Here is a 114,319-nt window from a genome sequence, read left to right as displayed (position 1 = left end):
GTCCGGATACTTCGAGATCTACAACCGTCCCGACGTCACCCTGCACGACGCGAAGACGAAGCCGATCCTGGAGATCACGCCGCGAGGCATCCGCACCGAGGATGGCGAGGTCGAGCTCGATGTGATCATCTACGCGATCGGCTTCGACACCGGACACGGCGCGCTGCGTCGCATCGACGTGCGCGGTGTCGAGGGTCTCACCATCCAGGACGCACTGGCGGACGGTCCCCATACCTACTTAGGGCTCATGATCGACGGATTCCCGAACATGTTCGTGATGGCCGGTCCGGGCAGCCCATCCATCCGATCGCAGATGATCACGTCCATCGAACAGCACGTGGAGTACGTCGACGAGTTGATCGGCCACATGCGCGAACGCGGTCTGGTCGCCGTGCACACGACCCCGTTGGCCGTCCAGCAGTGGACTGCCCACGTGAACGACGTCGTGGAGAACAGTCTCGTGGCCCTCGACCGCACCACGCAGTACTTCGGTGCGAACGTTCCGGGAAAGCCGTCGGCGTACCTCGCCTACATGGGGGGCGTGGGCCCGTATCGCACCATCTGCGAACAGGTGCGTGACGCCGGATACGAAGGGTTCGTCTTCACCTCGGCGGATGGAGGGCGCCACACCGTCTCCGAAGGCTGGACCGGTGCTCCCGAGAGTTTCGTCGCTCGCAGCCCGTTCGGCGCCCGCGTGATCTGACATGAACGCGGCATCGGTGGCCACGACCGTCTGCTCGGATGAGCTCGCGGCACGCGGCGTCGTCATGGACCTCATTCGCGACGCGGGTCACGACGGAACGAGAGTGAGCTTCGGGACCAATGCCGAGGTGCGTTTCGTGGGGCCGGAATCGGCCGAGGTGAGCAGCTGGGAGCTCTGCTTCCGCCAGGCCGGGGATGAGGTCGTGATCGACACGATCCTTCGGCGCACCGATCATCTCACGCGCGTCGCGGGCAGGTGGCGCGCGGCGAGTGTTCAGCGGGAGCCGTTCCTGACCCCGCACGCGACGGGCGACGCCGCGCAGGTGGTCGCGTCCTCCGCGGACGCCGCGCCGGACACCCCCTCGCGTTGCCAGGATCATCGCGCGATCGAGGAGCTGAACCTGGCCTATGCGCGACGGATCGATGACGGCGACTTCACCGGCTTCGCCGACCTGTTCGCGAACGCCGAATGGAACGGCATGCGCGGTGCGGATGCCGTTCGCAGGTGGCTGGAGACCAACATTCCGCTTCGGCAGGACGGCCGTCCTGGCACGTTGCATGCCATCGGCAACCTCTCGATCGACATCGACGGCGACACCGCGGTGGGGAGGTCGACGCTGGTGATCTATCGCGCAGGCTCGGCACGCATCGACCCGTACATCATCAACGACTACCATGACCGGTACGCGCGCGATCGCGACGGATGGCACTTCGTGGAGCGTGCCATCGTCCGGAGGATGCGTGCTGTCTGAGTGCCGACCGGGGAAGCCATGATCGAACTCCACAAGCTCGAGCACTTCGTGGAGCTGGCCCGCTCAGGCAGCTACACGCGCACCGCCGAGCAGCTCCGGATGTCGCAGTCAGCGCTCAGCAGAAGCATCCAGTCGCTGGAGCGGGACATCGGCGGGGCGCTTTTCGAGCGGGCACGCGGCCGCGCCGCCGTGGTCCTGACGGACACGGGGACACTGCTGCTGCCTCGCGCCGTCGACCTGCTCTCGCGTGCGCAGAGCATCGAGCAGGACCTGAACGTCGCTCGAATGCCCCACCAGAGATCCCAGATCGCCTTCGGGGTGGCTCCTCTGCTCGGAGGCCTCCTCCTCGCAGACAGAGAAGAGATCGCTGGGCTGCACGCAATCGGCGACCTGGTGGTCAGCATGGCGACACCGGAACTGCTGATGGAGCAGCTCGAGGCGGGAGACATCGCATTCGCCCTGGGTGTGGCCCCCGCCCACGGCGTTCCGCCGCGCGTCGCGTCGGAACTGATCGGGTTCACCTCGCCCCGCATCTTCGTGCGGCGCAGTCATCCCCTGTTGAGCCGAGAGGCCCCGCGGCTGGCAGACCTTCTGCCCTACACGCGCGTGTCGAGCGTGAAGTGGAACGAGAACGTGACTCTGCAGCTCGAGGATCCCGCAGACGCACACGCCGTGAGAGCCTCGATCTGCATCGACAGCTTCGAGGTTCTCGTCGACCTGGCCGTGCATTCGGACGCCGTGCTGCTGTCGAACTTCACGCCCGTGCACGCCGAACTCGTGGAACTCGTGCTCGCTGACGCCCTCGACATCCGGCGCAACGAGATCAGCATGTTCGTTCGCCGGGGCATGCGGCTCCGGGCAGATCAGGAAGCGGTGCGGGAGCACCTCCGGGATCTGTGCGCTCGACTCCTGCAGTCCCACACCAGCGCGGAACCCGCTACTGAGCGAGCCGCCCGCCTTCCACCGGGAGGGCCTGACCGGTGATGAACGAGGCCTCATCCGAGCACAGCCAGGCCACCACGCCTCCGACTTCCTGCGGTGTGCCGATCCGTCCGATCGGGTGCATGGCGGCGTAAGCAGCCTGCAGATCCGGTCGGTCGCGGGTGCTCTCCTGGAAAAGTGGGGTCGCGATGGTTCCCGGACAGACGGCGTTGACCCGCACACCGTACGGTGCGAACTCCAAGGCCGCTGTTCGAGTGAGACCGATGATGCCGTGCTTCGCGGCCGAGTATGCGGAGAGCTCGGGCGCACCGACGAGACCGCCGATGGACGACGCGTTCACGATGGCGCCCCCGCCCTGGTCTCTCATCACCGGCAGCTGGGCACGCATGCACAGCCAGACGCTCTTCAGGTTGATGTCGAGGACGCGGTCCCAATCGGCTTCGGCGATGTCGGGCAGCAGGGCGCGCGGCTGCACGATCCCGGCATTGTTGAATGCATAGTCCAGGCGACCGAACTCGCTCACGATGTCGTCGAACGCGCCTGTGACGGCGCCGGGGTCGCTGACGTCGAGAACGGCCACACGGACATCGCCGCCGACGGCTCGAAGCGCGTCAGCCTGGTTCTCGGCCGCTGACGGCGAGATGTCGAGAAGGACCACTGAGGCGCCGCGCTGCACGAAGGCGCGCGCCGCGGCGGCGCCGATTCCGGAGCCGGCCCCGGTCACTGCGGCGACTCTGCCGTCCATGACACACCTTTCGTGGGATGCGCGAGATTGATTGTTGTCAATCATGCGGTTCATATCTATAGTTAGCATACACAACGAAGTGAAGGAGCCCGCCTTGCTACCCAAGAGAACTACCCGCGTCGCAACGACCCTCGCAGCCCTCGCCGTCGCGGCCAGCCTTGCCGGCTGCAGCGGCTCCGGTGGTCAGCAGAGCGCTTCCGCCGATGACTGGGATGACATCCTCGCCGCCGCCGCCGAGGAGGGGCAGGTCAAGATGTACGTGGCCTGGCTGCCGACCGCCATGGAGGCTGTCGAGGCCGATTTCGAGAAGGCCTACCCGGACATCGATCTGCAGCTCACACGCATTCTGCCACCTGAGGTCGATGCGGCTCTCGACACGGAGATCGAGGCCGGCCAGGGCCCCGATATCGTCTCCAACACGAACTACGCCTGGATTCTCAACAACCTCGACAGGTTCGCGGAGCCCAAGGGGCCGGATGCGACAGCTCCCGAATGGGCGGACTACACGCTGAAGGACAAGCTGCAGATCGCCAACATCTCGGCGCTCGGCATCAGCTACAACACGGACCGGATCGCGGCAGCGGACGTGCCGAAGAACTACGAGGACCTGCTCGATCCGCGCTACAAGGGCCGGATCGGCATCGCCGACAACGTCGCAGCCCCCCAAGCGGATCTCTACGAATGGCTGGAAGAGACATATCCCGGGTACTGGGAAGGCCTCATGGCGCAGGATCCCAAGTTCTACGCGACAGCGGTTCCCATCCAGGAGGCACTGCTGCAGGGAGAGGTCGACGTCGCTCTCTGGGGCTCGAACGCTCTCGTCCAGGGGGCGAAGGCGGACGGAGCACCCCTCGAGTGGGTGCTGGCAGACCCGGGCTGGGGTCCGCCGAACCTGACATTCATCCTTGCGGAGTCGGCTCACCCCAACGCCGCCCAGGTCGTGAGCAACTGGCTGGCGACGCAGGACGGCCAGTCGGCCGTGGCCAAGAATGACATCACTGTGCTGCCCGGCGTGCCGGGGACTGCAGGCGATGCGTCCAACCTGACCGTGCTGGACGTCGAGCGCGTCTCCGAGCCTGGATGGATCGACGAGCAGCAGTCCCGCTGGCGCGAGGCGTTCGGCCGTTGAGTTCGGTCGTCATGGCGGGGTGCGTGACGCCCCGCCATGACGGCAGACGGAGGATGAGGAAGATGACAACTGACACGCTGGCACGGCCGAGGGAAGAGACCCGGATGGATTCGCCGATCGAGCTTCCGGAGACCTCCGCAGCGAAGCGCCGCAAGATGTGGCGGCGAATCCGCACGCACGCCGCCGGCACCGCCCTCATCGTCGTCCTCGGATACATGACGCTGTGGCCGCTCATTCAGCTTCAGCTGCGCGCCCTGCGTGACGGCGGGGCCGGATATGCAGCCGCATTCACCACCAAGGATCTCGCCCAGACCATCCTCGTCACGGCGATCCTCGCCGTCGGCGCTCTCATCATCGGCGTCGTCGGAGGGGGAGTCCTCGCCTTCGCGTCGCTGCGACTCGGCCCGGGCTTCCGCTGGATGGCCATCCTCCCCATCCTTCCCCTCGTCGTGCCGCCGTCGGCGGCCATCGTGGGCTGGTCGCTGCTGCTGGCTCCGAACTCCGGGCTCATCAACGCGGGCATCCGTTCCCTGCCGTTCTGGCCGACGGGCGTCACCGAAGGTCCGTTCGATGTGTACACCGTCACCTGGATCGTCATCATCACGGGAATCGGTCTGAGCTCCTTCGTCTATCTGTTCCTGCGCAACGGACTGCAGCGGGTCAACGCCGAACACATCGAGGCCGGACTCACCTCGGGCGCGCGACGCCTCAAGGTGTATGCAGAGATCGTCCTCCCGATCATCCGCCCGTCCATCGTGTACGGGCTGGCGGTGGCCCTCCTGCTCGGGCTCGGACAGTTCGCCGCGCCGCTGATGCTCGGCGCGAACAACAACATCCGTGTGCTCGCCACCGAGGTGTTCCGCTTCACCTCTCAGAGCCCCGCCAACTATGGCGCCGCCGCAGCGATCGCCACTCCACTCCTGTTCGCGGGTCTGGTGATCGTGGTGCTGCAGAAGTTCCTGCTCTCCGATCCTCGACGTTTCGTCGTCGACAGCGGCAAGGGCGGCAGGTTCGGGCAGAAGCCGACCCGGGGTGCGCCGATGCTCATCGGCAGCTTCGCCTTCCTGGCCACGGTGCTGCCCGTCATCGCACTGGCGCTCGCATCGGTCTCCCCGTTCTGGGACGGCAGGTTCGACATCACGACCGCGACCTGGCGCAACTTCGAGCAGCTGTTCGCGTCCGCTCCGTATGCCCGCTCGATCCAGACCAGCCTGGTGGTCTCCATCGCCGCGGTCGCCATCGCGATCCCGCTGGGATACGTCATCGCCGACCGCCTCGTCAGCGATCGGGTGCCGTCGTTCGTCAAGTGGATCCTCGACCTCGTCGTGACCATCCCACTCGGCGTTCCCGCCGTCGTCTTCGGTGCGGGGTTCTTCTTCACCTACACCCAGCCGCCGTTCCGGCTGTACGGCACGGAAGCAGTGCTGATCGTCGTCTACGTGACGATCATGCTCCCGTTCGCCACGCGCATGCAGGTGGCGGCCCGTATGTCACTCGGACCGCACTTCCAGGCCGCGGCCCGGGTCTCGGGGGCCGGCCTCATCAAGTCACACGTCGGCATCGTCGTGCCCATGCTGAGGTCATCCATCGCCGGATCGGCTGCGTTGATCTTCGTCCTCATGACACATGAGTTCGCGGCCTCCATGCTGGTGAGGTCTCCCCAGATCCAGGTCATGGGCACCACGCTCTATGACATGTGGACGCTGGTCTCGTTCCCCATGGTCGCCGCGATGGGCCTCGTGATGTGCATCATCACGGCGGCCGGTGTCGGCCTCGCCCTCCTCGCCGGAGGAACCAAGTCGATGGAGTCGCTATGACAATCAGAATCGAAGGACTGAGCAAGGCGTTCGGCAAGGCCGACAGCCCTACATACCACCAGGCACTGTCCGAGTTCGACCTCGAGATCGGCGACGGCGAGATGGTGGTGCTGCTCGGGCACAGCGGCTGCGGCAAGACGACCGCACTGCGCTGCCTTGCCGGACTCGAGTCCGCCGACAGTGGACGGATATCGCTCGCGGGTCGCACCGTCTTCGACGCGCCGCAGGGAATCGACGTGAATCCGGAGTCCAGGGACATCGGCATGGTGTTCCAGTCTTACGCGCTGTGGCCTCACATGACCGTGCGCAAGAACATCGGATACCCGCTGAAGGCGCGCAAGATGAAGGAGCAGCTGGGTTCTGGCTGGGTCGAGGAGGCGGCTGCCCTGGTCGACACGACCGCTCTCCTGGACCGCTACCCCGCGCAGCTCTCAGGCGGACAGCAGCAACGCGTCGCTCTGGCCCGCGGCATCGTGGCGCGCCCGGAGCTCGTGCTGATGGACGAGCCGCTGTCGAACCTCGATGCGCTGTTGCGGACGAAGGTCCGAAACGAACTGCATGCGCTGCACGGCAGGCTCCGGTTCTCGGGTCTGTACGTCACGCATGATCAGACGGAGGCGCTCGCATTGGGCGACCGTGTGGCCGTGATGAACAACGGCCGCATCGAACAGATCGGCACGCCCAGCGAGGTGTTCGAGTCGCCGCAGACGGAGCACATCGCATCGTTCGTCGGCATGTCGAATGTGCTTCACCTGGAGGACGGGACCACGATGCGCTTCCGCCCGACGGACGCGCAGGTCAGCCTGGAGCGTCCGGCGGAGTCGGATGCCCTGGTGGTCGTGCGTGGGGTCGTCCGCGATGTGGTCTACACCGGTCTGGAGTCCGAGCTCGCAGTGGACATCGCCGGTGATGAGGTCGTCGCGATCGAGAACGGCCGCCGTTTTCTGGAAACCACTCCCTCCGGCACATCCGTCTGGATCGCAGTGCCCCGCGCGCGCGGAGCCTTCTTCGGCGTGAGGGAGTCCATCCGGATTATGCAGTAGACGCATAAGGCTCGGCGCTTCTTGCATTGGCCACCCCTGACGGCCCGTGCTTGGATTGATGCATATCATCACCATGCAAAGGAGCGTTGTGGCTACGGACTGGTCGTACATCGACAACAACCTGCTGAATCCGGACTTCTACGCGACGCAGGAGTATCGCGACGTCTTCAAGGTCATGCGCGACGAGGATCCCGTCCACTGGACGGTGGACGAGCGCTACGGCAAGAGCTACTGGGCCATCACGCGCTATGACGATGTCAAGGCGGTGCTCTCGGATCACCGGCAGTTCAGCTCGCGCTGGCATTCCCGAGTGCCGCGGACGCCGAAGCGGCTGACACCCGAGGAACGGCACGCGCTCGTGCGCGACGCTGACTTGACGGCGATGGACGAGCCGATGCACAGCCTGTATCGGCGCCCGATGAACAAGCACTTCTCGGTGCCGGCCGTGAACCGCCTGCACGAATTCGTGGATGAGGTGGTCGACGGAATCATCAGGGACGTCTCCGTCGCGAGCGAATGCGATCTCGTGGACGATCTCGCAGGTGAACTGCCCATGCGCGTCATCCTGAGGATGCTCGGCATCCCCGAGGAGGACTGGCCGATGATCCGCGAGGCGTCATGGCAGTTCATGGCCGCAGCAGATCCCCGCTTCACCATCGACGGCGACCCGATCGCCACATCGCTGCACGGGCAGAAACGACTGCTCGAGTACTGCGGCCAACTGGCGCTGGAGCGGCGCAGGAACCCGCGCGACGACTTCGCCACTGCCATCAGCCGTGTCGAGATCGACGGTGATCCGCTGAGCCTGTACGAGATGCAGACCTGGTTCTTCCTGGTGATCTTCGGCGGGCTGGAGACGACCCGCAACACCGCGGCGACCGGGCTGTGGCTCTTCATGGAGAACCCCGATCAGCGCGACAAGCTCATCGCGGACCCCTCACTGGTCAACGGCGCGGTGGAGGAGATCGTGCGGTGGTGCACGCCCTCGAAGAACCGGCTGCGCATCGCCAACGAGGACATGGATTTCGGCGGCAAGCGGATTCGCGCCGGCGACTGGGTCGTCGTCTACCAGGCATCCGCGAACTTCGACGAGCGTGCCTTCGACGAACCCGCCCGTTTCGACATCGAGCGCAACAGCGAGCACCTCGGGTTCGGCATCGGCAACCACCTCTGCATCGGGCGGAACCTCGCGCGGTTGGAGATGAACTCCTTCTTCACCAAGGTCTTGGCGGCGTTCCCGGACATGCGGCGAGCAGATGCCGGCGAGCCGCAGTGGCTCAGAGACGCGAACGCGACGGGCTTCAGCGAGATGCGCGTCGCTTACACCCCGAAGGGAAACTGATGATGAAGGTCACATTCGACGTCGACGGCGACCGGATCGTGGCGGATGCCCAGATCGGCGAGAGCATCATGCAGGTCGCCGTGCGCAGCAATGTGCCGCGGGTGATCGGCGAGTGCGGCGGAGAGATGTCGTGCGCGACATGCCATGTCTACGCCGCGGATCTGCCGAGCACGCTGCCACCGCCTTCTGCGGATGAACTGGACATGCTGGAGATGTCCGATGACCGTGAGGACACCAGCCGCCTGGGCTGCCAGATCCGACTCGACGCCTCCTGCGATGGCCTGCAGGTCGTCGTGCCCCCGCGATGAGTGCCGTCATCGTCGGCGCCGGACTGGCCGGGCTCACGACGGCGGCCGCTCTGCGCGAGTACGGCTACGGCGGGGAGATCGTTCTGCTGGGCGATGAGCCGCACCCACCGTATGATCGCCCACCGCTGTCCAAGGCCTTCCTGACCGGCGACGCCGACGAGCAGACGCTTCCGCTGCGCTCCGGGGCTGCGTGGGATGCACTGGATCTCCGGTTCGTCAGGGCCAGAGTCGATGCCGTCGACCCCGCTGCCCGCTCGGTGCGCACCGGCCACGAGGCCCTGCGCTACGACCAGTTGGTGTGGGCGACAGGCGGCGCCCCGCGGCGGTTCCCCGGCCCGGGAGGCGACCTTCGCGGCGTTCACCATCTGCGCACGCTGGAAGACGCGCGCGCACTGCGCACGAGCCTGGGATCGGTCACGGACGCGGTCGTCGTCGGAGGAGGGTACATCGGGCTCGAGGTGACGGCGGCCATGGTCGGAATGGGCATCCGCGTGACGGTTCTCGAAGCCGAGGCGCGACTGCTCTCGCGGGTCACGAGCGAGGTGGTGTCGTCGTACTACCACCGTGTGCACGCAGCTCAGGGGGTCGACATCAGGCTCGCAACGACCGCCACCGAGTTCCGCGGCCAGGGCGGAGCGCTCTCCGGTGTGCTCACCTCGGCCGGTGACGTCATCGCGGCCCAGGCGGTCGTGGTCGGGATCGGTCTGATACCCCACGTCGAACCCTTGCGTGCAGCAGGTGCGCAGTGCACGAACGGAGTGGACACCGATGCTTCGGGTCGGACGACGCTGCCGGGCATATGGGCGGCCGGTGACTGCGCGAACCATGCGGGTGGGTTCACAAGCGGCCGGCGCGTGAGACTGGAGACCGTGCACAACGCCACCCAGCGCGCGCGCATCGTGGCGGCCTCGATCGCGGGTGTCGACCTCCCGCAGGAGGAGGCGCCGTGGGGCTGGTCGAACCAGTACGACGTGAAGCTCAAGTCCACGGGACTGCGTGGCGTCGACGACCGCATCATCCAGCGCGGCGATCCGCGCGAAGACCGGTTCAGTGTGCTGTACCTCGACGGCGACCGCTTGACCGCGATCGACGCGGTGAATTCCGTGCGGGACTACGCCCAGGCGCGCAGGCTCCTTCAGGCCGGCCACCGCATCGCGACTGACCGCGCCGGGGATCCGAGTACGCCTCTCATCGATCTCGTGCTGTCATGAGCGGCGAGATCGCGTGGTCGGTCAAGTCGAGCTTCCGCGCGTACGTGGCGGGGGTCTCCGACGGCACGGAGATCAGTTCAGACGATGTCACGGTCGATGCTGCTGGTCGGTACCGTTTCCCTCTGGTCAGCACGGGGGACGACGTCCTCAAAGCAACGGGGTGGGTGCGGCTCTCCGCCTATCGTGGTGTTCTCGATGTGCGAATAGCAGAGCCGTGGATCGAGTACCGCAGCGGTGGCGGCGTGGTGACCATCGCCCACCCCCGCAGTGAGCGCAACCCGGCACTGCCCCGCATGGTGCTGGCCGAGTTCGGTACCGATTCCGTCATCCGGCCCGAACTGACCTTCGACGGGGTTCGACTCCTCGGTGAGGTCTACACGGTCGGTGCGGAACTGGATCCGATCGAAGTCATCCACGCACCAGGGGCATGACCTTCTCGCCGAAGAGTTCCAGCTGACGCATGGATTCGAGGTGCGGGAAGCCCTGCCAGTGCGGCTTGTAGACGAACTCGGTCATTCCTGTCTCCTCCTGGAGGGCGAGAAGCTGATCGGCGCACGCCGAGGCATCGCCGAGGATCCAGCGCTGTTCGATCTGTTCGCGATCGAGATCGCCGTAGTTCGCGGTGTCGACGCCGCCTGCGCCCTTGTTCAGGCCCCAGTCGCGATAGGTCTGGTAGCGCGCCCGACTGCGATGCAGCGCGTCCTCGATGGCATCGCCGCGGCTTGCGGAGATGACCAGATCACGTCGCACAGGGAATTCGATCGCCTCGTCGTAGCCGGCCAGGTCGCGCTCTTCATCGAAGGCGCGCTTGTAGGCGCGGATCTCCTCATGACTGCAGAATGGTGCGGCGTACCAGGACTCGCCGAGCCGCCCAGCCCTGCGCACGGGCGCCTCGGCCTGGCCCCCGATCCAGATCGGGATGCGCTCTTGTGCCGGCTGCACAGCCGGCACGGGGATCGAGAGCTGGAAGAACCGCCCCTCGTGCTCGACGGGCTCGCCCGACCACAGTTTCCGGATCAGAGTGACGGACTCTTCGAAGCGCCGCACCCTGTGCCTGCGGTCCAACCCGAAGGCGCCGTACTCGTGGTCGGAGTAGCCGAGCCCGACGCCCAGCACGGCTCGGCCCCGGGAGAGCACATCCATCGTCGCGATCTGCTCTGCCAGGTCGATGGGATTGACGAGCGAGAGAAGCACGACGCCCGTCGCCAGGCGCATCTCGGGCACGACGCCCGCAAGCGCGGTGAGGTAGGGGACGGGCTGGTAGAAGCGCAGTTCGCTGCCGAGGAAGTGCTGGCCGGTGACCACGGTGGAGAAGCCCAGCTCCTGCGCCAGGCGGGCCGCCTCCTGGTGCTCGCGGACGTGGCGGTCGGGCGGGGTCTCCCGTCCGTACACAGGCGTCAGGACAATGCCGAACTTCATCGTCGCTCCCTCCGAGGCTCACGCGCGTGCGCGTCCTCAACAATGAGTATAGTAATCATGAATAGGACAGTGTTGTCGAGTGAAAGCCGAGGCAGCCCATGAGTGGTCTGGTAAATACGTCGAACATCCGGTCGGTGACGGGCGGCGAGGACGCCGTCGATGCCCTCTGGAATCCCAGGACGATCGCGCTGATCGGCGCCTCGAGCAAGCAGCGGACGCTGGCCTGGTGGCCGCTCCGGCTCATACAGACAGGTGGATTCACCGGGCGCATCATCCCCGTCAACCCGAACCGCACGGAGATCGAAGGCCTGCCCACCGCGGCTCGCGTAGGCGACATCGAGGGACAGGTCGATGCCGCTGTCATCACGCTCGACAATGCCGGCACGGTGCGGGCCGTCAAGGAGTGCGCCGCAGCAGGAGTGCGGGCCGTCGTCCTTCCCGCACAGGGATTCGGAGAGTCGGGGGACGAGGGGCGCGCGCTGGAGGCGGAGATGCTGGAGGCGGCGCACGCCGCGGGCATGCGCATTCACGGACCGAACAGCGACGGGCTTGCGAACTTCGCCAACGGTGCGGTGATGTCCATCCAGCCTGTGCTGGAGCATCGGCTCGAGGCCGGGAACGTCGCCGTGATCACTCAGAGCGGTGCCACCGCCGGATCGATCATCTCCCGCCTGGCCGAGGAGGGCATCGGCGCTCGCTACTACGCGAGCGCCGGCAACGAGATCGACCTCGGATTCGCGGACTATCTTTCCTACGCCCTGCAGGATCCCGAGGTGAAGATGGTCATCGCGTTCATCGAAGCCATCCGTCGTCCCGAGGAGTTCGTGCGCGTCGCCGAGCTGGCCGCGGAGCTCGGCAAGCCCATCGTCACGATCAAGGTCGGCAGGACCGGGCAGGCCGCGGCGCGTGCAGCCGCGCACACGGGAGCTCTCGCCGGCGAGGACCGTATCTACGAGGCGTTGTTCGACTCCCTGGGCATCATCCGCGTGGACGAGCTCAGCGACCTCGTCGCCGTCGCGAAGCTGTACCTGGGCCAGGGCGCCCCGCGCTCGACGCGGGTCGGCATCATGTCGGTGTCCGGTGGTCAGGCCGGTGCCCTCGCCGACCGCGCAGCAGGCTTCGGGCTTTCCCTGCCGCAGCTCTCCGAGGCGGGGCAGTCCGCATTGAGTGAACTCTTCCCTCACGGGAACGGACTCAACCCCAGCGACCTCACCGGCGACATCGCGAAGAAGCCCGAGCTCGCGGCCGATGCCTATGAGGTCTTCGACGCAGACGACACGGTCTCGGCCCTGGTGTACGCGCGGAAGGCGCTCACCGGCGCCGTCGGCGAGGACAGTGCCCGTGCGCTGGCGGAGTCCGCGCGCACGCGCAAGCTGCCCCTGGTGGTGTACTCGATCGACGGGGCTGTGAGCGACGTCGAGCAGGAGATCTACCGGGCCGCGGCCGTACCGGTGTTCACGTCCGCCAGCGAACTCTTCACGGCCATCCGCGGGCTCGCCGGCTTCGCGGGGACTGCGCTGCGGAGCGAGCGATCGTCCCAGCCGAGGTCGATCGATGCTCCCGCGGGTGTGCTCGGTGATGCCGCAGCCCGCGCATTGCTCTCGGGGTACGGTGTCTCGTTCCCGTCGGAGGCAGTCGTCTCGAGCGCCGATGACGCCGTGGCCTTCGCGGAGAGCGTGGGTTATCCGGTCGCGCTGAAGGTCTCGAGCGAGCGGATCGCGCACAAGACCGAGATCGGGGGCGTGCTGCTCGGCGTGGAGGGTGCCGATGCCGTGCGGGACGGCTTCGATCTGCTCGTCGCCCGCGGCACTGCGGCCCTGGACGGCGCCGCACCCGAAGGCGTACTCGTCCAGCAGCAGGTGCGCGACGGCGTGGAGTTCATCGTCGGTCTCGTCGTCGACCCGTCCTTCGGGCCGTTCGTGCTGGTCGGCACCGGCGGCGTGATGGCCGAACTGCTCGACGACGCCGTTCTCGATCGTGCCCCCGTCGGCGTCGACCGCGCGCGCGAGCTGATCGAGAGGCTGCGGGGGCGCGCACTGCTCGCCGGGTTCCGCGGTGCGCCCGAGGCGGATCTGGACGCGCTTGCTCAGGTGGTCAGTGCCGTCTCGGAGTTCGGTGACGACTATCGGGACCGCCTCTCCGAGCTGGATCTCAATCCAGTTCTCGTCCGTCCCCGCGGTTCGGGAGCGGTGGCGGTGGACGCGCTCGTCGTGCTGAACTGACGCCCGATCGGGTGTCGGCCGTGAGGGCGGGGCGCGGGCTCGTCGGGGTACTGGTTCTGGCGTCTCTCGGGACGTCCATGGTCAGTTCGATGGGTCTGCTCCTCGTCCCCGTCATCGCTGAAGACCTCCGGGTGAGCGCGGCCGCCGCGCAGTGGACCCTGACGGTGAATCTGCTTGTCGGCGCGATCGCGACACCGCTGCTCGGTCGCCTCAGCGACGGTCCGCGCAAGCGCGGGCTGCTGCAGGCGACGATGCTCGTCGTGTTGGCGGGTTCGCTCGTGGCTGCGCTGTCGCCGAATCTCCCGCTGCTGCTCGTGGGAAGGGCGCTGCAGGGCTTCGCGTTCGGGATCACCGCCATCACGGTCGCGATCGCTCGGGAGAGGCTCGCCGCCGTTCCGGCGGCGGGCGCCACGGCGACGCTGTCCGTCTCTGTAGCGACGGGGCTGGGAGCGGGGTATCCCATCACCGGTGTCGTGGCGCAGTACCTCGACTTCCGATTCGCCTTCTGGTGCGCAGCCGTGATCGTCGCGGCGTCGATGCTGTTCGTCGCGGTGAAGGTGCCTTCGCTCGGGCGGGAGCCACGCAGGGGGAGATTCGATGTCGGGGGCGCTCTGCTGTTCAGCACCGGAATGGCAGCGCTCGTCACGGCGGTGAGCCAGGGCCCGGCGCTCGGGTGGGCGTCACCGGCCATCGTCGTGCTGGTGCTGGTGACGGTCGCGGCCTTCGTGGGCTGGGTGCTCCTCGCGCGGCGGTCGCCGTCCCCGCTGTTCGATCTGACCCTGCTGCGTCTGTCGGATGTACGGGTCTCCCACGCGGCCTCGACGAGTCTCGGCATCATCGCGTATCTTGCGATGTCGTGCCTGGTCATCATCCTCCTCGCTCCGACTGACATGGGTTACGGTGCAGGCGTGCCCGTCGTGTGGGCGGGTGTGATCTTGGCTCCGGTCGCCTGTGGAAGTCTCTTCGTCGGGTGGGTCATGGCGCGCTGGGCCACGCCGAGGCTGCTCTTCGCCCTGCTGCCCGCCGGTGCCTGCGCGCTCATCCTGTGCGTGCTGACGTTGCTGCTCGCTCCGCAGCAGCCCCTGGCGCTGGCGGCGAGCTCGGTCCTGCTGGGGCTGGGCATGGGCGCCATCGCCGGCGCGGGGCCGGTGCTGATCGCCGCCCAGGTTCCCGTCAGTGAACTGGGAAGCACGATCAGCTTCAGTCAGGTGCTGCGCATGTCGGGTGGTGCGGTCGGCAGTGCGATCGCGGGGGCGGTGTTCCTCGCCTACCAGCATCCGAGTGGGCTTCCGACCGCGGCCGGCATGGAGTTGGCGCTGTGGACAGCCGCCGTTCTGGCGGTCGCACTGACGGGCGTCCTCGGCGTGTGCCTCCTCCATCGGGAGCGATGAGCAGCATCGTGTGGAGTGAGAGATCCGGGATGGTCTCGTCGCTGATCGCTAGTGTATAAATATCATTATGATGAATCCAGAGCATCGGCCTCTCGCAGAGCTCTTCCGTCTCGACGACACTGTCGTCGTCGTCACGGGAGCGGCTCAGGGCATCGGGCGCGCGATATCCGAACGCATGGCCGAGTCCGGCGCAGCGGTGCTGGTGGCCGACCTGGATGCCGAGGCGGCCGCCCGCACCGCCGGCGAGATCGGGACCTCGCACGCGGCGCGTGTCATCTCCACATCGTTGGACATCTCGTCCCGGGGCTCTGTGGAGGAGGCGGCTGCATTCGCCGAAGCCGAGCTCGGCCCCATAGGCGTCTGGGTCAACAACGCGGGCATCTACCCGCAGGTCGATCCGCTCGCTGTCTCCGAAGAGCAGTTCGAACGGATCTTCCGGGTGAACGTCCTCGGGACGCAGTTCGGCATCGCCGCCGCGGCGAACCGCATGATCGCGGCCGAGCGTCCCGGCGTCATCGTCAACGTGGCATCCACGGCGGCCTTCCGCGGGCCCGGCCCGTACAGCGCGAGCAAGTGGGCGGTGAGAGGGCTCACCCACGGCTTCGCCGCCTCGCTCGGCCCCCACGGCATACGCATCGTCGGCCTGGCCCCGACGATCACCGCCACCCCGGGCCTGGACGGTCTGCGCACGGACGAGAACGAGGACTTCCTGGACGGCGTGATCAGCGGTATCCCTCTCGGTCGGGTCGGGCACCCGGACGACATCGCGCGCGCCGCCGTGTTCGTGGCGAGTGACGCCGGAAGCTTCATCACGGCGACGACCCTCGTCGTCGACGGCGGCTCGCTCGCGGCGCTCTGATGCTCGACTATGGACTGGCCGGCAGAGTCGCCCTCGTCACCGGCGCGGGAAGCGGGATCGGTGAGGCCACCGGCAGGATGCTCGCAGAGATGGGCGCCGCCGTGGCGGTCGCGGACGTCGCGGGTGAGGCGGCGTCGCGCGTGGCGGAGGACATCCGCGCCAGCGGTGGCACCGCTATCGCGTTGGCAGGAGATGTGAGCGATTCATCCGCGGTCGACGAGATGGTCGGTGCGGTCGTCGAGCGGCTCGGCGCGCTGGACATCGCGGTGAACAACGCCGGCATCGGTCTCCCGTTCGTGAAGACGGCCGACCTGCCCGATGACGATTGGGCTCGTGTGCTGTCCGTCAATCTCGACGGCGTGTTCCGCTGCATGCGAGCGGAGCTGCGTCAGATGGCACCACAGGGCCGGGGCAGCGTGATCAACGTCGCCTCGATCCTCGGAGCGGTCGGTTCGGAGACGGGCAGCTCGGCCTACACGGCCTCCAAGCATGCGGTGCTGGGTCTCACCCGGAACGCCGCCCTGGAGTACGGTGCGCAGGGTATTCGTGTCAATGCCGTGGGTCCCGGCTACATCCGCACGCCGCTCGTCGACCAGAAGCTGTCTGCCCAGATGCGCGCCGCGCGTGAGCGCGCGACACCCCTCGGGCGCCTCGGAGAACCTCACGAGGTGGCGGCCCTGATCGCCTGGCTCGCCAGTGACGCCGCCGGTTATGTCACCGGCGCGTATCTTCCCGTGGACGGCGGCTACCTCGCCCGTTGACCCCTGATCGCGAAGGAGCATCAGCATGACCATTCCCCATCTCACACGACTCGACGGCGAGCGCATCGCCATCACCGGCGGAGCGAGCGGAATGGGAGCGGCGCTGGTCGCCGCCCTGCCGGCGCTCGGCGCGAAGGTCGTGTCCGTCGACCTCGACTCCGACCGGGGTGGAGACATCGCCCGTGGCGCCGGTGCTGATTTCGTCCCCGGCGATGTCGCGGACGAGGGCTCGATCGGCGGAGCGGTCGACGAGGCGGTGCGCCGGATGGGCGGTCTCGACTGTCTCGTCCATGCCGCGGGGATCTCACCCGCCGGTCAGCCGGAGGATGTCACGGTCGATGTCTGGGACCGCGTCATGCGCGTCAACGCACTCGGCACGGTGCTGGCCAACCAGGCCGCGTTCCGCCACATGAGGCAGGACGGCGGACGCATCCTCAACTTCGCCTCCCATGCCGGCGTGCTCGGTATTCCGATGAAGGCTGCGTACTCCATGAGCAAGGGCGCTGTGGTCGCCTGGACGCGCACCGCCGCGCAGGCGTGGGCCGCGCACCGGATCACCGTGAACATGATCTCGCCGGCGATCTGGACACCCATGTTCGACGCCACCCGCAGCCAGCTCACGCCTGCGGAACTCGACGCCCTCGACGAGAGCTTCACTCGGACCATCCCGCTCGGTGGCCGACTCGGTGACCTCACCGAGGACTTCGTGCCTCCCATGGCGTTCTACTGCTCACCGGGCGCGGGCTTCATCACGGGGCAGATCTTCCCGCTCGACGGCGGACTCCTCATGACGCGCTGAGCGCACCGTCCGACGACGTTAGATGCATCGCCGGGCATGTCCGCTTCTCCGTCGTGGCCCGCTGCATTCCTGCATATCATTGACCTTAAATCATTACCTGCATACGATAAGCAGTAATCCACGGTGGTGGGCTCACGCCCGTCGTCCAGGCGGGTGTCGAACCGGGTCGAAGAAGACCCAAGAAGGGACACACACATGGTCAAGCGCTCAACGGCCGCGGGGTTGCGCCGCCGCCTCATCGCAGCGGGAATCGTGGCGACGGTTCTGCCGTTCGCGGCATGCGCCGCGAACCCCGAGAAGCCGTCCGCCGCCGGGGACTCGGCAGAACTGGCCGTCGTGTTCCAGCCGGCGGCGGAATCCCTGGCGATGGTCAACCAGCTGTACGCTTTCGCCAGCGATTCCTTCGCCGAAGCAGGCATTGACGTCACATACAACCCTCTGATCGCCAACGCGGTGCAGGCGAGCCAGGCAGTGGCGACGGGGGCGGCGGACATCGGCGTCGTCGCGAGCAACGGCACGCTCGCTGCCGTGGGCAACGGACTGGACGTCGTATCCGTGGCGACCATCACCAAGGGGTCCACGACGCAGATCACGCTCCGCGATGATGTCATCAAGCGGTTGGGGGTCAAGCCGGACGCTCCTATCCAGGAGCGCGTGGAGGCATTGAAGGGCCTGTCCCTCGCCCTGCCGACACCGGGGTCGATGACCGATCTGATGACGCGCAAGCTCTTGTCCACCTACGGCGTCGACCCTGACAAGGAAGTGACGATCCGCCCCATCACCGAGCCGTCGGCGCTGGTGACCGCGGCCCGCGAAGGGCAGGTGGACGGGTTCGCATTCTCCCCTCCGACGAGTGTCCAGCCGGTGGACGGCGGCTATGGATCCGTGTGGATCACGCTCGCAGAGGTGCCGGAGTTCCAGCAGTTGCCGTTCTGTGACATCATCACGTCGCGCAAGTTCATCACGGAGAACCCGAAGGCCGTCGCCGCCTTCCTGAATGTGATGACCGATGCGGCATCGGCGATCGAGTCCGACCCGGATGCTGCGGGCGAGATGGTGCGAGCCAAGTACTACGACCAGCTGGATCCCGCGCTGTGGACGTTGGCATGGGACTCGTCGTACCCGACCGGTCTCAAGGGGTTCGAGCCGAGTGAGAAGGGGTTCGACCTGCTGCTTCAGATCATCAATGATCAAGCGGATGAGCCGGTGGAGGTGGCCTTCGAGGCAGTGTACGACACGACCTTCCTCGACGATCTGACAGGTGACGCGTCGTGAGCACGCGATCGATCCTGCCGAGAGGTGAGCTATGAGCATGCGCAACGCAGTGGCGACCAGAGATTCGCCTCCGTCGGAATCCGGGCGCGCGCGTGGGGGGATCCGGTTCGAGAACGTATCGAAGGCGTTCCTGTCCCGGGCCGACGCTGAGCCGTTCGTCGCCGTCCAGGATGTGGACCTGGAGATCGAGTCCGGGAAGTTCGTCTGCTTGATCGGACCATCCGGGTCCGGGAAGAGCACGCTGCTGAACATGGTGGCAGGGCTCTTCGCCCCGTCGGCGGGCACGGTCAGCTACGACGGGCAGACGGTCTCAGGCGTCAACACTCGCGTCGGGTACATCACGCAGCAGGACAATCTGCTGGCATGGCGCACTCTCGAGCAGAACATCTCACTCGCGCTCGAGATCCAGGGTGTGCCGCGTGCAGAGCGCCAGCGCCGTGTCCGGGAGATGATCGAACTCGTGGGTCTCTCGGGCTTCGAGAAGAACTTCCCGGCGCAGCTGTCCGGTGGGATGCGCAAGCGCGCGACGCTGGCGAGGACGCTGATCTATGCCCCGCAGACGCTTCTGATGGATGAGCCCTTCGGTGCCCTCGACGCCATGCTGAAGAACACGATGCAGACGGAGCTGCTCAGGCTCTGGGAGCGTGACCGCAAGACGGTTCTGTTCGTCACCCACGACCTCGAGGAGGCGATTCTGCTGGCTGACACGATCGTCGTCTTCGGCACCAACCCCGGGCGGATCGTGCATGTCGAAGACGTCTCGTTCGAGCGCCCCCGCGATCTGGTGTCGATCCGCCAGACGTCGGACTTCGGAGCGGTGTGGCAGCGACTCTGGAACATCATCGAGGACGGACAGCGCAAGCCCGGAACAGAGGAGCAGGCGTCGTGAGCATCATCGACAGGACTCTGCGTCCGGCTGCAGAGGAGGCACCCCCCGCACTCGTGCGGGAGATCAGCCGGGAGGTGGCCCGCGCCAAGCAACGGCGGGCGCAGGTGCTGATCGGTCGCGTAGGACTGATCCTCCTGATCGTCGCGGCATGGCAGATCTTCTCCGGCAAACCCGGCGAGCCCGGTGTCCTGATCGACAGCTTCTACATCAGTCGCCCCAGTGACATCGTCGAGGCGCTGTCGCGCTGGGTGGCGGATGGGATCCTCCTGACGAATATCGCGGCGACGATGCAGGTGACCCTGATCGGATTCACCATCGGCGCAGGCTTGGGGCTCGTCGTCGGATTCGCTCTCGGCGTCAATCCGTTCCTGAGTGCGGTGGTGAGTCCGATCATCGCCGCCCTGTACGCGATTCCGCGGCTTGCGCTCATCCCGCTCTTCCTGCTGTGGTTCGGGCTCGGGATCGGGTCCAAGCTCGCGCTGGTGATCACGGTGGTGTTCTTCCTGGTGTTCTACAACACTCACGAAGGTGTGCGGGACGTCGATCGCGGCCTCATCGATGTCATGCGGGTGATGAAAGCGTCGAAGTGGCAGATCTACCGCGCGGTGACGCTGCCGTCGGCGATGACCTGGATCATCGCGGGCCTGCGTATCTCAGTCCCCTACGCCTTGGTGGCCACGGTCACGGCGGAGATGATGGCATCCAACAGTGGTATGGGCTATCTGATCATCCGGGCCTCGGGGCAGTTCTACACCGCGGGTGTGTTCGCCGGGATTCTGGTCATCATGGTGTTCGCGCTTCTGCTGGGGGCGATCGTCTCGTTTGCCGAGAAGCGGTTGCTGCGCTGGAAGCCAGACCGGCTCACCTGAGCCGTGAAAACGACGGTGGGCGTCCGGATTCTCCGGGCGCCCACCGTCGCTTTCTCCTGCGGTCGTCTCCGCGGACGATCAGAGCTGCGGTTCGTACGCGCTCCGATCTGCGGCGGCTCTGCCGGCGATCACGCCGAAGGTGATCGCCGCACCGACGGTGGCGCCGGGGCCGTAATACGCCTCACCGGTCGGCGAGGCGATGCAGTTCCCCGCCCCGTACAGGCCGGGGATCGGATCGTGATCGAAGTTCAGTACGCGCGCCTGCGCGTCGACCACAGGACCGCCCTTCGTGTCGAGGGCACCTGGGCCCAGGATGACGCAGTGATAGGGCCCATGGTCCGCGATGGGATACATCGTCGGGTTCGACTGACCGGGCTCACGCGGAACCGTCGCCCAGGCGCGTTCGATCGCCGACTCGCCCCGCGAGTGATCTGCATCCTCGCCGGCTGCGGCCATCTCGTTGTATCGCCGGATCGTCGACCGGAGGTTCGGCAGGAACGATGGCTCGAGCGGATGGTCGCCGAGCGCCGGGGCGAGCTCTGCCAGACGCGTCGACACTGCCTCTGCGAGTTCCTCCAGTGACGCCGCCGAGATGAGGTTCTCCTCCCCGCCCTGCTCGTCGGGTATCGGGTAGCGGTGCCGGGCAGCGCGCTGGTCGCGGAGGACGGCATCGTCGAAGATCATGAACAGGAGGAGGTTCGAGAAGGCGTTGCGGTCCGCATCCCAGTAGTGGTGCACCTGTCCGCGGTCGTTGTACGGCTTCTTCTCGTTGACGACACGCTCGCCGCGACCGTTGACCACGATCATCGAGTCTCCGAAAAGGTAGACCGCGTCGCGGCTGGTCACCCGGGACCGCACGGCCGCCTCGACGACGGTCTGGTCCCACCACGCGTGGGCCATGTTGCCCAGCATCGCGCCCGCTTCCGAACCGATCCGGACGAAGTCTCCGGTGGCCTCTCGGGCTCCGGCGCCGCCCAGGATCGGACCGCGCAGGTACTCGCGCACCAGGTCCGGATTGTGCACGAAACCGCCGGTGGCGAAGATGACGCCGCGTCGTGCCCCGAAGATCTCGGTTCCGAAACGCGACGTCGCCTCGACGCCGACGGCGACACCCGCCTCGTCCTTGATGAGCGTGGTCACACGTCGGGAGGTCAGCACCTCCGTGCCGAGCGACTCGGCGACACGAGCCATGGTCGCGATGAAGACCTGTCCGCCCGTCTCACCCATTCCCGGCCGGTATCCCTCGGGCATCGCGATCCTTACCGTGCGACCGGACGGAGCGTCGTTGGAGGGGTTCTCGGCGTAGTAGTCGGCGAAAGCGGGATAGTTGGTCTCGTCGATCGGAAGCGCGTCGAGGCGGTGCAGCAGCTCGAAGGCTGTCGTCCCCTCGTCGAACAGCGCCTCCAACAGCGAATACCGGTGTTCGCCGAGCCCGAGGGTCGCGGCGTCATGCGGGTTGTACAGCGCGGGGTAGGACGCGGACGCGAGGTAGTGCAGTGCGCGGTCGCGCGGATCGCTGATGCCGTGTCTGCCCATCAGCGGGTTGTTGGGCAACCACATCGTCGCGCTCGAACGGGCGGTTGTCCCCCCGAGGCCATCGGCCTTCTCGAGCACCAGGACTGAGCATCCGCTGTCTGCGGCGGCGAGGGCCGCGGAGAATCCTGCAGCGCCGGAGCCGACGACGATGACGTCGACGACGCGCGTCCAACTCTCGTCCCAGCTCGTCGGGGTTCGGTACGGGTCTGGCATCATTGCTCCCTGCTGTCGACTTTCGTAATAACCATATACACGAACTGCGTCGATCAGGAGGGTGTTGGGGAGTCCGCCCTTGCGGGGCGTATCTATATGTATAATTAGCACGAATACGGATCCGAAGGAGGATCAATGGGGCACCCGGTTGCCGTCGAGCGCGACGGTCATGTCGAGACGTGGACGCTGAATCTGCCGGAGCAGCGCAACCCCATCACGGGTCACGATGTCATCGATGCCCTCGAAGGCCTCGTGGACGCGGCCAACGACGACGTGGACGTCCGCGTGGTGATCCTCACCGGCGCCGGCTCCGCCTTCTCGACCGGCGGCAATGTCCGACACATGATCGACGGCGAGGGCATGTTCGGTCTGCCGCCCGCGCAGCAGATGTATGCCTATCGCACCGGCATCCAGCGCATCCCGCGTGCGCTCGCGCGATTGCGCGCCCCGATCATCGCGGCGGTCAACGGCCCTGCGGTCGGCGCCGGGTGTGACCTCGTGTGCATGTGCGACCTGAGGATCGCATCGACGAACGCCTGGTTCGCGGAGAGCTTCGTCAAGCTCGGCATCATCCCCGGTGACGGCGGCGCATGGCTGCTGCCCCGGGCGATCGGCGATGCTCGCGCCCGGGAGATGGCGTTCACAGGAGACCGCATAGACGCCCAGACCGCGCTGGAATGGGGATTGGTGTCGCAGGTCGTCGAGCCCGACGAGCTCCTCCCGGCGGCCCGGGCGCTGGCCGCGCGCATCGCGGTCAACCCGCCGCTCGCCGTCCGCATGACCAAGCAGCTCATCGCCGGGGCGGCGCATCAGACCCTCGACGAAGTACTCGACCTCTCGGCGGGCATGCAGGCGCTTGCCCACCAGACCGAAGACCACAGGCGGGCTCTCGAGGCGGCGCGGGATCGTCGTGTCGGAGAATATCGAGGACGGTGAGCATGGACGAACTGCGATTGAGTGTCGGCCGGGAGCCGACGGAGGTCCTGGCGCTGCGGCGCGAGGTGAGGGCTTTCCTGGACGAGACGCGTGCGGAGGGACTCTTCACTCCGTCCGTCGACACCTGGCTGTCGGGTTGGAACCCCGAGTTCACCCGCCGCCTCGCGAAGCGCGGCTGGGTCGGGATGACGCTGCCGAAGGAGTACGGCGGGCACGGGCGCAGTCAGTTGGAGCGCTTCGCCGTCACGGGCGAGCTTCTCGCGGCAGGGGCGCCGGTCGCTGCGCATTGGATCGCGGATCGTCAGTCCGGGCCTTCGATCCTCCGCTTCGGCACGGAGCAGCAGAAGCGCGCCCTCCTGCCCCGCATCGCCGCAGGAGAGATGTACTTCGGCATCGGGATGAGCGAGCCGGAGAGCGGGTCGGACCTCGCCTCGGTCCGCACCAGAGGAGAGCGCGTCGAGGGCGGCTGGGAGATCACCGGGACGAAGGTGTGGACCTCGGGTGCGCACCTGGCCGATGCCCTGCTGCTGCTGGCGAGAACGGAACCGCTGGACACCGCACGACGCCACGCGGGCCTCACGCAGTTCATCGTCGATCTTCGCGCCCCCGGCGTGGAGGTACGCCCCATCCGCTCCATGTCGGGCGAATCGCACTTCAACGAGGTCTTCCTCGACCGGGTCTTCGTCGCGGACGACGGCGTGCTCGGAGAGCCGGGCAACGGCTGGATGCAGGTGACCTCCGAACTCTCTCTCGAGCGGAGCGGACCGGAGCGCGTGCTCTCCAGCTACGGCGTGCTCCGCGAGCTGTCCGATGCCTCTTCGGCGGGCGCCCTCGGACTTCCCGGCGAGGTCGGCGGGCAGATCGCGCGCGTGGCTGCGCTGCACACGCTGTCCTACGGGGTGTCGAGGATGCTCGCGCGCGGGGACGACGTCGGCGTCGGCGCCGCATTCGTCAAGGTGATGGGGACCGTCACAGAGGGCGACGTCGCTGAGCTGGGCGATCGCCTGGTCTCTGGTCACCGCCATCACGACGACCGACTGCAGGCACTCGCCGCGCTCGTCGATGCAGCGCTGGTGTCCAGGCCTGGTTTCACCCTCCGCGGCGGCACGAACGAAGTGCTGCGCGGAGTCATCGCACGGGGATTGGGGATGAGATGAGCGTGCTGTCGGGTGTTGAGAACGCAGAGGTCGATCCCGACCTGAGCGCCCTGATCGAGAGTCTGCTCGGCGAGCGAGCCGGTGCGCGCGAGGAGGAGCCCGCAGGTCTCGAGGCAGCCCTCTGGGCGGAACTGCAGGAGGCAGGTCTCGCCAAGCTCACCGGCGGGGGCGAGTTCGGCAGCGATGCCAGCTGGCTGGAGGCGGCCGAGTTGCTGCGCTCCGCCGCCAGGCGCGCGCGGCGGGTTCCGCTCGCCGAGAACGACCTGCTGGGCGGATGGCTTGCCGAGCAGGCCGGACTGCCGGACGTCGAGAATCTGCGCACAAGCGCGATCGCGGATGCCGAGGGACGAGCGTACGGCGTCCCATGGGCCCGATCCGCGGTGTCGGTCGTGCTCCTGCAGCCCGACGGCGACGCCTGGTACGTCCGTGAGGTTCCGACCGCCGAGATGGAGATCGCGCCGGGGGAGAACCTCGCCGGTGAACCGCGCGACGCCGTGCGGGTGGGCGGTGACCCGTCCTCCGGCTCGAGGATGGATGCGCATGTCCTAGAGGAGTGGAAACTGCGTGGTGCACTCGCGCGCGCCGTCCAGATCTCCGGGGCCCTCGAGCGTGCGGTCGAGATCGCGGTCCGCTACAGCATGGAGCGCATCCAGTTCGGCAGGCCGGTCGGCGCCTTCCAGGCCGTCCAGCACCTCGCAGCCACCATGGCCAGTGAGGCGGCGCTGGTGATGGCGGCGACGGACAGTGCGGCACTCACCGCCGCAACCGCGGAGGACTGGACGGATCCCCAGGTGGTCTTCGACATCGCGGTCGCGAAGTCGTGCGCGAGCACTGCCGCGTCGGTGGTCACGCGGGGAGCGCACCAGATACTCGGTGCCATCGGGACGACGGCCGAGCACGAGCTGCATCGGGTGACGCTCCCTGCGATCGCGTGGGCAGGCGAGTTCGGCTCGGCGGACGAGTGGAACCGCCGTATCCTCGAGCTGACCGCCTCTCCCGCACGGCCGGCTGAGACCTGGGAGCTGATCACCCGGACGCGCGGTTGACATGCCGTCCAGGCAGGTTTGGACCACCACGGGTAGAACCGCTTTGATGGAGTCAGAACGGCCGACGCCACGGCCGCGAGGAAGTGGGAACGCGGAATGAGACCTCCGAGACTTCATCACGTCGTGGCGCTCGAGCAGTTCGAACCAGCCGATGCCGTGCGGATCGCCTCGCTCGCGGACGCCGCAGGATTCTCCGGCAGCGTCGTCGCCGACCGCTTCCAGCCGTGGCTCCCCTCGCAGGGCAACGCCTCGTTCGCCTGGGTGGTCGCCGGCGCGATCGGCCAGGCCACCATCGGTGAGATCACCGTTTCAGCCGTGCCCGGTTATCGGATGCACCCCGCAGCGGTGGCGCAGGCGAGCGCGACGCTCGCCGCTCTGCATCCCGGTCGGCACCGTCTCCTGCTCTCCGCGGGCGACGCGATAGACGAGCACGTCGTCGGAGGCTACTGGCCGGAGCCGCATGAGCGCGCGGAGCGGCTGTTCGAGGCGAGCGACGTGATCCGTCGGCTGTTCACCACGGCATCGAAGAACAGTGATGCGCGCCACTCCGGAGAGCATTTCAAGCTGGAGACCTCGCGACTGTGGAGTCGGGGCAGCCCAGAGGTTCAGCTGTGGGCGGGCGGGCCGGCAACCGCCAGACGCGCGGGCAGAACCGGCCAGGGCATCGTCGTGATGGCCGGTTCGCGCGAACGGTTGACCGCCGTTCTCCGTGCCTTCCGTGAGGGTGCCGCCGAGTTCCGGGGCGCGACCCCAGGGCGGGCCAGTGTGCACGTGCAGCTGTCCTGGGCGGGCAGCGACGAAGAGGCGATGGAGAACGCGCTGCGCGACTGGCCGATGGCCGGATTGCGCTTCCCACGCGGCGACATCCGCTCGCCCTTCGATGTGGCGCAACTCGCCGCCGCTGTGACCGCTGATGACATCCGCTCGCGCATCCCCGTATCCGCGGACATCGGGGTGCACGTGAGTCATATCCGGTCGCTGCTCGAACTCGGGTTCGACACGGTTCATGTGCACAACGTCGGACGCAATCAGGAGCAGTGGATCGAACGCTTTGCGCGAGACGTCGCGCCAGAGCTGGGGGAGGTGCGATGAGTGAGCTGCTCAGTGCGTGGCCGCTCCCCGGAATCCCCGAGGTGCGCACCGGCGACGACCTGAGCGATCTGATAGCGGCCGCAGCGTCCCGGACGCCGTATCCGCTGCGCGACGGCGACGTCCTGGTCGTCACGTCGAAGATCGTGTCCAAGGCCGAGGGACGGGTCGTCGCCGCAGCCGACAGGGAGGACGCAATCACGGCGGAGACGGTGCGCGTTGTCGCGACTCGCCCCCGTGGCGATGGCGGAATGACCCGTATCGTCCAGAACCGACTGGGGATCGTGGGCGCCGCGGCGGGGGTGGACGCGTCGAACACGGCGGCGGGCACGGTACTGCTGCTGCCTCTCGATCCCGACGCGTCAGCGCGCAGGATCGCGGCTCGCCTGCGCGAGCTCGTCCGCGCGAAGGTAGGCGTGATCATCAGCGACACTCTTGGTCGTCCCTGGCGCGACGGGCAGACCGATATCGCCATCGGGGCGGCGGGCGTGCACGTGTTCGACCGGCTCGCGGGGGTGCGCGACAGCGCGGGACGGCAGCTCAGCGTGACCATGCCGTGCGTCGCGGATGAGCTCGCGGCCGCCGGCGACCTCGTCAAGGGTAAGGTCAGCGGCTGTCCGGTCGCAGTGGTCCGGGGGATGGGACGGCTGGTCGGCCCGCTCGATCTGCCGGGAGCTGCGAGCATCGTGCGGTCACCGGAGAAGGACATGTTCCGGCTCGGCGCCGATGAGGCGCACAGGGAAGGTTTCGAAGCAGGCTATGCGGCGGCGCGCGCCGCCGGAGAGGAGAGAGTCGATGCTGACTCTGGGATATAAGGCATCCGCCGAGCAGTTCGGGCCGAGGGAACTCGTCGAGGTGGCCGTGGCTGCGGAGCGGCACGGCTTCGAATCGGTGGCGGTGAGTGACCACTTCCAGCCATGGCGGTACACCGGTGGGCATGCGCCCTTCTCGATCGCCTGGGCGGCGGCCGTGGGTGAGCGCACCGAGCGGATCCGGATCGGCACGAGCGTGATGACGCCGACTTTCCGCTACAACCCGGCGGTGATCGCGCAGGCCTTCGCCACGCTGGGGTGTCTGAATCCCGACCGTGTCTTCCTCGGCGTCGGAACCGGGGAGGCGCTGAACGAGATCGCCACCGGATACCGGGGTGCCGGCGAGCAGGAGTGGCCGGAGTTCCGGGAGCGCTTCGCGCGGCTGCGTGAAGCAGTCCGTCTGATGCGCGCCCTGTGGACGGGTGAGCGCATCAGTTTCGAGGGGGAGTACTACTCGACCCATGATGCCTCCATCTATGACGTCCCCGCCGACGGCGTTCCTGTGTACATCGCCGCGGGAGGTCCGCTCGTCGCCAAGTACGCCGGCCGGGCGGGAGACGGGTTCATCTGCACGTCGGGCAAGGGCCGCGAGCTGTACGTCGATCAGCTCGTGCCGGCGGTGAAGGAGGGAGCGGCGGCTGCCGGGCGTGATTTCGCCGGTATCGACAGGATGATCGAGATCAAGATCTCGTATGAGGAGACCGAGCAGGCCGCGCTGGAGAACACGCGGTTCTGGGCGCCCCTGTCTCTGTCGAAGGAGCAGAAGCACGACATCACCGATCCGATCGACATGGAACGCGCCGCGGATGCGCTGCCGATCGAACAGGTCGCCAAGCGGTGGATCGTCGGCACCGACCCCGATCAGGTGGTCGCTCAGGTCAAGGACTACGTCGACTGGGGCTTCAACCACCTCGTCTTCCATGCGCCGGGCCACGATCAGGAACGATTCATGGCCCTGTTCGAACGGGACCTCGCGCCACGCCTCAGAGCCCTCTGAGCCCTGGCTAGACTGCACGCATGCGCTTCGGAATCTTCGTACCTCAAGGCTGGCGGTTCGACCTCGTGGGCATCGATCCCGCAGATCATTGGCGGACGATGCGCGCAATCGCTCAGGCCGCGGATGCCGGCCCGTGGGAGTCCCTGTGGGTGTACGACCACTTCCACACCACTCCCGTGCACAGCGACGAGGCCACGCATGAGGCCTGGACGCTGATGTCGGCGTTCGCGGCCTCGACGGATCGCATCCGCCTCGGTCAGATGTGCACGTGCATGTCGTATCGCAACCCGGCGTATCTCGCGAAGGTGGCGGCGACCGTCGACATCGTGTCGGGGGGCCGCACCGAGATGGGGATCGGCGGTGGCTGGTACGAGCACGAATGGCGCGCCTACGGATACGGGTTCCCGTCGGCAGGCGATCGGCTGCGCAGGCTCGACGAGGGCGTGCAGATCATGCGTCAGGCATGGGCGACCGGCAGCGCGACCCTCGACGGGACGCACTATCAGGTGGACGGCGCGATCGTCCGGCCGCTTCCCCTGCAGCGCGAGGGCATCCCGCTGTGGATCGCCGGCGGCGGGGAGAAGGTCACCCTGAAGATCGCTGCGACGTACGCCCAGTACACGAACTTCGGCTCGGGAAAGCCGGAGGAGTTCACCGCCAAGAGTGAGATCCTTCGCGCACATACCCAGACGGTGGGCACCGACTTCGACGCCATCGTGCGCTCGACGAACTACAACACCGTCATCGGCGCCACGGAGTCCGAGGTGGAGGACCGTCTGGCGGCGGTCGAGGCGCGCCTCGCGCCGCACCTCGGCGACCGCCTCGATGAGGTCATGCAGAATTACCGCGGCCCCGATGCGCACGGCGTCGGCACGCCCGAGCAGATCGTGGAGCACCTTCGCGGCATGCAGGACCGCGGACTCGGCTACGCGATCCACTACTTCCCCGAGGCGGCATACGACCGCTCGGGCATCGAGCTTTTCGAGCGCGAGGTCATTCCCGCGCTGTCGTGACGTCGCGGGCGGTGCTGCGCTGTGCTACCTGCCGATCACCTTGTCGATCGACATCACCAGGATCACTCGATCAGCCGCGTCCGGTGGAGTGGACGGGTTCTCGGAGCCATAGCGTCGCGAGAGCTGCTGGTAGAACCCGCCGGTGGGATCCGGCTGCGCCTCGACCAGACGACCGCGCACCTCCACGTAGTCGTACGGATGGTCGGGGTCATAGACCGTGAAGCTCATCGAGGGGTTGCGCTGAAGATTGCGATACTTGGTGCGCGTGCTGGTATGCGTGAAGAGGACTCTGTCGCCATCCAGCTCGAACCACATCGGACTGGTCTGCACCGTGTCGTTGCGCCCGACCGTGCCCAGCACACCGAACACCGGACGCTCGAGCAGGCGGATCTGGCGAGGGGAAAGACGGGCAGCACTCATGCTCCCGAGTGTAATGACGCCTGCAACGGGGCGGTCGCGTCCAGAGCCGAGAAGGCGATCAGCGGCGTGCCGTCCAGCGGATGGGGGATGACATCCGCCCGCACGCCGTAGACCAGCTGGATCAGCTCAGGGGTGAGGGTGTCCGACGGTGCTCCGGCCGCCACGACGCGACCTCTGTCCACGACGATGACGCGGTCGGCATAGCGCGCCGCCAGCGTCAGATCGTGCAGCGCGGCGAGAACCGCGATGCCCTCGTCGGCCAGGGAGCGCAGGAGGGACAGGGTGTGCAACTGGGCCCGGATGTCGAGGTGGTTGGTCGGCTCATCCAGGAGCAGCAGCGTCGGCTCCTGGGCCAGCGCCCGCGCCAGCAGCACGCGCTGGCGCTCTCCTCCGGAGAGCTCGTGGAAGCGTCGGAGGGAGAGGGAATCGGCGCCCACGCGGTGCAGAGCGGCGCGGGCGATCTGGATGTCCTCGGCGCGCGGCCCACCCAGCACGGAGACGTGCGGAGTGCGTCCGAGCAGCACGACGTCTCGCGAGCTCAGATCCAGTTCCGTCTCGCCCTGCTGCTCGACCAGCGCGGTGAACTGCGCTCGGGCGCGTCGTCGCATCCGGTTGATATCCGCTCCGCCGAGTTCCACCGTGCCGGAGGTGGGCGCCTCCACGGACGCGATGAGGTGGAGGAGCGTCGACTTGCCCGCGCCGTTGGGGCCCACCAGGGCGGTGAGGGAGCCCGCAGCGACCGTGCAGTCGATGTCATCGACCAGCATCCGGCCGTTCCGCCCGAAAGAGACCCCGTGGGTGCGAAGCGGGGGCAGGTCCGTCATGAGATCCTCCGTGATCGCAGCAGCAGAATGCCGAACAGGGGTGCGCCGATGAGGGCGGTGACGACCCCGACCGGGAGCTCGCGAGGGTCGAAGAGCGTGCGGGCGAGGGTGTCGGCCCAGATCAGGACGATCGCACCCGACAGCGCCGACAGCGGGAGCAGCACCCGGTGCCGTGCTCCGACGATGAGGCGGACGGCGTGAGGGACGACCAGACCGACGAACCCGATCGAGCCGCTCACCGCGACCAGGCACCCCGTCAACAGGGCGGTCGCCGCGAGCAGGATCCACCGCGTGCGCTGCACCGAGACGCCGAGGGAGGACGCGGTGCGGTCTCCGAACGCGAACGCGTCGAGAGTGCCCGCACTCAGCATCAGCGGGGCGCCCACCACGACGATCGCCGCCAGCGCGAGGATCGTCGTCGGCCAGGCCGATCCGGCGAGCGACCCGAGCAGCCAGCCCAGGATCTCCCGATAGCTGTCACCCGTCGCGCTCCAGAAGATCACCAGGCTCGTCAACGCGCTGAGGGCGGCCGAGACCGCGACCCCGGCGAGGATGGTCCGCGAGGTGGTCATCCGGCCGACGGCTCCGGCGATGACGAGAGTGAGGGCCAGCGCCACCAGAGCGCCGCCGAAGGCCGCGAGAGGAAGCGCGAGCGAGACACCGAGCACGATGACCAGCACGGCACCGAAGGACGCACCGGACGAGAGGCCGAGCAGATAGGGGTCCGCGAGCGGGTTGCGCAGCACCGCCTGCATGATCGCCCCGCATACCGCGAGGCCGGCGCCGACCGCCGCGGCGGTGAGCACCCGCGGCATCCGCAGCTGCCAGATGATTCCGTCGCGCAGCGGACTCAGTGTCGACTCACCGAGTCCGGCATGCGCGAGGATCGCGCCCCAGGCCTCACCGGGAGAGATCTGCGCCGGTCCGAGCGTCACGCAGAGCACGACCGAGAGCCCGAGGGCGATGACCAGCGTCATGGTCCAGAGGCCCGCGTGCACGCCCGGTCGCTCGCGCGGGTCGGCATCCGGGGCGAGGAGCGGGGGCATCGTGGTCGGACTCGTCACGGCAGGTCGATCGCCTCCAGCTGAGCCACGAGCGACTGCACTGCTTCGACGTTGCGCACGCCGGCCTCGCCGGCAGGGAACGGCACGATCAGGTAGCGGTGGTTCACAACGGCGGGGAGCCGGGCGGTCGCGGGGTTCGATTCGAGCACGCCGATCTTCTTCTCCGTCGATCCCCACGCGGAGTCGACGAGGACGATGACGTCGGGGTTCGCGTCGACGACGGCCTCCCAGCTCAGGCTCGACCAGGTGTCGTCGATGTCGGCGGCGATGTTGGTGAGGCCGGCGGCGTGCATGATCATCTGCGGCGCGCCGATGCCGGCGCCGACGAAGGGCGTGTCACTGCCGGAGCTGTACCAGAGCGCCGTGAGCCCGGGTGAGGCGGGCGTGACGGTGGCGAGGCGCTCCTTCATGTCCGCGACGAGCGCGCGCGCCGCATCCTGCACGTCGAAGATCGCACCCACCTGCTCGATCTCGGCGAAGACGTCGTCGAAGGTGAGGGGATTCGGCCGATGGTCCGGTTCCTGGCAGGCGGCGGGGGAGACGAAGGTGTTCACCCCGAGTGAGGCGAGTGCGGCGCGATCGCCGGCGCCGTCGGACGTGACGTTGGACTCCCATCCGGCATAGACGAGGTCGGGTTCGAGGTTCAGCGTCGCCTCCTGCCCGGGCACCTTCTCGGAGATCAGCGGGACACCATCGCCACGGGCGGCCCACTGCTCGGCATAGTCGCCGTCGGGGAACGCGGCACCGATCATCCGGTCCTCCAGCCCGAGCGCCAGCATCATCTCGATCGATGTCGATTTGATCGCGAGCACGCGTTCCGGGGCGCGGTCGAAGGTGACCGACGTCCCGCAGTTGTCGATCGAGAGCGGATATGCGGTCGCCGCAGACTGCGGGCCGCTGGGCGTCGGACCGCTCGCCGGCGAGGCGTTCGCGGTGGATGCGCAACCCGCGAGGGCGGACGCGGCGATGAGCAGGGCGGATGCGGCGATGAGCCGCGGGCGTCGCACGGGCATGATTCTCCTGGCGCTGGTCGAGTGATGACGAGCGGCCAAGTTCACGGCCGGTGCGTCCCTGCCAATGCGGGCAGAGGATCAGGGTCAGTGTAGCCACAAAGGGGCATGACGAGGGTCCTGTCCGCAAGATCTCTGCTCATGAATAAATATTGGATTTCTTTCATGCGGTAGCGGCCATAAGTGGGCCGCTTCCTTCCGTATGTTGTGAACGTGACCTCTCCCACCCAGTCGATGCCCGCCGCGCCCACCCGCGCCGCGTACTTCGTCTCCGACAGCACCGGTGTCACCGCCGAGACCCTCGGCAACGCGCTGCTGGCGAACTTCCCCGGCATCCGGTTCTTCAAGCGCACGATCCCGTTCGTCGTCACCGAGGCAGAGGCGAGAGGCGTCGTCGCGAGCATCGCGGCCGATGCCGCGGCCGGTCGCGACCCGCTCCTGTTCATCACGGTCAAACAGGCAGCCCTGCGCGACATCCTGAGGCAGTCCCCGGCGACCCTCATCGACCTCCTCGCCGGGCATCTGACCGAACTCGAGCATGCGCTCGGCGTCACCGCCTCCGAGCAGCTCGGCAACTATCACGGCCTGGGCGACACCGAGCGCTACTTCGCCCGCATGCGCGCCGTGGAGTACGCGATCGAGCACGATGACGGGCAGAGTGCGCGAGCGCTCGACCAGGCCGAGGTGGTCATCATCGCGCCCTCGCGGTGCGGCAAGACCCCCACGACCATGTACCTCGCGCTGCAGCACGGCCTGCGTGTCGCGAACTACCCGCTCACCGATGACGACTTCCCCAGTGAGGGTCTGCCGAAGGCGGTCGCGAAGTACGGCGCCCGCTGCTTCGGACTCACCACGACACCGCTGCGACTGAGCCAGGTGCGCCATGAGCGCAGGCCCAGCTCGCGCTACGCCAGCCTCGAGCAGTGCACGATCGAGCTGCGCCGGGCGGAGGACCTCTATCGACGAAACCGTGTTCCCTTCCTGAACTCCTCGACGAAAAGCGTCGAGGAGATGTCCGCGGTCATCATGCAGACCATGAAGCTGCGTGCGTGACTCGAGTGAAAGCAGCAGCGCTATGAGCAACATCCTCTGGTTCGACGAGGTCGGCATGGCCGATCTGCCGCAGGTCGGCGGGAAGAACGCCTCGCTGGGCGAGATGGTCTCCCACCTCGCCGACCTCGGCGTGCGCGTGCCGGGCGGGTTCGCGACGACCGCGGACGCCTATCGCGCCTTCCTCTCCTCAGACGGTCTGGACACCCGCATCCGCGCCGCGGTGGAGGCGATCGACGTGGACGACGTGACGCAGCTGTCCGGCGTCGGCGCCGCCGTGCGCGAATGGATCGAGCAGCAGCCGCTGCCCGCCGACATCGAACGCGACATCCGGTCGGCGTACGCCAAGCTGGTCGAGAGCGACCCGGCCCCGGATGCCGTCTCCTGGGCAGTCCGGTCATCAGCGACGGCCGAGGATCTCCCTGACGCCTCCTTCGCCGGTCAGCAGGAGACCTTCCTGAACATCTCCGGCATCGACAACATCCTGCAGGCGGTGAAGCAGGTCTTCTCGTCGCTCTACAACGACCGCGCGATCGCCTACCGCGTGCACAACGGCTTCGAGCACCACGACGTGGCGCTCTCCGTGGGCGTGCAGCGCATGGTGCGCTCGGACATCGCCGCGTCGGGCGTGATGTTCACCGTCGACACCGAATCCGGCTTCGCCGACGCCGTGTTCATCACCAGTTCCTACGGCCTCGGCGAAGCCGTCGTGCAGGGCGCGGTGAACCCCGACGAGTTCTACGTGTACAAGCCCGCGCTCGCCGCCTCCCGCCCGGCGATCCTGAAGCGCTCGGTCGGTGAGAAGGCGATCGCGATGCGGTACACCGAGAGCGACCGGGTGGGCGGAACGACGGTCTTCGAGGATGTCCCGGCCGAGCAGCGCCGTCTGTTCAGCATCACGGATGCCGAAGTCGAGGAGCTCGCCCGTCATGCCGTCACGATCGAGCAGCACTATGGCCGCCCGATGGACATCGAATGGGCGCGCGACGGCATCGACGGCAGGCTCTACATCCTTCAGGCACGGCCGGAGACCGTCGTCTCCCGTGCGGATGCGAACGTCATGCGCCGCTTCGTGCTCGCCGAGCGCAGCGACGTCCTCGCGACCGGGCGAGCGATCGGGCAGAAGATCGGATCCGGCGCCGTCAGCGTGCTGCGCGGCATCGACGACATGGCCCGCTTCCGCGCCGGCGACGTGCTGGTGGCCGACATGACCGATCCCGACTGGGAGCCGATCATGAAGAAGGCGTCGGCGATCGTCACCAACCGCGGCGGGCGCACCTGTCATGCCGCGATCATCGCGCGCGAGCTCGGCATCCCCGCGGTCGTCGGCACGGGGGACGCCACCCGGGTACTGCCGGACGGGCTCGACGTCACCGTCTCCTGCGCCGAGGGCGATGACGGCTTCGTGTACCAGGGTCTGCTCGACTTCCGTGAGGAGCAGACGCACCTCGACCGGATGCCGGAGGTGCCCGTGAACGTCATGATGAACGTGGGAACCCCCGATCAGGCCTTCTCCTTCTCCCGGCTTCCGAACCGCGGGGTGGGACTCGCGCGGCTGGAGTTCATCATCAACCGGCAGATCGGCATCCACCCTCGCGCGCTGCTCGAGTTCGACGACCTCCCCGCCGAACTGCATGGTCAGGTCGCGGACCGGATCGCCGCCTACCCGTCCCCGCGCGAGTTCTTCGTGCAGCGTGTCGCAGAGGGCGTGGGGATGCTGGCTGCGGCGTTCGCCCCGGAGCCGGTCATCGTGCGGATGAGCGACTTCAAGTCGAACGAGTACGCGAACCTGCTCGGCGGCGACAGCTACGAACCGCACGAGGAGAACCCGATGATCGGGTACCGCGGGGCATCCCGCTACATCTCGCCCGAGTTCCGGGAATGCTTCGACATGGAGTGCGAGGCGCTGCGCCGGGTGCGCGACGACATGGGCCTGACGAACGCGAAGATCATGATCCCATTCGTGCGCACCGTCGCCGAGGGCGCCGCGGTCATCGACCTGCTCGCCGAGAACGGTCTGCGTCGTGGCGAGAACGGGCTGGAGGTCGTGATGATGTGCGAGGTGCCCTCGAACGCCCTCCTCGCCGACGCCTTCCTCGACCACTTCGACGGCTTCTCGATCGGGTCGAACGACATGACCCAGCTCACGCTCGGCCTCGACCGCGACTCGGCTTTGGTCGCCGCGACCTTCGACGAGCGCGATCCCGCGGTGAAGAAGATGCTCGCCATGGCGATCGAGGCCTGCCTGCGTCGTGGCAAGTACGTGGGCATCTGCGGGCAGGGTCCGTCGGATCACCCCGATCTCGCCGACTGGCTGCTCGACCAGGGGATCGAATCGATGTCACTCAACCCCGACACGGTCGTGGAGACGTGGATGCGACTGGCGGCGCGGTCCTCTCCAGCTCTCGCCGGGTGAGAATGCCTTTCCCGCATGAGACGGCACGCTGCAGCAGCCGTCTCATGCGGGAAGGCAATTCTCGGGATAGGTGAACCCAGGTCACGATCACGTAACGGCCCTTGCCGTCCGCAAAATGTTTACGTGATCATTTGAGGGTTGCCGGCGACATCGAACGTCGCGGCACGACCGCGGATCCGCATCCACGGCCACGTGAACCACCGAGAGGACATGCTTCGATGAAGCGCATGACCAAGTTCGCGGCGCTGACCGCCGCGGCGATCCTTCCGCTGTTCGCCCTCACCGCCTGCTCAGGCGGAAGCAGCAGCGGTGATGCCGGCTCGAGCGGCGACGACACGCTGACGGTGTGGGCGTGGGACCCGTCGTTCAACATCTACGCGCTGCAGGAAGCCGAGAAGATCTATCAGAAGGATCACCCCGACTTCAGCCTGAAGATCGTCGAGACGCCCTGGGAGGACCTGCAGGCGAAACTCACCACCATCGCCCAGTCGCAGCAGACGAATGAACTGCCCGACATCTTCCTGATGCAGAACAACGCGTTCCAGAAGAACGCGATCAACTATCCCGATCTGTTCAGCGACTTCTCCGACGCCGACATCGACTTCTCGGAGTTCCCGCAGGGCGTCATCGGCTATTCCGAGATCGACGGCGTCAACTACGGCGTCCCGTTCGACTCCGGCACGGCGGTGACGGCGCTGCGCACCGACGTGCTCGAGCAGGCCGGCTACACGATCGACGACTTCACCGACATCACCTGGGATGAATACCTCACCCAGGGCAAGGATGTGCTGGCCAAGACGGGCAAGCCGCTGCTCTCGGGTCAGGCCGGCTCCGCCGACATCCCGATGATGATGCTGCAGTCCGCCGGCGCCAGCATCTTCGACAAGGACAGCAAGCCCACCATCGCCGGAAATGACGAACTCACCAAGGCGATCGACCTGTACACCGAGCTGGTCACCTCCGGCGTGCTCGTGGAGGTCAACTCCTGGGATGAGTACATCGGCACCTTCGTGAACGGCTCCGTCGGCGGCACCATCAACGGCATCTGGATCGTGGGCTCGATCCAGACCGCGGCAGAGCAGTCCGGCAAGTGGGCGGTCACGAACCTGCCGAAGCTCGACGGCGTCTCCGATGCGACGAACTACTCCGCCAACGGGGGTTCGTCGTGGGCGATCAGCTCCACGGGCAATGCGGAACTGGCGTCCGACTTCCTCAGCGCGACCTTCGCGGGTTCCACCGAGCTGTACGACACGATCCTGCCGAAGTCCGGCGCGGTCGCGAACTGGATCCCCGCCGGCGACAGCGACGTGTACGCGCAGCCGAGCGAGTTCTTCGGCGGCCAGCCGATCTTCCAGAAGGTCGTCGAGTACGGCGCGAAGGTGCCGAGCAACAACACCGGCGTCTACTACTACGAGGGTCGGGATGCCGTGAGCGCGGCGATGACGAAGATCATCGGCGGCGCCGACATCAAGAGCTCCCTGGAAGAGGCGCAGAACAACGTCGAGTTCGCGATGGGCTGAGCCCCAAGCCCTGCGGGGCGGGTCCACGGATCCGCCCCGTCTCCGCCCGCCCCACCGACCTGTGAAAGCGAGTGCGCACTGTGGCGACTCAAGCGATCGTGACATCCGGAGGCACCGGCCGTCGCCGGCGGAGCAGCCCGCCGCCTGACTTCTCCCCGCGCGGCGGCGCCTGGCTCGACAGCGGGCGGCGCAGAAACCTGACGGGCTGGGGGTTCCTGCTGCCCGCCGCCCTGCTGATCACGCTGCTGAGCTTCCTGCCGATGATCCAGGCGTTCATGCTCTCCCTGCAGACCGGCCGCGGATCCCGGCTGAACTGGGCTGAGCCGCTCTGGATGAACTTCGAACGGCTGCTGCACGACGAGATCTTCAAGCTCACCATGTTCAACACGGTGTTCTACCTCGTCATCCAGGTGCCGGTCATGCTGGTCCTCGCGATGATCCTCGCGAACCTGCTCAACGACCCGCGGCTGAAGTACAAGGCGCTCTGGCGCACCATGATCTTTCTGCCCTGCGCCGTCTCTCTCGTGTCGTACTCCCTTGTGTTCCGCACCATGTTCGCCACCGACGGGCTGGTCAACGACCTGCTCATGAGCCTCGGCTTCATGCAGGATCCGCTGAACTGGCTCGGCGAGCCGTGGACCGCCCGGTTCGTGATCATCATCGGCCTGCTGTGGCGGTGGACCGGCTACAACATGATCTTCTTCCTCGCCGCTCTGCAGAACGTGGACCACTCGACGCTCGAGGCCGCGCGCATCGACGGAGCCGGATCCTTCAAGACCTTCTGGTACGTGACGGTGCCGCAGCTGCGGCCGATGATCGTGCTGACCGCGATCCTGTCCATCAACGGGACTCTGCAGCTCTTCGACGAATCCTGGTCGCTGACCAAGGGAGGCCCGTCGTACCAGTCCATGTCGATGTCGCACTACCTGTACGAGCTGTCGTTCCTGAAGAACCCGAACATCGGCTACGGAGCGGCGATCTCGTACGTGATCCTGATCATGGTCGCGGTGCTCGCGCTCATCCAGATGAAGGTCGGTGACAAGCGTGACTGAACTCCTGACGGATCGCACCACGACGGAGGCCGTCGTGACGAGGGGCGCAGGTGCGTCCCGGCGGAGGGGCAGCTTCACCTGGCGCCGGGTGCCCGGCTACGTCTTCCTGTCGGTCTTCGCGCTGTTCTCGATCTTCCCGCTGTACTTCATGCTCGTCTCGGCGACGAACTCGACGCAGGATGTGCTGGCCTCCCGCCTGACCCCCGGCGGCCATCTGATCGACAACATGATCGCACTCATGACGCAGCAGGACATCGGCGCGGCCATGACCAGTTCGGCCCTCATCGCCGTCGGCACCACGGTGCTGGCGCTGATCGTCTGCGCGGTCGCCGGCTACGGGTTCGAGGTCTACCACTCCCGCGGGAAGGACGTGGTGATGGCCATCCTGATGCTGGCCATGATGATCCCGTTCGCGGCGATCATGATCCCGCTGTTCCGCATGTTCGCCGAGTTCGGCATGGTCAACTCGCTGTTCGCGGTGATCATCCCGTCTATCTCCACCCCGCTGTTGATCCTGCTGTTCCGGCAGGCGTCGCGCTCGTTCCCCTACGAGATCATCGAGGCCGCCCGCATCGACGGACTCAAGGAGCTCTCGATCTTCGCGCGCATCTACGTGCCGACGATGAAGTCCACCTTCGCTGCGGCGGCGGTGATCACGTTCATGGCGTCGTGGAACAACTTCCTCTGGCCGCGCGTGATCCTGCTCGACAATGCGGTGCAGACCATGCCCATGCTCATCGCGAACCTCACGGCGGGTTACGTCACCGACTACGGTGTGCTCATGCTCGCCGTGCTGCTGACCTCTCTGCCGACCATCTTCGTCTTCCTCATCCTGCAGCGGGCCTTCGCGCAGGGCATCACCGGAGCCATCAAGTGACATCCACCCCCGCATTCGACATCGATCGCATCGCCGACCCGGAGTTCTTCTCCGACAACCGCATCCCGGCGCACTCCGACCACCGCTGGTTCGCCGACCTCGATGAGGCGCGCACGGGCTCCAGTTCGTTCGAGCAGTCCCTCAACGGGCTGTGGAAGTTCCACTGCGCGAAGAACCAGGGCCAGACGATCCCCGGCTTCGAGCAGTCGGCCACCGACGTCTCGGGCTGGGATGACATCCCCGTGCCCTCGCATCTGCAGCTGCAGGGCTACGACCGTCCGCAGTACGTCAACGTCGGGTACGCCTGGGACGGCCAGGAGGACATCGAACCCGGACAGGTGCCCGTCCGGGACAACCCGATCGGCTCCTACGTGCGCATGTTCGAGCTGGATCGGCCGCTCGGTGACGGGGAGCGGCTGAGCGTCGCCTTCCACGGTGCGGAGAGCGCCATCGCGCTCTGGCTGAACGGTCGCTACATCGGCTACAGCACCGACAGCTTCACGCCCAGCGAGTTCGACCTGACGGATGCGCTGGTCGCAGGGGAGAACCGCCTCGCCGCGCAGGTGTTCACCTACAGCGCCGGCTCCTGGCTGGAGGACCAGGACTTCTTCCGCTTCTCCGGCATCTTCCGCGACGTGGTGCTGTACCGCCGCGCGGCGGTGCACGTCGAGGACCTCCGCGTGACGACGGCGGTCGCCGACGATATGGCATCCGCCGAGGTCGTGCTGCAGGTCGCGCTCGAAGGAAGCGGCGCCGTCTCCGCCCGGATCGATGGCATCGGCGAGCTGACCGCCCGCGAGGACGGCGCCTTCGCGCTGCACGTCGACGGCCCGCGGCTGTGGAGCCCGGAGGATCCGCACCTCTACGACCTCGTCATCGAGGTGCGGGATGCCGACGGGCAGCTGCTCGAGGTGATCCCGCAGCGCGTCGGCATCCGCTGCTTCGGCATCGAGAACGGCGTGCTCGCCCTCAACGGCGCACGCGTCGTGTTCAACGGCATCAACCGGCACGAATTCGGTCTGAACGGACGGGTCGCCTCGCGGGAGCTGGCGGAAGCCGACATCCGGATGCTGAAGGCGCACGGCGTCAACGCCATCCGCACCAGTCATTACCCGAACGACTCGGCCTTCTACGCGCTCGCCGACGAGTACGGGATGCTCGTCATCGACGAGATGAACCTGGAGACGCACGGTCGGTGGACCCGGGTCCGTCACTTCGGCGAGCCCGTGGAGACAGCCCTCCCCGGGGATCATGCCGAGTGGCGCCCTGCCGTGCTCGATCGGGCGCGCAGCATGCTCGAGCGCGACAAGAACCATCCCAGCGTGGTGATCTGGTCGTGCGGCAACGAGTCCTTCGGCGGAACCGTGCTGCGCGACGTGGCGGACTGGTTCCGGGCGGTCGACGACCGCCCCGTGCACTACGAGGGCGTGCACTGGGATCAGCGGTACCCCGAGACCACCGACATCGCCAGCCAGATGTACACCTCGGCGGCCGCGGTGGAGGAGTACCTTCGCGAGCACCGCGACAAGCCGTTCCTGCTCTGCGAGTACGCGCACGCGATGGGCAACTCGTTCGGCGGGGTGGGCGAGTACATCGACCTGGCGTATCGCGAGGAGCTGTTCCAGGGCGGGTTCATCTGGGACTTCGCCGACCAGGCGATCCGCATGACCGACCGCTACGGCCGCGAGTTCTTCGGCTACGGCGGCGACAACGGCGAAGCGCCGCACGACCACGACTTCAGCGGCAACGGCATCTTCTTCGCCGACCACACACCCTCGCCCAAGGCGCAGGAGATGAAGCGGCTCTATCAGGGCTTCGTCGTCGACGTCTCGGCATCCGATTTCACCCTCACCAATCGGATGCTGTTCACCTCCTCCGCCGCGTACGAGACACGCGTCTCCGTCGCCCGGGAGGGCCGGGTCGTCAGCAGCGCCGTCGTCGACACGGACGTCGCGCCCGGCGAATCGGCGTCGTACCGGCTGCCGCATCCCCTCCCCGCCGCAGCGGGGGAGTACGCGATCGTCGTCTCGCTGCATCTGCGGGCGGAGACGGCGTGGGCGCCGGCCGGCCATGAGGTGGCGTGGGGCGAGCAGGTCCTGACGGTCGGCACCCCGGCCGCCCGTGTCGCCGCACCGACGCCGACGGTCGTGGAGGGCACGCTGAGCATCGGCGTGCACGGTCCCGGTTTCCACGTGCTGTTCTCGCGCATCTTCAACGGACTGAGCTCGTACCGGTGGGGCGAGACGAGCACCGGAGGACGCGAGCTGCTGTCAGGAGTCGTCGCGCCGAATTTCTGGCATGCGCCGACCGCCAACGAGCGCGGCTGGGGCGGTCCGTTCGAAGAGGGGCAGTGGCTGCTGGCGAGCCGGTACGGTCGAGCCAGCAGATTCCATGAACCGGCCGACATCTCCGTGGAGGTCGAAGACGGTGGGGTGCGCATCGGCTACCGCTACGAGCTGCCCACGCACCCGGTCACGCACTGCGACCTCAGCTACCTGATCGACGGCACCGGACGGGTCGAGGTGACCCAGCGGATGCAGGTGCCCGAGGGCGTGCCGCAGATGCCGGAGTTCGCGACCATGCTCGCGATGCCCGCCGACTACGACCGGGTGCGCTGGTACGGCGACGGGCCCGAGGAGTGCTACGTCGACCGGCGTGAGGGCGCACGGCTGGGTGTCTACGACCGACGCGTCGCCGACATGCTCACCCCGTACCTGCGTCCGCAGGAGGCGGGCAACCGTACCGGCGTCCGGTGGGCGGAGGTGACGGATGCTCAGGGCGTGGGTCTGCGCTTCGAGGGAGAGCCGACGATGGAGTTCTCCGCGCTGAGCTGGACTCCCGCCGAGATCGAGAGCGCACTGCATCCGAACGAGCTGCCGCCGATCCACCGCACGATCGTGCGGCCGGCGCTGATGCGCCGCGGCGTGGCCGGCGACGACTCCTGGGGCGCGCGCCCGCTGCAGAAGCACCTCCTGCCCGTCGGCGAGCTCGTCCTCCGCTTCGCGTTCCGCGGGGTGCACGGCCGCGGCTGAGCGAGAGGGATCCGTCAGACCGCTGGAGGCGACGTGGGCGGTGCCGCCGTGCTCGCCCTGGTGACGAGCGCGGTGGCGACCAGGCCCGGCGGCGTGAGAGGCCGCCGTTCGATCTGGTCGACGAGCATGCCCACGGCAGCGGTGCCCACCCGGTCGAAGTACTGGTGGATCGTCGTCAGAGGCGGCTGGAAGTCGGCCGCCATCTCCATATCGTCGAAACCGACCACGCTCACCGACTCCGGAACGAGGCGCCCCGCGTCGCGCATGGCCCGCAGCACTCCGAGCGCCATCTCGTCGTTGGCGGCGAACACGGCGGTCACGTCGGGGTCGGCCGCGAGCCGCCGCCCGGCCTCGTAGCCGGATGCCGTGCTCCAGTCGCCCCACAGGACGGGGGGAACGCTGCGCCCGTGTGCGCGCAGCGTGTCGGCCCAGGACGTCGCACGATCCTCGGCGGAGTACGAGTTCTCGGGACCTCGGATGTGCCAGACCGTCTCGTGGCCGAGCTCGAGCAGGTGCTCGGTGGCCAGCCGTGCGCCCTGCGCCTGGTCGATATCGATCGAGGGGTAGGGGTGCGAGTCGCCGGCGGTCACGACGACCGTGGGGATGCCGGCGATCTGAGCGAGGTCGGCATCGTTCAGGGCCCGCGCCTCGAGCACGACGAGCACGCCGTCGACTGCCTGGTCGGCGAGCCGTGCGAACGCACCGGTGAAGCCGGCCTGCGCGATTGTCCACAGCGGGGTGAGCGCGAGGGAGTACCCCTCCCTCGCCGCCTCGTTCGCGATCGCCTCGAGCGTATGCATGTTGCCGTAACTGGACAGCCCCGACATGATCACCCCGAGGGTGCGGAAGCGCCCGGACTTCAGCGCACGCGCCGCGGAGTTCGGCCGGTACCCCAGACGGTCCATGGCGGCCAGCACCTTGTCGCGCGTGGCCGGCCGCACGATGTCCATGCCGTTGGCGACGCGCGACACCGTCTGCGCCGACACCCCGGCTTCACGGGCGACATCGATGATGGACGGTGCGCGCCACACGCGCGAGTCGTCTGTCCGCTGTTCCACCGGTCTCCTTGCCGCCGTCTGAACGATATCAACGACGGCGCGCCGGCCGCGGCGCCCGAGAATTCCTTTCCCGCGTGAGAATGCGCGCTGCAGCAGCCGTCTCATGCGGCGAGGCGATTCTCACGGTCCGGGCGAGGGAGGCGCGTCGGGGAGGGTCCTGCCGAAACAGGGGTCCGGCGGGGCCCTGGCTGGCTCCGATCAGCGTGCCTACTGTTCTGGACTGTGTGCTGTCGCACACTCTTTCGGAAGGACAGTCATGACCGTAACGCTCATCACCGGCGCCACCCGGGGCATCGGATTCGAGACCGCCAGGCAGCTCGTCGCCGCCGGACACACCGTGTATCTCGGCGCGCGCGACGCCGGAAGGGGAGCGGAGGCGGCGGCCGGAATCGGTGCGCGCCCGGTGCAGCTCGATGTCACCGACGACGAGTCCGTCGCGAGCGCCATCGCTGCCATCGAGGCGGAGGAGGGACGGCTGGATGTGCTGGTGAACAATGCCGGGGTCCTGGAGACCGCGCTGGATGCCGCGGCGGCCCTCCGCTCGTTCGAGGTCAACGCCGTCGGCGTCGTGCGCGTCACCGAGGCGGCGCTGCCGCTGCTGCGCCGGGCTGCGGATCCCGTCGTCATCACCGTCTCCTCCAGCGCCGGCTCGTTCTGGGCCGTGACCAACCCGGAGAGGGTGGAGCACGGGCTGTCGCTGCCGCTGTACTCCGCCTCGAAGGCCGCCGCCACGATGCTGACCCTGCAGTACGCGAAGGCGCACCCCGGCATCCGCTTCAACTCCGTCGAGCCGGGGCCCACCGCGACCGATATGACGGCCGGGTTCGGCATCGGTCGGCCCGTCGAGGAGAGCGCCCGGGTCGTCGTGCGCCTCGTGACCGACGGGGTCGACAGCCCCAGCGGAACCCTCCAGGACGAGGAGGGCCTGCTGGCCTGGTGACCGTCAGACGTGATCGCGCCACGAGTGCTGGGGTGCGAACCCCAGCACGTCGCGCGCGTGGTCGATCGAGAGCAGCGTCTCGTGCTCGCCCACTTCGCGCGTCACCGGAACATCCGGGAACACCTCGGCGATCAGCTCTGCGTTCGGGCGCGACATCACCGTGTCGGCCGCGGCGATGATGAACCGGTCGAAGCCGGGTGCTGCGACCTGCAGCGCGCGCTCCACTGCCTGTGCCCCGTCTCGCGCGTCGATGTAGCCCCACAGGTTCCACTTGCGCCGCAGCGCGTCGGCGTCGAAGGAGGGGAACTCGGCGTAGTCCTCGGGGACCATCACATTCGAGAAGCGCAGCGCGGTGATCGACAGGTCGGGATGCCAGCGCACCAGCTCCCTGGCGAGCTGCTCCTCGAGCGTCTTGACGAGCGAGTAGACCGATTCGGGGCGCGCCGGATACTCCTCGTCGACGGGGATGTAGGGCGGCGGCACGTCGAAGGGAAGGCCCAGCACCGTCTCGCTGGAGGCGTACACGATCCGTCGGATGCCGAGCCGCACGGCGGCCCAGAACACATTGAACGTGGCGGGCATGTTGTTGTGGAAGGTCGCGACGTCGCTGCGGATGCCGGGTGCGGGGATCGCCCCGAGGTGCACCACGGCGTCGATGCCGTCGTGGCGGTCACCCACCGCGGTGAGCGCATCGACGACCTGCCCGTAGTCGGTGAGGTCGACCTGCACGAAGTCGGGGCCGCGAGTGCCGACGACGTCCATGCCGATCACGTCCCATCCCTTCGCGCGCAGTTCGCGGGCCACGACGCTGCCGAGCTTGCCGGAGGAACCGGTGAGGGCGATGCGCATGAGGGTCCTGCCTTCCGTCGGGGTCTGTTCTGCAACGTTATAGGGTGACTGTGCCCGAGAGATGGGTCCGGCGGGAAGATGGGCCGACGAAGATGCACCGTCCGGATCGAGAGATGAGGATGACGTGGCCGTCACTCTGCACGACGTCGCCGCCCTCGCCGACGTGTCCATCAAGACGGTGTCGAACGTCATCAACGACTACCCGCACATCCGGGCCGCCACACGCGCGAAAGTCGAAGCCGCGATCGCCGAGCTCGGCTACACGCCGAATCTCACCGCACGGAATCTGCGCTCCGGGCGCACCGGTGTCATCGCCCTCGCACTGCCCGATCTGAGTCTGGCGTACTTCGGTGAACTCGCCGCGCGGGTCATCCGCGAGGCCGAGAGCGCAGGGCTGGTGGTGGTCGTCGAGCAGACCGGCGGTGACCGGCACCGAGAGCTGGAACTGCTGCGCAGTCCTCGTCTCAAGCTGACCGACGGGCTGATCTTCAGTCCGCTCGGGGTCGGTTCCGACGATGTCGAGGCGCTCGACGTGCCGTATCCGATGGTGCTGCTGGGCGAGCGGGTCTTCGACGGGCCCGCCGATCACGTCACGATGCGCAATGTCGAGGCCGCGCGCGCCGCCACCGAGCACCTCATCGCCCGCGGGCGTCGGCGCATCGCCGTCATCGGCGGGCACGACGGCGAGGGCATGGGGTCGGCGACGCTCCGGATGCGGGGCTACCGCGAGGCGCTTATCGCCGCGGACATTCCCTACGACGACGCGATCGTCGGGCGGACCACGCTCTGGCATCGTGCCAACGGCGCCGACTCGATGCGCGAGATCCTCGCCCGCACCACCGGTGTCGACGCGGTCTTCGGCCTGAACGACACCCTCGCGCTCGGCGCCATGCGGGCGCTGCGGCAGGCCGGGCTGCGCGTGCCGGAGGACGTCGCCGTGATCGGGTTCGACGACCTCGACGAGGGGCGGTTCTCCTTCCCGACCCTGACCACGATCGATCCCGGGCGGGAGTGGATCGCGCGCACGGCGGTGTCGACCCTGCTGGAGCGCATCACCGGGAGGACGGATGCCGCCCCGCGAACGCTGCTGGCCGATTTCCGCCTCCTCGAACGCGAGTCGGTGTCCGTCGCCTGAGGTGGAGGCCGCGGCGGACGCCCGGGTGGAAGCCCACCGGGGCAGGCACTGAGCGATCCCGCGATTGACAGGATCACCTGCCGTCCACTTGAATATCTACAACGTTGTACATGCTCGCCTTCGGCTGATCCAGCAGGGGCGGAACCGGGTCTTCTCAGGGGCCGGAGAGGATGACCATGACCGCTGCGCGCATCTCCATCGACCGTGAGGCCGTCGTCGCGCCGATCGACCGGCGCATCTTCGGCTCGTTCGTCGAGCACCTCGGTCGCTGCGTGTACGACGGCATCTACGAACCCGGCCACCCCACCGCCAACGAGGACGGCTTCCGCCTGGACGTCGTCGAACTGGTGCGCGAGCTCGGCTCCAGCACGATCCGCTACCCCGGCGGCAACTTCGTCTCGGGCTTCCGCTGGGAGGACTCCGTCGGACCGCGTGAGAAGCGTCCGGTGCGCCGCGACCTCGCCTGGCACTCCCTGGAGACCAATCAGGTGGGCGTGGACGAATTCGCCCGCTGGCTCAAGCTCACCGGATCCGAGCTGATGATGGCGGTGAACCTCGGCACCCGCGGCATCGAGGCGGCCCTCGATCTGCTCGAGTACTGCAATCACCCGTCAGGAACGGCGCTGAGCGACCAGCGCATCGCCAACGGCACGGTCGAGCCGCACGACATCCGGATGTGGTGCCTGGGCAACGAGATGGACGGCCCCTGGCAGACGGGGTACATGACCGCCGACGACTACGGCAAGCTCGCCGCCCGCACCGCCCAGGCCATGAAGGCCGCCGACCGCACACTGGAACTCGTCGTCTGCGGTTCGTCGGGCTCGTCCATGCCGACCTTCGGCGACTGGGAGCGCACGGTGCTCGAGCACTCCTACGAGCACGTCGACTACATCTCCTGCCACGCCTACTACCAGGAGCGCGGCGGAGACCTCGGCTCCTTCCTCGCCTCCTCGCTGAACATGCAGTACTTCATCGAGACCGTCGTGGCGTCCGCCGATCACGTCGGCTACAAGCTCAAGAGCGACAAGAAGATCAAGCTCTCCTTCGACGAGTGGAACATCTGGTATCTGGACGAACACCAGGCATCCGACGAGGTCAACGACGAATGGCGCTACGCGCCGCGGCAGCTCGAGGACGTGTACTCGGTGGCGGATGCCGTGGTGCTCGGCAATCTGCTGATCACGCTGCTCAAGAACCACGACCGGGTGGCATCCGCGTCGCTGGCCCAGCTGGTCAACGTGATCGCGCCGATCATGACCGAACCGGGCGGCGATGCCTGGCGGCAGACCACGTTCTTCCCGTTCTCCGTGACCTCGCGCCTGGCGAAGGGCACGATCATCAAGCCGCGCATCGAGGTCGGCACCTATGAGACCGCCGTGCACGGCCAGGCACCGCTCGTCGATTCGGTCGTCACGACCGACGAGGGCGGTTCGGCCGTGTTCCTGGTCAACCGCAGCCTCACGGAACCGATCACGGTCACGATCGAGGTCGCGGCTCTCGGCGTCTCCTCGATCGATGAGGCAGTCACCCTGTGGGATGACGACGTGTACGCGAAGAACACCCTCGCCGAGCAGAACCGGGTGGGACTGAAGGCCTTGGAGGGCGCCGCGCTCGCGGACGGCGTGCTCACCGTGACGCTTCCCCCGGTGTCGTGGTCGGCGCTCGCGCTGTCCTGACGGGCTGACCGCGCCGGTCGCGCGCGGCTTCCCCGACCCCGCGCCGCCGCTCCGCCCCGCGGCCCTCCCCGCGGGAAGTGGATTCCCGGGGTGGGGGAGGTGGGATCATGGCGATATGGGCATCGACCGCAACTGGGCAGGCAACCTCGCATATCGGGCATCGGCGGTGGTGCACCCGGGTTCGATCGATGAGGTGAGTGCGGCGCTCGCCACCGGCGACCCCGTGCGCGTGCTCGGCACACGGCACTGCTTCAACGACATCGCCGACACCGTCGGCACCCACATCGCACTGGATCGGATGCCGGCCGTCATCGACGTCAACGAGCAGCGGGATGCGGTGCGCGTCAGCGGTGCGCTGCGCTACGGCGACATCGCGCCCGCGCTCGAGGCGCAGGGGCTCGCCTTGGCCAACCTGGCCTCGCTGCCGCACATCTCCGTCGCCGGCGCCGTCACGACTGGAACGCACGGCTCCGGCGACGGGATCGGCTCCCTCGCCTCCGCCGTGCGCGGACTCACGCTGCTCAGCGCATCCGGCGAGGTCACGCGGCTTCGCCGAGGGGATGACGACTTCGCCGGCGCCGTGGTGGGACTCGGCGCGCTCGGAGCCGTGCTCGACGTCACCCTCGACGTCGAACCGACCTATGCCGTCGCGCAGCACGTCTACGACCATCCGGTATGGGATGCGATCCTCTCCGACGTCGACGCCGTGACGGGTGCGGGCACCAGCGTGAGCATCTTCTCCACCTGGGAGCGCACGGACGCCGCCGATCTGCTCTGGATCAAGCAGCGTCAACCCGAAGAGCGCGTCGGTGAGCGGGCGGCGCTCGCCGCGGCGCTCGGTGCAGTGCCCGCGGACGGCAAGCGGCATCCGATCCTCGGCGTCGACCCCGAGGCGTGCACCGAGCAGGGCGGCGTGCCCGGCGAGTGGTTCCAGCGCCTGCCGCACTTCCGGCTGGAGTTCACGCCATCGGCCGGCGCGGAGATCCAGAGCGAGTACCTCGTGCCGCGGGCCGACGCCGCCGATGCGATCGACGCCGTCCGCTCGCTCGCCGACCGCATCGCACCCCTCCTGCTGGTGAACGAGATCCGTACCGTGCGCGCCGACGACCTGTGGCTGAGCATGGCGTACGAGCGGGATGCCGTCGCGCTGCACTTCACGTGGAAGCCGGTGGAGCAGGCCGTGCGAGCGCTGCTGCCCGATCTGGAGGCAGCGCTGCCGGCATCCGCCCGCCCGCACTGGGGCAAGGTCTTCACTCTCGACGCTGCCGAGGTGCGACACCGCTACCCGCGCTGGGACGACTTCGCGGCGCTGCGGGCGCACTACGATCCGGAGCGTCGGTTCGTCAACGAATATCTGGAGCGGCTGGGTCTCTGACCGCCCCTGTGCGCCTGCACGAAGCCTTATCGCGGCCCCCGTCCGCGTTGCCGGCCCCGCAGGGTTCCCGGTAACATGACGCGACGCGAGACCGACGGAGGTGCATGTGGCGAACGTCGGATCCGACAAGCCCAACATCCGTCAGGTGGCCTCGATCGCGGGCGTCTCGCACATGACGGTGTCGCGGGTGCTGAACGATCACCCGAACATCAAGCCCGAGACACGTCGGCGCGTGCTGGAGGCCATCGAAGAACTCGACTATCGCCCGAACCTCGTCGCCAGGGCGCTGGCCACCCAGCGCAGTCAGCGCATCGGCGTGATCGTCGAGAGCGCGGTGGCCTTCGGCCCCACCAGCATCCTGCGTGCCGTGGAGCTGGCCGCCCGTGCGGCCGACTACTCCGTCACGCCGATCGCCCTGCATGAGGGGGATGCGCTCACTCCGCAGGATGCCGTGGACAGCCTGATCACACAGGGAGTGGATGCGATCTGCGTGGTCGCGCCGCGCTCGTCCTCGATCGCCGCGCTGCGCCGGGTGGCCATGAGCGTGCCGATGCTCGTGGTCAAGGCCGATGTCGACCCCACCTTCCTGACGGTGTCGATCGATCAGCATCAGGGCACCACGCTCCTCGTGGATCACCTCGTCTCCCTCGGCCATCGCGACATCCTGCACATCTCCGGTCCGCTGGACTGGCTGGACGCCCGCGCGCGCGAGCGCGCCTTCCACACGCGGGCGCGCTCCTGGGGCATCCGCGAGCGTCCCATCGTCGTCGGTGACTGGTCGGCGGATTTCGCCTACGACTTCGCGCGCGGGCTCAATCGGCTCCCCGATTACACGGCGATCTTCGCCGCGAACGACGACACCGCGATCGGCCTGATCCACGGCCTGCACGAGCGCGGCTTCGATGTGCCGGGCGACATCAGCGTCGCCGGCTTCGATGATGTTCCGCTGGCCAGGCACTTCCTGCCGCCGTTGACCACCGTGCGGCAGGACTTCCGGGCGCTCGGCGGCGCGGTCGTGGAGATGCTGCGTGCGGCGATCGAACGGCGGGAGATCCCTCAGTTCACCCGCATCCCCACCGAGATCGTCGTGCGCGAGTCCACCGGCGCCCCGCGGGAGCGGTCGTGAAGGACACCCCGCAGACGTCGCCGCTGGTGCAGCTCGACGGCATCGTCGTCGAGTTCCCCGGAGTCCGTGCGCTCGACGACGTCGACTTCCGGCTGTTCTCCGGCGAGGTCCACGCGCTCATGGGCGAGAACGGCGCGGGCAAGTCGACCCTGATCGGCGTGCTCACCGGCACGTGCCGCCCCTCCGCGGGCACGGTGACGGTGGACGGCGAGGAGCGCAGCTTCTCGGGGGTGGCCGAGAGCCGCGCGGCCGGCATCGCGACGGTGTTCCAAGAGGCGCAGCTGAGCCCGAACCTCAGCGTCGGCGAGAACGTCATGCTCGGCCGTGAGCGTCGCGGTCGCCTGGGGATCGACTGGCGGCGCACGCGAGCGGATGCCGCGGAGGCGCTCGGTCGCCTCGGGCTTGACGACCTCGACCCGCGCACGCACCTGTCGATGCTGTCCCCTGCGCAGAAGCAGCTGGTCGCCCTGGCGCGGTCGGTCGTGGACGATCCGCGGGTGCTGGTGCTCGACGAGCCCACCTCGAGTCTGGATCAGGCCGAGGTCGCGACGCTGATGCGAGTGATCCGGAGCCTGCGCGATCGCGGTGTCGCGATCCTGTTCATCTCGCACTTCCTCGAGCAGGCTTTCACGATCAGCGACCGCATGACCGTGCTCCGCGGCGGGCGCAAGGTCGCCGAGACCGCGACACGGAATCTGGAGCGCGCGGATCTGATCTCGCAGATGCTCGGGAAGGATCTCGAGCGTCTGCGTGCTCTCGGCTCGGAGCGCAAGGCGCATCACTACGCGTCGGACGGCGAGCCGGCCTTCCGCGCGGAGCGGCTCAGTCGGAAGGGGGAGTTGGCCCCCACCGACATCGAGGTGCACCGCGGCGAGATCGTGGGCTTCGCCGGCCTCCGCGGCTCGGGGCGCACGGAGCTCGCATCGCTGATGGGCGGCGACATCCGCTCGGACGGCGGCGAGCTGTGGATCGACGGCGACCGGGTATCGCTGCGCTCGCCGTCGGCGGCCCTGCGTCGGCGCATCGCGATGACCAGCGAGAACCGCCGTCTGGACGGCATCGTGCCCGAGCTCACCGCTCGCGAGAACATCGTGCTGTCGCTGCAGGCGCTGCGGGGCTGGACCCGACCGATCTCGCAGGCGGAGCAGGCAGCGATCATCGACGCCTACGTCGACGCCCTGCATCTGGACCCGGCCGACCTCACCCGACCCGTGGACCAGCTGTCGGGCGGCACGCAGCAGAAGGTGCTGCTGGCGCGCGCCCTCGCCGTGCGACCCCACGTGCTGATCCTGGACGAGCCGACCAAGGGCATCGACATCGCCGCCAAGCTCGACATCCAGAAGCGCATCAGCCAGTTGGCCGGCGACGGCGTCGCGGTGGTGTTCATCTCCTCAGAACTCGAAGAGGTGGTGCGGCTCAGCGACCGCATCGTCGTGCTGAAGGACCGCGAGAAGATCGGCGAGCTCAGCAACGGCCCCGGTGTCACGGTCGACACCGTCGTGGAGCTGATCGCCGCCGAACTGCATGCCGAAGACGAGTGAGCCTGGTTGTGTCCGGTAACAACGTTTAGGTAACGGAACATCCGGTCTCTCATCGGCTCTCTTGTGTTTCAGAAAATGTTCCCGGTAACATCACCGGCAGGACGCACTCCTGTGAGTCCCGCGATCGAAATGCACGGACCGCATGAGGTCCACCCGGGCAGCGCCCCGGTCTCTCAAGGAGGAGAACAATGTCTGCAAAGAAGCACATCCGCGCGGCGCTCGGCTTCGCGGCCGTCGGCGCACTGGCGCTCGGCCTCGCCGCGTGCTCGAGCGCCGACACCGGCGACAAGGGCGGCGACGGCGGCGGCTCCGACGACCTGATCAGCGTCGGCTTCGTCGCGGTCGGCCCGGAGGGCGGCTGGCGCCAGGCCAACGAGCAGAACATCAAGGACACGTTCACCGAGGACGCCGGCTACAAGCTCAGCTATGCTCCCGCGGCGAACCTCGACCAGAAGTCCCAGATCGACAGCTTCACCGCGTTCGTCGACCAGGAGGTCGATGTGATCCTGCTGTCCGCCACCGAGGCGACCGGTTGGGAGGACTCGCTCAAGCTCGCGCAGGAGGCCGAGATCCCGGTGATCCTGCTCGACCGCGGCATCGAGCCCGACGACACCAGCCTGTATGTCACCCGAATCGCGCCCGACAACGTCGAGGTCGCCAAGGAGGTCGGCGCGTGGGCGGCGGCGACCTTCCCCGACGGCGGGAACTACGTCGTCCTGGAGGGACCTGCCGGCGTCGGAGTGGTCAACGAGCGCAACAAGGGCTTCGAGGAAGGCCTCGGCGACTCCGCGCTCACCAAGGTCGACGCGCAGACCGCCAACTGGTCCACCGAGGAGGGCAAGAGCGTTCTCGAAACCATGCTGAAGGCGAACAACAACGACATCCAGTTCGTGTTCGCGCAGAACGACGAGATGGGTCTCGGCGCTGCGCAGGCTGCCGAGGAGGCCGGGCTGACGGTCGGCACCGACATCAAGATCGCCACGATCGACGGCACCAAGAACGCCATTCAGGCGCTCGCCGACGGCAAGCTCAGCTATGTGCACGAGTACAACCCGCTGTTCGGCGACACGGCAGTCGACGTGGTGAAGAAGACACTCGACGGCGACAAGGTCGACTCGTACATCATCGTCCCGAGCCTGGCGTTCGACTCGGCCGACGCGGCCAAGACCGCGCTCCCGGACCGCAAGTACTGATCGGTGGCCGGGTGGCGCGCAGTGCGCCACCCGGCATCCGTCCGCCCCGGTTTCCGACAGGCCAGACGAGAGAGACGGCGATGACCGAAGAACTGCCCATCGTGCAGATGCGGGGGATCTCCATCGAGTTCCCCGGAGTGAAGGCACTCGACGACGTCGACTTCCGCCTGTTCCCGGGCGAGGTCCACGCGCTGATGGGGGAGAACGGCGCCGGTAAATCCACGCTCATCAAGGCGCTCACCGGCGTGTACCGCATCGACTCCGGAACGATCGCCGTGGTCGGACAGGAGCGCAGCTTCACCGGCACGGGAGATGCGCAGGAAGCGGGCATCTCGACCGTCTACCAGGAGGTCAACCTCGCCCCGAACCTCTCCATCGGAGAGAACGTGATGCTGGGCCACGAGGTCCGCGGTGTCTTCGGAGTCAACTGGCGAGCCACCCATCGCGCCGCCACCGAGGCGCTCGCCCGGCTCGGTCTCGAGCGCCTCGACACCCACAAGCCGCTCTCCACCCTCTCCATCGCTCTGCAGCAGCTCGTCGCGATCAGCCGGGCCATGGCGATCAAGGCGAAGGTGCTCATCCTCGACGAGCCGACCTCCAGCCTGGACTCGGCTGAGGTCGAGGGGCTGTTCACCGTCATGCGCTCGCTGCGCGACCAGGGCGTGGCCATCCTCTTCGTCTCGCACTTCCTCGACCAGGTCTATGCGATCAGCGACCGTCTCACGGTGCTGCGCAACGGGCGGTACGAGGGTGAGTACCTCACCCGCGACCTGGACAGGCACGCCCTCATCTCCAAGATGATCGGCAAGGATCTCGACGCGCTGAAGTCCCTCGGCGGCAACCGTCGCACTGCGCCCCGGGATGCGGACGAGGTGCCACTGCTCTCGGCATCCGGGATCGCCCGCCGAGGGGCGGTCGAGGCGACCGATCTGGACATCCGCGCCGGTGAGGTCGTCGGCTTCGCCGGTCTGCTCGGCTCGGGCCGCACCGAGCTCGCCCGTCTGCTGTACGGCGCCGATCGTGCCGACGCCGGGACGATCTCCCTGAACGGCGTCCGGACCGAGCTCAGGTCCCCCGCCGACGGACTCGCCGAGCGCATCGCGTTCTCCACCGAGAACCGCCGCGACGAGGGCATCGTGGGCGACCTCACCGTGCGCGAGAACATCATCCTGGCGATGCAGGCGGAGCGCGGCTGGGCGAGGCCCATCCCGCGCAAGGAGCAGGATGTCATCGTCGAGAAGTACATCACCGCACTGAACGTGCGCCCCGCGGACCCGAACCGGATGATCAAGAACCTCTCCGGCGGCAACCAGCAGAAGGTGCTGCTGGGCCGGTGGCTGGCCACCGAGCCCGTGCTGCTGATCCTCGACGAGCCCACCCGCGGCATCGACGTGGGCGCGAAGGCCGAGATCCAGGAGGTGGTCGCCCAGCTCGCCGAGGGCGGCGTGGCGGTCGTGTTCGTCTCCTCGGAGCTGGAGGAGGTCGTGCGCCTGTCCGAGCGGATCGTCGTGCTGAAGGACCACCGCAAGATCGGCGAGATCCAGAACGGGCCCGGAGTGAGCGCGCAGGAGATCGTCGACGTCATCGCGGCGCACGGCACCGAGGCCGCCGCCGAGGACCTCGACGCCACCGCCGGTGCGCTGCCCGATACGATCACCGAGACGACCGCGGACACCGGCACCAGGGCGGATGCCGAGACGGCCGAAGAGCAGGAGGCGCGATGAACGCCGCTACGACCCCGTCCTTCTGGCGCGAACTCGTCCGCAAGCCGTTCTTCTGGGGCGTCGTCGCCATCGTCGCGCTGCTCGCTCTGAACGTGCTGAAGGACCCGGGCTATCTCGCCGTCACGATCAACCCCAACAACGGCAACCTCGTCGGGAATCTGATTGACATCCTGCGCCAGGCGGCTCCCATCATGATGATCGCGATCGGGATGTCGCTGGTCATCGCCACCGCCGGCATCGACCTCTCGGTCGGCTCGCTGATGGCCGTCGCCGGGGCCGTGTCGATGGAATTCCTGAAGAACGTGGGCGATTCCTCCTCGGTCGGCGTGGCATTCGCCGCCGTCGGCCTCTCGCTGCTGGTCACCGGCATCCTCGGGGCCGTCAACGGCATCCTGGTCGCCTACGTGGGGCTGCAGCCGTTCATCGCCACTCTCGTGCTCATGCTCGCCGGTCGGGGCATCGCCAAGGTGATCACCGGCGGGCAGAACACGGCCGCATCGAACGACCCCTACCGGTGGCTCGCGAACGGCTATGTCATCGGCATCCCCGTGGTGTTCGTCCTGGCGCTGCTGATCGTCCTCGCCGTCGGCTGGGTCGTGCGGCGCAGCGCTCTGGGGCTGATGATCGAAGCCATCGGCATCAATCCCAAGGCCAGTCGGATGGCGGGCATCAAGCCCAGGGGACTGCTGCTCACCGCCTACATCCTCAGCGGCGTGCTCGCGGGCGTCGCCGGGATCATGTCGGTCGGCAGTGTGATGACCGTCGACATCTCGCGCACGGGCTACCAGCTCGAGCTCGACGCGATCCTCGCGGTCGTGATCGGCGGCGCGTCGCTGATGGGTGGCAAGTTCTCGCTCTCCGGTGCGTTCGTCGGCGCCCTGCTGATCGCGACCCTCGACAAGACTGTGCTGTACCTGGGCATCTCGTCCTCGGCCACCCCGGCGTTCAAGGCCATCGTCATCATCGTCATCTGCCTGCTGCAGTCCGAGCGGGTGCGCGCCTGGTTCCAGCGCCGCAGGAGGACGGTCATCGCCCCGAGAGCAGAGACCGCGAAAGAGGAGGTGTCGGCATGAGCCTCGTGACCGTGACGCCGGTGTCCGAAGCTCCCGGGCCCGTCGACCGCATCCGCCGCCTGATCACGGCGAACCCCTCGGTGCTGCCGACCGTCGCGTCGGTCGTCATCTTCGTGGGCATGATCGTCTACGGCGAGACCGCCTACGGCCGCATCGTCCAGGCCAGCACGCTGTCGAACCTGCTGATCAACAACACGCACCTCATCGTGCTCGCGGTCGCCCTGACCTTCGTGATCATCACCGGCGGCATCGATCTGTCGGTCGGTTCGATCATCGCGTTCTCCTCGGTCGCCGGCGTGATGCTGGCGAACGCGGGCTGGCATCCGCTGGCGGTCATCGTCGCGATGATCGGCTTCGGCGCCCTGTTCGGCCTGGTCTCCGGCATCCTGATCCGCTACTTCAACGTCCAGCCGTTCATCGCGACGCTCGCGATGATGTTCCTCGGACGCGGCCTGGCATCGCTGTTGAGCACCAAGCCCGAACGGCTGCCGGAGGAGTCGCCGATCCGCTGGATCAGCGACAAGATCAAGCTCGTCGACGGGCCGAAGGTCAACGACCTCACCATCACGCCGGCCGTGATCATCGCCGTGCTCGTGGTGCTCGCCGCGTTCTTCGTGCTGCACCGCACCCGCACCGGCCGCACCGTGTACGCGATCGGAGGGTCCGAGAACTCGGCGCTGCTGATGGGCCTTCCCGTGCAGCGGACGAAGGTGCTGGTCTACGTGATCAGCGGTGCGCTGTCCGGACTGGCCGCGGTGCTGTACACCTCACGCCTCGGCACCGCGCAGAACATCACCGGCATCGGCTGGGAGCTCGACGCGATCGCCGCGGCCGTCATCGGCGGCACCGTGCTGACCGGCGCCTACGGCTATGTGCTCGGCTCGGTCGTCGGTGCGCTGGTGCTCGGCCTGATGAACGTGCTCATCACACGGGACGGCGGCATCCCGCCGGAGATGACCACGATCATCACCGGTGGCATCCTGCTGGTCTTCGTGCTGCTGCAGCGCGCCGTGACGCGCAAGAAGGAATAGCCGGGCCGCTGCGGCGGCCTGCGCCTCGGAGCCGTTCGGCGGTCCGATCCGTTCAGCGCGCGGCGAGGAGCGCCCGCGACAACCACTCGCCGAAGCTGCCGAGATCGGCGTCGCCGCGGACCGAGGCCTCCGGACCCGGAGTGTCGTTGATGATCGCGACCAGCTCGAGGTAGCGGCCCTCCGAGGCCCGATAGTCCGCGTCCTCGAGCGTGCGGGTGAGCAGGTCATCGATCTCCCGGTAGCGCGCGGCCAGTCGGCTGCGCAGATCGTCGTCGACGATCGCCCCGCCCGCGGTGGCCGTCTGCTGCACGAACCTCTCCGCCAGGTCGCTCGCGAACGGGTCCTCGGGGGAGAGTCCCGAGGAATGCGCGGCGGCGAGCTTCGGCATCAGGTCGGCGCCGGCGCTGCGGATGAAGTCCTGGATGCCCGGCTCGGCCATCCGCCGCCCGATCTCGGATGCGTATGTCTCGCGCAGGTACTCGCGTGTCACCGTGCGATAGTCGTCGTCCTGCAGCAGCTCGGCGAGGTCGATCCAGGCGTCCAGCTGCTGCGGCGACGGATCGTCGGGCAACCGTGGCTGGGCCTCGCGGAGTCGGTCGGCCACGTCGGCCGGCATCCCCTGCGACACCTCGGTGAGGAAGTCGTCGACCAGGCTCTGACGCCGCTCATCCGACATCGTCACCAATCGCTGCAGCAGTCGCGCCCGCTCCTGCGTGCTCTCGTTGCGCACCAGCGCGCGCAGCACGGCGCGCTTGGCCTGCAGATCCTGCGTGCGGGTCTCGACGACCTCGAGGTGCTCGGCGAGCAGATCACTCAGCTCCACCGTGCCGGTCAGCACGCGTCGCACCCGATCGAGGCCCGTCTCCAGGTCGCGGAGAGTGCGGATGAACTCCAGCCGTGCGATCGCCTGGGCGTCGTAGAGCCGGTGCCCGCCGTCGGTCTCGTCCGTGGGTGCGACGAGTCCCTCGTCGGAGTAGTACCGGATGGCGCTGACGCTGAGTCCGGTGCGGCGCGCGACGTCGCCGATGAGGTGCAGTTCGTCTGGTGTCTCGTTCATGCCCTCCACCCTGAGACCTCGAGCGGCTTGAGATGCAAGTCCGGATTCCATCTTGGTCGCAGACGCCCTGATCCGGGGGCCTAGACTCATGCGCGTGACCGGTCTCAGTGCACGTGCCGTGGGGGTGCGCGACGTCGCCGCCCGTGCCGGGGTATCCCGCCAGACCGTGTCGCGTGTGCTGAACGAGCATCCCGATGTCGCGCCCGAGACCCGTGAGCGCGTGCTGGCGGCAGTGGCCGAGCTCGGCTACCGGATGAACAACGTCGCCCGCGCTTTCGGCACCCGCCGCTCGCGAACCATCGGCGTGCTGGCCCAGGCCGCTCTGCACTACGGGCCGTCGCGCAGCATCGAGGCCATCGAGTCGGCCGCGCGCACCGCCGGGTACTGGGTCTCGGCCGTGTTCGCCGACGCCGCCGGTGAGGACACGGTGCGCGAGGCGATCGAGCATCTGCTCGGCCAGGGCGTGGACGGCCTCGTGGTCGTCGCCCCGCATGCGCACACCCTGCGGACGCTGGATGCGATGGACATCGGCATCCCTACCGTCACCCTGCACTCGGCGGGACGAGACGGCGCCGGGCGGGAGGGGCGTGGACTCGCGGTCGATCAGGTCGCCGGCGCCCGGCTGGCGACGGGCTGTCTGGCGGATGCGGGGCACACGCGCATCGCGCACCTCGCGGGGCCCGCCGACTGGCTGGAGGCAGAGGCGCGGCAGGCGGGGTTCGCGCAGGAGCTCGCGGCGCGCGGACTCGTGCAAGGCCCGGTGCTGCCGGGGGACTGGACGGCGCGCTCCGGTCATGACGCGGCCGCCGCGATCGCGGCATCCGACGTCACGGCGGTGTTCTCCGCCAACGACCAGATGGCGCTGGGCCTGCTCGGCGGGTTGCGCGAGCTCGGCATCCGGGTGCCAGAAGAGGTCAGCGTCGTCGGCTTCGACGATGTTCCGGATGCCGCGTTCTACGCTCCCGCGCTGACCACGGTGCGGCAGGACTTCGCCGAACTCGCCCGGCTGGCCGTCGCCCGGCTGGTCGAAGCGGGAACGGATGTCGGGCAGCCGGTCGCCCCGGTGCTCGTGCCACGGGCATCCGTCGCCCCGCCTGCCCGCTGAGGCGGAAGGCGGGATTGACCTTGTCGAACCCCGATGAGACAATGACTGTGACCGGTCACATGTCGTCTGAGTCGACGACGCGACCCGAGAGGATCCGATGACGACCTTCACCCCTGAGATCGAAGCGGCCATCGCCGCCGTCCGTGCCGACGTGGCGCGTCTGCACGGTGAGCTCGTGCGTTACGGACTGGTCGTGTGGACCGGCGGGAACGTCTCCGGGCGCGTGCGCACGGGAGACGATCCGAGCGCCGATCTGTTCGTCATCAAGCCCTCCGGCGTGAGCTACGACGATCTGGCGCCCGAGAACATGATCCTCTGCGACCTCGACGGCACGGTCATCCCCGGCACGCCGGGCAGCGACCGTTCGCCCTCCAGTGACACCGCCGCGCACGCCTACGTCTACCGCAACATGCCCCAGGTCGGCGGCGTCGTGCACACGCACTCCACCTACGCGGTCGCGTGGGCGGCGCGCGGTGAGGAGATCCCCTGCGTGATCACCGCGATGGCCGACGAGTTCGGCGGCCCGATCCCGGTCGGCCCGTTCGCGATCATCGGCGATGACTCCATCGGGCGCGGCATCGTCGAGACCCTCAGCGGCCACCGCAGCCGGGCGGTGCTGATGCAGAATCACGGCCCGTTCACGATCGGCACCGATGCCAAGGATGCGGTCAAGGCCGCCGTCATGGTCGAGGACGTGGCGCGCACCGTGCATCTCGCCCGCGAGGCCGGACCGCTCATCCCGATCCCGCAGGAGGCCATCGACAGCCTCTACGACCGGTACCAGAACGTGTACGGCCAGAGCTCGGACGCACGGCGATGAGCCACCACCTCACCGGCACGCACGCCGACGCCATCCGCGCCGGACGCACGGCCCTCGGCGTCGAGCTCGGCTCGACCCGCATCAAGGCCTGCCTGATCGACTCGACCACCCACGAGGTTCTGGCCACCGGCTTCCACGACTGGGAGAACCGTTTCGAGGACCGGCTGTGGACCTACCCGATCGACGCCGTCTGGACAGGGCTCCAGGAGGCGTACGCCGGCGTGGTCTCGGACGCCTACGACCGGCACGGCGTCCGCCCGGACACGTTCGGCGCGATCGGGATCTCGGCGATGATGCACGGCTACCTCGCCTTCGACGGCACCGGCGACCTGCTCGCCCCGTTCCGCACCTGGCGCAACACCAACACCGGGCCCGCGGCGGCCGAGCTGACCGAACTGCTGGGCGTGAACATCCCGCTGCGCTGGTCGGTCGCGCACCTGCGCCAGGCGCAGCGGGACGCGGAGCCGCACGCGGCCGAGGTCCGTTTCCTCACCACGCTCGCCGGCTATGTTCACTGGAAGCTCACCGGTCGTCGAGTGCTGGGCATCGGCGATGCCTCCGGCGTGTTCCCGATCGACTCGGCCGCACGCGACTACGACCAGCAGCTGATCGCCCGCTACGACGCGCACACCGGCGGCGACCTGCGCGCACTGCTGCCGGAGGTGCTGGTGGCCGGACAGGATGCCGGTTCGCTCACCGCCGAGGGGGCAGGGCTGCTCGATCCGACGGGAGCGCTGCAGCCCGGCATCCCGCTGTGCCCGCCCGAGGGCGACGCCGGCACCGGCATGGTCGCGACCAACGCCGTGGCGCCGCGCACGGGCAACGTCAGCGCGGGTACGAGCATCTTCGCGATGGTCGTGCTCGAGCGGCCGCTCACCGAGGTGCACCATGAGCTGGATCTGGTCACCACGCCTGCCGGCGACGCCGTCGCGATGGTGCACTGCAACAACGGCGCCAGTGAGCTGGCGGCGTGGGTGGGCATGTTCGTCCGCTTCGCCGAGGCATCCGGAATCCATGGCTCGGCGGATGCGGTGTTCGAGACCCTGTTCCGTGAGGCGCTCGAGGGCGAGGCGGATGCCGGCGGCCTGCTGGCCTACAACCACCTCGCCGGCGAGCCCATCGTCGGCCTCGAGGAGGGGCGTCCGCTGTTCGTGCGCACCCCCGACAGCCGCTTCACGCTTGCCAATGTCATGCGCGCCCAGCTCTACGGCGTGTTCGGCACGCTCAGCCTCGGCATGCGCGTGCTGGAGGGCGAGGGCGTGCAGCTGGACCGGATGTTCGCGCACGGCGGCATGTTCCGCACGGCCGGCGTCGCGCAACGCTTCCTCGCCGGGGCGCTGAACGCGCCGGTGGCGGTCGGCGACACGGCATCCGAAGGCGGCGCCTGGGGCATCGCCGTGCTCGCGGCGTTCCTCGGCTCCGACCAGGACCTCAGCGCCTATCTCGACGAGCGCGTGTTCGCGGATGCCGACATCCGCCTCGCGCAACCCGATCCGGCCGACGTGGCCGGCTACGCCACCTACCTCGACCGCTACCGCGCCGGGCTGGCGGCCGAAGCCGCCGCCGTCGCCGCACTCTGACCACCTCGAGAAAGACCGTAGGAACGACTCATGACCCGCACCCCGCTCACCACCTCGCTCGACGGCTACGAGGTCTGGTTCCTCACCGGCAGCCAGCACCTGTACGGACCCGAGACGCTCGCGCAGGTCGCCGACCAGTCCCGTGTGATCTCGGATGCCCTGGATGCCGCATCCGAGACGCCCGTGAAGATCGTCTGGAAGCCCGTCCTCACCGACTCGGCGGCCATCAAGCGCATCGCGCTGGAGGCCAACGCCGATGACCGGGTGATCGGCCTGGTCGCCTGGATGCACACCTTCAGCCCCGCCAAGATGTGGATCGCCGGGCTCGACGCGCTGCAGAAGCCGCTCGCGCACCTGCACACCCAGGCCAACGTCGAGCTGCCCTGGGCCGACATCGACTTCGACTTCATGAACCTGAACCAGGCGGCGCACGGCGACCGCGAGTTCGGCTACATCCAGACCCGCCTGGGCGTGCCGCGCAAGACCATCGTCGGTCACGCCAGCGACCCGCGGGTGCGCACCGAGCTGGGCATCTGGCAGCGCGCGGCGGCAGGGCTCGCGGCATCCCGCTCCCTCAAGCTCGCCCGCTTCGGCGACAACATGCGCTTCGTCGCCGTCACCGAGGGCGACAAGACCGAGGCCGAGCTGCGCCTGGGGGTGCAGGTGAACACCTGGGGGGTGAACGAGCTGGCCGATGCCGTCGCACAGGCATCGGATGCCGACGTCGACGCGCTCGTCGCCGAGTACGAGGAGCTCTACGAGGTCGTTCCTGAGTTGCGCCGCGGCGGCGAGCGGCACCAGTCGCTGCGTGACGGCGCCGCCATCGAGATCGGCCTGCGCTCCTTCCTGGAGGAGGGCGGCTTCGGCGCCTTCACGACGTCGTTCGAGGACCTGGGCGCGCTGAAGCAGCTGCCGGGGCTGGCCGTGCAGCGCCTCATGGCCGAGGGCTACGGCTTCGGCGCCGAGGGCGACTGGAAGACCGCGGTGCTCGTGCGCGTCGCCAACGTGATGGGTGCCGGCCTGCCCGGCGGCGCCAGCCTGATGGAGGACTACACCTACGACATGACCCCGGGTGACGAGCTGATCCTCGGGGCGCACATGCTCGAGGTCTCGCCCTCACTCACCGCCGCCAAGCCCACGCTCGAGGTGCACCCGCTCGGCATCGGCGGCAAGGACGACCCGGTGCGCCTGGTCTTCACCGCCGACCCCGGTCCCGCCGTCGTCGTCGCCCTCAGCGACATGCGCGACCGGTTCCGCCTCACCGCGAACGTCGTCCAGAACGTCGAGCCGAGGGAGGCCCTGCCCAAGCTTCCCGTCGGCCGCGCCGTGTGGAAGCCCGCGCCGGACTTCACCACCAGCGCCGCCGCCTGGCTCACCGCCGGGGCCGCGCACCACACGGTGATGTCGACCGCGGTCGGCATCGAGGCGTTCCGCGACTTCGCCGAGATGGCCGAGATCGAGCTGCTCGTCATCGACGAGGACACCACGCTGCCGGAGTTCCAGAAGCAGGTCCGCTGGAACCAGGCCTACTACCGCCTCGCGCAGGGCCTGTAAGCCACCGCCATCTCCCCGCGAGAATTTACTTGCCGCGTGAGAATGCCTGCTCTGCGGCAATTCTCGTCCGGGAAGTGAATTCTCGGGGTGGTAGCAGGGTGGTCGGGGGCGGATGCCAAGGCTCAGGCCGCGGCGAGCACGCGGGCGGCCTGACGCGCGGCGCCGAGGGCCACGTACTCGGCAGGCTCGGGGACCTCGACGGGGATGCCGAGCACGGCGGGCGCGATCTCGCGCACGGCCTGCGACTGCGCGCCTCCGCCGATCAGGAGCGCACGGTCCAGCTGGACGCCCTGCCCGCGCAGCGCGTCCAGTCCGGCGCCGAGACCGGACAGCATGCCCTCGACGGCCGCACGGGCGAGGTTCTCCCGCGTGGTGGATGCCAGTGTCATGCCGGACAGGGTGGCGGTGGCATCCGGCAGGTTGGGGGTGCGTTCGCCCTCGAAGTAGGGCTGCAGGCTGAGTCCGTCGGCACCCGCGGATGCCGCGAGCGCCAACCGCGAGAGCTCGTCGTGGTCGACGCCGAGCAGGCGCGCGATGGCGTCCAGCACCCGTGCCGCGTTGAGCGTCGCGACCAGGGGCAGGAACCGGCCGTCGGCATCCGCGAAACCGGCGATGGTGCCGGTGCTGTCGTGCACGGCCCGCTCGCTGATGGCGAAGACCGTGCCGCTGGTGCCGATCGACACCACGACGTCTCCCACCTGCGCGCCGACGCCGAGGGCCGCCCCGGCGTTGTCGCCGGCGCCGGGACCGACCCTGCGGCCGTCGGCATCCGTCACCGAATCCGTCGGCCCGAGCACCCGCGGCAGCACGGGGTCATGCCCGAGCGCGGCGACCAGCAGCTCCCGGTCGTACTCGCCCGTCTCGGGGTTCCAGTAGCCCGTCCCCGAGGCGTCCGAGCGATCCGTGACCAGCTCGTCGAGCGCTGGATTCCGCCCCGACTCAGAGCTCGGGCCGAAGCCGCGCAGGCGCCAGGTCAGCCAGTCGTGGGGGAGCGCGACCGCCGCGACCCGCGCGGCGTTGGCCGGCTCGGCGTCGCGCAGCCAGCGCAGCTTCGTGATGGTGAAGGATGCCACGGGCACCAGGCCCGTGCGACGCGCCAGCTCGGACGCCCCGAACTCGGCGGTCAGGTCGGCTGCGGCCCCGGCGGAGCGGGTGTCGTTCCACAGCAGCGCGTCGCGGACCACCTCTCCGGACGCGTCCAGCACGACCATGCCGTGCTGCTGTCCGCCGATCGCCCAGGCCTCGACGTCGGCCATGCCGCCGGCATCCGAGATCGCCGCGCGCAGCGCCTCCCACCACGCCTCGGGGTCGACACTGGTGCCGTCCGGATGCGAGGCCCGGCCGGTGCGCACGACCGCGCCGGTCGCGGCATCCGCGATCACCACCTTGCAGGACTGCGTCGAGGAGTCGACGCCCATCACGAGTGCCATGGCTGGCATCCTCTCACTTCTGTTCTGCGGTCAAGGCGCCGAGACCCCGTCCCTGGACGGGGCGGGGTCTCGGCGAACAGGGTGCTGCGCGGGTCAGCGCGCGCCCATCAGGTGCTCGGACGCCAGCTGCTGCAGGCGCACGAAGCCGAAGCCCTTGCCGCCCAGGTAGGCGTCGGCGTCGAAGTCCTCGTACGCGCTGCGGTCGGCGAGGAAGTCGTCGTAGCTCTCTCCCTCGTTCAGGGTCGGCTGCGACAGCTCGGCGACCTTGGCGGCCTCCAGTGCCTCCTGCACCTCGGGGTCGGCGCGGAACGCGGCCGCGCGCTCCTTCAGCAGCAGGTACATGCGCATGTTCGCGGCCGCCGAGTCCCAGACGCCGGACTCGTCCTCGGTGCGGCTGGGCTTGTAGTCGAAGTGCCGGGGGCCGTCGTAGGTGGGCGTGCCACCGGGGCCGCCGTTCTCGAGCAGATCGACCAGGGCGAAGGCGTTGTGCAGGTCGCCGTGACCGAAGACGAGGTCCTGGTCGTACTTGATGCCGCGCTGGCCGTTCAGGTCGATGTGGAACAGCTTGCCGTGGTACAGCGCCTGGGCGATGCCCGCGGCGAAGTTCAGGCCCGCCATCTGCTCGTGGCCGACCTCGGGGTTCAGGCCCACCAGCTCGGGGCGCTCGAGGGAGTCGATGAACGCCAGCGCGTGGCCGAGGGTCGGCAGCAGGATGTCGCCGCGCGGCTCGTTGGGCTTCGGCTCGATCGCGAAGCGGATGTCGTAGCCCTTGTCGGTGACGTAGTCGCCCAGCAGGTTGACGGCCTCGCGGTAGCGCTCCAGCGCCGCACGCACATCCTTCGCGGAGTCGTACTCGGCGCCCTCGCGACCGCCCCACATGACGAAGGTCTTCGCGCCCAGCTCGGCGCCGAGGTCGAGCTGACGCAGCACCTTGCGCAGTGCGTAGCGGCGCACCTGGCGGTCGTTGGAGGTGAAGCCGCCGTCCTTGAAGACGGGGGCGCTGAACAGGTTCGTGGTGACCATCGGGACGATCAGGCCGGTGTCGGCCAGCGCGCCCTTGAGGCGATCGATCTGCTTCTGCCGCTCGGCATCCGTGGAGCCGAACGCGAACAGGTCGTCGTCGTGGAAGGTGAGTCCGTACGCGCCGAGCTCAGCGAGCTTCTCGACGCCGTGCACGACGTCGAGGGCCGGACGGGTCGGGCCGCCGAACGGGTCGGTGCCGTTGTAGCCGATGGTCCAGAGGCCGAACGAGAACCGGTCCGCCTTGGTGGGGGTGAGTGACATGATGATCCGCCTTCAGCGACGTCGATGAAATGTTGTAGGGCAGAACATATCAAGTTCGGGAGGCGGATGCAATGCCGACCGGATGTGCGCCGGTCGAGCGACTGCGGGCCCGGCGTCAGCGCGTCGGCGCCGCCGTGGAGTCGCGCGCCCTGAGCTCCGCGGGCATCCGCACGTCCTCGCGCTCGCCGCCGTCCATCATGTTCAGCAGCACGCGCACCGCGGCCGCCCCCATCTCGGTCAGCGGCTGGCGCACAGTGGACAGCTGAGGCGTGTGCGATGCGGCGTCGGGGATGTCGTCGAATCCGATCACGGAGAGGTCGCCGGGCACGTGCAGACCGCGCTCGGCGGCGACGCGGATCATCTCGATCGCGGAGAGATCGTTGGCGGCGAAGACCGCGGTCGGCGGGTTCGCCGAGTCGAGCAGCGCGTGCGCCCCGGCGGTGGAGTCCATCGCCCGGTATCCGCCGTCGGCGACGAGCGCGGGATCGAACGGGATGCCGGCCGCGGTCAGCGCGCTGCGGTAGCCCTCCTCGCGCTGCTGCGCCGAGATGAGGTCGGTGCGCCCGCGCAGGTGCGCGATGCGGCGGTGGCCCAGCGAGATCAGGTGCTCGGTGGCGGCGCGGGCGCCGTCGACGTTGATCACGCTCACGGTGGACGGCCGGTCCGGGCCCTCGCTCGGGTCGATGGCCACGATCGGCACGGAGGCGTTGGCGGGCATCGAGGTCGGGGTCACGACGATCGCCCCGTCGATCAGGGTCCCGCCGAGGCGCGAGAGCGACCGTCGCTCCCACCCGCGGTGCTCGCCGGCCGACACGCTTCCGGCGTACGCGAGCACGTCGTACTGGGTGCCCTGCAGTGCCGACGAGACGCCTTGGAGCAGCTGGAGGGCGAACGGCTCGAACTCCGCGACGAGCACTCCGATCACGTCGGTGCGGCGCCGGCGCATGGAGGTCGCGACCAGCGAGCTCTCGTATCCGAGTTCGTCGACGACGCTCATGACGTGACTCATCGTCGCGGCCGAGACGCCGTCGCGCCCGTTGATCGCCTTGGAGACCGTGGCGACGGAGACACCGGCCGCGTGAGCGACATCGTGAATCGTGGTTCGACGCATCATTGTCTCAATCTAGTGTGCGAAAACGTTATCGATATCGATTGACACGAAGATCACGACCTGCCAGAGTAGGCCGAAAGCACATTGGGGGCAGTCGGCAACAAATGTCGCCGAACCCGCTGCAACACTCGAAGAGGAGACACAGCATGAAGATCCGAAAGGCTTGGCTCGTCACCGGCGTGGCCGTGGCGACACTGGGGATGCTGGGACTGGCCGGCTGTTCCAGCAGCACGGACACCCCCGCCGAAGGCGGCGAGACCACTCTCACGATGTGGCACAACTCGACCACGGGCGATGGCAAGGCGTATTGGGACGACGCGGCCGCGGCGTTCACCAAGGAGCACCCCGATGTGAAGATCAAGGTCACGTCCATCCAGAACGAGGACATGGACGGCAAGCTGCAGACCGCCGTGAACTCGGGTGACATGCCCGACATCTTCATGGCGCGCGGTGGCGGCAAGCTCGCCGACATCGTCAGCGCCGACAAGGTGAAGGACCTCACCGACCTCATCGATCCGGATGTCAAGAAGGCCCTCGGAGACGCGCCCTTCAGCGCCTTCACCGTCGACGGCAAGATCTACGGCATGCCCAGCGCCGTGCTCCCCGGCGGGTTCTTCTACAGCAAGGACCTGTTCAAGCAGGCGGGCATCACCGACGAGCCCACCACGATGGACGAGCTGAACAGCGCGGTCACCAAGCTCAAGGACGCCGGCATCCAGCCGATCGCGCTCGGCGCGAAGGCCGCCTGGCCCGCCGCGCACTGGTACTACTTCTTCGCGGTGCGCGCCTGCGACCAGGGCCTGATCGAGAACCTCGCCACCAAGGCCGACTTCTCCGACCCGTGCTGGCTGGAGGCCGCGAAGAACTTCGAGGAGTTCGCCGGCACCCAGCCGTTCGCCAAGGGCTTCCTCACCACGGACCCGCAGGAGGGCGCCAACTCGTCCGCCGGCCTGATCGCCAACCACAAGGCCGCCATGGAGCTGATGGGCGCCTGGGACGTGGGTGTGATCGCGAGCCTGACCCCCGACGAGAAGCCGCTGCCCGACCTGGGCTGGTTCCCGTTCCCGGAGGTGGACGGCGGAGCCGGTGAGCCCGGTGCCATGATGGGCGGCGTGGACGGCTACGCCTGCTCGAAGGACTCGCCGAAGGCGTGCGAGGAGTTCCTGAACTTCGTCTCGTCGAAGGAATGGCAGGAGAAGTACGCGGTCGCATTCCAGACCGTCCCGGCCTCGCAGGAGGCGACCGGCGCGGTCACCGACCCGTCGCTGAAGCCGCTCATGGAGGCCTACCAGAAGGCCCCGTACGTGGCGCTGTGGCTGGACACCGCTCTCGGTCAGAACGTCGGCAACGCGCTGAACACCAGCGTCGTCGAGATGCTCGCCGGCCAGGGAACGCCGGAGAAGCTCGTCGACACGGTCACCAAGGCTCAGGCAAGGGGCTGACCGGACCATGCACGACACCCAGGCGCTGAAGAGCACGTCGGTGCCTGAGAGGGACTCCGTCTCCGGGGCGGGCGCGCAGCCCGCCCCGGAGCGGCGTTCGCCGCGGGCCGACTGGCGCAAGCGCGGCGAGATCGCGCTCCTCTCGGGACCCGCACTGATCATGTTCGTCGGCTTCGTCATCCTGCCGGTGGCGATGGCGGCGTTCTACGGCTTCTTCAAATGGAACGGCTTCGGCTGGCCCACCGAGTTCATCGGGCTCGACAACTACGTGATGATCTGGGAGGACCCGACCTTCCGCCAGGCCGTCATGCACAACGGCATCATCGTGGTGCTGTCACTGCTCCTGCAGGGACCCATCGCGATCCTGTTCGCGCTGCTGATGAACCAGAAGATCCGCGGCCGCTCGATCATCCGCATCCTGATCTTCGTCCCGTACGTGATCTCCGAGGTGATCGTCGGCATCGGGTGGAGCCTGATGCTGCAGGATTCCGGGGCGCTGAACTCCCTGCTCGAGAAGTGGGGCCTCGGCGACTTCCAGCAGTCCTGGATCGCCGATCCGGCCATCGCGATGACGTCGCTGATGATCATCATCACCTGGAAATACCTCGGCTTCGCCGTCATCCTCATGCTCGCGGGGATGCAGTCCATCCCCGACGAGCTCTTCGAGGCCGCCGCCATCGACGGCGCGGGCTTCTGGAAGACCCAATGGACGATCACCGTCCCCCTGCTGGGGCCCACGATCCGCATCTGGGCGTTCCTGTCCATCATCGGATCGCTCCAGCTCTTCGACCTGGTCAACATCATCTGGGGTCAGTACATCGCCGCCACGGCGGGTACCTCGACGATGGCGACGTACATGTACCAGAACGGCCATCTGGCCGGCAGCTACGGGTTCGGCAACGCCGTGGCCGTGATGCTGTTCATCATCACGCTGATCGTCGCGCTCTTCTACCAGCGCTTCGTGCTGCGCCGCGACACCGAGGGCGCCTTGACCGGCGACAGCGGAAGGAGGCGCAAGTGAGCGCTGAGAGCCTGAATACGCGGGTCGCCATCCAGGCGATCCACCCCCGGCGGCCGCGCCGCGTGCGCGAGTCCGGGGTCAAATGGGGCAGCCCGGGGGTCTATCTGGCCGCCGTGGTGCTGATCACCATCTGCATCACCCCGGTGCTCTACATCATCATCGGCGGCTTCCGCACCAACTCGCAGATCACCATCGACCCGTCCGGCTTCCCCACACCGTGGCAGCTCGGCAACTACGGCGACGTGCTCGCGGGCTCACAGTTCTGGGTGGCCATGCTGAACTCCACGATCTCGGCGGTGGGCACGACGGCGGGCGCGGTCATCCTGGGCCTCATGGCCAGCTACGTGATCGCCCGCTACGACTTCGGCGGACGCGGCGTGATGTACTCGCTGTTCGCGGCCGGACTGATGTTCCCGGTGACGGTCGCCATCACCCCGCTGTACATCCTGATCCGCAACCTCGGACTGGTGAACAGCCTCGCAGGCATCATCCTGCCGCAGATCGCCTTCGCCCTGCCGATGACGATCATCATCCTGGTGCCGTTCCTGCGGGCGATCCCGCGAGAGCTCGAAGAGGCGGCGTCGATCGACGGAGCGTCGCGGCTGGGCTTCTTCTGGCGGATGGTGCTTCCGCTCAGCCTGCCGGGTGTGATCACGGTCGGCATCCTCGCGTTCGTCGGAGCCTGGAACGGCTACATGCTCCCGCTGTTCATCCTCAGCGATGAGAGCCTGTTCACGCTCCCGCTGGGTGTGCAGAACTTCGCCTCACAGTACTCGGTCGACACGGCCCGCGTGCTGGCGTACACCTCGCTGTCGATGGTCCCGGCGCTGATCTTCTTCAGCCTGTTCGAGCGGCGCATCGTCGGCGGCCTGACCGGGGCGGTGAAGGGATGACGATCACTGTCGACACGACCGGCGGCATTCCCGCATTCCCGATCGCCTCGGAGCGGGTCGGGGCGCTGCTGGCGCGGATGACACTGGAGGAGAAGGCCGCGCAGCTCGTCGGCTACTGGCTCGACCAGGGCGGCGAGGTGGTCGCGCCGATGCAGAACGAGATGGGCTCGTCGCGCTCCTCCGGAGCGCTGGCCGAGATCACGCGGCACGGCATCGGCCACTACACCCGGGTGTACGGCACGCGGCCGGTGGATCCAGCCGAACGCGCTGCCTGGCTCTGGGGCGAGCAGCGCCGCCTCAAGCGCGAGACGCGCCTGGGCATCCCGGCGCTCGTGCACGAGGAGTGCCTCACGGGTCTCGCGGCGTGGAAGGCCGCGACCTTCCCCACCCCGCTCGCCTGGGGCGCGGCGTTCGACCCTGCGCTGGTCGCGGAGATGGGCGCGCTGATCGGGGAGTCCATGCGCCAGCTCGGCATCCACCAGGGCCTGGCTCCGGTGCTCGATGTGGTGCGCGACCCCCGCTGGGGGCGGGTCGACGAGTGCATCGGGGAAGACCCGTATCTGGTGGGCACGGTGGGCACCGCCTATGTGCAGGGGCTGCAGTCCGCGGGGGTGCACGCCACGCTCAAGCACTTCCTGGGGTACTCGGGCTCGCGCGCCGGACGCAACCACGCCCCTGTGTCGGCGGGGCCGCGCGAGGTGGCAGACGTGTTCCTGCCGCCGTTCGAGATGGCGATCCGCGACGGCGGGGTCCGCAGCGTGATGAACAGCTACACCGAGATCGACGGGGTGCCCGTGGCATCCGATCCCGACGTGCTGACCGGCACGCTGCGCGAGGATCTCGGCTTCGACGGGGTGGTGGTCGCCGACTACTTCGCCGTCGCCTTCCTCGAGGTCATGCATGCGGTCGCCGCGGATCGCGGCGAAGCCGCGGAGCTGGCGCTGAAGGCGGGGATCGACGTGGAGCTGCCCTCAGGCGACGCCTACCTGGCGCCGCTGATCGATCGGGTGCGCGCCGGGAAGCTCGACGAGGGCTACCTCGACCGTGCGGTCGTGCGCGTGCTCGCGCAGAAGGAGCAGCTGGGGCTGCTCGACGACGGCGCGTTCGAGAACGAGCCGCCCGCGCAGATCGATCTGGACACGCCTCGGCATCGCGAGGTGGCCGGCCGGCTGGCGGCCGAGTCGCTCGTGCTGCTCTCCAACGACGGCGTCCTCCCGCTCGCACCTGCCCCCGCGGGTGCGGCCGCGCGCATCGCGCTGATCGGCCCGAACGCCGATCGCGCTGCGGCACTGCAGGGGTGCTACTCGTTCGCCAACCATGTGCTGGCACATCATCCCGATCACGAACTGGGGTTCGAGATCCCGACCGTGCGCGAGGCGTTGACCGCCGCGCTCCCGGACGCGGAGATCGTGCATGTGGTCGGATGCGAGGTGGAGGGCGACGACCGGTCGGGGTTCGGCGACGCGGTCTCGGCAGCGGCGGATGCCGATGTGGCCGTCGTCGTGGTCGGCGACCAGGCCGGCCTGTTCGGCCGTGGGACCGTCGGTGAGGGCAACGACGTCGAGTCGCTGGATCTGCCCGGCGTCCAGCGCGAGCTCGTCGAGCAGCTGGTGGACACGGGGACCCCCGTGGTCATGGTGCTCGTCACCGGTCGGCCCTACGCGATCGATTGGGCACTGGACTCGGAGACGAGCCCCGCAGCCGTGCTGCAGGCGTTCTTCCCTGGCGAGGCCGGTGGCACGGCCATCGCCGAGGTGCTCACCGGGGCGGTCTCGCCGTCGGGGCGGATGCCAGTGAGCCTGCCGCGTTCGTCGGGATCGCAGCCGTACAGCTATCTACATCCCGTTCTCGGCGGACCGTCGGACGTCACGTCCGCGGACCCCAGGCCGCTGCGCCCCTTCGGGTTCGGTCTGTCGTATTCGACCTTCGCCTACGAGGATCTGGAGGTGTCGGCGGAGGCGACCACGACCGGCCGTTTCACCGCGTCCGTGCTGGTGCGCAACACCGGTGACCGCAAGGCGGCCGAGATCGTGCAGCTGTACGGGCGCGATCCCGTCGCGAGCGTGACGAGGCCGGTCGTTCAGCTGCTCGGGTACGCCCGAGTCGAGCTCGCGGGGGGGGCGGCGCAGCGGGTGCGCTTCGACGTGCCGGTCGCACGCTTCGCGTTCAGTGATCGTCGGATGACGCGGATCGTCGAACCCGGCGATGTGCAGGTCTGGGCGGCATCGCACGCCGAGGCGTCGGCTGCGGCGGCGGGCGTGGACGACACCACGGGCGGCGCCATCTCGAACGCGCGGGCGCACGCCGATCGGGTCCTGCCCGGATCGGCCACCCCCGTCGCCACCGTCGCGATCACCGGTGACGTGCACGAGGTCACGGCCGCCGACAGCCGTCTCGTGACGGTCTCGATCAGATGACGGACGATCACATGGCGGGCGATCACGTGGGGGTGCGGCACCGACCGAGCCCGGCCGCCGGGATCGGTAGCCTGGGACGATGAGCGAACGCGCGACGACCGTGGAGGGTGTTCGGCGCACGAACCTCGGTGAGGTGCTGCGCCTCGTGCACCATGGCGGGCCGCGCTCGCGCTCGGTCATCACGACCGAGACCGGGTTGAACCGCTCGACGGTGTCGGACCTCGTGTCACGGCTCGTCGAGGCCGGACTCGTGCACGAGCACGGGCCGGACCCGACGCGACGCGTCGGACGCCCCTCGCCCATCGTCGCCCCCAGCCGAGATGTGGTCGCCATCGGCGTGAACCCGGAGATCGACGCGGTCGAGATCGGCGCGGTCGCCCTCGGGGGAGCCGTGCGCGTGCGCACGCGGATCGCCGTCGAGAACCCCGACGTGGCCGAGGTCGTGAGCATCGTCGCGCGCACCCTCGCCTCCTGGCGGGAGGAGGAGCTGAGCGGGTGCCGCATCGTCGGCGTCGGCGTGGCCGTCCCGGGGCTGGTCCGCACCGACGACGGACTCGTCCGTCTGGCCCCGCACCTGCGCTGGCGGGATGCCGACATCGCGGGTCCGCTGAGCGCCGCGCTGGATCTTCCGGTGGTCGTCGGAAACGATGCCTCCTACGGAGCCAGGGCCGAACGACTGTTCGGCGCCGCCCGCGAGCACGAGGACGTCGTCTACCTCAACGGCGGAGCCAGCGGCATCGGCGGCGGCCTCATCCTGCACGGCATGCTCATCGGGGGAGCAGGAGGGTATGCGGGAGAGTGGGGGCAGACCGCCGCCAGCCTGACGGATGCCGCCGATCGCCGCGCGCACGGAGGGGTGCTCGAGGATGAGGTCAACAGGGCGCGCCTCGTCAGCGCCGCCGCCCTCACCTCACCCGACGAGACCGAGCTCGAACAGGCGCTGGCGACCTCGTCGGCACCCAGCGTGCTCGACGAGGTCGCCCGTCAGCGCCGCATTCTCGCCGCCACCCTCGGCAACGCCGTCAACGTGCTCAACCCGTCGATGATCGTGCTCGGAGGCTTCCTCGGCGGGCTGCGCGATGTCGATCGCGACGCCTTCGACGACGAGGTGCGCGCCCGCTCGCTCGCGGCATCCGCCGAGCATCTGCAGCTCGCCTCCGCTGCCCTCGGCGCGGATCGGCTGCTGATCGGAGCCGCCGACGCCGCGATGGAGCGACTCCTGTCCGACCCGCTCGGCTGAACCGCCGCCCGCCCGCCATCGCGGGCGGCGCACGCACCACCCTAGAATCGAGACGATGTCCGAAAACGCTTTCCGCCCCACCGGGCGTCCTGCTCCCACTCCCCGCTCCGGCCGCCAGCTGCGCATCGCCGCCGGCGACTACGAGGCCGTCATCGCGAGCGTCGGTGCCACGCTGCGGACCCTGCGCCACGCGGGCCGCGACCTCGTCGTGCCGTTCGAGGCCGATGAGGTGCGCCCCTCGCACCGCGGCGCGACTCTGGCGCCGTGGCCGAATCGCATCGTGGACGGCCGGTACGCCTTCGCCGGATTCGAGCACCAGCTCGCACTCACGGAGCCCGCGCGCGGACACGCCCTGCACGGACTGCTGGTCTGGGCAGAGTTCTCCGATCGGGTCGTGGAAGCCGATCGGGTGGTGCTCGCCGCCACCATCGATCCGAGTCTCGGCTACCCGTTCCGCGTGGAGGTGGAGACCGAGTACCGACTCAGCGCAGCCGGACTCGAGCAGACCGTCACCGCCCGCAACCTGGGCGCGGATGCTGCGCCCTGGGGAACCGGACCGCACCCCTACCTCGTCGCGGGCCCGTCTGCAGGCGCCGGGGCTCAGACGGTGGATGAGTGGACACTGACCCTGCCGGCATCCGAAGTCCTCACCGTCACTCCGGACCGACTCAGCCCGGTCGCCGTACACTCGATCGATCAGCACCCCGAGTGGGACTTCCGCAGCGGCCGGCGGATCGGCGATGTCTTCATCGACCACGCCTTCACCGAGCTCGCCCGCACGGACGGCATCGCCGAGGTGCGCCTCGTCACCGACTCCGGCGAGGGCGTGGCGATGACCTGGGACGAACGCTGCCCGTGGGTTCAGGTGCACACGGCCGACAACCCGGGACAGGAGGCCATCCATCGGATCGGCCTGGCCGTCGAGCCGATGACCTGCCCGCCCGACGCGTTCAACTCGGGCGTCGACCTGGTCGTCCTCGAGCCTGGAGCGGAACACGCGGCATCCTGGCGCATCCGCGCACTCTGACCGCCGCGCCCCGTCCGTGGATGGGGGTCATGATGGAGTCATGAGCAGCGAAGCCGTGATCGTCGACGTCATCCGCACCCCCGTCGGGCGCGGCAAGCCGGGAGGGTCGCTGTCCGGAGTGCATCCGGTCGACCTGGCGGCGGGGATGCTGCACAGCATCCTGGAGCGGAACGGGCTCGAGTCGGGGCAGATCGATGACGTGCTGCTGGGCTGCGTCAGTCAGGTCGGCGATCAGGCGATGAACATCGCCCGGCAGGCCGTGCTCGCCGCCGGCTTCGACGAGCGCATCCCCGGCACCACGATCGACCGGCAATGCGGTTCCAGCCAACAGGCCGTGCATTTCGCGGCCGCGGGGATCGCCGCCGGGGAGAACGACATCGTCATCGTCGGCGGCGTGGAGTCGATGAGCCGCGTGCCGCTGGGCTCCTCGGCATCCGGCGGGTCGCCGATGTCACCTCGTCTGCGGGCTCGCTATCCCGAGGGGCTGGTGAACCAGGGCGTCAGCGCCGAGCTGATCGCACAGCGGTGGGGCCTCGACCGCACCGCACTCGATGCGTTCGCCGCCGACTCGCACGCGCGCGCCGCGCAGGCCTGGCGGGACGGGTTCTTCGACCGCACCGTCGTCGCCGTTCCGGAGGCTCCGGACGCCGTGTCCGACGAGACGGTGCGGGAGGGCACCTCGGTCAACAAGCTCGCCGGCCTGCCCGCCTCGTTCCGCACGGATGCTCTCGCGGAGCGCTTTCCTGGCATCGGATGGAGCATCACGCCAGGCAACTCCTCCCCGCTGACCGACGGCGCATCGGCCGCCCTGATGATGAGCGCCGATCGGGCTGAACAGCTCGGTCTCACCCCTCGCGCCCGGTTCCGCGCGTTCGACGTGATCGGCGATGATCCGATGCTCATGCTCACCGGCCCCATCTCCGCGACCCGTCGCGTGCTCGAGCGCTCCGGTCTCGGCATCGAGGATCTCGACGCGTACGAGGTCAACGAGGCCTTCGCCTCGGTCCCGCTCGCGTGGGCTGCGGAACTCGGTGCGGATGCTGCGAAGCTCAACCCCCGCGGCGGTGCGATCGCCCTCGGGCATGCGCTCGGCTCGTCCGGCACTCGGCTGCTCGGCACGCTCCTGAATCACCTCGAGGCCACCGGGGGACGCCTGGGGCTGCAGACCATGTGCGAGGGCGGGGGAATGGCCAACGCCCTCATTCTCGAGCGGATCTGACGCGTGGCCCGGGGTCCCGTCCACCCCCATCCCGGGTGGGGGCCGGAACCCCTTGTGCGCCCACCGGTTCAGGAGGATGATCCCCGCAGAGCCACCACTGGGGCTGGCTCATCGCATCCGGACGCCTGGGGAGGCTCCGCCCGGATGAGGACGGCTCGGCGTTGTCGCCGTGTCGGGAATCGGAGGCAGCATGCGCATCACTCGTTCGGTCATCGCGGCAGGCGCTGCGGTGGCGTTGGCTTTTTCTCTGCCGACGGCCGCGTCGGCGGTCTCGCACCCGCCCACCCCGCACGAGTGGTCGGATCAGCTCGTCGCTCCGTTCAGCCTGGCCGTCGACGGGCATCGTGTGCTCATCGCCGACGGAGGCACGGGCACCATCGGTCAGCTGCAGCCCGACGGCAGCGTGACTCCGATCATCCAGGGCGTTCCCGGGCTGACCGGGGTGGCGACGCGAGGGGCATGGCTGGCCTACGGGTCGACCGTCAGCGAGGACCCCACGCAGGAGGAGTCCCCGATCCTGGAGAGCGGTCTGAACATCCGCACACCGCGGGGCAGCACGATCTACGCCGACCTGCACGCCTACGAGGAAGCGCACAACCCCGACCAGGTGAACGCCTACGGCATCACCGACCCGGACTCGTGCATGGCCGGCGATCCGCGCGCGACGTACACCGGCCTGATCGACGCCCACGCCTACAACGTGACGGCCTGGCGGGGTGCCTGGCTCGTGGCGGATGCCGGCGCCAACACCATCATGAAGGTCACCGACCGCGGACAGATCAGCACGCTGGCCGTGCTGCCACCCGTACCGGTCACCATCACCCCGGAGGTCGCCGGAATGCTCGGCGGACTTCCGGACTGCGCGCTCGGCGACACGTACTTCGTCGAGCCCGTTCCGACCGGAATAGCGATCGGCGCGGGCGGGTCGGTGTACGTGAGCACACTGCCCGGATTCCCCGGGATGCTCACCTCGCAGGGTGCCGTGTGGCGGATCGACCGCACCGGCGCGGCGACACAGCTCGCCTCCGGGCTGTCCCAGCCCACGAGCATCGCCATCAGGGGCAAGAACATCTACATCGCCGAACTGGCCGGTGCGGGCGTCTCCGTGCTGAACGGCGGCCAGGTATCGCCGTACGCCGCGCTCCCGGGTGCGCTCTCGGTCGCCACCGGGACGAACGGAACCGTCTGGGCCGCGAGCATGGCGTCCGACACGGGACCGGGAACGATCGTCAGCATCTCGAAGGGGAAGGTCAAGGTGCGCGGCCACGTGTATCGCTGAGCATCTGGCCGGCACCGCAGGGAGTGAGGCCCCCGCCGACCCGATTCGGCGGGGACCTCGCGGTCCCGAGACCGCGGCGGGAGCAGCGGACGTGCTCACCGCGGCGCGGAGTGGTCGCACCCGATCCGGTCTGATCCACAGCCCGCGCACGCCCCGTTGTACCCGCGTCCGATGACACGACGGTGAACGCGCGGCGAACAGCCGCATCCGCTCCGCCGCCGCGGTCTCCGATGACCTCCTGGCGGCCGTCTGCGAAGACATGACCGAGACCGGCGGCGGGCGGCGCCAGATAGTAGGGGTCCCTAGTAATTCCCCTGTAGGCCGACTACCATGGTCACTGTGCCAAAGACGGCCCAGAGGAGTGTCACACAATGACCCGTTTCATCCCCCATTTCGTAGGCGGAAAGTCGCTCGAGCCGACAGGCGGCCGCGTGGCGGACGTGTTCGACCCGAGCACCGGTGCGGTGCAGGCCCGCGTGCCGCTCGCCACCGCCGCCGAGGTTCGCGCCGTCATCGAGAACGCGGCCACCGCCCAGCCCGCGTGGGCCGCCACGAGCCCGCAGAGGCGCGCCCGCGTGATGATGCGCTTCGTCGAACTCGCCCACCAGAACATGGACGAACTGGCACGACTGCTCTCCAGCGAGCACGGCAAGACCCTCGAGGATGCCAAGGGTGACGTCCTGCGCGGCCTCGACGTCATCGAATTCTGCATCGGCGCCCCGCATCTGCTCAAGGGCGAGTACTCCGGCGAAGCCGGCACCGGCATCGACGTGTACTCCATGCGGCAGCCGCTGGGAGTCGTGGCCGGGATCACCCCGTTCAACTTCCCCGCCATGATCCCGCTGTGGAAGGCGGGCCCGGCGCTGGCCAGCGGCAACGCCTTCGTGCTCAAGCCCTCCGAGCGCGACCCCTCCGTGCCGGTGCGCCTCGCCGAGCTGTTCCTCGAGGCGGGGCTGCCCGCCGGCGTCCTCAACGTGGTGCACGGCGACAAGGAAGCGGTGGACGCGATCCTCACCGACCCGAACATCCGGGCGGTCGGCTTCGTCGGCTCCACCCCGATCGCGGAGTACATCTACTCGACGGCCACCGCGAACGGCAAGCGCGCCCAGTGCTTCGGCGGCGCGAAGAACCACCTCGTGATCATGCCGGACGCCGACCTCGATCAGGCGGCTGACGCCCTGATCGGCGCCGGCTTCGGCTCGGCCGGCGAGCGCTGCATGGCGATATCCGTCGCCGTCCCCGTCGGTGAGGAGACCGCCGACGCGCTCGTCGCCAAGCTCGCCGAGCGCATCGGCGACCTGAAGGTCGGCCCCGGCTCGCAGGACGGCGTCGACTACGGCCCCCTGGTCACCGCCGCGGCCAAGGCTCGCGTCGAGGGGCTCATCCAGGAAGGAGCGGACGCCGGAGCGACCCTGGTGACCGACGGCCGCGGCCTGGTCGTGGAAGGACACGAGGACGGCTACTACCTGGGTGCCACGCTGTTCGATCACGTCACGACCGACATGTCCATCTACCGCGAGGAGATCTTCGGGCCGGTGCTCTCGATCGTGCGCGCCTCGGACTACGAGGAGGCGCTGGCGCTGGCATCCGACAATCCCTACGGCAACGGCGTGGGCATCTTCACCCGCGACGGCGACACCGCCCGCGACTTCGCCGCCCGGGTGAACGTCGGCATGGTCGGCGTGAACATCCCGATCCCCGTGCCGATCGCGTCGTTCACGTTCGGCGGGTGGAAGGCTTCCGGGTTCGGCGACCTGAACCAGCACGGCGCCGATGGTTTCCGCTTCTACACGAAGACGAAGACGGTCACCAGCCGCTGGCCGTCCGGCATCCGCGAGGGTGCGAGCTTCGTGATGCCCGCCACGACCGGAGAGGGACACTGATGACCATGGTCGACCCCACCGCCGCTGCCGCCGCCATCTCCGCCGAGGAGCGCGAGGCGATCCTCGAGGCGGTCCGTGATTTCTCCGATACCGAGCTCGCCCCTTTCGCCGCGGAGCGCGACGAGAAGCACATCTTCCCCCGCGAGTCGCTGGGAAGAGCCGGCGAGCTGGGCTTGGGCGGCATCTATGTCCGCGAGGAGTTCGGCGGCACCGGCCTGGGCCGCGTCGACACCGTGGCGATCTTCGAGGAGCTCGCCAAGGGCGATCCTGCGGTGGCCGCCTACATCTCCATCCACAACATGGTGGTCTGGATGATCGACACCTACGGCTCCGACGCGCAGCGCGGAGCCTGGCTGCCGCAGCTGACGGCCATGTCCGTCTTCGGAGGGTACTGCCTGACCGAACCCGGCGCCGGATCGGATGCCGCGAACATCGCGACCAGTGCGGTGCGCGACGGTGACGATTACCTGCTCACGGGGGTCAAGCAGTTCATCTCCGGCGCAGGAGAAGCAGGGGTGTACGTCGTCATGGCGCGCACCGGCGGACCGGTCTCCGGCGCCAAGGGCATCAGCGCCTTCCTCGTCCCGGGAGACGCCGAGGGGCTGAGCTTCGGCGCGCCGGAGAAGAAGATGGGCTGGCACGCCCAGCCCACCCGCCAGGTGATCTTCGACGGGCTGCGCGTTCCGGCATCCGCCATGCTCGGCGAGGAGGGCCGTGGCTTCGCCATCGCGATGTCCGCACTCAACGGCGGTCGGCTGAACATCGCGGCATGCTCGCTGGGCGGGGCGCAGTGGGCACTGGACCGCGCCGTGCAGTACGTGCACGAGCGGGTCGCATTCGGTGAGCCGCTGGCCGAGAAGCAGTCCATCCTCTTCACGATCGCCGACATGCGCACCGAGCTTCAGGCGGCTCGGCTGATGGTGCAGGACGGAGCACGGGCGGTCGACGAGAAGGCGCCGGATGCCACGATGCGCTGCGCCATGGCCAAGCGCTACGCCACAGACGCCGGCTTCGACGTCGCCAACAGGGCCCTTCAGCTGCACGGCGGCTACGGGTACCTTCAGGACTACGGGATCGAGAGGGTCGTGCGAGATCTGCGCGTGCACCAGATCCTGGAAGGGACGAACGAGATCATGCGACTCATCGTGGGGCGCGAGATGCTGCGCCCGGCCGGCTCGATCACCATGCGGAACGCATCATGACACGCATCGCATTCCTCGGACTCGGGCACATGGGACTGCCCATGGCGGTCAACCTCGTCACGGCGGGCCACGAGGTGCGCGGCTACGACCCCGTCCCGGCGGCGGTCGACGCCGCGACCGCCGCCGGCATCCCGATCGCGGCGAGCGGGGCGGATGCCGTGCACGACGCGGACGTCGTCATCACCATGTTCCCGGCGGGGCGTCACGTCATCGCCGCCTACCAGGACGAGCTGCTGGCGGCGGCCGAACCGGGGACGCTCTTCATCGAATCCTCGACCATCGCCGTCGACGAGGCGCGCACCGCTCACCGACTGGCGGTCGACGCCGGACACCGCAGCGTCGACGCCCCCGTCTCTGGCGGCGTCGTGGGTGCCGAGGCCGGCACCCTGGCGTTCATGGTCGGCGGCTCGGACGAGGACTTCGAACTCGCCCGACCGCTGCTGGAGGTCATGGGAAAGCGCATCGTGCACTGCGGGGGGCCGGGGCTCGGTCAGGCCGCGAAGGTGTGCAACAACATGATCCTCGGCATCTCGCAGATCGCGGTGGCCGAGGCGTTCGTGCTGGCGGAGAGGCTCGGCCTGGAGCATCAGGTCATGTACGACGTCGTGTCACAGGCTTCCGGTCAGTGCTGGGCGCTGACCACCAACTGCCCGGTGCCGGGACCCGTTCCTGCCAGCCCTGCCAACCGCGACTATCAGCCCGGATTCGCGGGGGCTCTGATGGCCAAGGATCTCGGGCTGGCGCTGCAGGCGATCGAAGGCACCGGGACGGATGCCAGGATGGGTCGACTCGCCCAGGAGATCTATGCGGCCTTCGCCGAAGGCGACGGGGCCGGACGCGACTTCTCCGGCATCATCACCGACATCCGCGCCGGCGAGGTCTAGCCCCGACGCGCGGCCCTGGGTCGCGGTCGACCTGGAATACTGGAGACGTCGCAGAGTCGCGACGGGAGGGGGCGGCATATGGCCGAGTACGAGACGATCCTCGTCGAACAGCGAGGACGAGTGGGATGGATCACCCTCAACAGGCCCCAGGCGCTCAATGCCCTGAACAGCCAGGTCTCCGAGGAGATCGCGACAGCGGCATCCGCCTTCGATGACGACGAGGGCGTGGGCGCGATCGTCGTCACCGGCTCCGAGAAAGCCTTCGCGGCCGGGGCCGACATCAAGGAGATGGAGTCCAAGACCGGCTCCGAGATGCTCGACACCGATCACTTCGGTGCGTGGACGCGATTCGCCGCGGTGCGCACGCCGGTCATCGCAGCGGTCTCCGGCTACGCCCTCGGCGGCGGATGCGAGCTGGCGATGATGTGCGACATCATCCTGGCCGCCGACAACGCCACGTTCGGCCAGCCCGAGATCAACCTCGGCGTGATCCCCGGCATGGGCGGCACGCAGCGCCTGATCCGCGCCGTCGGCTACTACAAAGCCGCCGAACTCGTGCTCTCCGGCCGCCTGGTCGCGGCCGAGGAGGCGGAGCGCATCGGGCTCGTCTCGCGCGTGTTCCCGGCATCGCAGCTGCGGGACGAGACGACGAAGCTCGCCGAGACGATCGCGTCGAAGTCGCTGCCCGCGCTGTATGCGGCCAAGGCGACGCTGGATGCCGCGATGGAGACCTCGCTGGCCGACGGACTCGCCGTCGAGAAGCGCGAGTTCGCCGCCCTGTTCGACACGGCAGACCAGAAGGAGGGGATGGCCGCGTTCCGCGAGAAGCGCCCCCCTCACTTCCAGAACCGGTGAGCGCGGTCATGGAGGTGCTCCCGAACGATGCCGATCTTCAGCTCTCGGAGACCGACCGCCGCGAGCTGGTGGAATGGACGATCGCCTGTGCCGAACGGATGCTGCCGCTGTTCCTCGCCGAACGGCCGGACGACCAACGCCCGCGCGAGGCGTTGGAGGCCGCACGGGCATTCATGCGCGGTGAGATGGACATCGACGCCGTCCGTGAGAAGGCGTATGCGTGCCACGCGGCCGCCCGCGAGGCGAGCGACCCGGCCGCGCTCGCCGCAGCACGCGTGTGCGGTCAGGCGGCAGCCGTCGCACACATGGCAGGGCACGCGCGTCAGGTGCCCCGGTACACGTCGAAGGCGTTCCCCGGCGACCGCGCACGGCGCGACGAAGAGCTGGCCTGGCAGCGGATGCAGGTGCCCGAGCGCTTCGACCGCTACGTGTACGACGGGGATTGAACGCCCCGTCCATATGGCGGGAAACGTCCCGAAGGGGAATCGGCCCGACCCCGGACCTGGGCAGGGCGGAGGCTCCGACTCAGTCGAAGTGCGCGGAGATGGCGTCGTTGCGCTCGGTGATCACGGCGAGCAGGTGCCGACGCATGATGAGCGCATCCACCAGGCGGCCCAACGGTCCCAACGGCGAACGGAACTCGATCGTGTCGCGCATGAGGGTCCCGTCGGGCGCCGGAAGGAACTCATGCGTGTGAAGGAACGCGCCGAACGGACCCTGCGTCTGCCGATCACGGAAGCGGCGGGGCCGGTCGACGTCGAAGACGACCGACGACATTCGGAAGCGGATGCCGAAGTGCCGGGCGCTCCACGTGATCTGGTCGCCCTCGCCCAGCATCCCGCTCGTCCTGCCGCCCACCGCGCGCTCGCCGCGTGAGCTCTGGGACTCCAGGTGCAGCCCGACGTCGAGCGAGAGATCGAACACCGCCTCGGGCGGGGCCGGGACGAGGCGCTCCAGGGCGAACGTCGCCATCAGAGCGGGTCGGGCACGGGTCGCGGATCGGTGAAATCGCCGGCGTTCTTGCGCATGCGGGCGACGATGCCGACCAGAGCGTTGGCGTCGTCGGCATCGATTCCCGGACTCCGGAACACATCGGTGTTCAGCGCGCGGGTGGCGCGCTCGACGAGGTCGCGGCCCGTCTCCGTGAGGGTGAGGAGCGCAGCGCGGCCGTCGTGCGGATGCGGCTCGCGCAGCACCAGACCATCGCGGACCAGGCGCTCGGCGGTGCTGGTCACACTGGTGGCATGCACCTGCAGGCGGGCCACGACGCTGGACAGAGGCAGCGTGCCCGATCGGCTGAAGGCGAGCAGGCGGAGCACCTCGTAGCGCGCGAAGGTGACGCCGAACGGCCTCAGCGTGGCGTCCACCCGCGCCAGCAGGAGCTGCTGGGCGCGCATGACCGAGGTGACCACGGCCATGCCTTCGGCGGCGTCGTGCCAGCCGTGCGCCAGCCACTGCCGTTTGGCTTCGGCGAGCGGGTCGATCGAGAGAGGGCGAGGGCGAGCCATGGATCCACGGTAGCCGCTTTTCTATGTATACATAACGCACAGCAATCTGCCGCTTTTCGGTCGATTTCTTCTGTATTGGCTACATACGCACGCAAATCCCGATTGGGAAGCGATGGAAGCGCCCGATAGAGTGTTACCGGCGCGAGGAGGCTCGATGAAGATCTACGTACTGGTGAAGGAAGTTCCCGACACCTATGGTGACCGCAAGCTCGATCTCGAGACGGGGCTGGCCGATCGGGCGGCCGGCGACGTGGTGCTCGATGAGATCACCGAGCGTGCTCTCGAAGTCGCCCTGACATATGCGGACAAGAACGCGGGCACCGAGGTGGTTGCGCTGTCGATGGCGCCCGAGTCGTCCACCGCATCCGTCCGTCGCGCGCTGGCAATCGGGGCGGGGTCCGCGGTGCACGTCGTCGACGAGCAGCTGCGGGGCGCCGATCTGAGCCTCACCGCCGAGACGCTCGCGGCAGCGGTCCGCCGGGGCGAGCCGGATCTCGTGATCACGGGCAATCTCTCCACCGATGGCTCCGGAGGCGTGATCCCGGCGATGCTCGCCGAGCATCTGGGCTACGCGCAGGCCACCGCCCTCAGCGCGGTGGATATCTCCGCGGACGGTGTCTCGGGCACCCGTGCGGCGGATGACGGGGCGCAGCAGGTCTCCGCGTCCTACCCCGCTGTGATCTCGATCACCGAGGCTCTGCCCGACGCGCGCTTCCCGAACTTCAAGGGCATCATGGCGGCGAAGAAGAAGCCCCTCGAGGTGCTCTCGCTCGCCGATCTCGGCGTCTCCGCCGACCCGGCCGAGGCGCCGCGCACGATCATGACCGCCGTCTCCGAGAAGCCGCCTCGCGCCGCCGGTGTCAAGATCACCGACGAAGGCGATGCGGCGACTCAGCTCGTCGAATTCCTCGCGCAGAACAGGCTGGTGTGATCATGGCGTACCCGGAGAACTCGATCCTCGTCCTCGTCGACGTCGACCCCAGCGGCAATGCCGCCAGCAGCACGGCCGCCTTGATCGGCGCCGCATCGACCGTCGGTGCGCCGGTCGCACTGATCGTCGGCGGCTCCCCGGCTGCGACGGAGGCCGCAGCCGCAGCCGGCGCGCAGGCGGTGCTCACCGCCGCAGGCGACGCGACCGTGCTGACGGTGCCCGTCGTCGATGCCCTGCAGGCCGCCTACCAGCAGGTGCAGCCGGATGCCGTGCTCATCTCCAACTCGATCACCGGCCGTGACGCGGCGGGACGCTTCGCCGTGCGCGAGCGGCTCGCCCTGTCGGTGGACGCCATCGGGGTCTCGCGCGACGATGAGGGCATCGTCGCGCACCACTCGGTCTACGGCGGCTCGTACCTGACGGACTCCGCACCCACCTTCGGCGCTCCGGTCATCACGGTCCGTCAGGGAGCGGTGGATGCGCGTGCCGAGGCTGTCGCCTCTCCTGTCGTCGAGGAGCTGGCCGTCACGGCATCCGGTGCCGTCGCCGCCACCGCCGGAGAGATCGCGGCCGTTGAGAAGACCTCCTCCCGGCCCGAGCTGCGCGGAGCGAGCAAGGTCGTCTCGGGCGGACGCGGACTGGGCTCCAAGGAGCAGTTCGCGCTGGTGGAGCAGTTGGCTGATGCTCTGGGCGCCGCGGTCGGCGCCTCCCGTGCGGCCGTGGATGCCGGATACATCCCCTATGCGCACCAGGTCGGCCAGACCGGCGTCTCCGTGTCGCCTCAGCTGTACATCGCTCTCGGCATCTCGGGAGCGATCCAGCACCGCGCCGGCATGCAGACCGCCAAGACGATCGTCGCGATCAACAAGGACGGCGAGGCGCCGATCTTCGACGTCGCCGACTTCGGCATCGTCGGTGACGTGTTCACCATCGTGCCGCAGCTGATCGAGGCGATCGAAGCCCGGAAGAAGTAGCCATGGCGACCCTCCGACAAGCTCAGGGACCCAGGATGCTCCGACGCGGCCTGCCGCGGGTCAAGGGTGGCGAGGCCTGGCCTCCCGCCATCGAGGCGCCGGGCGCTGCTGCCGTCGCGCCGAGTGCGACTTCCGTGGCGCCGGGTGCACGGGATCTCGCCGGGAACACGGGTCCCGCGCGTGAAGAAGCCGTGCCGTCGGCGACGTCCCGTGCTGTCGACGACGCAGCGGCGCCGGTGACGGCAGCCGCGTCGGGGGATGCAGCCGCGTCGGTGACGGCAGCCGCGTCGGGGACTTCAGTCCCGCTGCGGCAAGGACTTCCTCGCGTCGCCGGCGGGGACCCCTGGCCCCCGGCATCCGCTTCCTCTCCCGCGATCGCCGCCGCGGCTGCTGCCCCCGCGGCGCCGTCGAGTGCACGCGATCTCGCCGCGAGCACGGGTACCTCACCCGAAGAACCCGTGCCGTCGACAGCATCCGGTGCCGTCGAGGCCCGGCCTGCGACTCCGACGGCTCCCGCCGCCGCGGCGACGGACGGCGCGACCCTGCGCCGCGGCCTCCCCCGTGTGGTCGGTGGCGACCCCTGGCCCTCCGCGGGTGCCGCCCGGGTGCGCGTCACGTCCCCGGCTCCCGCAGAGGTCACTGCCGCAGAGGCCGCACCGGTGGCGGTCGCCACCGAGCCGACCGCCGTGCCCAGTACCACGGGAACCGAGGCGGCCGCATCCGCGCCGGCGACCGCGGTCGCGGTGGCATCCGATCGTCGACAGGCTCCGGGGCCGGACGTCTCCGCGCCCCTGCCGTTCACCCGCACGGTCTGGCAGGGCACGACCCCGCGTCACGCGTCGGAGCCCGAACGTGAACCCTCACGACTGCGTCCGGCCTGGCCGCAAGCGCTCGGTGGGCTGCTGGGGCTGGCGGCGCTGGGACTGGTCGCCGTCGCCGGCGTGTTCCTGATCCGTGCCTTCCTGAGCCTGTCGTTCATGCAGGACTTCCTGACCACGTATCCGGGCGAGTACCACCCGGCGGTCGAGGTGGAGCCCGGTTTCGCGCCGTGGGTGGGCTGGCAGCACTTCTTCAACATGTTCCTGATGGTGCTGATCATCCGCTCCGGGTTGCGCGTGCGGTCCGAGAAGCGGCCGACGGCGTTCTGGACGGCACGGGGCAAGGCCAAGAGCAAGATCAGTCTCACGCTGTGGTTCCATCAGGCGCTGGATCTGCTGTGGATCATCAACGGCGTGATCTTCGTCATCCTGATCATCGTCACCGGTCACTGGGCGCGCATCGTGCCCACCAGCTGGGAGGTGTTCCCGAACGCGCTGTCTGCCGGGCTGCAGTACGTCTCCTTCGACTGGCCCACCGACAACGGCTGGGTGAACTACAACAGCCTGCAGCAGCTCGCCTACTTCGTCACGATCTTCCTGGCGGCCCCGCTCGCGGTCGTCACCGGGATCCGGATGTCCGGGCTGTGGCCGAAGAAGGCCGAGAAGCTCTCCAAGGCGTATCCGGTGGAGTGGGCGCGCGCACTGCACTTCCCGACGATGCTCTACTTCGTGGCGTTCATCATCGTGCACGTGGCGCTGGTGTTCCTCACCGGGGCGCTGCGCAACCTGAACCACATGTTCGCCTCGCAGGGCTCGGTCGACGGCGTCCAGTACGCCGCGAACTGGACCGGGTTCGGGGTGTTCGTGCTCGCGATGATCGTGATCGCAGGCGGCTGGTTCGCCGCACGCCCCCTCGTGCTCGCCCCCATCGCCAGGCTGTTCGGGCAGGTTTCGGGCCGCTGACCGGTCGCTCTTACCCTTTCGGTAAGAACCTCGAATGTTGATCCGCCACAAACGCGGGATCCTCGCAATCCGTCACATCCGATCAGTAATCTGACGGGGGCCGGCAAGCACGCCGGGACGGAAGGATTGCGATGACGCAGATCGGTATCGTGCGGGAAGGGCCGGGTGAGGCGCGGGTCGCCGCGACTCCGGCCACCGTGCAGACCCTGGTGAAGCTCGGCTACGACGTGGCCATCGAAGCGGGCGCGGGAGCGCGCTCCTCGTATCCGGATGACGAGTACCGGCACGCGGGTGCGCAGGTCGTCTCCGCGGCGGATGCCTGGGCCTGCGCCATGGTGCTCAAGGTGAACCCGCCGACGGATGCCGAGATCCCCGCGCTGTCGGACGGGGCGACCCTGATCGCTCTGCTCTCCCCCGCGCTGCGGCCCGACCTGGTGGAGAAGCTCGCCCAGCGCGGGATCACGGCCCTCGCCCTGGACGCTGTGCCGCGCATCTCGCGGGCGCAGTCCATGGACGTGCTCAGCTCGATGGCGAACATCGCCGGTTACCGCGCGGTGGTCGAGGCCGCCAACGAGTTCGGCCGCTTCTTCACCGGTCAGGTGACGGCGGCCGGCAAGGTCCCGCCTGCCAAGGTCCTCGTCGCCGGTGCCGGTGTCGCAGGGCTCGCCGCGATCGGCGCGGCATCCAGCCTCGGCGCCATCGTGCGCGCGACCGACCCGCGCCCGGAGGTCGCCGATCAGGTTCATTCCGTCGGCGGCACCTATCTGGCCGTCGACGTCGAGGTCGCGGCATCCGCCGACGGCTACGCCAAGGTCACCAGCGAGGACTACGACCGCCGCGCGGCGGAGATCTACACCGAGCAGGCGGCGGATGTCGACATCATCATCACCACCGCCCTCATCCCCGGCCGTGCGGCGCCCCGCCTGATCACCGCATCGGATGTCGCGCTGATGAAACCGGGCAGCGTGATCGTCGACATGGCGGCCGCGCAGGGCGGCAACGTCGAGGGTTCGGTCGCGGGGGAGCGCGTCGTCAGCGCCAACGGCGTGATTATCCTCGGCTACACCGACCTCGCCTCGCGGTTGGCGGCTCAGTCCTCGCAGCTGTACGGCACGAACGTCGCAAACCTCATCGCCCTGCTGACCCCCGGAAAGGACGGCCTGCTCACCATCGACTTCGACGACGTCGTGCAGCGCTCGGTCACGGTGGTGCGCGACGGCTCGATCACCTGGCCGCCGCCACCCGTGCAGGTGGCGGCAGCGCCACCGGCATCCGCCCCCGTGGCTGTCGAACCCGTCGCGGCGAAGCAGCCGATGTCCGCCGCGAAGAAGGCGGGCCTCATCGTCGCGGGCATCGCCGCGCTGTTCCTCGTCAACCTCTTCGCTCCGGCTCCGCTTCCCGGTCACTTCACCGTGCTGATGCTGTCGGTGGTGATCGGCTTCTACGTGATCGGCAAGGTGCACCACGCGCTGCACACGCCGCTCATGTCGGTCACCAACGCGATCTCCGGCGTCATCATCGTCGGCGCCATGCTGCAGATCACCGATGCGAACCCCGTCGTGCAGGTGATCGCAGCCATCGCGGTGCTCGTGGCCAGCATCAACATCTTCGGAGGCTTCGCCGTGACCCGACGAATGCTCAGTATGTTCACGAAAGGTGGCCGCCAGTGAGCGTCGACGCCGTCGCCGGGGCCGCGTACATCGTCGCCGCGCTGCTGTTCATCCTGAGTCTCGCGGGACTCAGCCGTCACGAATCCGCTCGCGCGGGTGTGATCTACGGCGTGGTCGGCATGACCATCGCCCTGCTGTCGACTCTGGCGCTGACCGTCGCGGACGCCTGGGGCGGAACGGGGTCGACGTTCGGCCTCATCCTGCTCGGCGCCGGCGTGCTGATCGGCGCGGCGATCGGCCTGTGGCGAGCGCGGGTCGTGCAGATGACCGAGATGCCCGAGCTGATCGCCCTGCTGCACAGCTTCGTGGGAATCGCCGCCGTGCTGGTCGGCTGGAACGGCCATCTGGCGCACGCGCCGATCGCCGCGAATCTCGTCGGCATCCACAACGCCGAGGTGTTCATCGGGGTCTTCATCGGCGGCGTGACGTTCACCGGCTCCATCGTGGCGTACCTGAAGCTGTCGGCGAAGATGCCGTCTCGCCCGCTCATGCTGCCCGGCAAGAACGTGCTGAACGTCGGCGCCCTGGTGGCGTTCATCGCGCTCACCGTCTGGTTCGTCGCCGATCAGCAGCTCTGGCTGCTGATCGCGGTGACGGTGCTGTCGTTCGCGCTCGGATGGCACCTGGTGGCGTCCATCGGCGGTGGCGACATGCCCGTGGTCGTCTCGATGCTCAACAGCTACTCGGGCTGGGCTGCCGCCGCAGCCGGCTTCCTGCTGAACAACGACCTGCTCATCGTCACCGGTGCTCTGGTGGGGTCCTCGGGTGCGTACCTGTCGTACATCATGTGCAAGGCGATGAACCGCTCGTTCCTCTCCGTGATCGCCGGAGGGTTCGGCATCGTCGCCTCCGCCTCCGGCGATGAGGAGATGGGTGAGTACCGCGAGACCACGGCGGATGCTGTCGCCACGCGTCTCGCGGAGGCGCAGAGCGTGATCATCACCCCGGGCTACGGCATGGCGGTGGCTCAGGCGCAGTATCCGGTCGCCGACCTCGTCGCGCGGCTCCGCGACCGCGGGATCGACGTGCGCTTCGGCATCCATCCGGTCGCCGGTCGTCTGCCAGGACACATGAACGTGCTGCTGGCGGAGGCGAAGGTGCCGTACGACATCGTGCTCGGCATGGACGAGATCAACGATGACTTCGCCGCCACGAGCGTCGTGCTGGTGATCGGCGCGAACGACACCGTGAACCCCGCCGCCGCGGAGGACCCGGGCAGCCCCATCGCCGGAATGCCCGTGCTGCACGTCTGGGAGGCGGAGAACGTGATCGTGTTCAAGCGCTCGATGGCCGCCGGTTACGCGGGGGTGCAGAACCCGCTGTTCTTCCGCGAGAACACGCAGATGCTCTTCGGCGATGCCAAGGAGCGCGTGGAGGACATCGTGCACGCCCTCTGAAATGACCCTCTGTGGGGCGCAAGTGCTTGCTTCAGCCCTCAGGAAGCCGGCTCTTGCGCCCCACAGACGGTCTTTCGGCCTGAAGACTCAGCGCACGAAGCGGACTTCGGTGAGCGTCTCGCCGAGGAACGGTTCGGTGTGGCTGGCGCCGTCGAGGGCGAAGCCGTTGCGCAGGTAGAAGCGGTGCGCGCGGGGATTGTCCTCGGCGACCCAGAGGTAGCACGTCTCGTCCGCGTACACGGCGGCGTCGAAGAGACGCTGACCGATACCGGTGCCGTGGTACTCGCCGAGCAGGTAGATGAAGTAGAGCTCCCGCAGGGAGGGGGCATCCTTGTCGCGGGCCGGACCCGAACCGACGAAACCGACGATCTCGCCGTCGACCAGGGCAGCGCTCATGCGGAAGTCCTCGCCCTGCCGGGCCCAGTTCGTCCACAACTCCGCCATCCGGCGAGGAGAGATCCGCTCGAGGGCGGCCTTGCTGATCAGGTGGTCGTAGGTCTCGTGCCAGCACTGTGCGTGCACGCGACCCAGAGCCTCCGCGTCCACATCGCGGACCGGACGGACGATGATCTCGGGCTGGGCTTCGGCGCTCATGCCGTGACTCTACGCGCGCTGGCGCGACAGGGGGAAATCGGTCGATGAGGGACGACGACCTCTGTAGGATCTGGCCAACGAACTTGGGTGATCCGTCGAGGATCACTACGATCAGCGGATGTGAACGTGATCTGGCGCACCCTCCTCGTGATTCTCCGTGCCCGCCTCCGGCTGCGCCGCGCACGACCGCTGGAGGTCACCGGCGTCGGCCGCATCCGTCTCACGACGCTCCCCACGGATCTCGACATCCTGCGGCACATGAACAACGGCCGCTACCTGTCGCTGTTCGACCTGGGTCGGTGGGATCTGCTCATCCGCACGGGCCTGTTCGATGCGATGAACGGCCGCGGATGGTACGCCGTCGTCTCCAGCGAGACCGTCACGTTCCGCAAATCGCTGCAGCTCTGGCAGCGCTTCGACGTGGAGTCGCGTTTCGTCGGCCACGACGACAAGGCGCTCTTCCTGGAGCATCGGGCCGTCGTCGACGGCGAGGTCTACGCCCGCGTCATCGTGCGGGCGCGCATGCTGCGCCGCAGCGGCGGAACCGTGTCCCACGACGAGCTCTTCGCCGCGATGGGCACGCCCGAGGGCGTACCTGAGATCGACGAGTGGATCCACGACTGGGCTGCGGCATCCGCTCTTCCATCGACGCGCCAGCCCGCGCCCAGCGTCTGGGGCTGAGAGCGGAGTCGTTCCCGTAGGGGCCGAGGCGTTCCTACACTGGGTGGACACTGAAGGGGAAGCCATGACTCACGACACGTCCGGACCGGTGCAGCCACCGCAGCCGCCCGAGCCGCCCGCGTACGGCGACCCGTCCACGCCGCCGGCGTACGCGCATCCGCCCGTTCCGCCCACCCCGCCCGGGTATCAGCCACCCGCGTACCCGGCGCCTGCGCCCTATCAGGCGCCACCCGCGTACCAGGCGCCTGCATACCAGCCGCCTTCATATCAGGTGGCACCGGCGCCGCAGCAGCCCGCCGTGCGCCCGCCGTACGCCGGGTACGGGCAGCCCGCGGGGTACACGGCGCAGGGCTATCCGATCGCGTCCTATCCGGGGTACGGCTCCGCCCCCGGCCAGTTCCCGGCACCATCGCCGGTCAGCGGCCTGGCGATCGGGGCGATCATCGTCTCGGCGGTGGCGTTCCTCATCGGCTGGCTGCCCTTCATCGGTCCGGTCGTGGCTCTCACCGGCCTCACGCTCAGCATCGTCTCCCTGCGTCGCCCCCGCGGCCGCGTGCTGGGGATCATCGGCATCGTCCTCTCCTCCTTGGCGCTTCTGACGGGACTGGTGATGACGCTCGGGTTCCTCGTCTCCGTCTTCGGGGGATAGGGCCGCCCAGCGGTCTCGGAATCAGGCGGTTCGCGCGCCACCAGGGCGATCATCTGCTCGCGCGAGCACTCGAGACCTACGCTGGGAGCATGCCTGAGCAGTCATCGACGTCACCCGGTTCCCGCCTCGCCGACGCGGCCGTCGAACTCGCCCGCGCCTGGGTGCACGAAGCGGCATCCGCGGCCGTGGACCCCGCCGCCGAACGACTCGCCGGCGTGCTGCACGATCCGAACGGCCTGCCGTTCACCCTGGGATTCGTCGACGGCGTGATGCGTCCCGAGAGCATGACCGCGGCGGCGGCCAATCTGCATCGCGTGGCCTCGCTCGCGCCGGGATTCCTGCCCTGGTACCTGCGCGGTGCGGTTCGGCTGGGCGGCGGCATCGCCCCCGCGCTCCCGCTGCCCACGGTGCCCATTGCGCGCCGGGTGCTGCGGGAGATGGTCGGCCACCTCATCGTCGACGCGCGGCCGGAGAAGCTCGGGGCAGCGCTGGAGCGCATCCGGCGCCCTTCGATCCCCACGCCCCACTCCGAACGTCGCTTCGCGCCATTCGGAGCCTCGGGGGCGCGTGGGCCCGGCTCGGGGACTGTGACAGGCTCGGGGACCGCGAGCTCGTCGGCGACACCGCGACTGAATCTGAACCTGCTGGGCGAGGCGGTGCTCGGTGAGGCGGAGGCGAAGCGCCGACTCCAGGGCATTCACGATCTCATCCGCCGGGACGACGTGGACTACGTCTCGGTCAAGGTGTCGGCCATCATGAGCCGCATCTCCATGTGGGCGTTCGGCGAAGTCGTCGACGCGGTCGTGGAGCGGCTGCTTCCGCTGTACGCGACGGCCGCATCGAACGGGACCTTCATCAACCTCGACATGGAGGAGTACAAGGACCTCGACCTGACGATCGCCGTGTTCACCCGCATCCTCGAGGACCCGCGACTGAAGCGCAGCGACGCCGGCATCGTGCTGCAGACCTATCTTCCCGACGCGCTTCCCGCGCTGCGCGAGCTCACCGCCTGGGCGCGCGAACGCGTGGAGCACGGTGGGTCGCCCATCAAGGTGCGGCTCGTCAAGGGCGCGAACCTCGCCATGGAGAAGGTGGACGCGGTCATGCACGGCTGGACCCAGGCTCCGTACGGGTCCAAGCTCGACACCGACGCGAACTACCTTCGCTGCCTGGACGAGGCCTTCCAGCCACGCAACACCGCAGCCGTGCGCATCGGCGTCGCCGGGCACAATCTCTTCGACATCGCCTACGCGTGGCTCCTGGCCGGCGAGCGCGAGGTGCGGGACGCGATCGAGTTCGAGATGCTGATGGGCATGGCGCAGGGCCAGGTCGCGGCCGTGTCGCGCGTGGTCGGCCCCGTGCTGCTGTACGTGCCGGTCGTGCACCCGCGCGAGTTCGACGTCGCGATCAGCTATCTCGTACGACGACTGGAGGAGAACGCCTCCACCTCCAACTTCCTCTCGGCGGCCTTCCATCTGGCCGACGATCCCTCACTCTTCGAACGCGAGCGGCTGCGGTTCGTCGACTCGGTGCGCCGCAGCGGCGATCACTCTCTGCGCACCGGGGCCAGGAGAACGCAGAACCGCGCCGCTCCTCTGCACGAGTCCGTCCGCCCGCAGAAGCACATGCAGGAACAGGACGAAGACCTCACCGGTATCGTGCTCGACATCGCGCGGGGATCGGATGCCGACGGAGACCCGTTCCTGCAGACCGCCGTCTATTCGCGGCAGGAGCTGGTGGGCACCGCCTCCGGGGCGCCCGGCTTCAGCAACACGGCCGACAGCGACCCGTCGCTCGCCGCCAACCGCGATTGGGCTCGCGATATCTTCTCCCGCATCGCCGAGCCGGAGGCATCCCGTCTCGGCCTCGCGACGCTGAAAGCCGCCAAGGTGGACGATGAGGAGGTGCTGGCGCAGATCGTCGCCCGGGTCCGGGGCGCCGCTTCCTCCTGGGGCGGACGACCGGCGGGCGAGCGCGGCGAGGTGCTGCTGCGCGCAGCCGCTGCGCTGGCCGAACGCCGTGCGGAGTTGATCGAGGTCGCCGCGATCGAGACGGGCAAGGTGTTCGCCGAGGCCGACATCGAGGTCAGCGAAGCGGTCGATTTCGCCAAGTACTACGCGGCCACCTGCCGTGAACTCGACCGCGTCGCGGGCGCCAGGTTCGAACCGGCGCGGGTGACCGTGGTCACTCCGCCGTGGAACTTCCCCCTCGCCATCCCGGCCGGGGGAGTGCTGGCCGCGCTCGCCGCCGGTTCGGGCGTCGTCTTCAAGCCCGCGCCTCAGGCGCGCCGATGCGCAGCTGTGATCGCCGAGGCGCTCTGGCAGGCCGGCGTCCCGCGGGATGTGCTCGTCCTCGCCGATGTCGAGGAGGGCGCACTGGGGCGGCAGCTCATCTCGCATGCGGACGTCGACAGGGTGATCCTCACCGGTTCCTGGGACACCGCGGCGCTGTTCCGCTCCTGGCGGCCGGAGCTGCCTCTGCTGGCCGAGACCAGCGGCAAGAACGCGATCATCGTCGCGCCCACGGCCGACCTCGATCTGGCTGTCGCAGACATCGTGCACAGCGCCTTCGGGCACGCCGGGCAGAAGTGCTCGGCGGCGTCGCTGGCGATCCTGGTCGGCCCCGTCGGGCGTTCCCAGCGCTTCGCCCGGCAGCTGGTGGATGCCACCCGTTCGCTGCGCGTGGCCTGGCCAGGCGACCCGACTGCGGAGATCGGTCCGGTCATCGAGAGGCCGCACGGCAAGCTCGCCTGGGCGCTGAGCGCACTGGAGGACGACGAGAAGTGGCTAGTCGCGCCGCGCGCGCTCGACGACAGCGGCAGACTCTGGAGTCCGGGGATCCGCGTCGGCGTGCGGCCCGGATCGCGCACGCACCTCGAGGAGTTCTTCGGCCCGATGCTGGGGATCATGCACGCGCCGTCCCTCACCGCGGCCGTCGAACTGCAGAACGCCGTCGACTACGGGCTCACCGCCGGTCTGCACACCCAGGACCCCGGCGATCTGGCCCTCTGGCTCGAGAACGTGCAGGCCGGCAACCTGTACGTGAACCGCGGCATCACGGGGGCGATCGTGCAGCGGCAGCCGTTCGGAGGCTGGAAGCGGTCGTCGGTCGGCCCCGGTGCGAAGGCCGGCGGGCCGAACTACCTGATCGGGCTGGGCACGTGGCGCTCGCAGCCGCGCGGACGGGCGTCGAGCACTCTGCATCTGCGGGGACTGGATGCTCGAATCTCCGGGCTGATCGAATCCGCCCAGTCCTCGCTGGATTTCGAGGCGTTCGAATGGCTGCGCCAGGCGGCGCTGTCGGATGCCGTCGCGTGGGACCGCGAGTTCGGTCAGGTGCGCGACGTGTCGCAACTGGGCGTGGAGCGGAACCTGTTCCGGTACCGGCCCTTGCCGGTGGGCGTGCGCGCGACGGCGGATGCCGGGTTGCACGAGGTGCTGCGGGTGGTGATCGCCGGCATCCGCTCCGGTGCCGACTTCTTCGTATCCGTGCCCGAAGGGGTGCCGGCCGGGGTGCGAGCGGAACTCGGAGCTCTGGGCGTCCTCGTCGCGGTCGAGAACGACGAGGAGTGGATCCAGAGGATCGTGAGGCGGGCAGACGCCGCGGAGGACGGCGGCACCGCCGCACCGGAACGGGTGCGCCTGGTCGGCGGGCGCGATCGCGTCGCGGATCTGCACCTGACGCTCTCGGACGCCGTCCAGGGGGACCCGGACCTCGCGGTCTACGCCGACGAGGTGACCTCCGCAGGGCGCATCGAGCTGCTGCCGTTCCTGCACGAGCAGGCGATCGCCATCACCGCACACCGCTTCGGCAATCCCGATCCGTGGAGTGCAGCGATCATCTGACCCGGTGCGGCGCGGGTGGTCCCGATCCACTCGCACCGGCTTGCCCACCCCCGGCTGATCTGTCCGACCCAGGTCGCGATGGATGCCGCTGTGACGGCGCCTGGACGGCATCTGTTGCGACGTGGAGTGTCGCCTTGCGCGCTGTGTAAAAGATTCTTGACATCACGACGAAGTGCCCGATACGCTCAATGTAAATAATCTTTGACATTCAGGGGAAGTCATGGTCTATCACGAGCGGGCCGCCTGGGCAGGACTGATCGCGTCGTTGGTCACGGTCGGCGTGTACATCGGATCGGTGCGAGGAGCGGATGCCTGGATCTGGCCGATGGTCTGGGCGATCGGTATCGGCATCGGGCTCAGCATCCTCATCACGATCATCTGGGGGATCGTGGTCGGCATGCGAGACAAGGAGGATGCCACGGCATCCGACCTGCGCGATCGAGACATCGGTCGCATGGGCGGGCGGGTGGAGCAGGCCTTCCTCGTCATCGCCGGGCTCGCGGTGATCGTGCTGTGCGCGATGGGCGCCGAGCTGTTCTGGGTCGCGAACACGATGTTCGCCGGCTTCGTGGTCGCTTCCATCGTCGGCGGCGTCGCCCGCGTGATCGCCTATCGGCGCGGCCTCACCTGATGGTCAAGCCGACCCGCGTCACCAACAGCATCCGCGCGCACCGCGAGGCGCAGGGCATCACTCAGGCCGAGCTCGCACGCCGCATCGGCGTGACACGGCAGACGCTGCTCGCCATCGAGGGGGAGAAGTACTCGCCGACTCTCGAGCTCGCCTTTCAGATCGCCCGGGAGTTCGGCGTCGCGCTCGACGACGTCTTCCAATACCCGGAGGGATGACATGACCATCTCCACCCAGAGCATGACCGCGTGGGTCCAGGACGGCTACGGCCCGGCGTCCGCCACCCGCCTCGCCGAGCGCGACGTGCCCGCACCCGGCGCCGGCGAGGTGCTGCTGCGGGTGCGCGCCACCGCGTTGAATTCCGGCGACATCCGGGTGATGCGGGGCGAGCCGAGACTCGTGCGCCTTGTCTTCGGGCTGACCGGACCGCGCAATCGCGTCCGCGGCATGGACGTGGCGGCCACCGTCGTCGCCCTCGGAGACGGCGTGACGCATGCCACCGTCGGCGACGAGATCGTCGTCGAACTCCTCGGCGGGGGCGGCCTCGCCCCGTTCGCCGTCGCACCCGCCGACCGTCTGGTCGCCAGGCCTGCAGACGTCGACCCGGATCGTGCGGCGTGCCTGCCGATCGCGGCCGGCACCGCCTGGCAGGCACTGGAGCTCGCCAGCATCCGCGACGGCGGCCGCGTGCTGATCCTCGGAGCATCAGGCGGTGTCGGCACCTTCACCGTGCAGCTGGCCGCCCACCGCGGCGCCGAGGTGCACGCGACCTGCGGCGACCGCAACCGCAGGCTGGTCCAACGACTCGGCGCTACCGTGGTCCTGCCGCGGGACCAGCAGGCGAGCGGTCTCGCCGAGGGCTTCTATGACGCGGTGATCGACCTGGTCGGCACGGCCCGGCTGCGTGACCTGCAGCGCGCGACCCGTGACGGCGGCACGATCGTGCTCGTCGGCGGTGACGGCACCCGAGTGCTCGGACCGATCGGCCGGATGCTGCGCGCCGTCATCCTCTCGATCGGCTCGCGCCGCCGCATCCGTCCGCTGGCCGCGGTCGCCAAGGCAGACGTGCTGCGCGAACTGCTCGCGCTCGTCGGTGCGGGATCGATCGAGCCGGTGATCCAGCGGACGTATCCGTTCCACGAGGCCGGCGCCGCGCTCGCTCACGTCGAAGCCGGGCACACCGCCGGCAAGGTCGTCGTCAGGGCATCCTGAGCACCGATACTGGCGTCAGCGGCCACGGGATGCAAAAATACAAGTGGTGTGCCTGTGTCGCATCTTCCCCGCGCCTCGCAGAGGTGATCGGGTCGAACTTCCGCCAGGCCCATGGACAGCGTCCGCCGCACCTTCACGAGGAGCACTCACATGTCCACGCCTGAAACCGCGACCGCACCCGCCACCACCCGGATCGCCCACCACCGCCGCTACCTGATGTGCAAGCCGACGCACTTCACGGTCGAGTACAAGATCAACCCGTGGATGGAGCCCGCGACGCCCACCGACACGGCCAAGGCCGTCGCCCAGTGGCAGGAGCTGTACGACCTCTACCGGCAACTCGGCCACGAGGTCGAGCTGATCGAGCCGCTCGCCGGTTTCCCCGACATGGTCTACACGGCCAACGGCGGATTCACCATCGGAGGCCGTGCCTACGTGCCGGAGTTCTACTACGAGCAGCGTCAGGGTGAGTCGCCGGCGTTCGCCGAGTGGTTCCGCGCCAACGGCTTCGACACGGTGATGCCGAAGGAGATCAACGAGGGCGAGGGCGACTTCCTGCTGGCCGGCGATGTGATCCTCGCCGGCACCGGCTTCCGCTCCGTCGGCGACAGCCACCGCGAGGTGCACGAGGTGTTCGGCCGCGAAGTCATCACCCTCACGCTCGTCGACCCGCGCTTCTACCACCTCGACACCGCGCTGACGGTGCTGGATCCGGTGGTCGAGGAGGGCCGGACGGCGGGCATCGCCTACCTGCCCGGCGCGTTCGACGCGGCATCCCGCTCTCTTCTCGAAGAGCGCTTCCCCGACGCGATCCTCGTCGCCGATGAGGACGGCGCCGTGTTCGGTCTGAACTCGGCCAGTGACGGCTACAACGTGATCATCTCGCCGCGTGCGACCGGCTTCGAGAAGCAGCTGCGCGAGCGCGGCTACAACCCGATCACGGTCGACCTGTCCGAGCTGCTGCTCGGCGGCGGGGGCATCAAGTGCTGCACGCTGGAGCTGCGGGGGGCATGATGACCACGTCGATGCCGATGAATCCGGAGCCGCACGTCGCGGAGAACTACGCGCCGCTCGCGGTGGAGATCGCCGGCGCCGAGGGCGTCTGGGTGATGGATGCCGACGGCAGGCGCTACCTCGACCTGCTGGCCGCCTATTCGGCCGTGAACTTCGGCCATCGGCATCCGAGCATCGTCGAAGCGCTCACCGACCAGCTCGCGCGGGTCACGCTCACCAGCCGCGCGTTCCGCAACGACCGGCTCGAGCCGTTCGCCGAGGCGCTCGCGCGCCTGTGCGGCAAGGACCTCGTCCTGCCGATGAACACCGGCGCCGAAGCCGTGGAGACCGGCATCAAGGTCGCCAGGGCCTGGGGCTACCGGGTGAAGGGCATCGCTCCCGGGCAGGCGAGGATCGTCGTCGCCGCGGGCAACTTCCACGGCCGCACGACCACGATCGTCGGATTCAGCGACGATCCGCAGGCCCGCGAGGGCTTCGGTCCGTACGCTCCGGGCTTCGATTCGGTGCCGTTCGGCGACGCCGATGCCATTGCCGCCGCGATCACCGATGACACCGCCGCCGTGCTGGTCGAGCCGATCCAGGGCGAGGCAGGGGTGATCATCCCGCCGGACGGCTACCTGCGCCGCGTCCGCGAGATCTGCGATGAGCGGAACGTGCTGTTCATCGCCGACGAGATCCAGTCCGGTCTGGGCCGCGTCGGCGAGACGTTCGCGTGCGACCGCGAGGACGTGGTGCCCGACCTGTATCTGCTGGGCAAGGCGCTGGGCGGGGGCGTGCTGCCCGTGTCGGCCGTCGTCGGCGACCGCGACGTGCTGGGCGTGATCCGTCCCGGCGAGCACGGCTCGACCTTCGGCGGCAATCCCCTCGCGGCAGCAGTGGCGCTGAAGGTCGTCCGGATGCTGGAGACCGGCGAGTTCCAGGAGCGCGCCCGTCGACTCGGAGCACATCTGGAATCCGCTCTGCAACCCCTCATCGGCCAGGGGGTCACGAGCGTGCGGATCGCCGGGTTGTGGGCCGGCGTCGACATCGACCCCGCGCGCGGCACCGGGCGAGAGATCGCCGAGAAGCTCATGGATCGCGGCGTGCTCGTCAAGGACACGCACGGTCAGACCGTGCGCATCGCCCCGCCGCTGGTCATCCGCGCCACCGAGCTGGATTGGGCCGTCGAGCAACTGCGACTGGTGCTGGAGGGCTGAAGCCGCTCCGGCCTGCCGGCCCGCTCGGGCCCAGGCCGCTCGGGCTCAGGCCGCTCAGATCGGAGCGTCCTCGACGCTGCCGGGATGCCCGTCGGGTGCGGTGTTGTGCTCGGGGTTGTCCTCGGGGGCTCCGGTGTGCGCTCCGGCATCGTCCGGGAGGTCCGCCGTCGGCAGGTCCGCCGTCGGGGTGTGCGGATGCGTTCCGGCATCCTGTTCGCCGTCATACCGCTCGTTCATGCTCCCGATGGTAGATCCTGCCCGGGAGCGGCGGCCAGGGCTTGACATCCCGGTGCGGCACGGTCGCCATCGCCCGTGCCGCACAGTCAGTCCCTCAGGAACGGACCCGTGTCCTGCTGCGGCACGTCGGGGTCGTCGAGACCTGCGAGCTCGTCCTCGACGACGAGGCCGTCGACGTCCAGCGTCGACGGCGACGCGTCGCTGTGGCTTTCGGACGAGAGAGCGGTGTTCGTGATCCGGATCGGGTCGGTCGGGGCGACCGGAAGACCGAACCGGCGCTGCAGCCGCCGCATCCACCGCGGCTGCGCCCCCAGCAGCCCTTTCTCGTCCAGTGACTCGACCTCGAGGCCGTAGTACTCCCCGATCCGGTCGATGAACTGTGCCCGCTCGGCCCTCGCATACGCCCGTCGTTCGCGGGTGAACGCGACCACCGTCGACCAGCACATCAGCAGCATCACGATGCTGAACGGCAGCGCGATCGTGATGGCCGCCGTCTGCAGCGCGGTCAGACCGCCGGACAGCAGGAGGGCGATGGCGAGCAGGGCCGTGACGGCGACGAAGACCGTGCGGACCCAGCGCTTGGGCTCCGGCTCGCCGCCGGTGGCGATCATGCCCATCACAAGCGCGCCGCTGTCGGCCGAGGTGATGAAGAAGATCGCCAGGAGCACGATCGCGCCGACGCTGACGACCGCTGCACCGGGCACGTTGTTCAGCATCGCGAACAGGGCGCCCTCCAGATCGACCGAGCCGTCCTCGGCGGTGAGGGCCCCGGGGTCGGCCAGCTCCATGGCCAGCGCCGAGCCGCCGAGCACCGAGAACCACAGCACGCCGATGAGAGTCGGCACGAGGATGACACCGACCACGAACTCCCGCACCGTGCGCCCCTTCGACACACGGGCGATGAAGATCCCGACGAACGGCGCCCAGGAGATCCACCACCCCCAGTAGAAGGACGTCCACGACGCCTGCCACTGCTCGCCGGCAGCGCCCTGGAATGCGCTGACGTTGAAGGAGAGCCCGATGAAGTTCTGGACGTAGTAGCCGAGGGACTGCACGAAGTCGCGCAGCAGGAACTCCGTGGGGCCCACGGCCAGCAGGTACAGCACGAGCAGGCCGGCGAGCACCAGGTTGAAGTTCGACAGCCACTTCATGCCCCTCGTGACGCCGGACAGCACCGACATCAGCACGAACACCGAGATGATCAGGATGAGCACCACCTGTGTGGCCTCGTTCGGGTCGGCGAGTCCCGCCGAGTGCAGCCCGGCGCTCATCTGCAGCACGCCCAGACCCAGTGAGGTGGCCACGCCGAACAGCGTGCCGACGAGGGCGATGACGTCGATCGCGTGGCCCCAGCCGCCTTCCACGCGCTTGCCGAGCAGCGGCTCCAGCGTCCACCGGATCGAGACGGGGCGACGCCGACGGTGGATGGCGTAGGCGAGCGCGAGTCCGATCACCACGTAGATCGACCAGGCGTGCACGCCCCAGTGCAGGTACGTCTGTCCCAGAGCGGCCTGGGCCAATTGCTCCGGCGTGCCCGAGACCCCCGGGCGGGGGGAGGTGAAGTGCGACAGCGGCTCACTGACGCCGTAGAAGACCAGACCGATCCCCATTCCGGCGGCGAACAGCAGTGAGAACCAGCTCATCAGTGAGAACTCGGGCTCCTCGTCGTCGCGGCCGAGCTTGATGTCGCCGAATCTGCTGAAGCCGAGGAACAGGCAGAACGCGACGAAGAAGGCGGCGATCAGCACGTAGTACCAGTTGAAGGCGTTGACGATCGTGGTCTGGATGCCCAGGAAGAGCTCTTCGGCGATGCGCGGCGCCAGCAGAGCGAAGCCGGCGAACGCGACGACGATCACCGCCGCGGGCCAGAACACCCACCTCAGGACCTGCGGTTCTCGCTGTCGTGCCGTGCCCGTGCCGGGCACGGCTGCCTTCGAATCCGACTCGCCGGCGTCTGCGTTCATGCAGTCCACGGTAACCATCGACGACCGTGCACGACAGGGCTTGCGCTTCGGGCCTCAGTGCGCGAGTCTGCGCTCCGCACGCAGCGTCTCCCACTCGTCGATCAGCTGCGGCATGCGCTGAGCCATGAACCGGAAGAACGCGGCCATCTCGTCCGCCCGGTCGCGCGCCCCGTGGTCGTCCGCGTGCGCGGCGCCGATCTCATCGATGTACCCGGCCAGTCGCTCGTAGACGGGGGAGTTGCTCGCCAGCATCGCGTACCAGGCATCCGAGATGATCTCGTAGTGCGCGAGGCGCCGGTCCGGCCGCGAGATCCGACGGATGACCTGCACCGTCTGCAGGTAGCGGACGGCGCCCGACACCGCGGCGGCGCTCACGCCGAGCCGTTCGCCGAGCTCGGCGGCCGTGTACCCGCCGGCGGGCGCGGCGATGAGCGCCATCAGGATGCGCGCCGGCATGCGGGGAAAGCCCAAGCCGGTCATCACGGCGGCCGCGCTCTCCGCGGCGTCCACCGCGCGATGCGGTTCGGTGTCATCGCGGGTCATGCTGTCATCCTTTCATCGCCCGTCGGCCGGCGTGCACGTGCGCCGCCGGTCCGCCTCCGTCCTCGCGCAGCCGGACCGGCGGGGTGGCAGGGGCGCACCGCCGGTCCTAGTCCGCCGGGTGCAGCTCGCGGCGGCGCATCAGGGCGACCGACGCCGCTGCCGCGGCCACAGCGACGAGCAGCAGCCACCACAGGCCCTTCACGTCCACCCCGCCTGCGCCGAGGGTGGGCGCCTGCGCGAACGGCGACAGGCGGACGAGCCACTCCGGCAGCGAGAAGAGCGGTCCGAGGATGCCGACCATCAGAGCCACCAGCACCAGCAGCCAGCCCACGACGATCGTCGCCCGCGGTGCCAGCACGAAGACGAGGGCGGTCGCCGCGAGGAACACGCACGCCGCCGCGACCTGGCCGATCCCGGCCAGCACGGCATCCTGCATCAGCGACCAGCGGCTCCGGGCTGCTCCCAGCGCCGAGCCGGCCAGCGCCGCGGCCACGGTGAGGACGACGGTCAGGAGCGCCACCTGAAGGTAGCCGCCCAGCCACCGCACCCGGTCCACGGCGGATGCGAGAACGGGCTCGGCCGTGCCGTGCACCTCCTCCTGCCGGGCGCGGATGACGGTCTGGACGGCCGCGCACGCCGCGAGAACGCCGACCACCAGATAGAAGATCACCACCATCCCCTGCTCCAGACCGCCGTTGGTTGTCAACGCCTCGAAGATCTTCTGCACCGATTCGATCTTCGTGCCGATCTCGTTCACCACGGACGCCAGGCTCGTCGCGAGCAGGCCCGCCAGGAACGCGCCGATCGCCCAGCCCAGCGCGGCGCCACGGGTGAGGTGCCAGACCAGACCCGCAGGGAAGCCGAGGGACGTCGGAGCCCAGGCGCGCCCGCGTCGTTGCGGCACGACGCCCTCGCCGAGGTCGCGCACCGTCTGCACCGCCGAGGCGATCACCGTCAGGACGATCCCCGCCATGATGCCGATCAGCGCCGGCCAGACGATGTTCTCGTCATAGGGGCGGGTGTTCTCCGCCCACCCGAACGGCGACAGCCACGTCAGCCATCCGCTCCGCATCCGCGTGAGATCACTGCTGGGGGTGCCGAGTGCGTTGCCGAGGCCCGCCATCGCATATGCCGCCACGAGCACCCAGGCGGCCAGCGAGTTCGCGCCGCGCGAGGTGCGCATCAGCTGGGCGGCGAGGAATCCCGCACCCAGGAAGAACAAGCCGACGGATGAGACGGCGAGCCCCGAGATCCACGATCCTGCCGCCGGGTATCCCGAGCCCGCGTACACGGCGGCCACCAGCAGCCCCAGCACGGCGTTCGCGGCGACGCCGTACAGGATGGTGGCGGTCAGCGGCGTGAAGCGGGCCGCCGGAGTCGCGGAGATCAGCTCGGCGCGCCCCTGCTCCTCCTCGGCTCGGGTGTGCCGCACCGCGAGGAGGGTGTTCATGAAGCCGGCGAGCATCGCCAGAAAGGGAAAGATGAGGAAGAGCGCGACCTGGGGTGCGCTGGGGCCGGAGGGCAGGCCGCGGAACATCAGGATCACCGGGTTCGCCATCACCGTCGCCAGCACCGTGGCGCGGTCGGCTTCCGTGGCGAACGACTCCTCGACGCCGCCGACGGCGGCTGCCGCCAGGGCCGTCGTGCCGAGGATCCACAGCGGCAGCTGGACGCGGTCGCGTCGCAGTCGCTGGCGCAGGAGCGGGGAGATCATCATGATGCGTTTCGTCTGCTCCGCTCACGACGCGTGCGCGGATCCGTCGATCCGCCGTCGATGCTCTCCCCTGCATCCAGGTCGTCGCCGTAGTGCCGCAGGAACAGCTCCTCCAGCGACGGCGGCCGGATCCGCAGCCCCTCCACACGACGGTTCGCGAGCTCCGGCAGCAGTGCGGTCACGCTGTCGCTGTCGATCGTGAAGCGGGCGCGCCCGTCCAGGACCGTCGCGTCGCGGGCTTCCGGGATGCCGGCCACCGCGTCGTCGGCGACGGCATCGAACGAGATCTCCGTGCGGGTCAGATGCCGCAGTTCGGCGAGCGTGCCGGTCTCGACGATGCGGCCCGCGCGGATGATCGAGAGCCGATCGCAGAGCTGCTCGACCTCGCTCATGATGTGGCTGGAGAGCAGGACGGTCGCCCCGGCTGACCGCACCCGGGCGATCTCCCGACGGAACATGACCTCCATGAGCGGGTCCAGACCGCTGGTGGGCTCGTCGAGGATGTACAGCTCGGCGGGCACCACGAAGGCGGCGATCAGCGCGACCTTCTGACGATTGCCCTTGGAATACGAGCGGCCCTTCTTGTGCGGATCGAACTGGAACGCCTCGAGAAGGCGCTGCCTCTCCGCGCGGTAGCCGGGGTCCTTCGTGTTCGCGCCGCGCAGTCGGGCGAGCAGATCGATCGCCTCTCCGCCGGACAGGTTCGGCCAGACGCTCACGTCGCCGGGCACGTATGCGACGCGACGGTGAATCGGCACGGCGTCGCGCCAGGGATCCAGACCGAAGACACGGGCCTCGCCGTCGGTGCGGCGGGCCAGACCCAGCAGGATGCGGATCGTGGTGGACTTCCCCGCGCCGTTGGGGCCGAGGAACCCGTGCACCTGGCCCGCCTGCACGTCGAGGTCCAGGCCGTCGAGTGCGCGTACTCGGCCGTAGGTCTTGGTGAGACCGCGTGCGCTGATGGTGGTGCTCATGGCCAGGACGCTACACCGACTTCACGAATTTGTGAAGCAGGTGAAGCGGAGATCTCGCCAGACCCCGGTGGACCGCGCCTAGGATCGAGACAGACCGCGTCGCGGTCGAGGAGGAGATCACCGTGGCTGCAGCCTTCGACCCCAGGCGGGAGATCCCCGAGACGGTCGGCACGACGTTCCGCCCGACGCGGGATGCGTCGGAGACGGATGCTTCGCCAGGAGGCGTGCGCCGGCCCCGCGATCTGGTCGACCGGCCCGAGATGTTCGGCCTCTGGGGCAAGCCCATGCGGGCCGCGCCCGGTGTGGACCCCGCCGACGCGGCGTTCATCGCCGCGAACGTGCAGCACTGGGTCGCCAACGCCATCCGCGAGGAGGTCGCGATGAGCCTGTCCAATCTCGCGACGCTGCTGCCGAGCCTGGACCCCACCTCGCCGGAGATGACGTTCGATCACATCGCGCAGGTGCGCCGCGGTGAGATCCCGATGACGCTCACCGACCTGCTGGTCTGGTCGCGACGGTTCGAGGCCGTGCGCGACATCGTCACCTCGACGCTGGCCGACAGACCGCACGCGGGTACGCGGATGTCCCCACCCGCCGACGAGGGCATGGGCCCGGTGATCAGCACCAGCCGCGCGAAGGCATCCGGCGCCTGACGGAGGCGCTGGCCGCCCGCATCCTTCCGTCAGCCGACGGTCACGGGGATGGTGTGCCAGCCGCTCGCGCCGTTCGGCGCTGGTGAGGCGTACTGATCCGTCTGCGTGCTCCCGTCGCCGCCGATCGCGCGGCAGCGGATGCGATGGTCGCCGGGCTTCGCACGCCACGGCATCCGCCACTGCACCCAGGTGTCGGACGAGATCGCGGGGGCGAGCTCCGCCCCCTGCCACGGTCCGTCGTCGACCTGCACTTCGACGCCCGAGATGCCGGTCTGCGGCTGCCACGCGACGCCGGCGATCACGGAGTCGCCCGCCTGGACGTCACGGCCCGCCCGGGGGACGTCGATGCGGGACTGCAGCTTGATCGGTCCGCGTTCGGACCAGCCGCGGTCGGTCCAATAGGCGCGCGCCTTGTCGAAGCGCGTGACCTCCAGGTCGGTGACCCACTTGGTCGCCGAGACGTACCCGTACAGCCCCGGCACGACCATCCGCACCGGGAAGCCGTGCGCGAGGGGGAGGGGCTCGCCGTTCATGCCGATCGCCAGCAGCGCGTCACGGGCATCGGTGAGCGCCTCGATCGGCGTGCCTGCGGTGAAGCCGTCGATCGATGTCGACAGCACCATGTCGGCATCCGCGAGCGGCTGCGCCTTCGCGAGCAGATCGCGGAGCGGGTATCCGAGCCAGACGGCGTTGCCGACCAGGTCGCCGCCGACCGGGTTCGACACGCACGACAGGGTCACCGCCGTCTCGGTCAGAGGCAGTGCGCGTAGTTCGTCCCAGGTCAGTGTGACCTCCTGCGCGACCATCCCGTGGACGCGCAGCTTCCAGTCCGCAGGATCCACCGTCGGTACGATCAGGGCGGTGTCGATGCGGTAGAACTCGTCGTTCGGTGTGACGAGCGGTGCGAGCCCCGGCACATCGAGTGCGGCTCCGACCGGTAGCGCCGGTGCCGGCTGCGCCGCGCGCGGCAGACGGATCGCGTCGCGCACGGATGCCACCGCCGTGGCGCCGGCGCGCGCGATCGAACCGGCGAACGCCATCGCCGCGCCCACGGCGGCCGTACCGCCGGCCCAGATGAGGAACTGCCGACGCGAGGGCGCTCCCACCCCTTCGCCGACGTCGCGCGGTGGTGCGTTCCGCACGAGCAGGCGCACCGCGATCGCGGCCACCGCGCCGGCGAGAACCGAGGGCAGCCAGGACAGTGTCCCGGCTTCCGGTCGTGTGAGGGCGAGGATGCCGACGATCGCGCCGATCGCCGCGAACGCGATCACGCCCGATCGTGGCCAGCGCGCCTGGCATGACCCGGCGACGGCGGCGACGATGACCAGGACGATGCCGATGCCGACCAGCAGCGCCGCCTTGTCGGAGGTGCCGAACCAGGCGATCGCGGTGTCCTTCGCCCAGGCCGGCGCGGCATCGATCAGCGCGCCGCCGACGACCGCGAAGGGACGGGAGGCGGGGGCCAGCAGTGCGCCCGCCAGCTCGCCGGTACCCGCGCCGACGAAGGCCGCGGCGATGCCCGCGGACGCGGCAGCCCAGGGGGCGGTGGCGACCCCCCTGCCGTGGCGGGCGGAAACGATCATGATGTCAGGCTACGAGCATCCCTTCCCGGCGCGGTCGTCGGTCGACGACTCTCGGCCGACACACAGCGATGCGCCCGTTGCGTCGTCCGGAGCCTCGAGGCGCATGACGGCGTGTCGTCGGCCGACACGCGGTCGCGGAGAAGGATGCTCCGGGCGGCGGCACGCACTGCAGGACGCAGCGGGCGCTCAGGCCGGGGTGTCGTCGGGGTCGAGCGCCTTCAGGGCATCCTCCTCGACGGCGGTGTCGGCTTCGAGCCGCTCCTCGGTGCTCCGATCGCCGCCGAGCGGTGCCCTCTCATCGGCCGCATCGCCGGAGTCGTCGACCGCCTCGCCGGAGTCTGACCCGGACGTATCCGGGTCAGAGCCCCGATCCTCGACGTGCGGCACGTCCGGCCGGTCCTCACCGTCTCGCGGCTCACCGCTTCCCTGCGGATCCTGGCCGGGAGTGTGGGGACGCTGACCGGCGTCCTGGGGTTCTCGAGCACCGTTCATGAGACGACCGTACGACGCCGGCGCTCCTGACCCACAGGCCATTGACAACTCACCGCCGGCGGTGGTCCTTGCGGCGCCGGGGCGCATGGATGGGAATCGTCGAGGTCGTACGGTCGTCGAAGGAGACCGGATCCATCGCGCGGATCACGGACAGCGGCCTGGTCTCATCCAGCGTGAGCAGGAACCGGGTGCGCTCGTGACGGTGCAGTCGGCCCGACCACAGCATCCACCCGACCCCGATCGCGCCGGCGAGGATCCCCGCGAAACCGCCGACGCTGATGGCCGCGCGCGGTCCGAAGGTGTCGGCGACCCAGCCCGCGATCGGCGCGCCGATCGGCGTGGAGCCCATCACCACCGCCATGTAGAGGGCGAGCACGCGCCCGCGCAGCGCAGCATCCGTCGTGGTCTGCACGTACCCGTTCGCGGTCGTGAGCATCGTCACGGTCGAGAACCCGACGAAGATCAGCACCGCCGCATACGACCAGTAGGAGGGCATCAGGGCGGAGATGAGGGATGCCGCACCGAACCCCGCCCCCGAGATCACGATCACCCGCACGCGGGCGCGGTCGCGCCGAGCCGCGAGGAGAGCGCCGACCAGCGATCCGATGGCGAGCACGGAGCTGAGCAGCCCGTATCCGTCGGCCCCCTGACGGAACTCCAACGCCATGGTCGAGGCGAAGATCGGGAAGTTCATGCCGAAGGCGCCGATCAGGAACACCATGATGAACACGACCATCAGGTCGGGTCTGGTGAGCACGTAGTGGAAGCCCGCGGCCAGTCCTGCGCTGTTCTTGCCTCCCTTGACCCGCGGGTTCAGTTCGTTCCGGCGGATCAGCAGCAGGGCGATCAGCATCGCGAGGAAGGTGACGGCGTTGGCGACGAAGACCCATCCGGAGCCGAGTGCCACGATGGCCAGGCCGCCCACTGCCGGGCCGATCAGGCGCGCCATGTTGAACGAGGCGGAGTTCAGGGCCACGGCGTTGGAGGTGTCCTCCCGGCTGACCATGTCGGACACGAACGCCTGCCGTGCCGGCGCGTCGAACGCGTTCGTCACACCGAACGCCGCGGCGAAGCAGAACATCAGGGGCAGCGTCATGACGCCGGTGAGCAGCAGCGCAGCCACGCCCAGCGCCAGCAGCATCAGGATGGACTGCGTCGTCAGCAGGACCTTGCGGCGGTCGAAACGGTCCGCCACCCAGCCTGTCACGCTCACCAGCACGAGAGGCGGCCCGAACTGCAGCGCCATGGTGGCGCCCATCGCCGCGGCGTCGTTGTCGGTCAGCTCGGTGAGCACCACCCAGTCCTGGGCCGTGGCCTGCATCCAGCCACCGATGTTGGAGATGACGGCGCCGATGAACCAGGTGCGGTAGTTGAAGGTGCGGAACGACCGGAACATCGCGCTCATGCTCCCGCCACCTTTCTCAGGACGGCGGCCGCCTCGCGCAGCACCGCGAGCTCATGCGGGTCGAGGTCCACCTCGGTGATCATGTCGGCCAGCACCTCATCGCGGCGGCGGATGGTCGCCGCGACGATCTTCTCCCCCTGCTCGGTGATCTCGACGTACACGCGCCGCCGGTCATCCAGGTCGGGCACCCGCACCACCAGCCCCAGCTCGGCCAGGCCGTTGACGGTCGCGCTCATGGTCGGGGCGGTCACCCGCTCGTGCTCGGCGAGGCCGGAGATCGTACGCCTGCCGTGCGCGCGCAGCGCGCCCAATGCGGCGAGGTGGGCGTCGCTCATCGCGTCGACGGCGCGCACACGACGCAGCAGACGCGTGAGACGGAACAGAGCGAAGCGGAGTTCGGAGGCAGTGGCGGAGAGTTCTTCGGTCATTACTTAGTTAGTCTAACTAAGTTCCGGCCGTTCGGGGTCGATGGGGAGGATCTTCTCCGCCGGGCGAACCCGCCTCCGTAGACTCATCCGCATGACCGGGATGAGAACAGCGGAGTTCGTCGACGCCTACGGCATCGCCATCGTCTACGACGTGCACGAGGCTGCCGGGGAAGCGCGCGGCGTCGTGCAGCTGCTGCACGGGGTCGGCGAGCATGCCGGGCGGTACCCCCGGCTGATCGAGGCGCTGACGGGCGCCGGCTTCCACGTCTACGCCGACGACCACCGCGGCCACGGCCGCACCGGCATCCGTCAGCACGGCGGGCCTGCGCGACTCGGGCGTCTGGGCCGCGGCGGCCTGCGCGCGGCCGTCGACGCGTGCTGGCGGGTGAGCGAGATCATCCGGTCCGAGCATCCGGACCTGCCGCTGGCGCTGCTGGGGCATTCCTGGGGGTCGTTCCTCGCGCAGAAGCTGCTGAACCAGCATCCCGCGGCGTACGACGCCGTCATCCTCAGCGGCTCGGCGCACCTCACCCCGACCGATCTCAACGCGGCGCCGCTGAACGCGCGGTGGAAGGCAGCGGATGCCGACGGTCTGGAGTGGCTGTCGCGGGACACGGCGGTCTGGCGGGCGTTCCGCGACGACCCGCTCACGACGGATGTGCCGCTGCTCAAGCTGTTCGGGCCGATCGAGGCGGCGCGGCTGTACGGGCGGCCCCGCCGCGACCTGGTGTCGTCGAAGGACGTTCCACTCCTGCTGCTCGTCGGCCGTGACGACCCGGTGGGCGGGCCGCGCAGCGTGCACAAGCTCGCCGACGCGTACCGCAGCCGATCGGGCCTGACCGACGTCACGACGCTGGTCTACGCCGATGCGCGCCACGAGATCTTCAACGAGCTGCAGCAGGACGAGGTGCGCGCCGACGTCCTCGCCTGGCTCGGCAGGCACATGCCGGCCCGCAGCTGAGAGCGCCGAGGCGCGTCCCACTGACCGCTGCGGAGATCAGTGACGTGCGGGGGGGGATCAGTGACTGCTGCGGGGGATCAGTGATGCGGCGCTCGGTTCGACGACCCTGAGGAAGTGCTCCCGGACGGATTGCGCGTGCACCACGACCGCAGCCGCGAGTTCTTCCCGCCCGGGCGTGGTCAGCGCCACGCGCACCGAGCGCCCGTGCCCCGCCGAGGAGCGGCTGATGAGCCCGCGCTGCTCCATCCGGCGCAGCTGGTGCGAGAGTCGGGATGCGGACCAGGACAGGGACTCGCTGAGGTCGCGTTGCAGCATCTCGCCCCCGGCATCCTGCAGGCGGATCATGGCCTCGAAGTCGCTGACCGACAGCGAGGACTTCGACGCCAGATCCGCACCGACCGCGGCCATGGTCTGCTCCGACCAGCGCAGGAAGTCGCGCCACAGTCCGAGCTCTTCCGCGGTCAGCGTGTCCGTCATGGGACAAGTCTGTCACTGCCGACTTGACACATCAAGATACGGTGAGCAACAATGACTTGACACATCAAGTCAGGAGATTCGAGATGCAGAGCACGGCAGCACCGTCCGGGTGGAGGCGCGTGGTGGCGACACTCTGGTTCCCCTGCTTCTTCGCCGCCGGGTTCGCGCTGCTGGGACTGTTCGCCTTCGCGCACCCGACGCCCCATGACCTCCGGGTCGGCGTGTTCGCGCCCGCCACGGCATCCGACTTCACGGGACTTCCGCAGGGCATCGATCTGATCGAGGTCCACGACTCCGCCCTGGCCGGCAGCCTGGTGGCATCAGGAGAGCTCGCCGCCGCGACCGACGGCAGTGTTCTCTACCTGGCATCGGCGGCGAGCTCGACGCGGTTCGGCTATCTCGAGGACACGTTCGCGCAGCACGCCGCCGACCGTCTCACCTCGATCGATGTGAACCCCCTGGCTCCGGGCGACGCGTCCGGGGTCGGCCTGTTCTTCTACGCGCTGCCCAACCTACTCGTCGGGCTGGTGACCTCCATCGCCCTGTTGCAGGCGGGGCCGTGGCCGATCGCGAAGAAGGCGCTGGCGATCCTCGGGACCGGGCTCTTCTCTGCGGTCTTCACCTTCGTGCTCGCCACTGCCCTGCATGCCATCCCCGCGGATCCCCGGCTGATCGGATACGCCCTGCTGCTCACGCAGGCCATCGGTTGGCTGACGACGGCAGCGGCCCTGTACGTCAAGCGGTACTTCATGCCGCTGGCGATGACCTTCGTGCTCATCATCGGCATTCCGTCCTCGGGCGGCACCGTGAACGCCGACATGCTCCCGTACTGGGTGCGCTGGATGGGGGAGTGGCATCCGTTCGCCCAGTTCATCGAAGCCGCCCGCGCGCAGGCGTACCTCGGTTCGAGCGTCGCTCGTCCGCTCGCCGTCGTCCTGGCCTGGGCTGCGCTCGGTGGCGCCCTGCTGGTGATCCGCAGTCGCCTCGAGCGACGCGCAGCAGCACCTGCCACCCCCACGAGCCGGACCGAGACCCGTATACCCGCAACAGAAGGAGAACATCATGTCCGTACCTGAGCCCCTCACCCCCGAGAACACCACGATCGTCCTGGTCGACCACGCGGTCGGATTCGCGAACCTGCTGCGCTCGCACGACCTCGCCACTCACATCAACAACGTCGTCGGTCTGGCCAAGACCGCCACGCTCTTCGGAAGCGGCCTGGTGGTCACGAACGGACTCCAGAGCAAGCCCTCCGGGCCGCTCTACCCGGAACTGGTCGAGGTGATCGGAGATCACCCCGTCATCGAGCGCCCGGGTGCCACCAACGCGTTCGAGGACCCGGCGTTCGCGGCGGCCGTCGCAGCGACCGGGCGGCGCAGGCTGGCGGTCGCGGGCGTGTCGACGGAGGGATGCGTGCTGCAGACCGTGCTCGGCGCGCTCCGGCTCGGCTACGAGGTGAATGTGGTCGTGGATGCCTCGGGCAGCCTCACCAGAGAGACGCACGACGTGGCGGTGCAGCGGATGGTGCTGGCCGGCGCTGTCCCGACGACCTGGTACTCACTGGCGGGCGAGTTCGAGTACGACCACACCTCGGAGCGCGGCCCGATCCTGCAGAAGATCATGCGAGAGAACCAGCCGACGATGGCGAAGGGCGTCGAGACCTACATCGCGTCGATGGCATCGGCACGCGGCTGAGTGCGCGAGGGTCCGCGGTCCTCCGGCGGGCCGCGGATCTCCGCCGCGTGCCCCGGCGCGCGGTTAAGCTGGACGCGTGCATGGTGAGTACAAGGTTCCCGGTGGAAAACTGGTCGTCGTCGACCTCGAGGTGAAGGACGGACTGATCCGGGACTTCCGTCTCGCCGGCGACTTCTTCCTCGAGCCGGACACGGCCCTCGAGGCGATCAACGCCGCGGTCGAGGGAATGCCGGTCGAAGCCGACGCCTCCACGATCGCCGCCGCGGTGCGCAGTGCTCTGCCGGACGGAGCGCAGCTGCTGGGCTTCTCGCCCGAGGCAGTCGGCACCGTCGTGCGTCGCGCCCTGGTGACCGCTCCCGGGTGGCGCGACTTCGACTGGGAGATCGTGCACGAGAAGGCCGTCTCGCCGCGGTTGAACCTCGCCCTCGACGAGGTGCTCACCTCCCGCGTCGGGGAGGGCAGGCGGCGTCCGACGCTGCGTATCTGGGAGTGGGACGAGTCGGCGGTGGTGATCGGCTCGTTCCAGTCCTACCGCAACGAGGTCGACCCT

At 68.8% G+C, this 114,319-nt stretch carries 102 protein-coding genes (2 of these 102 only partly in view); 76 read left to right on the top strand and 26 right to left on the bottom strand.

Annotated features, from left to right (window positions below; genetic code table 11):
- The 3 genes in view from ACFQY2_RS00740 to ACFQY2_RS00730 are tightly spaced (at most 18 nt apart) and all read left to right on the top strand, a layout consistent with a single transcriptional unit that may run on beyond the window.
- Window positions 1-703: the 3' end of a flavin-containing monooxygenase gene (locus tag ACFQY2_RS00740; RefSeq protein WP_378743679.1), read on the top strand. Its footprint begins 1,013 nt before the window's first position; 703 of the gene's 1,716 nt are visible here — the last part of the coding sequence; its start codon lies beyond the left edge, outside the window; its stop codon occupies window positions 701-703.
- A 1-nt stretch (window position 704) separates the two neighbouring features.
- Entirely contained in the window at window positions 705-1,454 is a 750-nt protein-coding gene (locus tag ACFQY2_RS00735; RefSeq protein WP_378743678.1) for a nuclear transport factor 2 family protein, read from the top strand.
- An 18-nt stretch (window positions 1,455-1,472) separates the two neighbouring features.
- A complete protein-coding gene (locus tag ACFQY2_RS00730; protein WP_378743677.1) occupies window positions 1,473-2,438 on the top strand; it encodes a LysR family transcriptional regulator in 966 nt (321 codons plus the stop codon).
- On the opposite strand, the gene ACFQY2_RS00725 is transcribed toward ACFQY2_RS00730, so the two are convergent.
- Entirely contained in the window at window positions 2,392-3,141 is a 750-nt protein-coding gene (locus tag ACFQY2_RS00725; RefSeq protein ID WP_378743676.1) for an SDR family NAD(P)-dependent oxidoreductase, read from the bottom strand. The two genes, ACFQY2_RS00730 and ACFQY2_RS00725, sit on opposite strands and share 47 nt — an antisense overlap.
- A 94-nt stretch (window positions 3,142-3,235) precedes the next feature.
- Between ACFQY2_RS00725 and ACFQY2_RS00720 the strand changes: the two genes are divergently transcribed.
- From ACFQY2_RS00720 to ACFQY2_RS00690, 7 genes are all read left to right on the top strand, one after another.
- Window positions 3,236-4,270, top strand: a complete 1,035-nt coding sequence (locus tag ACFQY2_RS00720) for an ABC transporter substrate-binding protein (protein WP_378743675.1) — start codon at window positions 3,236-3,238, stop codon at window positions 4,268-4,270.
- Window positions 4,271-4,332: 62 nt separating this feature from the next.
- On the top strand, window positions 4,333-6,087 hold the full coding sequence (locus tag ACFQY2_RS00715) for an ABC transporter permease (protein WP_378743673.1): 1,755 nt from the start codon (window positions 4,333-4,335) through the stop codon (window positions 6,085-6,087).
- On the top strand, window positions 6,084-7,130 hold the full coding sequence (locus ACFQY2_RS00710) for an ABC transporter ATP-binding protein (RefSeq protein WP_378743672.1): 1,047 nt from the start codon (window positions 6,084-6,086) through the stop codon (window positions 7,128-7,130). The genes ACFQY2_RS00715 and ACFQY2_RS00710 overlap by 4 nt, the downstream gene beginning before the upstream one ends.
- 88 nt (window positions 7,131-7,218) lie before the next feature.
- Window positions 7,219-8,472 carry a cytochrome P450 gene (locus ACFQY2_RS00705; RefSeq protein ID WP_378743671.1) on the top strand — a complete coding sequence of 418 codons (1,254 nt, stop codon included), beginning with the start codon at window positions 7,219-7,221 and terminating at the stop codon, window positions 8,470-8,472.
- Window positions 8,472-8,780 carry a 2Fe-2S iron-sulfur cluster-binding protein gene (locus ACFQY2_RS00700; RefSeq protein WP_378743670.1) on the top strand — a complete coding sequence of 103 codons (309 nt, stop codon included), beginning with the start codon at window positions 8,472-8,474 and terminating at the stop codon, window positions 8,778-8,780. The genes ACFQY2_RS00705 and ACFQY2_RS00700 overlap by 1 nt, the downstream gene beginning before the upstream one ends.
- Window positions 8,777-9,991: an NAD(P)/FAD-dependent oxidoreductase gene (locus ACFQY2_RS00695; protein WP_378743669.1), complete on the top strand. Its 1,215-nt coding sequence runs from the start codon at window positions 8,777-8,779 to the stop codon at window positions 9,989-9,991. Before ACFQY2_RS00700 ends, ACFQY2_RS00695 begins: the two co-directional genes overlap by 4 nt.
- The gene (locus tag ACFQY2_RS00690) at window positions 9,988-10,422 is read left to right on the top strand and encodes an HtaA domain-containing protein (protein WP_378743668.1); all 435 of its coding nucleotides are present in this window, start codon (window positions 9,988-9,990) and stop codon (window positions 10,420-10,422) included. The genes ACFQY2_RS00695 and ACFQY2_RS00690 overlap by 4 nt, the downstream gene beginning before the upstream one ends.
- On the opposite strand, the gene ACFQY2_RS00685 is transcribed toward ACFQY2_RS00690, so the two are convergent.
- A complete protein-coding gene (locus ACFQY2_RS00685; RefSeq protein ID WP_378743667.1) occupies window positions 10,400-11,410 on the bottom strand; it encodes an LLM class flavin-dependent oxidoreductase in 1,011 nt (336 codons plus the stop codon). The genes ACFQY2_RS00690 and ACFQY2_RS00685 overlap by 23 nt on opposite strands.
- Before the next feature lie 98 nt (window positions 11,411-11,508).
- Here ACFQY2_RS00685 and ACFQY2_RS00680 point away from each other — a divergent pair, with 98 nt between their 5' ends.
- From ACFQY2_RS00680 to ACFQY2_RS00645, 8 genes are all read left to right on the top strand, one after another.
- The gene (locus ACFQY2_RS00680; RefSeq protein ID WP_378743666.1) at window positions 11,509-13,632 is read left to right on the top strand and encodes an acetate--CoA ligase family protein; all 2,124 of its coding nucleotides are present in this window, start codon (window positions 11,509-11,511) and stop codon (window positions 13,630-13,632) included.
- 11 nt (window positions 13,633-13,643) lie between these two features.
- A complete protein-coding gene (locus tag ACFQY2_RS00675) occupies window positions 13,644-15,023 on the top strand; it encodes an MFS transporter (RefSeq protein ID WP_378743665.1) in 1,380 nt (459 codons plus the stop codon).
- A 67-nt stretch (window positions 15,024-15,090) separates the two neighbouring features.
- On the top strand, window positions 15,091-15,882 hold the full coding sequence (locus tag ACFQY2_RS00670) for an SDR family NAD(P)-dependent oxidoreductase (protein WP_378743664.1): 792 nt from the start codon (window positions 15,091-15,093) through the stop codon (window positions 15,880-15,882).
- Entirely contained in the window at window positions 15,882-16,643 is a 762-nt protein-coding gene (locus ACFQY2_RS00665) for an SDR family NAD(P)-dependent oxidoreductase (protein ID WP_378743663.1), read from the top strand. The genes ACFQY2_RS00670 and ACFQY2_RS00665 overlap by 1 nt, the downstream gene beginning before the upstream one ends.
- 25 nt (window positions 16,644-16,668) lie before the next feature.
- The gene (locus tag ACFQY2_RS00660) at window positions 16,669-17,442 is read left to right on the top strand and encodes an SDR family NAD(P)-dependent oxidoreductase (protein ID WP_378743662.1); all 774 of its coding nucleotides are present in this window, start codon (window positions 16,669-16,671) and stop codon (window positions 17,440-17,442) included.
- Between the two features lie 195 nt (window positions 17,443-17,637).
- Entirely contained in the window at window positions 17,638-18,717 is a 1,080-nt protein-coding gene (locus tag ACFQY2_RS00655) for an ABC transporter substrate-binding protein (RefSeq protein WP_378743660.1), read from the top strand.
- Window positions 18,718-18,748: 31 nt separating this feature from the next.
- The gene (locus tag ACFQY2_RS00650; RefSeq protein ID WP_378743659.1) at window positions 18,749-19,606 is read left to right on the top strand and encodes an ABC transporter ATP-binding protein; all 858 of its coding nucleotides are present in this window, start codon (window positions 18,749-18,751) and stop codon (window positions 19,604-19,606) included.
- The gene (locus ACFQY2_RS00645; RefSeq protein WP_378743658.1) at window positions 19,603-20,475 is read left to right on the top strand and encodes an ABC transporter permease; all 873 of its coding nucleotides are present in this window, start codon (window positions 19,603-19,605) and stop codon (window positions 20,473-20,475) included. The genes ACFQY2_RS00650 and ACFQY2_RS00645 overlap by 4 nt, the downstream gene beginning before the upstream one ends.
- 78 nt (window positions 20,476-20,553) lie before the next feature.
- Here ACFQY2_RS00645 and ACFQY2_RS00640 read toward each other — a convergent pair whose 3' ends face one another.
- Window positions 20,554-22,227 (bottom strand): FAD-dependent oxidoreductase, encoded by a 1,674-nt coding sequence (locus ACFQY2_RS00640; RefSeq protein WP_378743657.1) that lies wholly within the window; start codon window positions 22,225-22,227, stop codon window positions 20,554-20,556.
- Window positions 22,228-22,359: 132 nt separating this feature from the next.
- Here ACFQY2_RS00640 and ACFQY2_RS00635 point away from each other — a divergent pair, with 132 nt between their 5' ends.
- The 7 genes from ACFQY2_RS00635 (at window position 22,360) to ACFQY2_RS00605 (ending at window position 29,274) form a co-directional block, all read left to right on the top strand.
- A complete protein-coding gene (locus tag ACFQY2_RS00635; RefSeq protein ID WP_378743656.1) occupies window positions 22,360-23,160 on the top strand; it encodes a crotonase/enoyl-CoA hydratase family protein in 801 nt (266 codons plus the stop codon).
- Window positions 23,161-23,162: 2 nt separating this feature from the next.
- On the top strand, window positions 23,163-24,317 hold the full coding sequence (locus ACFQY2_RS00630) for an acyl-CoA dehydrogenase family protein (protein ID WP_378743655.1): 1,155 nt from the start codon (window positions 23,163-23,165) through the stop codon (window positions 24,315-24,317).
- Window positions 24,314-25,363, top strand: coding sequence for an acyl-CoA dehydrogenase family protein (locus tag ACFQY2_RS00625; protein WP_378743654.1), 1,050 nt, complete (start codon window positions 24,314-24,316; stop codon window positions 25,361-25,363). The genes ACFQY2_RS00630 and ACFQY2_RS00625 overlap by 4 nt, the downstream gene beginning before the upstream one ends.
- A 96-nt stretch (window positions 25,364-25,459) precedes the next feature.
- Window positions 25,460-26,455: a TIGR03557 family F420-dependent LLM class oxidoreductase gene (locus ACFQY2_RS00620; RefSeq protein ID WP_378743653.1), complete on the top strand. Its 996-nt coding sequence runs from the start codon at window positions 25,460-25,462 to the stop codon at window positions 26,453-26,455.
- Window positions 26,452-27,267: a coenzyme F420-0:L-glutamate ligase gene (cofE, locus tag ACFQY2_RS00615; protein ID WP_378743652.1), complete on the top strand. Its 816-nt coding sequence runs from the start codon at window positions 26,452-26,454 to the stop codon at window positions 27,265-27,267. The genes ACFQY2_RS00620 and cofE overlap by 4 nt, the downstream gene beginning before the upstream one ends.
- Window positions 27,248-28,261 (top strand): glucose-6-phosphate dehydrogenase (coenzyme-F420), encoded by a 1,014-nt coding sequence (fgd, locus tag ACFQY2_RS00610; RefSeq protein WP_378743651.1) that lies wholly within the window; start codon window positions 27,248-27,250, stop codon window positions 28,259-28,261. The genes cofE and fgd overlap by 20 nt, the downstream gene beginning before the upstream one ends.
- Before the next feature lie 20 nt (window positions 28,262-28,281).
- Window positions 28,282-29,274 carry an LLM class F420-dependent oxidoreductase gene (locus tag ACFQY2_RS00605; protein WP_378743650.1) on the top strand — a complete coding sequence of 331 codons (993 nt, stop codon included), beginning with the start codon at window positions 28,282-28,284 and terminating at the stop codon, window positions 29,272-29,274.
- Between the two features lie 24 nt (window positions 29,275-29,298).
- Here the strand turns inward: ACFQY2_RS00605 and ACFQY2_RS00600 are convergent, their stop codons facing one another.
- From ACFQY2_RS00600 to ACFQY2_RS00585, 4 genes are read right to left on the bottom strand one after another with little or no spacing between them, the layout of a single operon-like run.
- The gene (locus tag ACFQY2_RS00600) at window positions 29,299-29,694 is read right to left on the bottom strand and encodes a PPOX class F420-dependent oxidoreductase (RefSeq protein WP_378743649.1); all 396 of its coding nucleotides are present in this window, start codon (window positions 29,692-29,694) and stop codon (window positions 29,299-29,301) included.
- Entirely contained in the window at window positions 29,691-30,518 is an 828-nt protein-coding gene (locus tag ACFQY2_RS00595; RefSeq protein WP_378743648.1) for an ABC transporter ATP-binding protein, read from the bottom strand. Before ACFQY2_RS00595 ends, ACFQY2_RS00600 begins: the two co-directional genes overlap by 4 nt.
- Entirely contained in the window at window positions 30,515-31,582 is a 1,068-nt protein-coding gene (locus ACFQY2_RS00590) for a putative F420-0 ABC transporter permease subunit (RefSeq protein WP_378743647.1), read from the bottom strand. Before ACFQY2_RS00590 ends, ACFQY2_RS00595 begins: the two co-directional genes overlap by 4 nt.
- Complete coding sequence (locus ACFQY2_RS00585) at window positions 31,579-32,595, bottom strand: putative F420-0 ABC transporter substrate-binding protein (RefSeq protein WP_378743646.1); 1,017 nt, start codon at window positions 32,593-32,595, stop codon at window positions 31,579-31,581. Before ACFQY2_RS00585 ends, ACFQY2_RS00590 begins: the two co-directional genes overlap by 4 nt.
- Before the next feature lie 231 nt (window positions 32,596-32,826).
- Between ACFQY2_RS00585 and ACFQY2_RS00580 the strand changes: the two genes are divergently transcribed.
- The 6 genes from ACFQY2_RS00580 to ACFQY2_RS00555 all read left to right on the top strand — a co-directional run bounded on the left by ACFQY2_RS00580 (window position 32,827) and on the right by ACFQY2_RS00555 (window position 42,539).
- Entirely contained in the window at window positions 32,827-33,645 is an 819-nt protein-coding gene (locus ACFQY2_RS00580; RefSeq protein WP_378744995.1) for a pyruvate, water dikinase regulatory protein, read from the top strand.
- A 22-nt stretch (window positions 33,646-33,667) separates the two neighbouring features.
- Complete coding sequence (gene ppsA, locus ACFQY2_RS00575; RefSeq protein ID WP_378743645.1) at window positions 33,668-36,058, top strand: phosphoenolpyruvate synthase; 2,391 nt, start codon at window positions 33,668-33,670, stop codon at window positions 36,056-36,058.
- Between the two features lie 227 nt (window positions 36,059-36,285).
- On the top strand, window positions 36,286-37,578 hold the full coding sequence (locus ACFQY2_RS00570) for an ABC transporter substrate-binding protein (RefSeq protein WP_378743643.1): 1,293 nt from the start codon (window positions 36,286-36,288) through the stop codon (window positions 37,576-37,578).
- An 80-nt stretch (window positions 37,579-37,658) separates the two neighbouring features.
- Window positions 37,659-38,630: a carbohydrate ABC transporter permease gene (locus ACFQY2_RS00565; RefSeq protein ID WP_378743642.1), complete on the top strand. Its 972-nt coding sequence runs from the start codon at window positions 37,659-37,661 to the stop codon at window positions 38,628-38,630.
- Complete coding sequence (locus ACFQY2_RS00560; protein WP_378743641.1) at window positions 38,623-39,507, top strand: carbohydrate ABC transporter permease; 885 nt, start codon at window positions 38,623-38,625, stop codon at window positions 39,505-39,507. Before ACFQY2_RS00565 ends, ACFQY2_RS00560 begins: the two co-directional genes overlap by 8 nt.
- Window positions 39,504-42,539 carry a glycoside hydrolase family 2 TIM barrel-domain containing protein gene (locus tag ACFQY2_RS00555; RefSeq protein ID WP_378743640.1) on the top strand — a complete coding sequence of 1,012 codons (3,036 nt, stop codon included), beginning with the start codon at window positions 39,504-39,506 and terminating at the stop codon, window positions 42,537-42,539. The genes ACFQY2_RS00560 and ACFQY2_RS00555 overlap by 4 nt, the downstream gene beginning before the upstream one ends.
- Before the next feature lie 14 nt (window positions 42,540-42,553).
- Here the strand turns inward: ACFQY2_RS00555 and ACFQY2_RS00550 are convergent, their stop codons facing one another.
- The gene (locus tag ACFQY2_RS00550; protein ID WP_378743639.1) at window positions 42,554-43,597 is read right to left on the bottom strand and encodes a LacI family DNA-binding transcriptional regulator; all 1,044 of its coding nucleotides are present in this window, start codon (window positions 43,595-43,597) and stop codon (window positions 42,554-42,556) included.
- Between the two features lie 256 nt (window positions 43,598-43,853).
- Between ACFQY2_RS00550 and ACFQY2_RS00545 the strand changes: the two genes are divergently transcribed.
- Window positions 43,854-44,537: an SDR family NAD(P)-dependent oxidoreductase gene (locus ACFQY2_RS00545; RefSeq protein ID WP_378743638.1), complete on the top strand. Its 684-nt coding sequence runs from the start codon at window positions 43,854-43,856 to the stop codon at window positions 44,535-44,537.
- A 3-nt stretch (window positions 44,538-44,540) separates the two neighbouring features.
- Here ACFQY2_RS00545 and ACFQY2_RS00540 read toward each other — a convergent pair whose 3' ends face one another.
- Window positions 44,541-45,386: an NAD-dependent epimerase/dehydratase family protein gene (locus ACFQY2_RS00540; RefSeq protein WP_378743637.1), complete on the bottom strand. Its 846-nt coding sequence runs from the start codon at window positions 45,384-45,386 to the stop codon at window positions 44,541-44,543.
- A gap of 124 nt (window positions 45,387-45,510) precedes the next feature.
- Between ACFQY2_RS00540 and ACFQY2_RS00535 the strand changes: the two genes are divergently transcribed.
- The 9 genes from ACFQY2_RS00535 (at window position 45,511) to ACFQY2_RS00495 (ending at window position 57,260) form a co-directional block, all read left to right on the top strand.
- The gene (locus ACFQY2_RS00535) at window positions 45,511-46,521 is read left to right on the top strand and encodes a LacI family DNA-binding transcriptional regulator (protein WP_378743636.1); all 1,011 of its coding nucleotides are present in this window, start codon (window positions 45,511-45,513) and stop codon (window positions 46,519-46,521) included.
- 176 nt (window positions 46,522-46,697) lie between these two features.
- Window positions 46,698-48,197 (top strand): alpha-N-arabinofuranosidase, encoded by a 1,500-nt coding sequence (locus ACFQY2_RS00530; RefSeq protein ID WP_378743635.1) that lies wholly within the window; start codon window positions 46,698-46,700, stop codon window positions 48,195-48,197.
- 115 nt (window positions 48,198-48,312) lie between these two features.
- A complete protein-coding gene (locus ACFQY2_RS00525; protein ID WP_378743634.1) occupies window positions 48,313-49,572 on the top strand; it encodes a D-arabinono-1,4-lactone oxidase in 1,260 nt (419 codons plus the stop codon).
- Window positions 49,573-49,678: 106 nt separating this feature from the next.
- Window positions 49,679-50,698 (top strand): LacI family DNA-binding transcriptional regulator, encoded by a 1,020-nt coding sequence (locus ACFQY2_RS00520; RefSeq protein WP_378743633.1) that lies wholly within the window; start codon window positions 49,679-49,681, stop codon window positions 50,696-50,698.
- Window positions 50,695-52,239, top strand: a complete 1,545-nt coding sequence (locus tag ACFQY2_RS00515; RefSeq protein WP_378743632.1) for a sugar ABC transporter ATP-binding protein — start codon at window positions 50,695-50,697, stop codon at window positions 52,237-52,239. Before ACFQY2_RS00520 ends, ACFQY2_RS00515 begins: the two co-directional genes overlap by 4 nt.
- Before the next feature lie 188 nt (window positions 52,240-52,427).
- Complete coding sequence (locus tag ACFQY2_RS00510; RefSeq protein WP_378743630.1) at window positions 52,428-53,432, top strand: substrate-binding domain-containing protein; 1,005 nt, start codon at window positions 52,428-52,430, stop codon at window positions 53,430-53,432.
- A gap of 80 nt (window positions 53,433-53,512) precedes the next feature.
- Window positions 53,513-55,156 (top strand): sugar ABC transporter ATP-binding protein, encoded by a 1,644-nt coding sequence (locus tag ACFQY2_RS00505; protein WP_378743629.1) that lies wholly within the window; start codon window positions 53,513-53,515, stop codon window positions 55,154-55,156.
- A complete protein-coding gene (locus ACFQY2_RS00500; protein WP_378743628.1) occupies window positions 55,153-56,229 on the top strand; it encodes an ABC transporter permease in 1,077 nt (358 codons plus the stop codon). Before ACFQY2_RS00505 ends, ACFQY2_RS00500 begins: the two co-directional genes overlap by 4 nt.
- Complete coding sequence (locus tag ACFQY2_RS00495) at window positions 56,226-57,260, top strand: ABC transporter permease (protein ID WP_378743627.1); 1,035 nt, start codon at window positions 56,226-56,228, stop codon at window positions 57,258-57,260. The genes ACFQY2_RS00500 and ACFQY2_RS00495 overlap by 4 nt, the downstream gene beginning before the upstream one ends.
- Window positions 57,261-57,312: 52 nt before the next feature.
- Here ACFQY2_RS00495 and ACFQY2_RS00490 read toward each other — a convergent pair whose 3' ends face one another.
- Entirely contained in the window at window positions 57,313-58,317 is a 1,005-nt protein-coding gene (locus ACFQY2_RS00490) for a MerR family transcriptional regulator (RefSeq protein ID WP_378743626.1), read from the bottom strand.
- Window positions 58,318-58,411: 94 nt separating this feature from the next.
- On the opposite strand from ACFQY2_RS00490, the gene ACFQY2_RS00485 reads away from it, so the two are divergent.
- The 4 genes from ACFQY2_RS00485 (at window position 58,412) to araA (ending at window position 63,376) form a co-directional block, all read left to right on the top strand.
- On the top strand, window positions 58,412-59,422 hold the full coding sequence (locus ACFQY2_RS00485) for a LacI family DNA-binding transcriptional regulator (RefSeq protein WP_378743625.1): 1,011 nt from the start codon (window positions 58,412-58,414) through the stop codon (window positions 59,420-59,422).
- Between the two features lie 97 nt (window positions 59,423-59,519).
- Window positions 59,520-60,242: an L-ribulose-5-phosphate 4-epimerase gene (locus tag ACFQY2_RS00480; protein WP_378743624.1), complete on the top strand. Its 723-nt coding sequence runs from the start codon at window positions 59,520-59,522 to the stop codon at window positions 60,240-60,242.
- A complete protein-coding gene (locus ACFQY2_RS00475; protein WP_378743623.1) occupies window positions 60,239-61,822 on the top strand; it encodes a xylulokinase in 1,584 nt (527 codons plus the stop codon). Before ACFQY2_RS00480 ends, ACFQY2_RS00475 begins: the two co-directional genes overlap by 4 nt.
- 30 nt (window positions 61,823-61,852) lie before the next feature.
- Window positions 61,853-63,376, top strand: coding sequence for an L-arabinose isomerase (araA, locus tag ACFQY2_RS00470; protein WP_378743622.1), 1,524 nt, complete (start codon window positions 61,853-61,855; stop codon window positions 63,374-63,376).
- A gap of 122 nt (window positions 63,377-63,498) precedes the next feature.
- On the opposite strand, the gene ACFQY2_RS00465 is transcribed toward araA, so the two are convergent.
- From ACFQY2_RS00465 to ACFQY2_RS00455, 3 genes are all read right to left on the bottom strand, one after another.
- On the bottom strand, window positions 63,499-64,806 hold the full coding sequence (locus ACFQY2_RS00465; RefSeq protein WP_378743621.1) for a xylulokinase: 1,308 nt from the start codon (window positions 64,804-64,806) through the stop codon (window positions 63,499-63,501).
- Window positions 64,807-64,899: 93 nt separating this feature from the next.
- A complete protein-coding gene (gene xylA / locus ACFQY2_RS00460) occupies window positions 64,900-66,090 on the bottom strand; it encodes a xylose isomerase (protein WP_378743619.1) in 1,191 nt (396 codons plus the stop codon).
- A gap of 115 nt (window positions 66,091-66,205) precedes the next feature.
- Complete coding sequence (locus ACFQY2_RS00455; RefSeq protein WP_378743618.1) at window positions 66,206-67,204, bottom strand: LacI family DNA-binding transcriptional regulator; 999 nt, start codon at window positions 67,202-67,204, stop codon at window positions 66,206-66,208.
- Window positions 67,205-67,347: 143 nt separating this feature from the next.
- Between ACFQY2_RS00455 and ACFQY2_RS00450 the strand changes: the two genes are divergently transcribed.
- From ACFQY2_RS00450 to ACFQY2_RS00390, 13 genes are all read left to right on the top strand, one after another.
- Window positions 67,348-68,643: an ABC transporter substrate-binding protein gene (locus ACFQY2_RS00450; RefSeq protein ID WP_378743617.1), complete on the top strand. Its 1,296-nt coding sequence runs from the start codon at window positions 67,348-67,350 to the stop codon at window positions 68,641-68,643.
- 7 nt (window positions 68,644-68,650) lie between these two features.
- Entirely contained in the window at window positions 68,651-69,664 is a 1,014-nt protein-coding gene (locus tag ACFQY2_RS00445; RefSeq protein WP_378743616.1) for a carbohydrate ABC transporter permease, read from the top strand.
- Window positions 69,665-69,702: 38 nt separating this feature from the next.
- On the top strand, window positions 69,703-70,557 hold the full coding sequence (locus ACFQY2_RS00440) for a carbohydrate ABC transporter permease (RefSeq protein WP_378744994.1): 855 nt from the start codon (window positions 69,703-69,705) through the stop codon (window positions 70,555-70,557).
- On the top strand, window positions 70,554-72,974 hold the full coding sequence (locus ACFQY2_RS00435) for a beta-glucosidase (protein WP_378743615.1): 2,421 nt from the start codon (window positions 70,554-70,556) through the stop codon (window positions 72,972-72,974). The genes ACFQY2_RS00440 and ACFQY2_RS00435 overlap by 4 nt, the downstream gene beginning before the upstream one ends.
- 79 nt (window positions 72,975-73,053) lie before the next feature.
- Window positions 73,054-74,214, top strand: coding sequence for an ROK family protein (locus ACFQY2_RS00430; RefSeq protein WP_378743614.1), 1,161 nt, complete (start codon window positions 73,054-73,056; stop codon window positions 74,212-74,214).
- A gap of 55 nt (window positions 74,215-74,269) precedes the next feature.
- The gene (locus ACFQY2_RS00425) at window positions 74,270-75,241 is read left to right on the top strand and encodes an aldose 1-epimerase family protein (protein WP_378743613.1); all 972 of its coding nucleotides are present in this window, start codon (window positions 74,270-74,272) and stop codon (window positions 75,239-75,241) included.
- A 40-nt stretch (window positions 75,242-75,281) separates the two neighbouring features.
- Window positions 75,282-76,460, top strand: a complete 1,179-nt coding sequence (locus ACFQY2_RS00420; protein ID WP_378743612.1) for a thiolase family protein — start codon at window positions 75,282-75,284, stop codon at window positions 76,458-76,460.
- A gap of 190 nt (window positions 76,461-76,650) precedes the next feature.
- Window positions 76,651-77,739 (top strand): ScyD/ScyE family protein, encoded by a 1,089-nt coding sequence (locus ACFQY2_RS00415; RefSeq protein WP_378743611.1) that lies wholly within the window; start codon window positions 76,651-76,653, stop codon window positions 77,737-77,739.
- A 371-nt stretch (window positions 77,740-78,110) separates the two neighbouring features.
- Entirely contained in the window at window positions 78,111-79,622 is a 1,512-nt protein-coding gene (locus ACFQY2_RS00410) for a CoA-acylating methylmalonate-semialdehyde dehydrogenase (RefSeq protein WP_378743610.1), read from the top strand.
- Between the two features lie 5 nt (window positions 79,623-79,627).
- On the top strand, window positions 79,628-80,824 hold the full coding sequence (locus tag ACFQY2_RS00405) for an acyl-CoA dehydrogenase family protein (RefSeq protein WP_378743608.1): 1,197 nt from the start codon (window positions 79,628-79,630) through the stop codon (window positions 80,822-80,824).
- Window positions 80,821-81,708 carry a 3-hydroxyisobutyrate dehydrogenase gene (gene mmsB / locus ACFQY2_RS00400; protein ID WP_378743607.1) on the top strand — a complete coding sequence of 296 codons (888 nt, stop codon included), beginning with the start codon at window positions 80,821-80,823 and terminating at the stop codon, window positions 81,706-81,708. Before ACFQY2_RS00405 ends, mmsB begins: the two co-directional genes overlap by 4 nt.
- Window positions 81,709-81,786: 78 nt before the next feature.
- A complete protein-coding gene (locus ACFQY2_RS00395) occupies window positions 81,787-82,563 on the top strand; it encodes an enoyl-CoA hydratase-related protein (RefSeq protein ID WP_378743606.1) in 777 nt (258 codons plus the stop codon).
- Entirely contained in the window at window positions 82,560-83,009 is a 450-nt protein-coding gene (locus tag ACFQY2_RS00390; RefSeq protein WP_378743605.1) for a putative immunity protein, read from the top strand. Before ACFQY2_RS00395 ends, ACFQY2_RS00390 begins: the two co-directional genes overlap by 4 nt.
- 79 nt (window positions 83,010-83,088) lie before the next feature.
- Here ACFQY2_RS00390 and ACFQY2_RS00385 read toward each other — a convergent pair whose 3' ends face one another.
- Complete coding sequence (locus tag ACFQY2_RS00385) at window positions 83,089-83,535, bottom strand: SRPBCC family protein (protein ID WP_378743604.1); 447 nt, start codon at window positions 83,533-83,535, stop codon at window positions 83,089-83,091.
- A complete protein-coding gene (locus tag ACFQY2_RS00380; protein WP_378743603.1) occupies window positions 83,535-84,071 on the bottom strand; it encodes a MarR family winged helix-turn-helix transcriptional regulator in 537 nt (178 codons plus the stop codon). Before ACFQY2_RS00380 ends, ACFQY2_RS00385 begins: the two co-directional genes overlap by 1 nt.
- 154 nt (window positions 84,072-84,225) lie before the next feature.
- Between ACFQY2_RS00380 and ACFQY2_RS00375 the strand changes: the two genes are divergently transcribed.
- The 5 genes from ACFQY2_RS00375 to pntB all read left to right on the top strand — a co-directional run bounded on the left by ACFQY2_RS00375 (window position 84,226) and on the right by pntB (window position 90,824).
- Window positions 84,226-85,002, top strand: coding sequence for an electron transfer flavoprotein subunit beta/FixA family protein (locus ACFQY2_RS00375; protein WP_378743602.1), 777 nt, complete (start codon window positions 84,226-84,228; stop codon window positions 85,000-85,002).
- Between the two features lie 2 nt (window positions 85,003-85,004).
- Complete coding sequence (locus ACFQY2_RS00370) at window positions 85,005-85,976, top strand: electron transfer flavoprotein subunit alpha/FixB family protein (RefSeq protein WP_378743601.1); 972 nt, start codon at window positions 85,005-85,007, stop codon at window positions 85,974-85,976.
- 2 nt (window positions 85,977-85,978) lie between these two features.
- Complete coding sequence (locus ACFQY2_RS00365; protein WP_378743600.1) at window positions 85,979-87,757, top strand: cytochrome b/b6 domain-containing protein; 1,779 nt, start codon at window positions 85,979-85,981, stop codon at window positions 87,755-87,757.
- A 131-nt stretch (window positions 87,758-87,888) separates the two neighbouring features.
- A complete protein-coding gene (locus ACFQY2_RS00360; protein WP_378743598.1) occupies window positions 87,889-89,427 on the top strand; it encodes a Re/Si-specific NAD(P)(+) transhydrogenase subunit alpha in 1,539 nt (512 codons plus the stop codon).
- Window positions 89,424-90,824, top strand: a complete 1,401-nt coding sequence (gene pntB / locus ACFQY2_RS00355; protein WP_378743597.1) for a Re/Si-specific NAD(P)(+) transhydrogenase subunit beta — start codon at window positions 89,424-89,426, stop codon at window positions 90,822-90,824. The genes ACFQY2_RS00360 and pntB overlap by 4 nt, the downstream gene beginning before the upstream one ends.
- 87 nt (window positions 90,825-90,911) lie before the next feature.
- Here pntB and ACFQY2_RS00350 read toward each other — a convergent pair whose 3' ends face one another.
- Window positions 90,912-91,418 (bottom strand): GNAT family N-acetyltransferase, encoded by a 507-nt coding sequence (locus tag ACFQY2_RS00350; RefSeq protein WP_378743596.1) that lies wholly within the window; start codon window positions 91,416-91,418, stop codon window positions 90,912-90,914.
- A gap of 120 nt (window positions 91,419-91,538) precedes the next feature.
- On the opposite strand from ACFQY2_RS00350, the gene ACFQY2_RS00345 reads away from it, so the two are divergent.
- From ACFQY2_RS00345 to rocD, 8 genes are all read left to right on the top strand, one after another.
- Window positions 91,539-92,099, top strand: a complete 561-nt coding sequence (locus tag ACFQY2_RS00345) for an acyl-CoA thioesterase (protein ID WP_378743595.1) — start codon at window positions 91,539-91,541, stop codon at window positions 92,097-92,099.
- A 64-nt stretch (window positions 92,100-92,163) separates the two neighbouring features.
- Entirely contained in the window at window positions 92,164-92,748 is a 585-nt protein-coding gene (locus ACFQY2_RS00340) for a hypothetical protein (protein ID WP_378743594.1), read from the top strand.
- Between the two features lie 89 nt (window positions 92,749-92,837).
- Entirely contained in the window at window positions 92,838-96,593 is a 3,756-nt protein-coding gene (locus ACFQY2_RS00335; protein ID WP_378743593.1) for a proline dehydrogenase family protein, read from the top strand.
- 220 nt (window positions 96,594-96,813) lie between these two features.
- Entirely contained in the window at window positions 96,814-97,224 is a 411-nt protein-coding gene (locus tag ACFQY2_RS00330; protein ID WP_378743592.1) for a hypothetical protein, read from the top strand.
- Window positions 97,224-97,439, top strand: coding sequence for a helix-turn-helix transcriptional regulator (locus ACFQY2_RS00325; protein ID WP_378743591.1), 216 nt, complete (start codon window positions 97,224-97,226; stop codon window positions 97,437-97,439). The genes ACFQY2_RS00330 and ACFQY2_RS00325 overlap by 1 nt, the downstream gene beginning before the upstream one ends.
- 1 nt (window position 97,440) lies before the next feature.
- Window positions 97,441-98,433: an NAD(P)-dependent alcohol dehydrogenase gene (locus ACFQY2_RS00320; RefSeq protein WP_378743590.1), complete on the top strand. Its 993-nt coding sequence runs from the start codon at window positions 97,441-97,443 to the stop codon at window positions 98,431-98,433.
- Between the two features lie 150 nt (window positions 98,434-98,583).
- On the top strand, window positions 98,584-99,447 hold the full coding sequence (gene ddaH, locus ACFQY2_RS00315) for a dimethylargininase (protein ID WP_378743589.1): 864 nt from the start codon (window positions 98,584-98,586) through the stop codon (window positions 99,445-99,447).
- Window positions 99,444-100,643: an ornithine--oxo-acid transaminase gene (gene rocD, locus ACFQY2_RS00310; protein ID WP_378743588.1), complete on the top strand. Its 1,200-nt coding sequence runs from the start codon at window positions 99,444-99,446 to the stop codon at window positions 100,641-100,643. Before ddaH ends, rocD begins: the two co-directional genes overlap by 4 nt.
- A 54-nt stretch (window positions 100,644-100,697) precedes the next feature.
- Here the strand turns inward: rocD and ACFQY2_RS00305 are convergent, their stop codons facing one another.
- The 5 genes from ACFQY2_RS00305 to ACFQY2_RS00285 all read right to left on the bottom strand — a co-directional run bounded on the left by ACFQY2_RS00305 (window position 100,698) and on the right by ACFQY2_RS00285 (window position 106,075).
- Window positions 100,698-100,880 (bottom strand): hypothetical protein, encoded by a 183-nt coding sequence (locus ACFQY2_RS00305; protein WP_378743587.1) that lies wholly within the window; start codon window positions 100,878-100,880, stop codon window positions 100,698-100,700.
- 86 nt (window positions 100,881-100,966) lie between these two features.
- Window positions 100,967-102,844, bottom strand: coding sequence for a BCCT family transporter (locus tag ACFQY2_RS00300; RefSeq protein ID WP_378743586.1), 1,878 nt, complete (start codon window positions 102,842-102,844; stop codon window positions 100,967-100,969).
- Window positions 102,845-102,898: 54 nt separating this feature from the next.
- A complete protein-coding gene (locus tag ACFQY2_RS00295; RefSeq protein WP_378743585.1) occupies window positions 102,899-103,387 on the bottom strand; it encodes a GbsR/MarR family transcriptional regulator in 489 nt (162 codons plus the stop codon).
- 106 nt (window positions 103,388-103,493) lie between these two features.
- Window positions 103,494-105,104, bottom strand: coding sequence for an ABC transporter permease (locus tag ACFQY2_RS00290; protein WP_378743584.1), 1,611 nt, complete (start codon window positions 105,102-105,104; stop codon window positions 103,494-103,496).
- Window positions 105,101-106,075 carry an ATP-binding cassette domain-containing protein gene (locus tag ACFQY2_RS00285; RefSeq protein ID WP_378743583.1) on the bottom strand — a complete coding sequence of 325 codons (975 nt, stop codon included), beginning with the start codon at window positions 106,073-106,075 and terminating at the stop codon, window positions 105,101-105,103. The genes ACFQY2_RS00290 and ACFQY2_RS00285 overlap by 4 nt, the downstream gene beginning before the upstream one ends.
- Before the next feature lie 122 nt (window positions 106,076-106,197).
- On the opposite strand from ACFQY2_RS00285, the gene ACFQY2_RS00280 reads away from it, so the two are divergent.
- Complete coding sequence (locus ACFQY2_RS00280) at window positions 106,198-106,728, top strand: hypothetical protein (RefSeq protein WP_378743582.1); 531 nt, start codon at window positions 106,198-106,200, stop codon at window positions 106,726-106,728.
- A gap of 29 nt (window positions 106,729-106,757) precedes the next feature.
- Here the strand turns inward: ACFQY2_RS00280 and ACFQY2_RS00275 are convergent, their stop codons facing one another.
- The 4 genes from ACFQY2_RS00275 to ACFQY2_RS00260 all read right to left on the bottom strand — a co-directional run bounded on the left by ACFQY2_RS00275 (window position 106,758) and on the right by ACFQY2_RS00260 (window position 110,636).
- Complete coding sequence (locus ACFQY2_RS00275) at window positions 106,758-108,311, bottom strand: molybdopterin-dependent oxidoreductase (RefSeq protein WP_378743581.1); 1,554 nt, start codon at window positions 108,309-108,311, stop codon at window positions 106,758-106,760.
- 186 nt (window positions 108,312-108,497) lie between these two features.
- Window positions 108,498-108,803, bottom strand: a complete 306-nt coding sequence (locus ACFQY2_RS00270; protein WP_378743580.1) for a hypothetical protein — start codon at window positions 108,801-108,803, stop codon at window positions 108,498-108,500.
- 49 nt (window positions 108,804-108,852) lie between these two features.
- Window positions 108,853-110,199 (bottom strand): MFS transporter, encoded by a 1,347-nt coding sequence (locus tag ACFQY2_RS00265; protein ID WP_378744993.1) that lies wholly within the window; start codon window positions 110,197-110,199, stop codon window positions 108,853-108,855.
- Window positions 110,200-110,204: 5 nt separating this feature from the next.
- The gene (locus ACFQY2_RS00260; protein WP_378743579.1) at window positions 110,205-110,636 is read right to left on the bottom strand and encodes a MarR family winged helix-turn-helix transcriptional regulator; all 432 of its coding nucleotides are present in this window, start codon (window positions 110,634-110,636) and stop codon (window positions 110,205-110,207) included.
- 100 nt (window positions 110,637-110,736) lie between these two features.
- Here ACFQY2_RS00260 and ACFQY2_RS00255 point away from each other — a divergent pair, with 100 nt between their 5' ends.
- Window positions 110,737-111,597 (top strand): alpha/beta fold hydrolase, encoded by an 861-nt coding sequence (locus tag ACFQY2_RS00255; protein WP_378744991.1) that lies wholly within the window; start codon window positions 110,737-110,739, stop codon window positions 111,595-111,597.
- Window positions 111,598-111,654: 57 nt separating this feature from the next.
- Here the strand turns inward: ACFQY2_RS00255 and ACFQY2_RS00250 are convergent, their stop codons facing one another.
- Window positions 111,655-112,074, bottom strand: coding sequence for a MarR family winged helix-turn-helix transcriptional regulator (locus tag ACFQY2_RS00250; protein WP_378743578.1), 420 nt, complete (start codon window positions 112,072-112,074; stop codon window positions 111,655-111,657).
- A 122-nt stretch (window positions 112,075-112,196) separates the two neighbouring features.
- Between ACFQY2_RS00250 and ACFQY2_RS00245 the strand changes: the two genes are divergently transcribed.
- From ACFQY2_RS00245 to ACFQY2_RS00235, 3 genes are all read left to right on the top strand, one after another.
- Entirely contained in the window at window positions 112,197-113,150 is a 954-nt protein-coding gene (locus tag ACFQY2_RS00245; protein ID WP_378743577.1) for a hypothetical protein, read from the top strand.
- On the top strand, window positions 113,137-113,769 hold the full coding sequence (locus tag ACFQY2_RS00240; protein ID WP_378743576.1) for an isochorismatase family protein: 633 nt from the start codon (window positions 113,137-113,139) through the stop codon (window positions 113,767-113,769). The genes ACFQY2_RS00245 and ACFQY2_RS00240 overlap by 14 nt, the downstream gene beginning before the upstream one ends.
- A gap of 76 nt (window positions 113,770-113,845) precedes the next feature.
- Window positions 113,846-114,319, top strand: the start of a protein-coding gene (locus tag ACFQY2_RS00235; protein WP_378743575.1) for a lipoate--protein ligase family protein. It continues 576 nt past the right edge of the window; only the first 474 of its 1,050 coding nucleotides appear in the window; the start codon lies at window positions 113,846-113,848; the stop codon falls past the right edge of the window.

Source organism: Microbacterium sp. GCM10027623 (assembly GCF_042666935.1).
GTDB lineage: Bacteria > Actinomycetota > Actinomycetes > Actinomycetales > Microbacteriaceae > Microbacterium.
Note: the sequence above shows the minus strand (reverse complement) of the source record. Positions and strands in the feature narration are given on the sequence as shown.

What these genes read in the sequence shown, in the direction of transcription:
- ACFQY2_RS00455 (WP_378743618.1), bottom strand. Translation starts at nt 67,204, where the DNA reads ATGATGCGTCGAACCACGATTCACGATGTCGCTCACGCGGCCGGTGTC.
- ACFQY2_RS00620 (WP_378743653.1), top strand. Translation starts at nt 25,460, where the DNA reads ATGAGACCTCCGAGACTTCATCACGTCGTGGCGCTCGAGCAGTTCGAA.
- ACFQY2_RS00340 (WP_378743594.1), top strand. Translation starts at nt 92,164, where the DNA reads ATGACTCACGACACGTCCGGACCGGTGCAGCCACCGCAGCCGCCCGAG.
- ACFQY2_RS00580 (WP_378744995.1), top strand. Translation starts at nt 32,827, where the DNA reads ATGCCCGCCGCGCCCACCCGCGCCGCGTACTTCGTCTCCGACAGCACC.
- ACFQY2_RS00375 (WP_378743602.1), top strand. Translation starts at nt 84,226, where the DNA reads ATGAAGATCTACGTACTGGTGAAGGAAGTTCCCGACACCTATGGTGAC.
- ACFQY2_RS00415 (WP_378743611.1), top strand. Translation starts at nt 76,651, where the DNA reads ATGCGCATCACTCGTTCGGTCATCGCGGCAGGCGCTGCGGTGGCGTTG.
- ACFQY2_RS00525 (WP_378743634.1), top strand. Translation starts at nt 48,313, where the DNA reads ATGGGCATCGACCGCAACTGGGCAGGCAACCTCGCATATCGGGCATCG.
- ACFQY2_RS00665 (WP_378743663.1), top strand. Translation starts at nt 15,882, where the DNA reads ATGCTCGACTATGGACTGGCCGGCAGAGTCGCCCTCGTCACCGGCGCG.
- ACFQY2_RS00465 (WP_378743621.1), bottom strand. Translation starts at nt 64,806, where the DNA reads ATGGCACTCGTGATGGGCGTCGACTCCTCGACGCAGTCCTGCAAGGTG.
- ACFQY2_RS00710 (WP_378743672.1), top strand. Translation starts at nt 6,084, where the DNA reads ATGACAATCAGAATCGAAGGACTGAGCAAGGCGTTCGGCAAGGCCGAC.
- ACFQY2_RS00330 (WP_378743592.1), top strand. Translation starts at nt 96,814, where the DNA reads ATGGTCTATCACGAGCGGGCCGCCTGGGCAGGACTGATCGCGTCGTTG.
- ACFQY2_RS00335 (WP_378743593.1), top strand. Translation starts at nt 92,838, where the DNA reads ATGCCTGAGCAGTCATCGACGTCACCCGGTTCCCGCCTCGCCGACGCG.
- ACFQY2_RS00700 (WP_378743670.1), top strand. Translation starts at nt 8,472, where the DNA reads ATGATGAAGGTCACATTCGACGTCGACGGCGACCGGATCGTGGCGGAT.
- ACFQY2_RS00605 (WP_378743650.1), top strand. Translation starts at nt 28,282, where the DNA reads ATGCGCTTCGGAATCTTCGTACCTCAAGGCTGGCGGTTCGACCTCGTG.
- ACFQY2_RS00595 (WP_378743648.1), bottom strand. Translation starts at nt 30,518, where the DNA reads ATGACGGACCTGCCCCCGCTTCGCACCCACGGGGTCTCTTTCGGGCGG.
- ACFQY2_RS00320 (WP_378743590.1), top strand. Translation starts at nt 97,441, where the DNA reads ATGACCATCTCCACCCAGAGCATGACCGCGTGGGTCCAGGACGGCTAC.
- xylA (WP_378743619.1), bottom strand. Translation starts at nt 66,090, where the DNA reads ATGTCACTCACCCCCACCAAGGCGGACCGGTTCTCGTTCGGCCTCTGG.
- ACFQY2_RS00410 (WP_378743610.1), top strand. Translation starts at nt 78,111, where the DNA reads ATGACCCGTTTCATCCCCCATTTCGTAGGCGGAAAGTCGCTCGAGCCG.
- ACFQY2_RS00630 (WP_378743655.1), top strand. Translation starts at nt 23,163, where the DNA reads ATGGACGAACTGCGATTGAGTGTCGGCCGGGAGCCGACGGAGGTCCTG.
- ACFQY2_RS00325 (WP_378743591.1), top strand. Translation starts at nt 97,224, where the DNA reads ATGGTCAAGCCGACCCGCGTCACCAACAGCATCCGCGCGCACCGCGAG.
- ACFQY2_RS00300 (WP_378743586.1), bottom strand. Translation starts at nt 102,844, where the DNA reads ATGAACGCAGACGCCGGCGAGTCGGATTCGAAGGCAGCCGTGCCCGGC.
- ACFQY2_RS00660 (WP_378743662.1), top strand. Translation starts at nt 16,669, where the DNA reads ATGACCATTCCCCATCTCACACGACTCGACGGCGAGCGCATCGCCATC.
- ACFQY2_RS00295 (WP_378743585.1), bottom strand. Translation starts at nt 103,387, where the DNA reads ATGACCCGCGATGACACCGAACCGCATCGCGCGGTGGACGCCGCGGAG.
- ACFQY2_RS00260 (WP_378743579.1), bottom strand. Translation starts at nt 110,636, where the DNA reads ATGACCGAAGAACTCTCCGCCACTGCCTCCGAACTCCGCTTCGCTCTG.
- ACFQY2_RS00650 (WP_378743659.1), top strand. Translation starts at nt 18,749, where the DNA reads ATGAGCATGCGCAACGCAGTGGCGACCAGAGATTCGCCTCCGTCGGAA.
- araA (WP_378743622.1), top strand. Translation starts at nt 61,853, where the DNA reads ATGACCCGCACCCCGCTCACCACCTCGCTCGACGGCTACGAGGTCTGG.
- ACFQY2_RS00445 (WP_378743616.1), top strand. Translation starts at nt 68,651, where the DNA reads ATGCACGACACCCAGGCGCTGAAGAGCACGTCGGTGCCTGAGAGGGAC.
- ACFQY2_RS00265 (WP_378744993.1), bottom strand. Translation starts at nt 110,199, where the DNA reads ATGTTCCGGTCGTTCCGCACCTTCAACTACCGCACCTGGTTCATCGGC.
- ACFQY2_RS00730 (WP_378743677.1), top strand. Translation starts at nt 1,473, where the DNA reads ATGATCGAACTCCACAAGCTCGAGCACTTCGTGGAGCTGGCCCGCTCA.
- ACFQY2_RS00545 (WP_378743638.1), top strand. Translation starts at nt 43,854, where the DNA reads ATGACCGTAACGCTCATCACCGGCGCCACCCGGGGCATCGGATTCGAG.
- ACFQY2_RS00735 (WP_378743678.1), top strand. Translation starts at nt 705, where the DNA reads ATGAACGCGGCATCGGTGGCCACGACCGTCTGCTCGGATGAGCTCGCG.
- ACFQY2_RS00250 (WP_378743578.1), bottom strand. Translation starts at nt 112,074, where the DNA reads ATGACGGACACGCTGACCGCGGAAGAGCTCGGACTGTGGCGCGACTTC.
- ACFQY2_RS00430 (WP_378743614.1), top strand. Translation starts at nt 73,054, where the DNA reads ATGAGCGAACGCGCGACGACCGTGGAGGGTGTTCGGCGCACGAACCTC.
- ACFQY2_RS00305 (WP_378743587.1), bottom strand. Translation starts at nt 100,880, where the DNA reads ATGAACGAGCGGTATGACGGCGAACAGGATGCCGGAACGCATCCGCAC.
- ACFQY2_RS00365 (WP_378743600.1), top strand. Translation starts at nt 85,979, where the DNA reads ATGGCGACCCTCCGACAAGCTCAGGGACCCAGGATGCTCCGACGCGGC.
- ACFQY2_RS00685 (WP_378743667.1), bottom strand. Translation starts at nt 11,410, where the DNA reads ATGAAGTTCGGCATTGTCCTGACGCCTGTGTACGGACGGGAGACCCCG.
- ACFQY2_RS00690 (WP_378743668.1), top strand. Translation starts at nt 9,988, where the DNA reads ATGAGCGGCGAGATCGCGTGGTCGGTCAAGTCGAGCTTCCGCGCGTAC.
- ACFQY2_RS00715 (WP_378743673.1), top strand. Translation starts at nt 4,333, where the DNA reads ATGACAACTGACACGCTGGCACGGCCGAGGGAAGAGACCCGGATGGAT.
- ACFQY2_RS00395 (WP_378743606.1), top strand. Translation starts at nt 81,787, where the DNA reads ATGGCCGAGTACGAGACGATCCTCGTCGAACAGCGAGGACGAGTGGGA.
- ACFQY2_RS00480 (WP_378743624.1), top strand. Translation starts at nt 59,520, where the DNA reads ATGACGACCTTCACCCCTGAGATCGAAGCGGCCATCGCCGCCGTCCGT.
- ACFQY2_RS00435 (WP_378743615.1), top strand. Translation starts at nt 70,554, where the DNA reads ATGACGATCACTGTCGACACGACCGGCGGCATTCCCGCATTCCCGATC.
- ACFQY2_RS00275 (WP_378743581.1), bottom strand. Translation starts at nt 108,311, where the DNA reads ATGATCGTTTCCGCCCGCCACGGCAGGGGGGTCGCCACCGCCCCCTGG.
- ACFQY2_RS00505 (WP_378743629.1), top strand. Translation starts at nt 53,513, where the DNA reads ATGACCGAAGAACTGCCCATCGTGCAGATGCGGGGGATCTCCATCGAG.
- ACFQY2_RS00530 (WP_378743635.1), top strand. Translation starts at nt 46,698, where the DNA reads ATGACCGCTGCGCGCATCTCCATCGACCGTGAGGCCGTCGTCGCGCCG.
- ACFQY2_RS00670 (WP_378743664.1), top strand. Translation starts at nt 15,091, where the DNA reads ATGATGAATCCAGAGCATCGGCCTCTCGCAGAGCTCTTCCGTCTCGAC.
- mmsB (WP_378743607.1), top strand. Translation starts at nt 80,821, where the DNA reads ATGACACGCATCGCATTCCTCGGACTCGGGCACATGGGACTGCCCATG.
- rocD (WP_378743588.1), top strand. Translation starts at nt 99,444, where the DNA reads ATGATGACCACGTCGATGCCGATGAATCCGGAGCCGCACGTCGCGGAG.
- ACFQY2_RS00285 (WP_378743583.1), bottom strand. Translation starts at nt 106,075, where the DNA reads ATGAGCACCACCATCAGCGCACGCGGTCTCACCAAGACCTACGGCCGA.
- ACFQY2_RS00255 (WP_378744991.1), top strand. Translation starts at nt 110,737, where the DNA reads ATGAGAACAGCGGAGTTCGTCGACGCCTACGGCATCGCCATCGTCTAC.
- ddaH (WP_378743589.1), top strand. Translation starts at nt 98,584, where the DNA reads ATGTCCACGCCTGAAACCGCGACCGCACCCGCCACCACCCGGATCGCC.
- ACFQY2_RS00495 (WP_378743627.1), top strand. Translation starts at nt 56,226, where the DNA reads ATGAGCCTCGTGACCGTGACGCCGGTGTCCGAAGCTCCCGGGCCCGTC.
- cofE (WP_378743652.1), top strand. Translation starts at nt 26,452, where the DNA reads ATGAGTGAGCTGCTCAGTGCGTGGCCGCTCCCCGGAATCCCCGAGGTG.
- fgd (WP_378743651.1), top strand. Translation starts at nt 27,248, where the DNA reads ATGCTGACTCTGGGATATAAGGCATCCGCCGAGCAGTTCGGGCCGAGG.
- ACFQY2_RS00420 (WP_378743612.1), top strand. Translation starts at nt 75,282, where the DNA reads ATGAGCAGCGAAGCCGTGATCGTCGACGTCATCCGCACCCCCGTCGGG.
- ACFQY2_RS00570 (WP_378743643.1), top strand. Translation starts at nt 36,286, where the DNA reads ATGACCAAGTTCGCGGCGCTGACCGCCGCGGCGATCCTTCCGCTGTTC.
- ppsA (WP_378743645.1), top strand. Translation starts at nt 33,668, where the DNA reads ATGAGCAACATCCTCTGGTTCGACGAGGTCGGCATGGCCGATCTGCCG.
- ACFQY2_RS00625 (WP_378743654.1), top strand. Translation starts at nt 24,314, where the DNA reads ATGAGCGTGCTGTCGGGTGTTGAGAACGCAGAGGTCGATCCCGACCTG.
- ACFQY2_RS00370 (WP_378743601.1), top strand. Translation starts at nt 85,005, where the DNA reads ATGGCGTACCCGGAGAACTCGATCCTCGTCCTCGTCGACGTCGACCCC.
- ACFQY2_RS00350 (WP_378743596.1), bottom strand. Translation starts at nt 91,418, where the DNA reads ATGAGCGCCGAAGCCCAGCCCGAGATCATCGTCCGTCCGGTCCGCGAT.
- ACFQY2_RS00655 (WP_378743660.1), top strand. Translation starts at nt 17,638, where the DNA reads ATGGTCAAGCGCTCAACGGCCGCGGGGTTGCGCCGCCGCCTCATCGCA.
- ACFQY2_RS00385 (WP_378743604.1), bottom strand. Translation starts at nt 83,535, where the DNA reads ATGGCGACGTTCGCCCTGGAGCGCCTCGTCCCGGCCCCGCCCGAGGCG.
- ACFQY2_RS00380 (WP_378743603.1), bottom strand. Translation starts at nt 84,071, where the DNA reads ATGGCTCGCCCTCGCCCTCTCTCGATCGACCCGCTCGCCGAAGCCAAA.
- ACFQY2_RS00240 (WP_378743576.1), top strand. Translation starts at nt 113,137, where the DNA reads ATGTCCGTACCTGAGCCCCTCACCCCCGAGAACACCACGATCGTCCTG.
- ACFQY2_RS00450 (WP_378743617.1), top strand. Translation starts at nt 67,348, where the DNA reads ATGAAGATCCGAAAGGCTTGGCTCGTCACCGGCGTGGCCGTGGCGACA.
- ACFQY2_RS00475 (WP_378743623.1), top strand. Translation starts at nt 60,239, where the DNA reads ATGAGCCACCACCTCACCGGCACGCACGCCGACGCCATCCGCGCCGGA.
- ACFQY2_RS00585 (WP_378743646.1), bottom strand. Translation starts at nt 32,595, where the DNA reads ATGCCCGTGCGACGCCCGCGGCTCATCGCCGCATCCGCCCTGCTCATC.
- ACFQY2_RS00600 (WP_378743649.1), bottom strand. Translation starts at nt 29,694, where the DNA reads ATGAGTGCTGCCCGTCTTTCCCCTCGCCAGATCCGCCTGCTCGAGCGT.
- ACFQY2_RS00725 (WP_378743676.1), bottom strand. Translation starts at nt 3,141, where the DNA reads ATGGACGGCAGAGTCGCCGCAGTGACCGGGGCCGGCTCCGGAATCGGC.
- ACFQY2_RS00635 (WP_378743656.1), top strand. Translation starts at nt 22,360, where the DNA reads ATGGGGCACCCGGTTGCCGTCGAGCGCGACGGTCATGTCGAGACGTGG.
- ACFQY2_RS00540 (WP_378743637.1), bottom strand. Translation starts at nt 45,386, where the DNA reads ATGCGCATCGCCCTCACCGGTTCCTCCGGCAAGCTCGGCAGCGTCGTG.
- ACFQY2_RS00360 (WP_378743598.1), top strand. Translation starts at nt 87,889, where the DNA reads ATGACGCAGATCGGTATCGTGCGGGAAGGGCCGGGTGAGGCGCGGGTC.
- ACFQY2_RS00695 (WP_378743669.1), top strand. Translation starts at nt 8,777, where the DNA reads ATGAGTGCCGTCATCGTCGGCGCCGGACTGGCCGGGCTCACGACGGCG.
- ACFQY2_RS00490 (WP_378743626.1), bottom strand. Translation starts at nt 58,317, where the DNA reads ATGAACGAGACACCAGACGAACTGCACCTCATCGGCGACGTCGCGCGC.
- ACFQY2_RS00500 (WP_378743628.1), top strand. Translation starts at nt 55,153, where the DNA reads ATGAACGCCGCTACGACCCCGTCCTTCTGGCGCGAACTCGTCCGCAAG.
- ACFQY2_RS00405 (WP_378743608.1), top strand. Translation starts at nt 79,628, where the DNA reads ATGGTCGACCCCACCGCCGCTGCCGCCGCCATCTCCGCCGAGGAGCGC.
- ACFQY2_RS00640 (WP_378743657.1), bottom strand. Translation starts at nt 22,227, where the DNA reads ATGATGCCAGACCCGTACCGAACCCCGACGAGCTGGGACGAGAGTTGG.
- ACFQY2_RS00680 (WP_378743666.1), top strand. Translation starts at nt 11,509, where the DNA reads ATGAGTGGTCTGGTAAATACGTCGAACATCCGGTCGGTGACGGGCGGC.
- ACFQY2_RS00290 (WP_378743584.1), bottom strand. Translation starts at nt 105,104, where the DNA reads ATGATGATCTCCCCGCTCCTGCGCCAGCGACTGCGACGCGACCGCGTC.
- ACFQY2_RS00510 (WP_378743630.1), top strand. Translation starts at nt 52,428, where the DNA reads ATGTCTGCAAAGAAGCACATCCGCGCGGCGCTCGGCTTCGCGGCCGTC.
- ACFQY2_RS00425 (WP_378743613.1), top strand. Translation starts at nt 74,270, where the DNA reads ATGTCCGAAAACGCTTTCCGCCCCACCGGGCGTCCTGCTCCCACTCCC.
- ACFQY2_RS00270 (WP_378743580.1), bottom strand. Translation starts at nt 108,803, where the DNA reads ATGAACGGTGCTCGAGAACCCCAGGACGCCGGTCAGCGTCCCCACACT.